The organism is Streptococcus infantis, from assembly GCF_047463175.1.
Taxonomy (GTDB): Bacteria; Bacillota; Bacilli; order Lactobacillales; family Streptococcaceae; genus Streptococcus; species Streptococcus infantis_AC.
On sequence record NZ_JASHEJ010000001.1, the window covers coordinates 403423 to 517312 of the forward strand.

The following is a 113890-nucleotide window of genomic DNA, read 5'->3' on the forward strand; positions in this document are numbered from 1 at the left end:
TGAACTATCCAAAACAGTGACATCTGCTGTTGATAAACTTGCACCTTGACGAGCCGCTTCAACAGTTCCTGATAAAGCATGGGACATGTGAATAGCTAGAATCTGACTACCATCCTTACCCAAATCATCAAAAATTTCTGCAAAGAGTCCCACTGGTGGTTGACTAGTCTTAGGAAGATTTTTACTAGCTTGCATCAAGCGAAGAAATTCTCCTTCTTCAAGATCTGCATCTGAATAAAGGACACTATCAATCATTACAGATAGTGGAACAACAGTAATATCAAATTCTTTAACCACTTCCGGTTCAATAGTAACCGAAGAATCCGTTACAATTTTTACTTTTGTCATTTTGCTAATCTTTCTATTTTTACTTTGTTGATTATTCAACTTATAACTATAACAATTATATCAAAAAAATACTAAAAGTTCATACTCAATCCACCTAAATTTAAAGCAATTTATACTTCTTTTTAATAAAAAAAGAAAATCACCTATGCTTGGTGATTATCTTTTGTATTTAAGATAAATAATCATACAAATCTTGCATTTGTAAATCATCGGGTACTAATTGTAGATAGGATTGAATGTAGTCTTTTGCTTCTTCTAGCTTACCTAACTCTCTTAACAAATAAATAAACTGTTCCAAAAACTCTGGATTATCCTTGAGTTCAGTAGCAAGTTCCTTATAGAGATCATATGCTGCATCTAATTCTTCAGTTTCTTGATAACTTCGAGCAATCATCCATTTAGTCAAGAGATTTTCAGGTTCATAGACTGCTAAAGCTAGAATATCTTCGTATCTTTCTTGTTCTTGGTAGATGGTAGCTAAGCGTAGCAAAATTTCTTCCTGGTCATCAGCATTTTCTTGTGCTTGAATCAGATAAGCTTCTGCTTGCTCAGGTTGATGCAACTCATAAGATAGCTGAGATGCAAGGAGTAAGAGTCGAGTTTCAAAAGGATTTTTTGACAAGCCCTGCTGAGCTATTTTAAGAGCCTCTTCTGTCTGATGCTCTTTATGAAGGGCTTGACTATAACCATATTCATAACCCTCAAAATCTGGGGAAATAGTGTCTAGTTGTTTAAAGTATAGTACGGCTTTCTGGTAGTCCTCTTGGTCAAAATAGAGACTTGCAAGCTCAAAGGCTGTTTGGTCATCATATTCTAACTCTAAGGCTTTTTCTAAAAATTCTATTGCAGATTCAAACTTACCTAAACGTGCATAAGCAAGACCAATTCTCTGATAGGTCGAAATTCCAGTTTGATCGTAGATAGCACGATTATCTAGTTGAGCATAGCCCTTAATGGCTTCTAAATCGTTTCCTAGCTCACTATCTAGTTCAGCTAGTCCAAATATCAGGAGAGGGTCATCAGAGTAGCTACGAGCTTCTAGAAGCTTCTCACGCGCAACATCTGTCAATCCTTCCATCTGATATAAATCTGCTTTTAAGGCAAGAGCTGATACGTACCATTCACTTTCCGGACCAATATTCTCTAAATAATCAAAAGCCTCCTCAATCAATCCATCCTCACCAGCTATTGCAGCTAGATTGATGTAGACTTCTGGAAATTTCGGTGCTAGTTTCTCATAGATTTGTGCTGCCTGTGGATAGAAACCAATCCCTTCGAGATATGCAGCAAGTTCAAGAAGAACTTCATCTGAATCTTCCTCTAGGGCTTTTTGGAAAAAAGATTCTGCTTTTGATAAATCTTGTTGCTCCAAGGCTTCGAGCATTTGTTGACTATTGTTCACCTTCAGTCTCCTCTACTGGTTCATAAAGTCCACTAACTCCTTTATACCAATCAAATATTGCTGAGATGACTACTTTTGCGGAAGCGTAGATTGGAATACCTAGCAATACACCCCAAATACCAAACATGGATCCTGAAGTTAATAGAACAAACAAAATGGTAATTGGGTGAATATTTAATTGACTACCCAAAATCAGTGGAGAAACAAAACGTCCTTCAATAGTTTGCTCTACAATGAAAACGATAATAACCTTTAAGAGCATAACAGGACCAGCAATCAAACCCAAAACAAGGGCTGGAATCATAGCAAGAAAACTACCAAGATAAGGAACTAAATTGAGAAAACCGGCTGTAATACCTAAAGTAACAGCATAACGAAGTCCAATAATCTTGAATAAGATAATAAACATGATGGCGACGATTACAGCCACTGTAATTTGCCCTCGAACATAATTGGAAAGTTGTTGATTGACTTCTGAAAGAACCTTACCAACTGGTTCTCTCAATTTATTTGGTAAGAATTGAGTAATATAGTCTCTAAGTCCTTTTCCATCTCGAAGGAGATAAAAGAGCATAAATGGCATGATGATCAGAGCGACAATGACCTGTGACGTTCCACTGATAAGAGCACTTACCCAGTTAACAGCCTTAGAAGAAATATTACTTGCCCAAGCAGTTGCTTGTGTTGAAAAATTAGCTAAAACTTGCTCCAGTTGTGGTCTAAAGTCATCTGGCAAACGCTTGGTTACAAGGTCATTAATGACTCTATCAGCATCCTCGAGATAACTTGGGACATTTTGCGCAAAAATTACTACTTGACGTTGAAGGTTTGGAATTGCAACGGCTAGTCCAATAATCAAGAGTATGGCAATAATGATAAAGATAATACTGATGGCTAAGACACGGTTAATCTTGTACTTCTCCATCAGATCTACTAGTGGATTTAAGAGGTAAAAAAGTAGACCCGATAAGATAACCGGCAACATTACTACTGATAAAAAGTCTATAACTGGGAAAAATAAAAAGCTAATTTTACTGAGAATAAAAATATTGAGACCTAATAACAAGGTCACCAAGAAAACAGTGGTCGCTTTATTGTCTAAAAACCATTTAAAAAACCAAGATAAGGTAAAGTGTTTCTCTTTTTGTTCCATTTTTTCTTCCTTTCCTTTGTCCTAACATTATACCATGTTTTAAGAAAAATAAGGGTTTTTTATAGTCATTTAGCAAGGGATAAATTTGTCTTCTTGACAAGGGAAGAGCTATTTTTTCTGACTTAGATTTTTCATCTAGCAGGCCATTTTATGTTATAATTGAATTATCTTTTTCTAGAGGTATGAATATGAAAGAAATAGTATATTTTGGAACTTATACACGACGGACTTCCCAAGGGATCTACAAGGCTGATTTTGATACAGAAACAGGCAAACTCTCAAATCTAGAGCTCTTTGCAGCAGAACCAAGTCCAACCTATTTAGCTTTTGATCAAGACCATCATTTATACACGGTTGGAAGCCATGATGGCAAAGGGGGAATTGCCGCATACAAAACTGATGGTGTCCTCCTGAATCACGTCGTTGAAGAAGGTGCTCCTCACTGCTATGTTGCAGTTGATGAGAAACGAGGGCTAGTCTATGGCGCTAACTATCATAAAGGTCAAGTTCTAGTCTATAAACGTAAAAATGATGGCTGTCTTGAATTGGCAGACAAAGTTCAACACACTGGCCATGGTCCACATGAAAACCAAGCTTCTCCCCACGTACACTACACAGATTTAACACCAGACCAATATTTGGTAACCTGTGACTTAGGTACTGACGAAGTCACTACCTATGATGTCGATCTAGAAGGAAAGTTGACGAAACTAGCAACTTACAATTGTAATCCCGGCGCTGGTGCTCGTCACCTTGTTTTCCACCACCACTACAAGATTGCTTATCTCATCTGTGAACTCAACAGTACGATTGAAGTTTTGATTTACGATGGAGTCGGAGAATTTGAACAAATGCAGGTCATTTCAACCTTACCAGATGACTATAGTGGTTTTAATGGTACTGCGGCTATTCGTCTTTCTAAAGATGGCAAATTCCTCTACGCTTCTAACCGAGGCCATGATTCTATCGCTGTTTATAGCATTTTAGCAGATGGAAGCTTGGAATTATTAGAGATTGTTCCAACCAATGGGAAAAATCCACGTGATTTTGATTTGTCACCTGACCAAGAATTCCTTATCGCTGTTCACCAGGATTCTGATAACGCGACAGTCTTTAAGCGCAATCCTGAAACTGGTAGACTGGCAGAAATCTCTAATGAATTTCATGTTCCTGAAGCAGTCTGCATAAGTTTCAATAAATAGGACATAAAAAAATGAACTTGATTTAACAAGTTCATTTTTTATTTTATAATTTATTTCCGACATTAATACGGTTAATAGCACGTTGCAATGCAATTTTAGCACGGCGCTCTTGATCGATTAAGTGTTTGTCTTGTGCTTCTTCGATTTCACGTTCTGCACGAAGTTTAGCACGTTCTGCACGACTAACATCAATATCGCGCGCACGTTCAGCTGAGTCAGCAATAATGGTAATAACATTATTAGCAATCTCAATGATTCCTCCGTTTACCGCAATCCAGTTCACATGAGTATCATCATCGATGCGTTTAACCTTTACTTCATCAACTGCTAGAACCGCAATCATATTTTCATGTCGTGGCAAGATCCCCATCTCACCATCCAGAGTTCGTACCGATACAAAGCTGGCATGGTGATCATAGACGAGGCCATCTGGTGTCACGATCTGGACAGTTAAATGTGCCATAGATCACCTCTTAAAATCCCATTTTTTCAGCCTTAGCAATAACGTCTTCGATTGAACCTACTCCACGGAAGGCATCTTCTGGAAGGTGATCGTATTTACCGTCAAGAATTTCCTTGAAGCCACGAACAGTTTCAGCTACTGGAACATAAGAACCTGGTTGACCTGTAAATTGTTCCGCAACGTTGAAGTTTTGTGACAAGAAGAACTGAATACGGCGTGCACGAGCAACCAAAGTCTTTTCTTCGTCAGAAAGTTCATCCATACCAAGGATGGCGATGATATCTTGCAACTCATGGTAACGTTGAAGCACACGTTTCACTTCAGCAGCTACTGCATAGTGCTCTTCTCCAACAATTTCAGGTGCCAAGGCACGTGAGCTTGAAGCAAGGGGGTCAACGGCTGGGTAAATCCCCAATTGAACCAATTTACGTTCCAAGTTAGTTGTTGAGTCCAAGTGAGCAAAAGCTGTTGCTGGCGCTGGGTCAGTATAGTCATCCGCTGGCACGTAGATGGCCTGGATAGAGGTTACAGACCCCTTCTTGGTTGAAGTGATACGTTCTTGCAATTGACCCATTTCTGTTGCGAGGGTTGGTTGATAACCAACGGCTGATGGCATACGACCTAAAAGGGCAGATACTTCTGAACCAGCTTGTGTGAAACGGAAAATGTTGTCAATGAAGAGAAGAACGTCTTGACCTTCTACATCACGGAAGTATTCAGCGATTGTCAAACCAGTAAGAGCAACACGCATACGTGCTCCTGGTGGCTCATTCATCTGACCAAATACCATGGCTGTTTTTTCGATAACGCCTGATTCTTTCATTTCCCAGTAAAGGTCATTCCCTTCACGAGTACGTTCCCCAACACCAGTAAATACTGAGATCCCACCGTGTTCTTGGGCAATGTTGTGAATCAATTCTTGGATCAATACGGTCTTACCAACTCCGGCACCACCGAAGAGTCCGACCTTACCACCTTTAAGGTAAGGGGCAAGAAGGTCGATAACCTTGATCCCTGTTTCTAGAATTTCTGAAGAGGTAGACAATTCATCAAAAGTTGGTGCTTTTTTATGAATTGGCTGACGCTCTGCATCTTCACCAAAAGGAGCTTCCAAGTCAATGGTATCTCCCAAAACGTTGAAGACACGTCCTAGAGTTTCTTTCCCAACTGGTACTGAGATTGGACGGCCTGTGTCCAATACTTCCAAACCACGGGTCAAGCCATCAGTTGATTCCATAGCGATGGTACGAATCATACCATCTCCCAACTCCAAGGCTACTTCAAGGACGATTTTTGTTTTTCTTTCGTCATTTTTGTAGACGACAAGTGCATTATTAATCTCTGGTAGTTTCTCACCTGCTGCAAACATGACGTCTACAACGGGACCGATAACCTGAGCAATTTTACCTGAACTCATCTACTTCTCCTATTCTGTATAAGATACTGTCGGTTCCTAGCTCAACTAGGTCCTAATACTCTTCGAAAATCTCTTCAAACCACGTCAGCGTCGCCTTACCGTATATATGTTACTGACTTCGTCAGTTCTATCTACAACCTCAAAGCAGTGCTTTGAGCAACCTGCGACTAGCTTCCTAGTTTGCTCTTTGATTTTCATTGAGTATAAGTTCATTTTCATACGAGCTGGACTAGAGCCTATTCTAAGGCACTAGCTCCTGCTACGATTTCTGTAATTTCTTGTGTAATCGCCGCCTGTCTGGCACGGTTATACTGGATAGTCAAATCATTGATAACTTTTTTAGCATTATCTGTAGCTGTTTGCATAGCCGTCATCCCTGCCGCATTTTCAGCTGTCTTGGCATCAATAATAGCACCGTAAATCATACTTTCTGCAAACTGTGGCAATAGTTGATCCAAGATTTCTTCACGACTTGTTTCAAGCTCAAATGTCAAGCTGTAGTTATCATCTGCTTCATTTGGGTCCAAGTCGACAATTGGAAGCATCTGCTCCACACGCATTTGACTTGTCAGTGTATTCACGTGGTGGTTGTAGCAAACATAGAGCTCATCGAAAAGTTCATTTTGATACATTTCAATGGTTTTTGAAATAATCTTACGAACTTCATCGAAGCTTGGTTGACTGGCTAGACCACGCAATTCATAAATTGGCTGAATACCACGAGCTTTAAAGAAGTCTGCTCCCATACCACCGATACAGATGACTTCGAAATCATCACCTGATGGATGGTATTCTTGTTGCAGCTCCATGACAGCCTTCAAGATTGAAGAGTTATATCCTCCAACAAGACCTCGGTCAGAAGTAATGACGATATAGCCTGTTTTCTTGACCGGACGACTAATCAACATGGGATTTGTTGATCCGCCAGCACCATCTCCGTGAAGGATGTCTGTAAGGAGTTTACGGACTTTTTGAGCATAAATCTGGAAGTTGCGTGCAGCTTCTTCAGAACGACCTAACTTAGCTGCAGAAACCATCTGCATGGCGTTAGTAATTTGACTAGTATTTTTCGTTGAGGCGATTTTTGTTTTAATATCATTTAGAGATACTGCCATCTGACACCTCTATTCTTATTGGAAGCTGGATTGGTTGAGAAACTCAGTAATCGCAGCATCCAAGACTGCTTCTTCTGGCAAGTCTTTTGTTTCACGAATAGTTTCCAAAATCTCTGGATGTTGCGCATCAAAGAAGGCATGGAATTCTTCCTCAAAACGAACAATATCATCAACTGATATAGTATCCAAGAATCCATGAGTCAAGGCATACAGAATGGTCACTTGTTTCTCAACAGGTAGTGGTTTATGAACAGGTTGTTTCAATACTTCTACAGTACGACGACCACGGTTCAATTTAGCCTGAGTAGCAGCATCCAAATCTGAACCAAATTTAGTGAAGGCTTCCAACTCTCGGTATGAAGCAAGGTCGATACGAAGAGTACCAGCAACCTTCTTCATGGCTTTAATCTGAGCAGAACCACCAACACGAGATACAGAAGAACCCGCATCAATAGCTGGACGAATACCCGCATTAAAGAGACTATCACTTAAGAAGATTTGTCCATCCGTAATAGAGATTACGTTTGTGGCGATATAGGCTGAGATATCTCCTGCTTGGGTCTCGATAAACGGAAGAGCCGTGATAGAACCACCGCCAAGCTCATCTGAAACTTTAGCAGAACGCTCAAGTAGACGACTGTGAAGGTAGAAGACATCCCCTGGGAAGGCCTCACGACCTGGTGGACGACGGAGCAAGAGAGAAAGTTCACGATAAGCTACCGCTTGTTTAGATAGGTCATCATAAACGATCAAGACATGCTTCCCTTGGTACATGAACTCTTCTGCCATAGCAACTCCAGCATATGGTGCGAGGTAGAGCAATGGTGAAGGCTGTGAAGCTGAAGCTGTCACAACGATTGTGTAATCCAAGGCACCGTACTGACGAAGTGTTTCCACTTGTGTACGAACTGTTGATTCTTTTTGTCCAATCGCTACATAGATACAAATCATATCTTGACCTTTTTGGTTCAAGATAGCGTCAATAGCGATAGTTGTCTTCCCTGTTTGACGGTCACCAATGATCAACTCACGTTGGCCACGACCGATTGGAACAAGGGCGTCAATAGCTTTCAAACCTGTTTGCAATGGTTCTGAGACAGACTTACGTTGCATAACACCAGGAGCTGGTGCTTCAACTGGACGAGTCTTATCAGTGTTGATTGGACCCAAACCGTCTACAGGACGACCAAGGGGATCGACAACACGTCCAATCAAGCTATCACCAACTGGAACTTCCATGATTTTCCCTGTACGACGAATTGTATCGCCTTCACGGATATCTGTAAAGTCCCCAAGGATGATAATACCGACATCTGTTGATTCCAAGTTTTGCGCCATACCATAAGAGCCATTTTCAAAAATCAACAGCTCACCACTCATGGCATTTTCAAGACCATGAGCACGCGCAATCCCGTCACCAATATAGGTTACAACACCTGTTTCAGTCACATCAAAATTGGGTTTGAAATTTTCAATTTGTTGCTTAATTAAAGCGCTGATTTCTTGTGCGTTAATTGCCAAAAGAACACCACTTTCTATTTCAAATTTTCCTTAACAACTTTAAGTTGTTGTTTAATACTCACATCAATTGTCTTGTGATTGGCAAAAATAACAAAACCACCGATTAAACTATCGTCAACTTTTTCCTTAATGCTACGAACTTTTAGAGACATCTTTTTCTCGATTAGAGGAATTAGTCGTTCTTTCTGTTCGTCAGTCAAAGGATGTGCAGACAAAATAGTCACTTCAAAACGATTGGTTTCTTTTTCAAGACGATTCAAGCAATCTACAATCACATCATAAAACAGGTTTGATCTGTGATTGTAAAGTAGAACCTCGATAAAGTTTTGTACTAAAGGTGACACAGAGTCATGGAAAAAACGAACCGTTTTTTCTTTATCCGACTCATCTACTGCCACCTGAGCTAAAAAAGAAGGTAAGCCTGTTTCTTCAGCTACTTGCTTGATTTGAGACAAGTCTGAAAAAATAGAGTCTTCTTCTCCTTTTTCAATCACCAATTGGACAAAAGGCATGCTGTATTTTTCAATTACCTTTAGAGTCTTTTTGTCCATTAAGCTTCTCCTAGCTGATCGATATACTGATCAATGAGTTCTTTATGGGCCTGACCGTCAAGGTTTTGAGAGATAATTTTTCCAGCTAGACTGATTGTCAAGTCTGCCACATCTCCCTTAACACTTTGTAAAGCTTCAGCTTTATTTTGAGCAATTTCTTGGTTGGCTTTTTCTTTTAAGCGCCCAGCTTCAAGTTTAGCTTCGGCCAAAATATCAGCTTTACTTTTCTCAGCTGTTTCCTTTGCATTCTCGATAATCGTTTTAGCTTCGGTACGGCTGCCTGCTAACTCAGCTTCACGTTTGCTAGCAAGTTCCTCTGCCTTTTTACGGGCTTCTTCGGCACCATCAATATCTGAAGAAATCTTTTCAGCGCGTTCATCTAAGACACTGGTAATATTTCCCCAAGCATATTTCTTCACTAAAAAGATCAATAAAAGGAAGGAACCAGCGATCAGAATAAAGTCACCAATAATGGTACTAATAGTTAAATCCATCTTCTAATCCTCCTCTACTTACTCTTCCCCTTCATTTATTTTTTTACCAATGTACATAGATGACAACATGGTAAATACATAAGCTTGAATACATGAAATGAAAATCGAAAATGCTGTCCATAACATGTTTGCAATAAAGGCAAAAGGATACCAATACAAGGCATGTTGTGACAAGGCCAATAGCAATCCTGCTAAAACCTCACCGGCAAAGATATTTCCGTAAATCCGAATCGCCAAAGAGGCAAAATTGGTGAACTCTTCTAAAATGTTCATCGGAGTCATAAAGCCAGGTGTAACAAATGCTCTCAAATATTCTTTAACGCCTCTACGACGAACTCCTTCTACATGAGCGATCAAAGTGATCAATAATGAGAGGGATAAATCGTATCCAAGGTTGGCTGTTGGAGAAGTCCACAAGTTATAACCGTTTGTTGTTTGTACTTTTGCCATTAAACCAATATTATTGGCAACCAAGATAAACAAGAATAGAGAAAATAGGAACAAGGAATAGTCCTTGATGTATGAATCTCCAATGTTTGGTTTTGCAAAACTAACCACAAAGTCATAAATCATCTCAAGAGCATTTTGTTTGCCCTTGGGACGGATGGTCATTTCACGACTTGCCCAATAGACAAAGGCAAAAACCATCAAAACAGTTACAAGAGACATGGCAAGCAGGGTCAAATCAAAGGATATTGGTCCAATATTAACGGTTGGATTCAAACTTTCTTCCATGGTTTGACACCTCCATTTCTAAATAGAGTTGTCTATTTAATGACAAATGCCATCGCTAGGGTTACAAAGAAGGTACCTTCTACAAAGGCAACACCAAGAATTAAAAGGCTGCGTAATTGGTCAATAATTTCAGGTTGACGAGCGGCAGACTTGAAGAGATTACTCATAATCAATCCTTCAGCAATAGATACACCCATACAGGCAAGACAAAGTCCGAAAAATGTTAAATTCATGACGAATTCTCCTTTTTTAAATTAAATTTACATCCCTAGTTTAGTCCTAAAATTTGCTTTTGTCAACTTTTTACTAGTAATGAAAGCGTTTCGAATCATTTATTTCTAATTTTACGATTTTTAAGACAATTATATAGAAAATATTATTGTCTTTTCCTACCACTTTCACTGCCTTTCCTTGTTTTCTGAAAACAAAAAACCGAGTTTTACAACTCGGATTTGTCAGTTCTTATCTGAAATAAATTGAGTAATGATTTTGACAAGCTGGATTAAATGCAGCATTACAAAATGGACATGTGCCCGTCTCTGTATACTCCTCATACGTTAGTGTTTTCCCACAGGATCCACATAAGATAGGTCTATCCTCTTTCAGATTTAAAGGATAGGGAGAAAATACGTGCGACTCCAGTTCATTATGACACTGATAACAGGCATAGTATTTTTTACACTCATAGCACTGAAGTGCTACGATATCCTTATCACTATGGTAATGAACACATCTGCTTTCATGATCTACTAGTAAGCCCTGAGCTTGAACCATTCTTTTTCCTTATCTAGGCACGAACTGTGACGCTTGTTCCATCTTCTTTGTAAAGATTGATGAGACCTTCTTTCAGGGCACGTACCATGTCACCAGCTTCTACTGGTTGAGGAACCTTGATAGTCAAAAGTTCCATTGGATTTGGTGCGCGATCGATTTTATTTCCTTTAGCATCGTGAAGGTCTTCAATATATGTCTCAAAATGACGGAAACCTGGACCGTAGAACTCAACTTGGTCGCCTTCGTTGATAACATTACGTTGACGAATAGTTGCTGTTTGGGTTGCAGCATCATAAGCTACTACTTCAGCAACAAACTTGTATTCTGGAATCTTACGACGAGCACCAAACAGTTGCTCATTTTCAGATGGTGTTCCGTAGTAGAAACCTGTAGCCAACTCACGTTGGGCAACCTTCCACATTTCATCAATCAAGTCTTGCTTAATAGCTTCAAACTTTTCAGGGCTTTCAAGGTAGGCATCAACAGCTGCCTTGTAGCAGTTTGTTACTGTTGAAACGTAGTGGATAGACTTCATACGGCCCTCAATCTTAAGACTGTCTACACCATTTTCAATCATATCTGGGATATGGTCAATCATAGACATATCAACCGCAGACATAGAGAATTCTTCAGGAATTTCTCCCTTGAGACTCTTACGTTCCTTACCGAAGGGCATATCGTAAAGGTCATATTTCCAACGGCAAGATTGTGAACATCCACCACGGTTGGCATCACGCATACTCATATGATTAGAAAGAGTACAACGACCAGAGTATGAGATACACATAGCTCCATGGACGAAGGCTTCAATCTCAACATCTGTACGTTTGCGAATCTCTGCCAATTCTTCCATGGAAACTTCACGCGCCAAAACGACACGAGTCAAGCCAAGTTCTTTCCAGAATTCTAGGGTTTCGTAGTTAGTCGCACTAGCCTGGGTTGAAAGGTGAATTTCAAGTCCTGGTGCTTCTGTTGCTGCAATCATGATCAAGGCTGGATCTGATACGATAACCGCTGCAATCCCAATATCACGTAATTTACGGAACCATTCGCCGGCCCCTTCTTCGTTTCCTTCGTGCATGACCATATTAGCAGCCACATATACCTTAGCTCCATACTTAGCCGCGAACTGTACTCCTTCTTCCATTTGTTCGAAAGTAAAGTTCCCTGCACGGCTACGAAGACCATAGGCCTGACCACCGATAAAGACAGCATCTGCTCCATATTGAACAGCTACTTTTAGTTTTTCAAGTGTTCCTGCAGGTGATAGAACCTCAGGACGTTTCAAAGTTTTTGTCATGTTTTCTCCTATTTGCAATATAAAAGTTTGACACTAATCTTTACCATTTTATAGTAAAAAGGTTCTAAAATCAAGTTTTGATTGATTGTTTAGACAATTTTAATTTTCTTGAAAAGCTAAGTTCAGCGAACTGTTTCTATTTGCCAAGCACCCCAACCTTTAAAACGAATGGCCCCCTTTTGATCCGTTTTGTAAATCGAATTCCCAAGTTCTTGGTTATTTTCCCCATTTTTTTCTTTAAATTTTTTCTTCTTGTCTACAGAAACGACAGTGATTTTAGGCTGAAAGATTTCGAAGACTTCGACATCTGTCTTTTTCTTCGATGCTTGCTGATGAGTTATCACAACATCTGCTTGGATTTTTGAATAAGACTTGTTTAAGAACTTCTCCTCTATATTTCCAGTGACTAGAAAAGTTTGATTTAGTAGCTTTCCATACATTGCTATTGAGGCTTTACTATCCCTGTTTTGATTTTCGATTACTTCTAAACTACTCCCAAAAATAACTAACTGCTCTCCTGTTTTAATAGGACGTACTTTCAAGTTACTTTCATTTAATTTATCCATAAATTCTCTTTTAGATAGAGTTTCTTCAGTTACTAGAATCTCTCCAAGATTGAAGGCTTTACTAATTTCTAGTAGGTGGTCTAGCTGCTTAGGTTCACTATCCGTTAAAACAAGCTGATCAATCTTTGCCACTCCTCTACTTTTCAGATAGGGAATTAAACTCCGTTTGGCAACACTCGAGGTGACTTTCTCCTGCCAAGCTTCTTTTTTCTCAACTGCTAACTTTTCACCGACATCCAGTAATATTGTCTTTCCTGTCATGTCTCTTAGGAAAATGCTCCGTCCCTGCTCCATGTCTAGAACTGTGATTTCATTTTCCAGTGGATGTTTGGTTACTAAGAAAAGGGAAACGATAAATAGGATAAGCAAAGGTGCTTTCTTCAAATTTTTACGATAATCATAAATTAGCGCTAAAGAGACTAATAGACATACCAAAACCCAGAGATTCGGTTGACCAAAAATAAAGGGTCTAGTAGATAGCTGAGAAACATAGCGTATGATGTTCTCTAGCCATTCAAAGAGAAAGTTAAACTGGGTAATAGGATATATCCATGACAGACAGAAGAGCATTGATAAAAGTGGTAGCAAGACCATATCAAATAAAAAAGAAAAGACAAAGGTTAAGAGTATGGACCAAGGTTGAAATTCAGAAAAATAGAATGATAAAATCGGCAGAATTCCTAAGGAAATAATGAAACTTTCTCTCACCAGACCTTTTATCCCTGCTACTTCTTCACCAGTCATGGTCAGGATAAAGGCATAGGCACAGGAGAGCACTCCACCAGCAGTTAGGAAGAAATTCGGCATCACGATAAACAAGACAAGGACTGTCAAAGCAAAGTTATCCAGACCCTTGAAGCCATGCTGAGCCAAAAGTTTTTGCAACAGGCTTCTAATGACAGAAGCTGAGAAACCTGTCAAACCTGCATAGACCAAAGAAAAGGGATAGGCAAGCCATTTGAACTTCTCTTGCGTCAAACCCAATCGTAAGAGTGACTTCTTAAAAGCATTCATGAAGAAACCGACCTGCATTCCTGACAAAGCAAAAAGGTGAATAATCCCTAGACTGGAATAGAGTTCGTTCATTTCCTCAAAATCTGTGTCCAAGTGTCCTAATAAGAGTCCCGTCATATAATTGCGCATGGGGTCAGGAAAATTCCTTTTTATCCAGACAACTGCTTTTCTTCGCAAACTGGATAGATTTTCTCCTATATCCCAACTAGAAATTTGCTTTAATTCGACAATTTCCGATATAGTTAAGGTCTGATAAATCCCCTGTGTTTTGAGATAGTTTCGATAATCAAATCCAGCAAAATTATTTGCTCCTTGAGGAATAGCTAGCTTTCCTTTTACTACTATCTCATGCAGTTCAGATAACTCTTTAAACCTTTCCTTTTCAGACTCTGACTGGAATTTATAATAGACCTGAAAGAGTCTGCCATCAGCCTTCCCACGAAAGGATAAACTATCTCCATTGACCTTGATAGTATCAGGCAAGATTCGTACCGTATTAACGGAGTCAACAAGATGTTGACTCGTTTCTTCTTGTTGCCATTTTTGAAATATAAACCAGCTTCCAAAAAGACCACAAACAAAGAGAACCTTGACCACAGTCTTCCATGGAAATTGAAAAAAGAGGCAGAGCAGTAAAAAGACAAAGCCCAAAAGTGCTAAAAAGCTTGCTGAAAAGATAGCATAGTAGAGCCAAAGCAGGAGAAAACTAAGATAGATTTTAGGGATGGGAAATCGACTAATCCACTGTGACATACTCTTTTAACTTTTCTATCGTTTTTGCACCAATACCAGAAACCTTTTTGAGCTCATCAACTGACTTAAACTTACCGTTGGACTCACGATGGTCAATGATATCCTGAGCACGTTTGGCTCCCAACCCCTTGACTTGTTTCAGCTCCTCTAAACTGGCTTTATTGAGATTGACTTTCTTATTTTCTTTGGTGTTGGAAGCATTTGAATGCGCCTCTTGACTGGTAGTTTCTTCCTTAGTCGGAACATAAACAAGTGCTTCGTCACTAATTCTCTGGGCAAGATTGATAGACTTACTATCAGCATTATCTGTCAAGCCACCAGCTTTTTGGACAGCATCGTTGATACGACTTCCAACTGGCAAATCATAAATTCCAGGTGATTTGACCGCACCTTTTACATCAACAGTAATCAGATCTTGCTCCACCACTTCTTCCTTCTGATTTTTATCTTCCTTTTCCTCCGTCGAATCCTTTGAAACAGTTGTAACTTCTGTTTGCAAATTGCTTTCCTTAGCCGGTGTTTGAGCGACTGGCTTCAGGAGGAAAAATCCGCCTAAGACCAAGCCCAAACTAGCACAGATAACAATGATTTTATATTCTTTGATTTTCTCAATAAGTTCTTCCATATTTTCTCCTCTCTTAGCTTATTCGTAAGAGAAAGAAAAAACAGCTGAAAAATCTTTTCAACTGCTTACTTATTTGCAAAATAATCTTCCTTGGTCAAGACATAATGGACATCTGTTACGAATCTTCCAGATTCACTTTTATCCATTCTAGCATATGGTTCTTCGTGAGAGAAACGCATTCCTGATTTCTCCATGACCTTTCCTGATGCGAGATTATCCTTATCATGAAAGACATCTAACTTATTCATTCCTATCTTTTCAAAAGCCAGTTCAATTACAGCTCGATTGGCTTCAGTTGTCAAACCTTGATTCCAATATTTTTGATTGATAATATACCCAATGGCTGCCTTCTTAAGAACAGTATCGATCTTGTGCAGGTCAATGGTTCCGATAAACTCTCCTGTACTTTTTAATTCAATTCCCCATCGACCTAATGGATTGGCTAGATAAAACTGGGCAATGTTATTCTTTGTTTCCTCTATACTTTGATTGGTTGGAAAAGTGTAGCGTGTATTTTCCTTATCTGAGGCATATTCAAACATGGCTTCTGCATCATCAAGTGTTACAGGTCTAAGTACTAAGCGCTCTGTTTCGATAACGGGATGCTTCGCTAGTTTGATAAATAGTGATTCCATGATTTCACCTCCTAAAATAAGTTGCTAAAAGAATAACATAAAAGAAATAGGTTTACAAGTTTTTCTTGCAATTTATAGCGGTTTTATATAAAATAAGAACATCACAAGAAATGACTGGGTTCTTCCTGTGATGATTTCGTATAAGAACCTAGATTTTAAATAAGGAGCTAATCTCTATGTTAATTGGAATTCCAAAGGAAATTAAAAATAATGAAAATCGTGTTGCTTTGACACCTGCTGGCGTACAAAGTCTTGTTGGTCGTGGTCACCGAGTCCTCATTGAAACAAATGCTGGACTTGGATCTGGTTTTGCTGATGCTGACTATGAAAAGCAAGGAGCTGAGATTGTCTCAACTGCTGCTGAAGCCTGGGCTGCAGAGTTAGTTGTTAAAGTCAAGGAACCCCTTGCTAGTGAGTACCAGTTCTTGCGTGACGATTTACTTCTCTTCACCTACTTGCACATGGCAGCAGCCCCAGAATTAGCGGATGCTATGCTTGCAGCAAAAACAACTGGTGTTGCTTATGAAACTGTACGCAATACTGAAGGTCAACTTCCTCTATTGGTTCCAATGAGTGAGGTTGCTGGTCGTATGGCTGTCCAAATCGGAGCTCACTTCTTGACGAAACAAGCTGGTGGTTCTGGAGTTCTTTTAGGTGGTGTCCCAGGTGTACCAAAAGGAAAAGTAACCATTATCGGTGGTGGTGTCGTTGGTACACACGCAGCACGTATCGCTCTTGGTTTAGGTGCTCAAGTAACTATTCTAGATATCAGCGCTAAACGTCTCTCTGAACTTGAAGATGTCTTTGGACACCAAATCCAAACACTCATGTCTAACCCATTTAATATCGAAGCAAGTGTGCGTGAAGCAGACGTTGTTATCGGTGCAGTATTGATTCCTGGTGCTAAAGCTCCAAAATTAGTGACAGATGACATGGTTCAACAAATGCGTCCTGGTTCTGTCATCGTAGACGTTGCTGTAGACCAAGGTGGTGTTATTGCAACTGCTGACCGTGTGACAACCCATGATGAGCCTGTCTATGAGAAACACGGTGTCCTCCACTATGCAGTTGCTAACATTCCTGGAGCCGTTGCTCGTACTTCTACTATCGCCCTTACAAATGTGACCCTTCCTTATATCGAAGCCTTGGCAGGAAAAGGATTTAAGAAAGCAATCCTTGAAGACGCAGGCTTGTTTGAAGGTGTAACAACTTATCAAGGTCAACTCACAAGTCAACCAGTTGCTGAAGGTTTAGAACGTGACTTCACACCTATCAGTGAACTTGTCTAATAAGAAATTCAAAAAATTAAGAGCAGTTTTTCAACTGCTCTTTTTCTTTATTCTGTTTCTTCATGATTTTCTTCAGCTTTGACAGGTCGAGGTTCATAGGCTCTGATAATCTGAGCAACGACTGGATGGCGAACCACATCCTTGGCTGAGAAGTGTACAAAGTCGATCTGGTGAATATTCTTAAGTTTTTCCTGGGCATCAATCAAACCTGATTTAACATTACGCGGCAGGTCTATCTGGCTAATATCGCCATTGACAATCATTTTAGAATTGAATCCAAGACGTGTCAAGAACATCTTCATCTGCATGATAGTAGTATTTTGGGCTTCATCCAAGATGACAAAGGCATCATCCAAGGTACGTCCACGCATGTAGGCCAAAGGTGCAATCTCAATAATTTCTCTCTCCATGAGACGAGTTGTTTGGTCCTTCCCTAAGATCTGATATAAAGCATCATAGACTGGTCGAAGATAAGGATCCACCTTTTCTTTCAAATCACCAGGTAGAAATCCTAGGCTTTCTCCAGCTTCTACTGCTGGACGAGTCAGGATAATACGCTTGACTTGGCCACGTTTAAGAGCTGTAACAGCCAAGGTCACTGCTAGGAATGTTTTACCCGTACCAGCTGGCCCAATCCCGAAGGTAACATCATGATTCTTAACACTATCAACATAAAGTTTTTGTCCCAGTGTCTTGACCCGAATCGGCTTACCAGTATTGTCTTTGATAATCTCTTCTTCATAGAGGGCAACAAACTTATCGATTTCATTGTTTCTAACCATATTGATGGCTGTCACCACATCTGGAGTTCCGACTGTCATCCCACGATTGACCAAGACCATCAAGGCTTGAATTACTTGCCGTGCTTCTTCACAAGAAGACTCCTCTCCCAAGACTTGTACAATCTCTGTACGAGCATGGATGATAACATCTAACTCATCCTCCATCAAGCGAAGATGGCGTTCATTGGAACCAAAAAGATGAAACAGGTCATCTGGATGACTTAACTGAATGTCTATTGAATGTTCCTTCAAATAAAGAACCTCTCTAACTCTTTAATTTCTTTTTATTATAGCAAAGGCTATTAGAAATTGCTATCCCTAACACCTATGCCTTTTTAATGTTCTAAATATTCCTGCCAGATGCGATCGAAGTCTCCCATATTAAAGGAAAAACTAGCATGTTCTTCTAAAAATCGACTCACCTGATCGAAATCATCCGTATGTTTTGGGAAGGCTGACTCCTCAAAGGCAAGATCCGCTAAAATTGCTTTGGGACTATGACTCTTAGGATTACGCTCTGTCATAAGCCAAGTATAAAATGATTTTCGCATAAGCCTCCCTAAATTAACTCTGTACCAAATTGGTCTTGTTTAATCTTTCCAGCTTTCATTAAACCACCAAGCGCTTTTTTAAACTGACCTTTTGAGATACCAAAGGTAGCCTTGATGTCATCTGGTGAAGATTTATCATTTAAGGTCATAAATCCACCATTACTTTCCAAGTAAGTCAGAATCATTTGTGCATCATTTTCTAACATCTCAAAAGAGCGAGGTTTTAGTGATAGATTAAGAGTTCGGTCAACTTCACGGAAACCAATGACACGCACATCTAACACTTGACCCAAACGTGGCTCTGCATAGCGCTCACTTGGGTGGATAAATCCAAGCATGTTGTTTTCTGGTAGATAGACAAAAGTTCCTGATAACTTAAGACGATAAACGATTGCCGGCCAGTTCTGATTTTGCATGTTGTTGTATGCTGGACGTGCCAAACGTTGGAAGTCTTCCTGATAAGCCAAAACTCCCCAGATACGGTCTTTCTTATCTACTTCTAGACGAATATAGAGCTTATCGCCCTTCTTAGGCCAAAGTTCTTTCAGTTCAGGTAGGATATCAAGTGACACTACGATTTCCTTGTCAGGAAGCCCTGTATCAACAAAAACACCCAAATCCTTACGAACCTCTGTTACCGTTCCCCAACCAAATTGATCCTGAGTTGCAGTCACTTCTTGAGTTGTCAAGCGAAGTTTTTGCTTCATATCCGTGTAGGCGAAACCTTTAACAGTATCACCAACTGTATGCTGACCTTCTTCCTTGGCAAGAGCATAGGTTTGACCATCCTTTTGTACAAAGTAAAAACTGTCATTTTCATCGATGATGAGTCCAACGATAAAACTTGCAAGATTTGTATTCATGTTTCCTTCTTTCGAATAAAACTCAGCCAGCAATGCCAACTGAGTTTTTCTGTTTATTTCTTAGACTTCCAAGATTTCTTTTTCTTTATTGGCAGTCATGTCGTCGATGTGTTTAACAGCATCGTCTGTCGCTTTTTGAATATCTTTTTCAAGAGTCTTCAATTCATCTTCAGTGATTTCTTTTGCTTTTTCTTGTTTCTTAGCTTCATCCATAGCGTCACGACGAATATTACGGATCGCTACTTTAGCATTTTCACCAACTTTTTTCACTTCTTTAGCGAGGTCGCGACGAGTTTCTTCTGTAAGAGCTGGGATTACCAAGCGAATAACAGAACCATCGTTAGCTGGTGTAATACCAAGATCTGAAGCGTTCAAGGCACGCTCGATATCCTTCAATGAAGATTTATCAAATGGTGTTACCAACAAGACACGCGCTTCAGGAATTGTGATAGAAGCGATTTGGTTAAGAGGTGTTTCGACACCATAGTATTCAACAGTAATACGGTCAAGCAAGCTAGCGTTAGCACGACCTGCACGGATACCACCAAATTCACGAGCAAGTGAGTGGTGAGATTGAGTCATTCTCTCTTTAGCTTTTTCTACAATTGCGTTAGCCATAATTTTCTTATTCCTTTTCTTCGATATTGTTTGAAACAGTTGTTCCGATATTTTCACCAAATACAACACGTTTGATATTGCCAGGTTGATTCATATTAAAGACTACCAAGTCAATATCGTTATCCATAGATAGAGTTGAAGCTGTTGAATCCATGATACGGAGTCCTTTATTAATAACATCACGGTGAGTCAATTCTTCAAATTTAACAGCCGTTTTATCTTTCTTAGGATCCGCATTGTAGACACCGTCTACACCATTCTTAGCCATCAAAATAGCGTCCGCTTCAATCTCGGCTGCACGAAGAGCCGCTGTTGTATCTGTAGAGAAGTAAGGTGAACCAATTCCCGCGCCAAAGATAACGATACGTCCTTTTTCAAGGTGGCGAAGGGCACGTCCACGAATATAAGGCTCTGCTACTTGTTGCATGGCAATAGCTGTTTGTACACGAGTATCAACACCAGCTTGTTGCAACGAATCTGCCATCACAAGAGCATTCATGACTGTCCCAAGCATTCCAGTGTAATCCGCTTGAACACGATCCATACCAGCTTCTGCTGCAGGTTCTCCACGCCAAAGGTTTCCACCACCGATAACCAAGGCAATTTCAATTCCTAGCTCGTGAACTTCCTTGATTTCTTGGGCCATACTTTGGACGGTTTTGATATCAATACCGACACCACGTTCGCCAGCAAGGGCTTCACCAGATAGCTTGATTAAGATACGTTTATACTTAGGTTCTACCATTTTCTCTCTCCTTTTTTCATCCTACCTATTTTATCACAATTTCAAGGATTTTTATAGTATCATGAGCGATTCTTTCAAAAAAATTAGACAGATAAAAATTTCTCTAAATCAGACAAGGCGCGTTCTGCAATTTTCTCATAACGAGCCTTTTTATCACGAATACGCTCGCCTTCTAGCTCCTTGATAATCCCGAAGTTAACATTCATGGGTTGGAAATGCTTGCTATCAGCATGGGTGATATAATGAGCTAAACTACCGATAGCTGTAGTCTCTGGGAAAATAGCCTCACTTTCTCCCTTGAAAAGACGAGCAGCGTTTATCCCCGCAACCAATCCTGAAGCAGCTGACTCAACGTAGCCTTCCACACCTGTCATCTGACCAGCAAAGAAGAGATTTGGCTGTTTCTTAGAACGGTATGTCTGTTCAAGAAGATTTGGCGAATCCATATAGGAATTACGATGCATGACGCCATAGCGAACAAACTCAGCATTTTCAAGACCTGGAATCATTTGGAAGACACGCTTCTGCTCTCCCCATTTGAGGTGAGTTTGGAAACCAACGATGTTATAAAGACTTCCAGCTGCATTGTCCTGACGAAGCTGGACAACTGCATAAGGGGTTTTAAACTCTCCATCACGAGGGCCTGTGTAGTCATCTGGATACTCCAGACCAACTGGTTTCATAGGGCCATAGAGCATGGTTTTGATACCACGTTTAGCCATAACTTCAATTGGCATACACCCTTCAAAGTACTTTTCTTTTTCAAAAGAATTAAGGGGTGCTTCTTCCGCATTGACCAAGGCTTCATGGAAATCCATAAACTCTTGCTTGGTCATCGGAGCATTGAGGTAAGCAGCTTCTCCCTTGTCATACCGAGACTTGAGATAGACCTTGCTCATATCGATGGTATTGACGTCTATAATAGGCGCTGCCGCGTCATAGAAATAGAAGCCATCGCCGTCATTAAGGGCATGAATTTTCTCAGCCAGGGCATCGCTAGTCAAGGGACCAGTAGCGACAACTGTAATAGCATCTGTCGGCAATTCTGTAATTTCATCACGAACCACTTCAATTAAAGGGTGATTGGCAATTTTTTCAGTAACCATTTGAGAAAAACCGTCACGATCAACCGCAAGCGCTCCACCTGCAGGAACCCGCGTTGCTTCTGCTGAATCTAAAATCACAGAACCAAGACGACGCATTTCTTCCTTGAGGAGCCCGACAGCATTTGTAAGAGCATCCCCTCGTAATGAGTTAGAACACACTAATTCTGCAAAATTATCTGTTTTATGCTGGGGTGTTGACTTGACACCACGCATTTCATAGAGTTTAACTGGAATACCACGCTCTGCGATTTGGTAAGCTGCTTCCGAACCTGCTAAACCAGCTCCGATAACATTAATATAAGATTGAGACACGACACTAATACCTCTTTGGGTGGAACCTAAGTTCATAACAAAACAAACTACTGGACTGTTTGACACCCACAAATCTTTCTAATTTTTCTTTTACTAGTATAACAAAAAAAGGGAAGAAGGCAAACTTCCCTGTTTAGTCATCCGATTGATTCTCTTCCCATTCATGATAAGATGCATAGAGCTGGCTTTTGTTCCACTGATATATTTTAGCGACTTCCTTAATGGCTTGATTTTTCTTAACACCTTGTAGGATGCGCTCTTGGATCTCTGAGAATAAATCCTCTTCATCCTTATCTTCTACTTCTTGACTAGCACCTTCTACAATCAGAAGACACTCCCCCTTGAGCGGTGTTTCAGAGATACTTTCAACCAACTCAGTGATTTTCCCCCGTTGGTATTCTTCATAAATCTTAGTCAATTCTCGAACTAGAACAACTGAACGATCACCGTAGACCTCTAGCATATTTTCTAGAGTATCAGCCACACGATGTGGAGATTCATAGAAAATCTGGGTCTCAGGATAATCTTTTTTTGATTCGAAAAATTGCTTTTGTTGTCCCGATTTTCGAGGTAAGAATCCATAAAAAATATGAGGTTGTGGAGCTAAACCACTGGCAATCAAGGCAGAAATTCCTGCGCTAGCACCTGGAACTGTGACAACTGCTATATTTTCTTCAATTGCAGCCTTGACTAAATCATGACCGGGGTCTGAAATACTTGGTAAACCCGCATCCGAAACTTGAGCAATACTTTGTCCTGCTTTCAAGAAACCAATCAAATCTGGAATCTTTTCCTTGGCATTGTGCTCATGAAAACTGATTTGTTTTGTTGAAATATCGAAATGCTTCAGCAATAGACCAGTATTACGAGTATCCTCGGCAGCAATCCAGTCCACTTCTTTCAAAGTCTGAATAGCACGAAAGGTCATATCCTCTAGATTCCCAATCGGCGTTGCGACAAGATATAACTTACCATAAGGTGACTGACCTTTAAAACTTTTTTGAATCTGCATGCTTACTCCCTAAACAACAATTCATCACAAAACATACATTCTGCATCTTGTTCACGACGTTGACCATAAAAGTCGCGACACACATGAAAACCGTCGTCATAGATTCGGCTCACGTTTTCTCTAACATGCTTGGTCTTAGTTGGAGCTGTTTCTTCTTCCTCATTCAGGCGCTCTCTCAATTTATCGTTCTCTAAACGAAGAGCTGTATTCTCTTCTACAACACTCTTGAGATTTTTTTTGATAGCTTCGACATCTGCCAAGGTTGCCAACAACTGTTGAGAAAAATCATCTAAGGCATCAAATAATTCTTTCTTGTTCATGAACAGCCCTTTCTTTTTTCTGTTTTCATGTTCATTTTATTGTAAAACTAGGTATTCCAAAGAATTCTGGAAAGACACATTTGCTTTCCACATTTTTCTGGCTTCGAGAAGGTTTTGCAATATTGTACGTGCTGCATTTTTTTGAATCTCTTGACCTGCTAAAACTTCTAAAATTCTAAAGACTTGGTCTTGTTTTTCTTTGTCATCTGCTAAGCTAGCTAATTTTGAGACCTGTAAATAAGATTCCTTTTTTCCAGCATCTAACCAAGAATAGAATCGTTCACTTTCTTCAACTAGAGTCCAAAAACTTGTTTGATTTGTCAGTTTTTCGGCTTCTGCTTGCGATTGACTAAACTCAGCTAAAAACCTTGCTTTATTTTTGACCAATCCTGCTTGTTCAAGTTGATTCCTAAGGCTTTCGACTTGCTTCTTAAATTGGAAAATTTGAGTCCGACTTCGGATAGTTGGTAACATCTGCTCTTGATCATTGGTTAAGAAGAAAATATAAATCTCACTTTGCGGTTCTTCAATGACCTTTAGTAGTGAATTGGAGGCATTGGCATGCATTTTTTCTGCTTGTTCAATGATAAAAACCTGACGTTGATTTTCGATTCCTGATTGAGAAAACTGCCCAACTAATTCTCGGATTCGTTCCGTTTTAATGATTTGATTCATCGGACGAATAATGGTGACATCAGGAAATTCTTCCTGATCAATCAACTTACAATTTCGGCAAGACTCGCAAGGCAAGACACCTTGTTTTTCTGTACAGAACAAACTCTTAGACAGAAATAAGGCCATCTCCATGCTTCCGAAATACCCTGAAAAGAGATAAGCATGATTGAGCTGTCTTTGTTCTAAGATGCGAACAAACCGTTCAAATTGCTGGGGTTGACAAGCTCTTAATTGCTCTTGAATCATTCTGTCAGCCCCATTCTGTCAAATAAAACTTGTTTAGTATTTTCAACCACTTGATTTAGTGGTAAACTCGCATCAATTTTAACAATACGCTCACCTTCTTTCTCAAGAAGGGAAAGATAGCCTTGACGAACTTTTCTGTGCAAGTCTAAACCTTCCAAGTCCAAACGGTTGACTTCGCGATTGCTGTTTGCCGCGATTCTTTCAAGCCCCTTCTCCACTTCAATATCAAAATAAAGTGTCAAATCTGGCTTGAGACCATCTGTCGCAAATTGATTGAGCCAGTCAATAGCTTCAATATTCAAACCACGACCAAAGCCTTGATAAGCAACTGAACTATCAATAAAACGATCCATGATGACCAATTTTCCAGCTGCAAGTGCTGGCAAGACCTTCTCTACTAGGTGCTGTCTTCGACTTGCAATATAGAGAAGCAACTCAGTCTTTGGATCCATCTGAGTATGACTAGGATTTAAAATGATTCCTCGAATCTTCTCACCAATCAAAACACCACCTGGCTCACGTGTTGTTAAAAACTCAATATTCTTTTCTTCTAACAAAGGAAGGATAGCTTCAAGCACACTCGTTTTCCCAGCTCCCTCTGGCCCCTCTAAAGAGACTAAAAATCCTTTTGACATGACGAACTCATTTCTTTTTTTCTTCCTTCTATTCTATCAAAAAAACAGGCATTTGTGAAAAGCTTTTTAACCTAATAAAAATTTATTCTGAAAAACTAGAATATACATTCGTTAATAAATAAGACAATTATTTAATTAAGTTTCTATATTCGTAATCAACTACCATACTGTCTCATTTTGCCTTTGTATAGCTAGAAAAAAAGAACCTTGCATAGCAAGATTCTTTTAATGTCTGACTTAAATAATTGTTCTTCTGGGAACTAAATCGAATTAAGCTTCGATTTCTGTAACCATACCTGAACCAACAGTACGTCCACCCTCACGGATAGAGAATGTAGTACCTTGTTCTACGGCGATTGGGTGGATCAACTCAACGTCGATTGTCACGTTATCACCTGGCATTACCATTTCAGTACCTGCTGGAAGTTCGATTGAACCTGTAACGTCAGTAGTACGGAAGTAGAATTGTGGGCGGTAGTTGTTGAAGAATGGAGTGTGACGTCCACCTTCTTCTTTAGTAAGGATGTATACTTCACCTTTGAATTTAGTGTGTGGGTTGATTGAACCTGGTTTAGCGATAACTTGTCCACGTTCGATTTCGTCACGTTGAACACCACGAAGAAGGACACCTACGTTATCTCCTGCAAGACCTTCGTCAAGTTGTTTACGGAACATTTCAACACCAGTAACAACTGCTTTTGAAGTTTCTTCTTTGATACCAACGATTTCGATTTCGTCGTTGACACGAACAGTACCACGGTCGATACGTCCTGAAGCAACTGTACCACGTCCAGTGATTGAGAATACGTCCTCGACTGGAAGAAGCAATGGTTTGTCAGTGTCACGTTCTGGTTCTGGAATGTACTCATCAACAGTGTTCATCAATTCCATGATGATGTCTTCGTATTTAGAGTCACCTTCAAGAGCTTTAAGAGCTGAACCTTGGATAACTGGAAGATCGTCACCTGGGAAGTCGTATTCTGAAAGAAGGTCACGGATTTCCATTTCAACCAATTCAAGCAATTCTTCGTCGTCAACCAAGTCAATCTTGTTCATGAAGACGATAAGGTGTTTAACACCAACCTGACGTGAAAGAAGGATGTGCTCACGAGTTTGTGGCATTGGTCCGTCAGTTGAAGCTACTACAAGGATAGCTCCGTCCATTTGAGCGGCACCAGTGATCATGTTTTTAACGTAGTCCGCGTGTCCTGGAGCGTCGATGTGAGCGTAGTGACGTTTTTCAGTTTCGTACTCAACGTGCGCAGTGTTGATAGTGATACCGCGTTCGCGTTCTTCAGGAGCAGCATCGATAGACGCATAGTCTTTAGGTTGGTTAACTGCTGAAGGCAAGCGACGTGCCAATACAGTTGTGATAGCTGCAGTTAGGGTAGTTTTACCGTGGTCAACGTGTCCGATAGTACCAATGTTAACGTGTGGTTTACTACGATCGTATTTTTCTTTTGCCATTTGAGTAAAAGCCTCCAATAAAATATATTTTATAGATAGACAGTAGGCAATACAGTCTAACTTTCCTTACTATTTTATCAAATTTTAGCTAAATTGCAAGTGTTTTACAAAGTTTTTATTAATTATTCTTAATCTTACTATAAGTTGTCGATTTATTGATAAAAAAAGAAACAGATGAATCCGTTTCTTTTTAAAATCTTTATTTTTCTCCCACTTCTTGTACTTCTTTATGTTTTTCATAAAGTCGGACTAGGAATTTGGATATTTCTTTGAGAATTGAGTAGGTAGGAACGGCAACGATCATACCTACGACACCATAGATATTACTTGACAACAATAATAGCACGAGAATTGTAATCGGATGAACTTTCATGACTCCACCAACAATACGAGGGTATAGGATATTCCCATCTACTTGTTGGACAATCAGCATATAGATAACTGCTATAATCATCTTTTGAGGATCCGTAAACAGGTTTGAAATAATCATCGGAATTAGTCCAATACTCGGTCCAACATAAGGAATCAAATTTGCTAAACCTGAGAAAATAGCAAATACTAATGCATATTTTAAGCCAATCACACTATAACCGATAAAAGCCAAACACCCGATAATAAATGCATCGATTGATACTCCACTTATGTAACGGGAAATAGTCTCATTCAAGTTTGTTATTAAACCAGATATATTGAGTTTGTCTCGCCTTAAAATAGTTCTTTCTAGCATCGGTAAGAATTTATGACCATCCAAAAGGAAATAAATCAAAAAAACCGGTGTCATAATGATAATTAAAACAGTGCTTACCAAAGCTGAAAGGACACTTCCTACACTATTTGTCACACTATTTAAGATATTTTGTAAAATATCGACATAAGAAAGATTTAATTGTTGGATTGTTTGTTGAATATCTAGCTCTTGGAAAGTAGGATATTTCGATAATTCTATCACTAAATCTTGGATTCGAGAATAGATATCTTGGCTAGAATTAATCAAGCTACTCAACTGATTAATTAAAATCGGCAAGAGATAGACGACAGCTATCACTATGGTTCCAAAGAGAACACAAAGTGTTAACAAAATACCAATGATTCGATTAATGCGACATTCCTTCTCTAAAAAAATGACAATTGGATTTGTTAAGTAGTAGAGAAATCCTCCTAATAAGAAGGGAATCATGATTGTATTTACGACACTTACAAACGGTGTAATAATAGCACCCATTTCTCTCCATAAGTAGAAAATTAAGGTAATTAATAATATCTCAGTGGTCCAGAAGAACAATTTATTTCTCCGAAACATAAGCCACCTCCTCTTTTTCCTATTTTACCATATTTCGAAAAAGATTGATAACCTTCATTATAAAAACAAGAATATTTTTTGTCTTTATGATAGAATACAATTACTATGAAGAAATTATTTTTAACATTAATCACGCTTATTTCATTTGGTTCGGCTACTACTGTTTTTGCTCAGGATTTTGATGTCGCAGCAAAACACGCCATCGCTGTTGAGGCTAACAGTGGTAAGATTTTGTATGAAAAAGATGCGACACAACCGGTTGAAATTGCCTCTATCAGTAAACTACTTACCGTCTACCTAGTATATGAAGCTCTAGAGCAAGGCAAAATCACTCTTTCTACTCCAGTGGAAATTTCCGATTACCCCTACCAGCTCACAACCAACTCCGAAGCAAGTAACGTTCCTATGGAAGCTCGTAACTACACTGTTGAAGAGTTGCTAGAAGCAACATTGGTATCTAGTGCCAATAGTGCAGCTATCGCGTTGGCAGAAAAGGTTGCTGGATCTGAAAAAGACTTTGTTGATATGATGAAGGCTAAACTTCTTGAATGGGGAATTCAAGATGCTACCCTCGTCAATACAACTGGTCTAAATAATGAAACTCTTGGGAATAATATCTATCCTGGTTCTAAGAAAGATGACGAAAACAAGATGAGTGCCTATGATGTTGCAGTTGTCGCTCGTAATCTTATCCTCAAGTATCCTCAGGTTTTAGAAATCACAAAGAAACCTTCTTCTACTTTTGCAGGGATGACTATTCATTCTACAAACTATATGTTAGAGGGATTACCTGCCTATCGTGGTGGTGTTGATGGTCTTAAAACTGGTACGACTGATAAAGCTGGAGCATCCTTTGTCGGAACAACTGTAGAAAAAGGAATGCGAATCATTACAGTTGTCCTTAACGCTGACAACCAAGATACCAATCCCTACGCTCGTTTCACAGCAACTTCAGCTCTTCTAGATTATATCTCATCTAATTTCGCTCTTCAAACAATCGTCAATCAAGGAGAAAGCTACCAAGATAGCAAATCTCCAGTTTATGACGGAAAGCAAGATACGGTTACAGCAGTTGCTAAAGAAGATATAAAAATTGTTCAGCGTCTCGGTAGTCGAGCACAGTCATCTGTTACTTACACACCTGATAGTACTGAGCATACTGCACCACTTGAAGCAGGTACAGTCGTTGGACATCTGACCTATGATGACAAGGACTTAGTTGGTCAAGGTTATATCACCACTGACAAACCAACCTTTGAAATGATTTCTGATAAAAATGTAGAGAAAGCCTTCTTCTTAAAAGTTTGGTGGAATCGCTTCATCCGATTCGTCAATGAAAAATTATAAAAAAATCGCGATAACTCGCGATTTTTCTTTATTCATTTTCAGCTAAAATCGAATGCTTATAGCCATAAGTAAAGTAAGTAATAACTCCTACTACTAAGGCTAATACAAATGCTATCCAAGTTTCAAGATTGTATTGAAGCATAAAGGACAGACAAATCAGAATTGATAAGATTGGTAGAAAAGGAACCAAGGGCGTTTTAAATTCTCCCTCTTTGGGCATACCCTTATCTTTTCTCAATTTGATAATTCCATAGGCTAAGAGAATAAGATAGGCTAAGGTACAGATATTGAGAAAAGCTGCGATACTTGCCAAAGGGAAGACACCCGCTGCAATCGCTGAAACTCCACCTGTTAAAATGGTTGCATTCTTTGGAACGCGACTAGTCTTGGTTACTTGTTTGAAGCTTTGAGGCAATAGTCCATCGCGGGCCAAGCTATAAATCATTCGTGACAAGGCATAGGTCATTGAAATACATACCGTAATCAAGGTAAAAATTGCAACAAGTGAAACATAATTAGCTGCCCAACCAATACCGATACTTCTCAGCGCAAAAGCCACTGCATCATCAACATTGAGCTTGCTATAGTGAACGATACCTGTCAATATCAAGGTAACCATGGCATATAGAATAGTTACAATGATTAAGGATAAAACAATCCCACGTGGAATATTCTTTTGTGGATTTTGAATTTCATCAACTGCCATAGAAATGGACTCAAAACCTAAGAATCCAAAGAACATGAGTGAAGCACCTGCCATAATTCCAGTGCTTCCTCCATAAATCTGACCAAAACCAAATGGTGCAAAATCTGACCAATTTTCAGGTTTAATGTACCAAATACCAACTAGGATAAATAAGGCAAGAGCAGAAAATTTTAAAACAACAAGAATAGAATTAAAACGAAGAGCTGCTTTCGAATTCATGAGGACGACTGCTGTAACAAGCATAATTACTAAAATTGGCAAAAAATCAATATAAGTACCATGCTCAGGATTAAAAGTTCCATTCAAGGCTTGTGGCAAGGTAATTCCGTAATGACTAAGCAAACCCTTAAAATAGGCAGCCCAACCTGAAGCCACACCAGAGACTGCTGTCATAAATTCCATGATAGTTAGCCAACCAGCTATCCAAGCTGGAAATTCTCCCAAAACCACATATAAATAACTATATGCCCCACCAGTTGCTGGAACACGAGAAGCAAATTCTGCAAAAAAGAGCGCCGATAAGGAAACACAGATCGCAGAAATCACGATAGATACCACAAGAGCAGGTCCTGCTAGTGTTGCTGCAGCTGTTCCTGTAATGGTAAAGATACCTGTTCCCACCATAGCACCAATTCCTAAAAGAATTAAATCCCATAATTTCAAATGACGATGCATTTCTGTTTTACTTGGACTGAAGTCTTTTGTTCTAAAAATATTCATTCTTGATCTCCACTAACAATAATTGTTTTATTTTACCACAGATAATGTATTTTGTGAATATTTATAAAATTATATCTAAAAAAACTGAACAAATGTAATATTTGCTCAGTTTTTATTTATAGTTAAAATTCAACAATTATTATACTTCGTAGTATGGGAAAGGACGGTCACTATCTAATGGACGATTTGGTACTTCTTTTTCCAAAATAGCGCGCCAACCAGATACCAATTCTTCAAAAGTCAATTTGGTTTCAGGAGAAGCTGTTGTAAGCTTCCGTCCAAACCAAGCCATGGTTGCAGTTTCAAACTGAAGCATAGCGTAGTCGATTACCGGTACATTTGCCTCTTCATAATTCTCATTTACTGCTTGGGCAACTTCTGTTGCTTGTGGAAGAAGTTGATCGCTGATTTTATCTACAACACTTGCATCCATCTCTCGCCAAGAAAGTAAATGACCATCTACCTGATAAAAGAGCTCAAAGGTTTCTTGATTTTTCTTAAAATTGGTAAGAATAAAAGCACGTTCTACCGCATCGGGACCACCAACAGCCTTGATAGCGTTTATCAAGAGGTTTTGTTCCATTTGTCTCCAATAATCATCAGCTTCTTCTACTAAATCAATTGTGAAAGGTGGAACAATTCCCTCGGCAGAAATTTCGCCTTTATTCGCTTTCTCGATATTACCAAATAATTTTTTTAAGAATCCCATTTGCTTCTCCTTTTTTCCCTTATCCTACCGATCCTTCCATTTCATAGCTAATCAAGCGGTTAAGCTCAACTGCATACTCCATTGGAAGTTCTTTTGTAAATGGCTCTACAAATCCCATGACAATCATTTCAGTTGCTTCGGTCTCTGACAAGCCACGACTCATAAGGTAATAGAGTTGTTCTTCTGAAATCTTAGAAACCTTGGCTTCGTGCTCCAATGCAACTTGTGAGTTGTGGATTTCATTAAATGGAATGGTATCTGACGCTGACAAGTCATCCATGATAATGGTGTCACACTCGATGTGAGAAACAGATTTCTTAGAGTTTTTATTAAAGGTTACTTGTCCACGGTAGTCTACCTTACCTCCACCTTTAGCGATTGATTTAGAGACAATAGACGAGCTCGTATGTGGAGCATTGTGGATCATCTTAGCACCAGTATCTTGGTGTTGCCCTGCATTAGCAAAGGCAATCGAAAGCATGGTACCACGCGCTCCTTCTCCATCAAGGTAAACTGATGGATATTTCATAGTTGTTTTGGCACCTAAGTTTCCATCAATCCACTCAACAGTCGCATCTTTCAAAGCTTTAGCACGTTTTGTAACCAAATTATAGACGTTATCAGACCAGTTTTGAATAGTCGTATAACGCATATAAGCTCCGTCCAAAGCAAATATTTCTACAATAGCAGCATGCAAGCTGTTGCTTGAATATGTTGGCGCTGTACATCCTTCTACGTAGTGGACACTTGCTCCCTCATCAACGATGATTAAGGTACGTTCAAACTGACCTGTATTTTCGTTATTGATACGGAAATAGGTTTGAAGCGGAATATCTACCTTGACACCTTTTGGTACATAGATAAAGGTTCCACCAGACCATACTGCTGAGTTGAGGGCAGCCAACTTGTTATCTGTCGGCGGTACTAACTTAGCAAAGTATTGCTTAAACAAGTCTGGGTATTCCTTGAGGGCAGAATCTGTATCTGTAAAGATAATTCCTAACTTCTCAAATTCTTCCTTCATGTTATGGTAGACCACTTCTGACTCATACTGGGCAGAAGCTCCAGCTAGATAGGCACGCTCAGCTTCAGGAATCCCGATTCGTTCAAAGGTTTCTTTGATTTTTTCAGGAACGTCATCCCAAGAACGGGCTGGTTTATCAGATGGTTTTTGGTAGTAGATCAAGTCGTCAAAGTCAATCTCTGACAAGTCTGCTCCCCAAGTTTGCATGGGCATTTTTTTGAAGGTTTCATAAGATTTCAAACGGAATTCCAACATCCACTCAGGTTCTCCCTTAGCTGCTGATAGTTCACGAATGACATCTTCATTCAATCCTTTTCCTGTCGATAGGACAGGCTCTACATCGTCATGGAAACCAAATTTATATTCACCAAGGTCAATTGGTTTTGGTTCTACTCTTTCTTCAGCCATAATATCCTTTCTTTCATTCTTTATTTCTAATGATTTATAAGACAAAGAAAGCTTGTCTTATTTGTTTTCTTGGTCTTCAATTGTTTTCTTAAGGGCATTCCAAGCTAGGGTTGCGCATTTGATTCGTTGAGGGAATTTGGCAACACCTGATAAGAAAGCTGCATCTCCAAGTTGATCTTGACGCTCATCCTTTTGACCTTGAACCATTTCAGAAAAAATGGTCGCAAGCTCTAGGATTTCTTGCTTGGTCTTTCCTAAAACTGCATCTGTCATCATACTAGCAGAGGCAGTTGAGATGGTACAACCAGAGTTTAGAAAAGCGATATCTTCCAAACGATCGTCAGCACCAAACTTAACAGAGAGGTTGATAACATCCCCGCAGGTTGGATTGTTGAGACTGATTTGCTCAGCATCTTCTAATTTCCCTTGGTGATGGGGATTTTTCGAATGGTCTGCTACCACTGCCATATATAGACTATCTAGTTTAGAAAGTGCCATTGAAAAACTCCTTTGTCTTTAGTAAGGCATCGACTAGTTTATCGCAATCTGCCTTGGTATTGTAGATATAAAAACTTGCACGAGCAGTTGCTGGGACTTCCAAATACTGGAGCAAGGGTTGAGCGCAATGGTGACCGGCACGAACTGCTACACCTTCATAATCCAGAGCTGTCGCAAGGTCGTGAGGATGAAGGTCACCTAGGTTAAAGGCAATGACACCTGAACGTTGAGCCAAATCTTGCGAACCATAAATGGTCAATCCTTCAATTGCCTGTAATTTTGGATAGACGTATGCGATCAATTCCTGTTCGTGAGCTTCAATGACGTCCATGCCAATCTTTTCAAGATAATCCACGGCAGCTGCTAGTCCAATAGCACCAGCCATATTGGGAGTTCCAGCCTCGAATTTCCAAGGCAATTCCTTCCAACTAGCAGATTGCTCGTAGACAAAATCAATCATCTCACCGCCAAATTCAACTGGTGACATTTGCTCCAGATACTTTTCTTTACCGTAAAGGACGCCAATACCAGTCGGACCAGCCATCTTGTGACCTGAAAAGGCAAAGAAATCCACATCCAAATCCTGTACATCAATCTTCATATGAGGCGTAGATTGAGCACCATCTACCACCATGATGGCTCCAACTTGGTGAGCCAATTGAGTGATTTCTTTGATAGGATTAATCACACCAAGGACATTTGAGGCGTGAGCTAGCGAAACAAACTTAACCTTGTCAGTCAATTTAGAACGCAAATCATCCATATCTAGAGACCCGTCCTTAAGATAGACATAGACTAACTCAGCTCCGGTCTTACGACAAGCTTCCTGCCATGGGATAATATTGGAATGGTGTTCCATGACTGAAATCAAGACCTGGTCATCTTCAGTCAAGATTTCCTCAGCGAAACGTGCCACCCAGTTGAGACTAGTCGTAGTTCCTCTAGTGAAGAGTACTTCCTTTGTCGAACCTGCGTTGATGAACTTGCGAATGGTTTCACGAGCAGCTTCATAAGATGCTGTCGCACGCTCTGCCAAAGTATGAACCCCTCGGTGAACATTGGCATTATCCTGTTCATAGTAGCGGTTAATGGCTTCCAGAACAGCTAGTGGTTTTTGTGTCGTCGCAGCATTATCCAAATAAACCAGAGGTTCGTCATTAACAATCTGATCTAAAATTGGAAAATCCTTGCGAATCGCTTCTGCATCTAACATAGGCTTCCCCTTAGCGTTTTGACAATTTTTCTTCGATCGTCGCAATCATTTCATCACGAACTTCCTTGACAGGGATCTCAACGATAACGGATCCAAGGAAACCACGAACAACCAAACGTTCTGCAGTTGCCTTGTCCAATCCACGGCTCATGAGGTAGTACATATCTTCTGGATCAACTTGACCAATAGAAGCTGCGTGTCCTGCAGTAACGTCATTTTCATCAATCAAAAGAATTGGGTTAGCATCTGAACGCGCTTGGTCAGAAAGCATAAGAACACGGCTTTCTTGTTGGGCATCTGCTCCCTTAGCACCCTTGATGATGTGGCCAATACCATTGAAGGTCAAAGTTGCTTTTTCAAGAATTACTCCATGTTGAAGGATATTACCGATAGAGTTGCAACCATAGTTAGTTACTCGAGTATCAATCCCTTGCACCTGACGACCACTTGAAAGAGCTACGACCTTGAGGTCTGCATGGCTACCATTTCCAAGTAGGTCACTATCAAAGTCAGCAACAACATTTCCTTCGTTCATGACACCGATAGCCCAGTCAATACTTGCATCGTTACCTAATTTACCACGACGGCTAATGTAGGCAGTGACATTCTCACCAAGACGATCAATTGCAGCAAATTTCACTTGAGCACCAGAACGTGCAATCACTTCAACAGTGATATTAGCAGTCGCCTTAGCACTACCCTCACCGCGTGATTCTAAACGTTCGAGGTAGCTGATTTTTGAGTTTTTACCTGCAATGATCAGAATATGCTTGTTAAATGGCACATCACTATCACTATCTTGGTAGAAAATTCCTTCGATTGGTTCTGTGATTTCGACATTGTCTGGAATATAGAGAACAGCGCCACTATTAAAGTAAGCAGTATGATAAGCAGCCAATTTGTCATCGTCGTATTTTACTGATGACATGAAGAATTCTTCTACGAGTTCTGGAATTTCTTCTAAAGCCGAATGGAAGTCTGAAAAGACCACTCCTTGTTCAGCCAACTCAACTGGAATTTGCTCAAAGACTGTTTGAGTACCTAATTGTACCAATTTCAACTGATTGTCAATAGCTGTAAAATCTGGAATATTTGCTGTTGGTTCACTTTCAGTGATAGTACCATCACCAAGATTCCAACGGTGAAATTTTACACGCTCAATGACTGGCAATTCCAAACTCTCAATCTTATCAAAAGCTTTTTGACGGAGGTCTGACAACCAGCTTGGTTCAGCGTGCATTTCTGAAAAAAGTTTAATAGTTTCTTTAGTCATTTACTTCTCCTAAAAGATACGAGGGAATTACAATTCTTCCTTGTAGTCATAGCCAAGTTCTTCAGCTAGTTTCGCGTATCCTTCACGTTCCAAGCGTGCAGCCAATTCTGGACCACCAGAAAGAACAGCACGACCTTCCATCATAACGTGTACCACATCTGGTGTGATATAGTTCAAAAGACGTTGGTAGTGAGTAATGATCATAGCACCAAAACCTTCACCACGCATAGCATTCACACCTTTAGAGACAACTTTAAGTGCATCAATGTCAAGACCAGAGTCAATCTCATCTAAGAGGGCAAAAGTTGGTTCCAACATCAAGAGTTGAAGAATTTCGTTACGTTTTTTCTCACCACCTGAGAAACCTTCGTTGAGATAACGCTCTGCCATTTCTTCTTTCATGTTGAGCAATTCCATTTTTTCGTCTAACTTAGTGATAAATTCACGAACTGAAATCTTCTCATCATCTTCTTTACCAGCATTCATAGCTGCACGAAGAAACTCAGCATTGGTAATCCCAGGAATTTCTGATGGATATTGCATGGCAAGGAAAAGTCCCATACGCGCACGCTCATCCACTTCCAATTCAAGGATGTTTACACCGTCAAACAAGACTTCACCTTTAGTGACTTCATAGTTAGGGTTTCCCATGATAGCTGCAGAAAGAGTTGATTTACCAGTCCCATTTGGTCCCATGATAGCTGCAATCTCTCCTGTTTTGAGGGTCAAATTAACCCCTTTCAAAATTTCCTTACCTTCAATTTCAACATGAAGATCTTTGATCTCTAATACTGACATGATTGTTCCTTTCTTTTCATCCTTTTTACTGTATTTACCTGAAATTTAACCTTTTTAAATCCCTAGAAAAACACAGTAAAATGTCAATAAATATACCTTAATAGTATAACAAAAAAAAGCCTAAAAGGCTTTGATTTTGTCTAGAAGCTAGGAGCTACTTCTTCCCTTGAAAATGATCATCTATAGCGCTCACAATTTTACCCATGATATAACTCACGCGAAAATTTCTCAGGATCAAAATAGCCCAAAGCAAGGCCATGATATACCGTTGCTCCATGATGGATTCATTAAAGAAATAAGTCTCAGCAGCAGTAAATAAGGCCATGATAATAAATTGTTGTCTGTTCATAGTCTTTTACCACCAATTCCCTTTAATCTTCAGCTATGGTCACTTTATCTGCTAAAAATTCAAAGCCTTGAGGAAGTATGGACTCTTCGGGTTCTTCCTTCACGACTTGTTCTTGAGAACTTTTAGCTCTGCTTGAAAATGCAGCTCGAACTTCCTTCCATTCTTCCATAGAAATAGCAAGAATCTCTGGAGAAAATCCAGCAGCGCAACTAAGAATATTGCCAAACATAGTGTTTAGATTGTCTCGTTTCATGGTTTGACCGGCATTGAAATTCGATTCAAAAGCCAAAATCGCATGATGTTCATTAGCAGCAACTGGTTTAGAACCAGCCAAGAGTGCCTTATCTGGACCAGATAAGCTTTCAATGACTTCTCCCCAAGCATTCTGAAGACGGATTAAGTTTTGACGAGCTAAGTCTGGATTTTCTACTGCTTCTTGAAGAATAGACTGCACCTTATTTCGGTCTACACGATAGATTGACTTACTGTTAGTCGGACGACTTGGTGTAGAAACAGTTTGTTTGGGATTAGAACCAACATTGGCAAGAGCTTGTTTCAATCGTGCAACTTCTTCTCGAAGAGAAGACAATTCCTCAGCCACCTCACCTGAAAGTTCTGGTTGAGAATCGATTTCTGCTAAACGAATAGTCATCATTTCGGCATAAATTTTAGGTTGTAGGCTAGCCTTAATATCAGCTAGACTTCTAGTAGCAAGACTAATCATCTCAAACAAGACATCCTGCGGAAGAGCTAAGTTTCTCTCAAATGCATCACTATGATGTGTATTTTCTCCACCTGCTTGAACAATTAAGATATCACGGAGATATTGTAGCAAATCAACTACAAAACGTGTCATGCTCTTTCCATTCTCAAAAATCAGATCAAGATTTTGAAGGGCTCCCGGTACATCCTTTTGAGCTAAAGCAGCTACGTAATGATCTAAGGCACTTAAACTAATGGTACCAGTGATTTCTTCTGAGACTGCAGTTGTCAATGTAGCTTCTTGGGTTAAGCTTAATGCCTGGTCTAGAATTGACAAGGCATCTCTCATACCACCTTCAGCTCTTCTAGCAATAATTTCAACAGCTTCTGTTTCGTAATCAATTCCTTCTTTTTCTAAAATCTGGAAGATATGATCTCGAATATCCTGAGTCTTAATAGACTTAAACTCAAATCGTTGAACACGAGACAAAATAGTTGCAGGAATCTTATGAAGCTCAGTCGTTGCCAAAATAAAGACTACATTTGGAGTTGGTTCTTCCAGTGTTTTCAAAAGGGCATTAAAGGCACCTGTTGAAAGCATATGAACCTCGTCAATGATATAGACCTTATACTGAGCTATACTTGGAGCATAAGTTGATTTGTCACGAATATCACGAATTTCATCAACCCCATTATTAGAAGCCGCATCCATTTCGATAACGTCTTCTAAACTTCCATCCGTAACAGCTTGACAGATATAACAGTTATTACAAGGTTCTCCCCCTACTTGATTAGGGCAGTTCATAGCCTTAGCAAAAATCTTAGCCACACTAGTCTTACCAGTTCCACGAGGCCCTGAAAATAGGTAGGCGTGACTAATCTTATCCTGTTCCACAGCCTGTTTAAGGGTTCTAGCAACAATTTCCTGGCCCACTAACTGTGAAAAATTTTGACTTCTATATTTTCGATAAAGCGCCTGATACATTATGCCTTCTCCTCAAACATTGAAAATTTCCATTCTGTCTTATCTTGTAAAATAGACACAAACTCTTCTAAATAGCGTTGATCAATTTCATTATAATCATCAACATGAGATGAGTCCAAATCTAATACACCCAGAAGCTGTCCATTTTTTACCATTGGAAGTACGATCTCGCTACGAGCACTACTATCACAAGAAATATAATTTGAATAAGTCTTGACATCACCAACGATAACTGTTTGACGACTAGCCGCTGACTCACCACAAACTCCTTTTCCGAGCGCAATTCTAACACATGAGACTCCACCCTGAAAAGGGCCTAAAATAAGCTCATTTCCGTCATATAAATAGAAACCTGCAAAGACAGTTCGAGGAAAGTTCATTTTTAAGAGAGCACTGGCATTTGATAGATTAGCCAACACATTGGTCTCACCTTCTAAAAGACTAGAAAGTTGTTCATTTACAATTTGGTAAATTGATTCTTTTTCGGAATGTAACATAAATCCATTATATCAAAAAATACTAGTTGAAAAAAGAAAAATCCCTTGTTTTACAACAAAGGATTTATAATTAGTTCTGATTGATTAAAGTTCGATGTCTCCGAACAAGTCAGCCATTGAGAATCCTGTTTGAGTTTCAGGAAGTTCAAAGTCACGTTTTTCTTGACGTTTTGGACGACGTGGACGTGGAGCACGTTTTTCTTCGTTTTGTCCTTCTTCTTGAGCTGGACGTTCTTCAAGAGCTTTGATAGAAAGTGAAACGCGTTCTGCATCAGCATTAACATCAAGAACTTTAACAGTAACTTCTTGACCAACTGTAAGAGCTTCTTTTGGATTTTCAATACGTTTGTGTGAAATTTGTGATACGTGAACAAGTCCATCGATACCTGGCAATACTTCAACAAATGCACCGAAGTCAGTCAAACGTTTAACTGTACCTTCTACAACGTCACCTTTAGCCAATTTTTGCTCAACGCCATCCCATGGTCCAGGTGTTGTTGCTTTAAGTGAAAGTGATACACGTCCTTCTTCTTCGTTAAGGTCAAGGATTTTCACTTCTACTTCTTCACCAACAGTTACAACTGATTTTGGAGAAACGTTACGTTCGTGTGACAATTCAGTCAAGTGAACCAATCCATCAACACCACCAAGGTCGATGAAAGCACCGAAGCTTGTGATACGAGCAACTTTACCAGTTACTACATCACCAGCAGCCAATTTACCGAAAACTTCTGCACGAGCTGCTGCAGTAGCTGCTTCTACAACTTCACGACGTGAAAGGATGAAGCGGTTTTCTTTAGGGTCAACTTCTTTGATTTTAGCTTCAAATTCTTGACCTACAAAACGCTCAGTGTTACGTACGAAACGAGTATCCAACATTGAAGCTGGGATAAATCCACGCAAACCTTCAAATTCTACTGAAAGTCCACCTTTAACAGCGCGAGTTCCTTTAACTGTAACAACTTCTTCTTCGCGTCCTACAAGTTTGTCCCATGCTTTGCGAGCTTCAAGGCGTTTTTTAGATACAAGGTATGTTACTGTATCAGTATCTTTACCAACTACTTGACGAAGTACAAGAACATCAAATACTTCACCTACTTTTACAAAGTCATTGATATCTGCATCGCGATCGTTTGTCAATTCGCGAAGAGTCAAGACACCTTCAACACCAGTTCCAGAGATTGCAACGTTAGCTTGATTAGCATCAACTGTCAATACTTCAGCACTAACAACATCACCAGGTTCAACTTGGCTAACGCTATTTAGCAAATCTTCAAATTCATTCATCTAAAAAATCCTCCAACAATCAAGTCTTTTTAACTTGACATACTTATAATTTTTTTCCTAAGCACCCGCAACGACATGAACATCTCGAACGTCCTTCAATTATAAAAATAAAATACCCTAAGATATTTTTCTTTTTATCTTGAATTTATTACCTAAGAACTGGGGTAGCTGGATTCGAACCAACGCATGAGGGAGTCAAAGTCCCTTGCCTTACCGCTTGGCTATACCCCATTGATGATATGGAGAGAGAGGGATTCGAACCCCCGAACCCGAAGGAGCGGATTTACAGTCCGCCGCGTTTAGCCTCTTCGCTATCTCTCCGACAATCAACGAAAACTATTATATCATGAAAATTTGCAAAAAACAAGCATTATTTTGCTAAATTATAGTTCTCAATCAATATTTCCACAGCTTTTTCAAGATTCTTGTAAAAACTATCGACATTTCCATTCTTTATGATTGCAAATTGGTCATCTAGTTCGGCAATTTCACCGATTAACTTTTTACCAATTGTTAATGTGTAACCAGCGTACTTATCTTTTCCAACTACTACTTTAGCATCTGACAATTGAATCTCAATTTTTTTATCTTTTTTGCTCATACCATACCTCTTTTCACTTTTTCTATTTTACAAGAAATTCCCTAATCTAGCAAGAAAAAACTCTCTATCATGCTTATCTTGACAGAGAGTTTAAGGAATATTTTTTAATTTGAAATTTGAATTATTAGTGAGTCGCCCCTCCGACTAATTTCAAATCTTTATCTTTATGGTCTACGATAGCACCAATAGCAACTTCGATACCTCGGACAATATCTCTTAAGCACATGGATGCAGTATTAGGCTTATTTACCACTTGTTCTGTCATATAGGGAATATGCATAAAGCCTGCCCTCATATTAGGAAATTTCTTATCCGCTAAATAGAGAGCCTGATACATCAAATGGTTGCAAACAAAGGTTCCAGCTGTATTGGATACTGAAGCAGGTAGCCCTTCTTCTTTTATGGCTTGTACCATTGCTTTGATAGGGAGTGTGCTAAAGTAGGCAGCTTCTCCATCAAGGCGAATTGGAAAGTCAATCGGTTGATTTCCTTGGTTATCTGGAATTCTAGCATCATCTTGATTGATAGCAACTCTCTCAGGAGTTAAACTTGCTCTTCCTCCTGCTTGTCCAATGCAAAGCACAACATCTGGATGGTATCGATTTATTTCTGCTTCTAAAACCTCTGCTGATTTATAAAAGACCGTTGGAATTTCTACCCAATGAAGCTCTGCACCATTGATTTCAGACGGTAATGATTTAACTGCTTCTAGAGCTGGATTAACCTGTTCACCACCAAAAGGATCAAATCCTGTAACTAATATTTTCATTCTATTTCCTTTACTAAAATGCCAAAAAGTACATCAGAAATACATGTATGATAATCATGACAACAGCTACTCCTACTTGCGCTTTGATAACGCCATTTGGATCTTTCATATCCAGAAGAGCTGCCGGTAATGCATTAAAGTTAGCAGCCATTGGAGTCAGTAAGGTCCCACAGCACCCTGCCGTCATTGCTAGGGCAGCGGCTACGATTGGATCAGCTCCCAAGGAAAATACAAAAGGAACACCAATTCCAGCAGTAATGACAGTGAAAGCAGCAAAGACATTCCCCATTATCATGGAAAATAGAACCATCCCAAGGACATAAGCTAACACACCCATAAAACGACTGCCCGAAGGAACTATACCGCTGATCAAGTGAGAAATCAAGTCTCCAACTCCAGCTACAGTAAAAATAGCTCCTAAAGCTCCTAAAAGTTGAGGAACAATACCACTAGTTGAGACTTGCTGAACCATGCGATTGTTTTCTGATAATAAGCTTTTAGGAGAACTCTTAGTAATCAATAAAAGAGAAATGGTTGCTAAAAATGCTGCAAGACTGATAGCAATCTTACTAAACTCAGGGATCATTTTTGCTAATACTAAAGCAATCAAAGCCATCAGCATGACCGGAATAAAAATTTTATTCTTCAACCGTTTAGCTTCAAAGTTTGCCTTGACTTCATCCAGAGACGGTAAGGTTCCGATACGAACCTGTTTAAAGAGAGTTAGTAGGGCTAAGAGCACTACGATAACTCCAATACAGATAGAAGGTAGATAAGAACCACCGATAAAACTGATGCCCAATAAAGCCCAAAACCCAGCTGTTCCATATCGAACTGGGTTTGTTTTGTCTTTGTAGCTACAATAGGCCGTGTGAAGAAATTGACAACCAATCACAATATAGGTTAACTCTAATAACTGTCTTGCTAGATTGGTCATTCTTCTTTTCCTTTACTAAGCTTATTCGCTAGCAATTTTCTATCAAATAAGTAATTGTACAACCCTACCACAAGCAAGGCAACTCCTGCAACAATAAGAGAAGCCGAAGCGATCCCTGCATAATTACTTTCGTAACCTAATTGGTCCAGAGTGCCCCCAACTAAGAGGACACCACCTGCACCAACGAAAGTGTTCTGAGCAAAGAAATTTGCAAAATTATCATTTGCTGCTGCACGCGCTTTTAGCGCTTCGCTCTCCTGCTCCGTTAATTTTCTACCTAATTGTGACTCTGCCGCTGCTTGTCCCATGGGTTGAACCAGAGGCCTTACAAACTGCGGCTGCCCTCCGATACGAATGGCAAAGAAGCTGTCGAGTTCCCGAAAAAAGAAATAAATTGTATAAAAACTTCCTACGGTCAGTCCCTTTATCCTTTGAATCAAGTCAATCGAACGTTGCTTAAGGCCAAAAGTTTCAGATAAACCAACCAAGGGCAAGGTTACCATAAAAATCGTAAGAACTCGTTGATTGCTAAATTCTCTTCCTAAAATTTCCAAGAACTCAACAAGAGAAACTCCAGAAACTAGAGCTGTAACTAAACTAGCTAAGACTACCGTTGCGATGGTATCTAATTTATAGATAAAACCAACCACAATAATAACTATCCCTATTAGTTTAATCCATTCCATATAGGCCCCTTTATTCCAAAAATACTAGTCTGTTTTATTTGACATGACTTTCTAGTTGTTTTTGGTATTTACTGTTTGATTCCAATTTTTCTTTTTGCCATTTTTCAAGAGCTGCTTGATATTCTTTAGCAGATACAATTTCTTTTTGCAATTTCATTCCCTTGAAGATATATGGATCACCCTTAATACCTACTTGTGAGTACGGTTTAGAGAATGGAACGACGTTGCTGACAACTGGTGAACCACCTGATGAAGCGGTTGGCATCAAGAGAGAGCTATCAGTGAGCCATGCTTGAGCCTTAGCATATTTTTCATATCTCTTATCCAAATCGTTTGTCTCAGAAACTGCATCATCCAAGAGTTTCTTATATTCGTCCAGACCAAGTTGAGCTACTACTTCCTTGTCTTTACCTTTCGTAATACCAAGGTGTTTCATAGCAGAACCAGTCTTAGGATCCATGATATTGAGATAACTTGCTGGGTCTTGGTAGCTTGGAGCCCATCCAGTACTGTTCAAGTCATAGTCTTTTTGAGCTGGAACACGCGCCTGCGATGTAATGCTTTCCTTTTCGTTATCGGTCATTTGAAGGACATCGATCACTACATTTTCAGAACCAAGAGTTGACTCGATTGATTGTTTAAAGGAATTGCTTTGTTGAACGGCAATTGTATCTGTCTGTTCAACTGGAACATCCAAGTGAATTGGGAAGGTTACGCCTTTTGATTCCAATTCTTTCTTAGCTTTTTCAAATGAAGCCTTAGCTTTGTCAGGATTGTAGATAGTATCTTTTCCGTCTACAAGCTCAACACCTTTCCATTGGTCTCCATAGCTGACCAATTCTGTTTGAGCGATATCACCAAAGTTTTTACCACCTGATTGTACAAAGTTATCTGGAACTAGACTGTTACGAATAATCTTGTCCGCGCCATCTTCACCATTGAGCTGTGCAGCATAAGAATGACGGTTGAAGGCAAAGTTGATTGCTTGACGGAAGTCCTTGTTCAACATTGCTTCTTTTGTAGAAGTTTTCTGTTCTTCACTTGTTTTCGCAGTCTTATTATATGATTGACGGTTTACGTTGAAGGTAAAGTAGTAACTAGTTGAATCCTGTGGACTGTATGTGATTTTATCTCCGTATTGTTCCAATGTAGAAGCAAAGTTTGAGCTACTTGGGAAGATACGAGCTGTTGTATAAACACCTGAAGAGAAGCTACGGATTAATGATTCTTGGTCTGAACCATCATAGTAGGTCAATTTTACTTTCTCAATTTTAACCTTCTCTTTATCCCAATAATTTGGGTTCTTTTCGTATTCGATTAACGATTTTGAAGTCAATGTCTTCAAAATATACGGACCGTTATAAAGAATTCCAGATGGACTTACTGCTCCGTAGTTCTTACCTGAAGCTTTGAGGAATTCCTCGTTTACTGGCAACATGGTTGCTGAAGTCACTTTCGAATTCCAGAAACTTTCAGGTGCATTAAGAGTATACTGGACTGTGTAGTCATCCAATGCCTTAACCCCAACTGTAGAGAAGTCATTAGTCTCACCAGTCATATATTCATTCAAGCCCTTAATGGAGTTTTGAATAAGAGTGACACCGTCTGATTTACCATCTGCTACGTGTTTTAGTCCAGTAACAAAGTCATGCGCTGTTACTTCAGCGTATTCTTCACCTTCTGACGTGTACCATTTAACTCCTTTACGAAGTTTATAAGTATAAGTCAAACCGTCTTGTGAGACACTCCAGTCTTCTGCTAGTGAAGGAACCAAATTTCCATATTCATCGTTTTCCAACAATCCATCAACAACGTTACCAATAATATCCGTTGTTGAAGTACGAGTTGCAATACTGTAGTCCAAAGATGATGGGTCTACTCCATATACATAAGAGAAGGTTGTAGGTGCATCTGCTTCTTTATCAGCTTTACCACAAGCCACAAGAAGAACTGCTGTACTCAGGACAACTCCTGCTGTTAACATCCACTTTTTCGTTTTCATAAAGATCTCCTTTAATAATGTTTAATCTACTTTTACAATCCAGCCTTCTGGTGCTTCAATGTCACCAAATTGGATACCTGTCAATTCATCGTATAGTTTACGAGTCACTGGACCAACCTCTGTTTCACTGTAAAAAACATGAAAATCATCACCGTGTTGGATTCCCCCAATAGGTGAGATTACTGCTGCTGTTCCACAGGCACCTGCTTCTACAAATCGATCCAGACTATCAATTGGTACATCACCCTCGACAGGCTTCAATCCTAAACAATGCTCTGCCAAGTAAAGTAATGAGTACTTGGTAATGGATGGTAAGATTGATGGACTCAATGGCGTTACAAACTCATTATCAGCTGTAATTCCAAAGAAGTTTGCTGAACCAACTTCTTCAATCTTAGTGTGGGTTGATGGGTCTAGATAAATAACATCTGAGAAATGACGGGATTTAGCCATTTTTCCTGGCAAAAGACTAGCGGCATAGTTACCACCGACCTTGGCAGCTCCTGTCCCATTTGGTGCAGCACGGTCATACTCATCTTGAATCAAGAAGTTTGTTGGAACCAATCCACCCTTAAAGTAATTTCCAACTGGCATAGCAAAGATAGTGAAAATATACTCCTCGGCTGGTTTTACCCCGATGATGTCTCCGACACCAATCAAGAGCGGACGAAGATAAAGGGTTCCACCAGTTCCGTAAGGTGGTACGTATTCTTCATTAGCACGAACAACTGCTTTACAAGCCTCTACAAACATTTCTGTTGGAACTTGGGGCATCAAGAGACGGTCGCAGGTACGTTGGAGTCGTTTAGCATTTTCATCTGGACGGAAGAGTTGAATACTGCCATCCTTTGTACGATAGGCTTTCAATCCTTCAAATGCTTGCTGTCCATAGTGAAGGCTTGGAGATGATTCTGAGATATGCAAGGTTGCATCTTCTGTTAATTCTCCTTGAGTCCATTGTCCATTTTTAAAATAAGCGATATAACGATAAGGTAGTTTCATATAGGAAAAACCGAGATTTTCCCAATCAATCGTAATGGTCATGACAATCTCCTTTATTCTAATCAAGCTTTGTGTTCTATTCTACACTATTCTCCTAAAAATTCAAGTATTATTTGTAATTTTCTGAAAATTTTATTTATAAAAAATCAGTCACTAGGACTGATTTTCTTATGAATTATCTTTTTCTTCTTTAAAGACTTCTTTGAGATAGGCATCGAAAACTTCCTCGTCTGAAATAGTATCTGAGATAAAGCTTCCATTACTTGTGCGCTCTGATAGATTCAAATCTTGCAGAATTGCTTCGTAAATCGTTCCATTATTTGATTGAACAACCAGAGTTTGTTCGCCATCTTCTACTTCTGTACTAAAAAGATCTCCGATATATCCTTGTTCTGAAACAGCACCGGCCAAGAAGACTCGATGCGGTTTACTCTTCAATTCTCTCAGAACTTGAAGACCACGCTTAGCACGACTGGTTGCTGGAATTTCCTCTGTTGATAAACGTTTCAAACTTCCACGTTGCGTTAACAGATAGAAGGATGAAGTATTGCAGATAAAGGCAGCTTGAAGCTCATCATCTGCTTTCAGATTCATAGCTTTGACACCTGCAGCCTTGGCTCCAACAACTGGGACTTCTTCGATATTAAAGCGAAGGGCATATCCATTTTTACTAATCAACAAAACATCATCCAATTTAATCGGAGCTACTGCTACAATCTGGTCACTATCGTCTTTCAACTTAGCATATTTGACAGACTTAGAACGATAGGTTCTCCATGGAGAGAATTCTTTGCGTTCGACACGCTTGATTTGTCCAAGGCGAGTCGCTGCAAAGTAGGTCGTCGCATCATCAAACTGATCCACAACTTCTACGTATAGCACTTCTTCATTGGTTTCAAAGTTTGTAATCGTTTGGCTCAAGTGCTCCCCGATATCCTTCCAACGAATATCTGCTAATTCATGGACAGGACGGTAGATAACATTTCCTAGTGTCGTAAAGATTAAGAGATGTTGAGTTGTCTTAACAGATTGGATAAATAGCAATCGGTCATCATCCCGTTTACCAATTTCCTCTAAGGTTGAAGCTGAGAAAGAACGAGGGCTAGTACGCTTGATATAGCCAGCCTTCGTCACGCTGACATAGGTATCTTCCTCTGCGATAAGGCTAGCTGTATCAATCTCGATCACTTTTGCTGTATCTTCTAAAGAACTCAAACGAGGTGTCGCAAACTGTCTCTTTACCTCACGAAGTTCTTTTTTCATGAGATTGTACATAGTCCGTTCGTCACCGATGATAGCCGCCAGCATAGCAATTTTTTCGCGAAGTTCTGCTTCTTCTTCCTGCAAGACAACTACGTCTGTATTGGTCAAACGGTATAGTTGCAAGGTAACAATAGCTTCAGCCTGCTCTTCAGTAAAATCATAACTGACCTTGAGGTTTTCCTTGGCATCAGCCTTGTTCTCAGAAGCACGGATAAGAGCAATGACTTCATCTAAAATAGAGATGACACGAATCAAACCTTCCACGATATGGAGACGTTTTTCAGCCTTTTCCTTATCAAAGCGAGAACGTGCCAAGATGACCTCACGACGGTGGGCAATATAGCTAGATAAGATAGGCACAATTCCAACCTGACGAGGGGTGAAATTGTCAATCGCAACCATGTTGAAGTTGTAGTTGATTTGTAAGTCAGTATACTTGAAAAGATAGTTGAGAACAAGCTCTGTGTTCGCATCTTTCTTGAGTTCGATAGCAATGCGAAGACCGTCACGGTCAGACTCATCTCGAACCTCAGCAATACCTGCCACCTTGTTATTGACACGTACTTCATCGATTTTCTTGACCAAGTTAGCCTTATTAATCTCATAAGGAATCTCAGTAATAACGATTTGTTCCTTACCACCTTTTAGCTTCTCAATTTCAGTCTTGGAACGAACAACCACGCGCCCCTTACCAGTTTCATAGGCCTTTTTGATCTCGTCACGACCTTGGATAATCGCTCCTGTAGGAAAGTCTGGTCCAGGCAAGAATTCCATCAACTTATCAACCTTAGCAGTTGGGTGATCAATCATGTAGACTGTAGCGTCAATGACCTCAGCCAAATTATGCGGTGGAATATCTGTTGCATAACCAGCTGAAATACCTGTCGAACCATTGACTAAAAGGTTTGGAAAGGCTGCTGGCAAGACAGTTGGCTCTTTCTCAGTATCGTCAAAGTTCCAAGCAAAGGGAACTGTCTTTTTATCGATATCCTGAAGAAGGTAGCCTGCAATCTCTGATAAACGAGCTTCCGTATAACGCATAGCCGCTGGCGGATCTCCGTCCATGGAACCGTTATTCCCGTGCATTTCAACTAGAATCTCACGGTTTTTCCAGTCCTGAGACATACGGACCATGGCATCATAGATAGAAGAATCTCCGTGTGGGTGAAAATTACCCATGATGTTCCCGACAGACTTGGCAGACTTACGGTAGCTCTTGTCAAAAGTATTGCCATCCTTATTCATAGAATAAAGAATACGGCGTTGAACCGGCTTCAATCCATCCCTAATGTCTGGCAAAGCCCGGTCTTGAATGATGTACTTGGAGTAGCGACCAAAGCGCTCTCCCATGATGTCCTCTAAGGACATATTTTGGATATTACTCATATAAGATACAAAGGGACGTTTCGGCCTGCCGAAAATTTCTGTAGAAAAATAGGAAATCGATGTAGGGTTCGATGAACCCAAGGCGATTTATCTTTTTTCATAAGAAATTAGTCCCGTGTTCAGTTACCTCTAGTAACCAAACTATCCTTTCTGTAGTTTAAAATACGTTTTAAAAGAAGCGTCAGGAGTTTTCACACAGCATTTAGGGCGTGTTCAACTCCTTTCAAAAAAAGTAGAGTAGGTTTTATAGAAAAGGATTTCAGTTACTTTATATAACTAAACTATCCTTTCTGTAGTTTAAAAGTTTTGAAAATTTTTATCAGGTTATAACATTTTAGTTTACTTAAATTTAGCTAGTAGGCACTTGTTCAACTTTTCTTTGGACACAAAATAAATCTATGGAAGGGAAAAATGAAATAACAGCGGTCCCAATAAGCAAAGCATTAAATACATTTTGATGTCCATGAAAAACTTCATTCCAATACATAGTATTAACAATATGGAAGGATAAACAAATTAAATAGCAGAGACTAATAACTATAATTTTCCACTTTAATAAAGAATAGATATTAGTTAATCGAAGAGCATAATATACTACTGCTGTAATGAGCATTGGAAAACAAAAAGAAATTAGAAAGAATTGGAATCTTAAAGCATCATCAAAAAGCTCTGTTCGATCTATTGAAACAAGCCAAATATTACACAAGGTTATAACAATCGGGAAAAACAATCCATACACCCTTTTATTTAACTTATTTCTTTTAAGAGCTAGAAAGATAGACAATACAATTATCAGAATTTGTAGTCCTGGAAATCCCATAAAAAATATAACAAATACATATTCTAACATATTAGTTTGACCTTTCCTTCGCATACTCAATCATCCTCTCAGCCACTTCTTTTTCATACTTAAAGCCCATCTTTTGAGCAAGATATTGAGCTTCCTGGTGGAAAAATTCCATGGTTGCTAATAAAGACTGAGTGATTTTGTCTAAACTTGAGAAATCAAGAAGAGCAGAGAATTCCTTCTCCTTCTCAATTGGCAAGTAGTTGAAGAGATACTTGTAATTTTTACCAATGTCGACAGCTCCTCTATCACTTGCTATCTGCCAGGCTAAGATTTTCAAGAGTTCTTGCTGACAAATACCGTAGAGATGGTCAGTCGCATAGATGATTTGCTTGCGACAAATTCCTTTAACCACGTAGGCTGACACCCACCAAAATTCATTGCAAGATTTTTCAAAATCCGAATTACTAGCTGGATGTATCCAGAAACGCTCTGGACTTGGAGAATAAGACTCAAACAAACCCTTCTCATCTACTAAAACTGTATAATCAGCTTCGCTAGCTACCCACTCGTTAATGTGTTCTTTAGGACAGATAGTTAGATCAATGCGATTCCCATCTTCGAAAAGCATGAGATAAAGACGGCGATGTCCCAGAGTAACCTCTTGCTCGATGATACGTTTGCCAAACTGGTCCAACCAAGAAAGGTCAATCGTCAGATTAGTCAAATCATCTACAATATAGACCACATCATAATCTTGAAATTCATCTTTTTGAACTTGGTCATTAGTTCTAGAACCTGATAAAGCCACAGCATCAACCTGTAACTTTTTAGCTGTTTGTAAAATCAGTCCAAGTATTTCCTGGTCAGTTCTCATGTAGTTCTTCCTCAGTGGTCTCTATGTTCTGAATAACAGCATCTTCATTTCTTTGCTGAAGAAGCTTCTGAACTCTTTTTCTTTCAAGCTCTCCGACTATAAATTGAATGATAGAACTAATTCCAAAAAGTGGTAGTAGTAACATAATTCCCATTTCTTCCGTCAGCATTAAAAAGAGGAAGTTAATAATCGAAAATATTTCTAAAAACCAGGCATTTAGCCTAAGAAGTTTTGAGTAACTACTAGGATAATGTTTGAGATGTTTATTGCTCTTATAAATAGCTGTGAATCCAAAAGCTAAGCTAGCTGGTGTGAAAATAAAAATGTCAAAAGTATAGAATAGCAAACCTGAATAAGGATTGGATCTAAAAGGATTATCAAATAAAAAGACACAGGCGGTTACTATAGCTAATAGTAAGAATTCAAGAAAGCGAATTTTCTCAGGTTTTCCTTGTTTAGCTGTTATAAACATAACTGCACCTATAGCTAAAACTATCACAAGAAAAGGAGTATCAAACAATAAACTGATCATGATTTACACCTCTTTTAGAGAGCTAAAATTAAGAAATATAGACGATTTTTCAGATCAATCCTTGAGACTGACGCCATTTATTATAGGTTTCAATGTCTGTTTTGACCATATTCATACAAAGTCCTAGAACAGCCATATCATCCAAGAAGCCTGCTAACGGAATAAAATCTGGAATAATGTCAATTGGGGAAAGGAAATAAATAAGTGCGCTTAAAACGGCTAAAATAGTCCCATAAGGAACCGTGGTGTATTTCCCTTGAACATAATTTTTCACTAAAGAAATCGTGACTGGGATCATTGTAAATTTCTTACCAACCAATGGCATCTCTTTAATTTTTTGCTCCAAACGATACAAAAAATCATCTAATTCATCTTTATCATTTAATAATGTTTCAGATTTTACATAACCACTTTCAAGAGCTTCTTTTACTTGCTCTGACTGCTTTATATAGTTTATAGTCATCATAATTTTTTAAATTTTTCAATGACTTTAGCTCATTTTTTACAATAACTTCTAAAAACTTCTCTGTGCTTAATAACTTTTCCTTATACTTTTCCCCACCCCAAAAATAGCATCTCTTTAATTCTTCATAGCTTGGTTTCTTCACAACCAATTGCTCTTGAAAAATATTTTGAGCTTTTTCATACATTTTTGAAAGAAGATACGGATAAGTTGCTTCAAAGAAAGCTGTCTGAATTACTAATATTAAACAAAAAATACCAACTAGCCTAATTTTGTCTATATCAATACCAATTATAAATGTTAATATCGCTAGAATCAAGAGTGTAAAGCGGTTTTCAGTTTCCATGGATTCAATCTCAAAAATATCTTGTGTCTTTAAAACTAGAAAAAGGGAAATACAAGAACAAACAGATGTTAGAAAAAAAATTAACCAAAATTGATAAGGATGAAAATTAGGAATTTGGTGCAAATCATATTCTTTAAATAAATTTATACAAAAATTCACAAATCTATTATAATTATTATCATCCGAAATACTACTAATTACTATATCTCCAAAAATAAATGCATTTATAAATATTAAATTTGAAAACAAAATTTTTCGTAAGTATTTATTGAAAGAAAATAAAAATAATAGAAAAAAATCCAAAGTAAAAGACAGTGAAAATAATAAAATTAAAATATAAAAAATTTCAAGTAATAAACTGCTAGTTACATCTAAAAAAAATTTATAAGCAATGAAAACACCATTATAACTGAAGCAAAAATAGCCCATTTATAATACTTACTCTGTTTAGTTTTCGAACTAACATTTTCCATTATATAATCTTTGTTTTCTAAAACTTTTAAGGCATCTAGTCTTTTTTGTGCTTTTTTATTTTCCTTCTTAGGATAACTTATATATAAAGTATTACATACTTTTGTAAATCTATTCAACATGTCTAATAAAATTTTAATGATTGACATCTCAAAATACCATCTCCCCACTTTCTTCCAGCGTAAACTTGACATTATCTTCAATCCACTTACGACGTGGTTCAACCTTGTCACCCATGAGGACATTGACACGACGTTCTGCGCGTGCTAAGTCTTCAATCGTGACACGAATGAGAGTTCGAGTTTCTGGATTCATGGTTGTCTCCCAGAGTTGGTCCGCATTCATCTCACCAAGCCCCTTGTAGCGTTGAAGGGTTGCTCCTTTGCCAAACTGCTTGCGTAGTTCCTCTAACTCACCATCCGTCCAAGCGTAGGCCACTTCTTCTTTCTTGCCTTTGCCTTTGGACATCTTGTAAAGAGGCGGAAGGGCGATATAGACATGTCCTGCCTCGACTAGTGGACGCATGTAGCGATAAAAGAAGGTTAAGAGAAGGGTTTGAATGTGAGCACCATCGGTGTCCGCATCGGTCATGATAATGATCTTGTCATAGTTGGCATCTTCAAGGGAGAAGTCTGCCCCCACACCAGCACCGATGGTATAAATCATGGTGTTGATTTCTTCGTTTTTGAGGATATCTGCCATCTTGGCCTTGGCTGTATTGATGACCTTACCACGAAGAGGCAAAATAGCCTGAAACTTGCGGTCACGACCTTGTTTGGCAGATCCACCGGCAGAATCACCCTCGACTAGGTAGAGTTCATTCTTAGCTGGATTTTTAGACTGGGCTGGCGTTAATTTACCAGAAAGTAAGCCCTTATCTTTTTTGTTTTTCTTGCCATTTCGGCTCTCATCACGCGCTTTTCGTGCTGCTTCACGGGCATCACGCGCCTTGATAGCTTTACGAATCAGATTTGAAGCTAATTCCCCATTTTCCATAAGGAAGAAGGTCAGTTTTTCAGCAACAATACTGTCAACGATTGGACGAGCTAGTGGACTTCCTAGTTTGTCCTTAGTCTGTCCTTCAAACTGAAGATGTTCTTCTGGAACCAAGATAGAAAGAACTGCTGATAACCCTTCGCGGTAATCGGATCCTTCCAGATTTTTATCTTTTTCCTTGAGAAGCCCCGTCTTACGTGCATAGTCATTCATAACCTTGGTAATGGCTGACTTGAGTCCTGTCTCATGCGTTCCACCGTCTTTGGTACGGACGTTATTGACAAAGGACAAGATGTTATCTGAAAAGCCATCATTATACTGGAGTGCTACTTCTACTTGGAAACCATTGTCTTCCCCTTCAAAGTAAAGGACTGGCGTCAAGGTTTCCTTGTCTTCGTTGAGGTAGGAAACAAAGTCCTGTACCCCGTTCTCATAATGGAACTCGATTGCTTCATCTGTTCGCTTGTCCGTTAATGACAAGGTTACATTCTTCAAGAGAAAAGCTGACTCATTGAGACGCTCTGAAATGGTATTGTACTTGAAGTCTGTCGTAGAAAAGATACTAGCATCCGGCATGAAGGTAACTTTAGTACCTGTCTTAGACTTAGGTGCCGTTCCAACCTTTTCTAGAGTGGTAACTGGCTTGCCTCCATTTTCAAAACGTTGTCTATAAACTGCTCCATCACGAGTAATTTCTACCTCTAACCAACTAGAGAGGGCATTGACGACAGAAGATCCAACCCCGTGGAGACCTCCTGATGTCTTATAACCGCCCTGACCGAATTTTCCTCCGGCGTGAAGGATGGTAAAGATAACCTCTACCGTTGGAATTCCCATAGCGTGCATCCCAGTCGGCATTCCACGTCCGTGGTCTTGAACCGTTAAACTTCCGTCTTTATTGATTGTCACATCGATCCGGTCACCAAATCCAGACAAGGCCTCATCGACAGCATTATCGACGATTTCCCAGACAAGGTGGTGGAGACCAGCACCGTCAGTCGATCCGATATACATCCCTGGACGTTTTCGGACCGCATCCAACCCTTCTAACACCTGGATGGCATCATCATTATAATTGTTAATATTGATTTCCTTTTTTGACACAAGGAACCTCCTATTTGTTCATCTTTTCTATTTTACAGGTTTTCTAGGGATTTTGCAAAATTTTTCCAGTTAAAAAGCCTATTCCCAAGTCTTTTTTAGCAAAAACATCACTTAGTTATACCAAAAAAAGAAACCAAGACAAAATCTTAGTTTTCTTTTCCTTTAATTTGGTTTGTAGCCACATCTTCACCAAACCATTTCTTGCTTATTTCTTGAAATTTACCTTCTTGATAGAGTTCTTCAAAAGCTTTATTCAAATTTGCTAACAAGGTCTTATCAGCTGGTCTCACACCAACTGCAAAAGACTCACTCTCAAAACCAGCAGGAAAAATCGCATACTGGTCTAAAATTCCTTCAGTTTCAAGATAATAATTGGCGTAAACACGGTCGATTAAAAGGGCATCAATCCGATCATTTTGCAAGTCGATCAAGGCTTCGTTAAAACTCTGATATTGGTTGGCTTTTTGATCTTTTACGATATTTTTTAAGAGTTCTGGTTGGGCTTCGAAATCTATATAACCAGAAGATCCTGCCTGGGCACCCAAAACCTTGCCTGTCATATCAGACACTGATTGTATATTCTGAGATTTCTTAGAGACTAGAACCTGCTGATTCTCCATGTAAGGAATGGTAAAAGCAACCTTCTCACGGCGTTCATCAGTCGCTGAATATCCATTCCAGATAGCATCAATGGTGCCGTTTTGAAGTTCGGTTTCCTTCATGTCCCAATCAATGGGTTGAAACTGTACCTTGAAACCAAGTTTCTCAGAAACAGCCTGTGCTAAATCAATATCAAATCCAGCATATTGCCCATTCTTTTCTTCAAAACCCATGGGAACAAAGGTATTGTCAAACCCGATGGTAATGGTACCCTGTTCTTGGTATTTGTCCCAATTATCGACTTTAGGATCACTAGCTTTTTGTGTGCATCCTACCAGGAAAAAAGCCAGAAAGAATACAAAAACAAGGCTGATTTTCTTTCGATTCATAGACACCTCCTACTTAGGCTCTACTTTGAGAATCTGGTCAGCAATATTCTCTGCAAACTGGAGATCGTGAGTCACGACAATCTGAGTCATGCCTAATTCTCGATTTTGTAGAATCAGTTTTTCAACCTCGAGACGCAACTCAGGGTCAAGGGCTGAAGTTGGTTCGTCATACCCAATCACTTCAGGATCTATCATCATAGCGCGTGCTAAGGCAACCCGTTGTTTTTGACCACCAGATAATGAGTATGGATAAGCATCTGCATGAGCTTCGAGACCCAGACGAGCGAGTAAGTCGGTTGCCTTCTTCTTGGCATCTGCTTCAGACATGCCCATAGTCTTGATGGGTGACAAAATCAAGTTCTCCATAACGGATAAGTGAGGAAAAAGCTGAAAATCTTGAAACACAAAACCTAACAAGTGACGTTTTTCAAGTTCATCCAAAGGTAGGGATTCTCCATTATAAAAAATCTCACCTGAATCAATGGTTTCAAGTCCAGCCAACATTCTAAGCAAGGTTGTCTTCCCACCACCAGAAGGTCCAACGATGGCCAAAATTTGCTTTTCAGGAATTGTTAAATTGAAATTGGATAAAATTTCTTTTTTTCCAAATTTTTTGCTGATATTTTTTAACTCTAACATGGATAACCCTCCTATCTATAGTAGCTAAAGTTTTTCTCAAGTTTCTTAGCTAGGATTGTAACGATACCAATCATAAGCAGATAAATAGCTCCTGCTAGAAACATTGGAATCAAGCTCGCATCACGATTGGCTGCTGTACGACTAGCTAGGATTAAATCTGAAATACCGAGTGCATAGACCAAAGAAGTATCTTTAACCAAACTCATAACCTCATTAAATACACTTGGTAAAACAATCTTGGTTACTTGTGGCAAGATAATATAGCGGACGGTATCGATAGGTTTGAATTTCAAAACCTTAGCTGCTTCATATTGTCCTTGAGGAATCGTTGCAATCCCTCCACGGAATATTTCTGCAAAGTAGGCTGCATAATTAAGCGTAAAGGCAATAATCGCCGCTGGCACCCGATCAAGTCGAATCCCGATACTTGGAAGGACATAATAGATAAAGATCAACTGCAAGAGCAATGGTGTCCCACGCATCACCCAGATATAAACATCAATCATGTAATGGAGGGGTTTCCAATGCACCTGTAAGCAAAAGGCAACCAAAATACCTAAAGGAATTGAAAAGAGTAAGACCAGTGCAAATACTTGTAAAGTCATTGTCGCACCGCTCAATAAACTAGGTAATATCTCAAATAAGTAAGACATATTCCACCTCCTAAAAATAATTGTTCCTATTATAGCATAAATAAACATTAAATCAAGTTTTTCAGAAATTTTCATGAATTTTTAAAACTTTAGCCTTTATTTTTGAATAAAAATGGTACTCATGATAAACTTATCAACTTTGATAAAGTATCAGATGTCACAGCTAGTAAACAGATTCAGTTCCGTTTCTCTCCTAATTCATGGTATAATAGAAACATGATGACAATAGTATTATTAATTTTAGCTTATTTATTGGGTTCAATTCCTTCAGGCTTGTGGATTGGACAAATATTCTTTAACATCAATCTAAGAGAACATGGATCTGGTAATACTGGAACGACCAATACCTTCCGAATCTTAGGCAAAAAAGCTGGAATGGCAACCTTTGTAATTGATTTCTTTAAAGGTACTTTGGCCACTTTACTTCCACTAATCTTCCATGTGCAGGGTATTTCACCAATCGTCTTTGGACTTTTAGCAGTCATTGGCCACACCTTCCCTATCTTTGCCAAATTTAAGGGTGGTAAGGCTGTTGCAACCAGTGCTGGAGTTATTTTTGGTTTTGCTCCTCTCTTTTGTCTTTACCTTGCAGTTATTTTCTTTGGAATCCTTTATCTGGGAAGTATGATTTCCCTCTCTAGTATTTCAGCTGCTATTGCTGCGATTATTGGAGTCCTTCTGTTTCCTCTCTTTGGATTTATTTTAACTAGTTATGACCTACTTTTCACTTTAATTATTATCAGTCTTGCTAGTCTGGTGATTGTTCGACACAAGGACAATATCAAACGTATCCAAAATAAAACAGAAAATCTCATCCCTTGGGGACTTAACCTAACGCACCAAGAACCAAAAAAATAAAACGTCAGTTTCAACTGACGTTTTTTTATGTTATTTAGACTTGATATAGTTGATACCATCTGCCTTCGGCGCAACAGCTTTACCAAAGAAGGCTGCTAGGACGACAATGGTCAAGAGATATGGTGCGATTTGCAAGTAAACGGCTGGTACTCCTTGCAAGAAAGGAAGCTGAGAACCGATAACTGCCAAACTTTGTGATAGCCCAAAGAAAAGACTTGAAAGCATAGCACCAACAGGATTCCATTTACCAAAGATCATGGCTGCAAGAGCGATAAATCCAGGTCCTACGATAGTTGTAACTGAGAAGTTGACGGAGATTGACTGAGCGTAAATAGCTCCTCCGATTCCTCCAAGGAAGCCTGAAATCACAACTCCAAGATATCTCATCTTGTAGACATTGATACCCAAAGTATCTGCTGCTTGTGGGTGTTCACCAACTGAACGAAGGCGAAGTCCAAAGCGAGTTTTAAAGAGGATAAACCAAGCTAGGAATGAGAAAGTAATTGCTAGGTAACCTAGTAGACTAGTTGACTTGAAGAAGATATCTCCGATAACAGGGATATTAGCTAATACTGGGAAGTCAAAACGACCAAAAGTTTGCGTTAAGTTATCCGTTTGTCCCTTATTATAAAGCACCTTCACCAAGAAAACTGCCAAGGCTGGCGCCATCAAGTTAAGCACAGTACCACTGACAACATGGTCTGCACGGAAATGAACTGTAGCTACTGCGTGAACGAGCGAGAAGATAGCTCCGACTAATCCACCAACTAGAAGAGCTAACCAAGGAGTTAATGCTCCCAAATCTTGAGCAAATTCAAGGTTAAAAACAACTCCAGAAAAGGCACCCATGACCATGATTCCTTCAAGACCAACGTTAACAACTCCACCACGTTCTGAGAAAACTCCTCCGATACTTGTGAAAATAAGTGGTGCTGCATAAATCAACATCGAAGAAACCATAAGGGTTAACATTGTTGTAATCGACATCCTTATTTACCTCCTTTAAGTTGTTTTCTTGGTTTGATAAAGCGTTCGATGATGTAGTGAACGCTGACAAAGAAGATAATTGAGGCTGTAACGATACTTACAAGCTCAGATGGTACTTGTGCAGCATTCATACCAGGGGCTCCAACTTGAAGAACACTGAAAAGGAAGGCTGCAAATAGAATTCCAACTGGTGAGTTTGAAGCAAGTAGGCTTACTGCCATACCGTTAAATCCGATTGCCAATGATGAACCTTGAACATAAACGTTTTGGAAGGTACCAAGTCCTTCTACTGCGCCACCAAGTCCTGCAAGGGCACCAGAAATAATCATTGATAGAATAATGGTGCGTTTCGCTGAAATACCTGCGTATTCAGAAGCATTTGGATTGAGACCAACTGCACGGATTTCAAAACCAAGAGTTGTTTTCTTGAGCAAGAACCAGATAACTGCTACAGCTATGATAGCAAAGAAAATTCCAATGTTCATACGAGAGTTTCCAGTCAACTCAGCAAGCCATGGTGTCTGATAGGTTGCATTTGCACTAACACGAATGGATGAGTCAGTACTTTGCATGATTTCTTTAGGGAAGTGATGAATAAAGGCATTGCCCACATAAAGAACAATGTAGTTCATCATGATGGTTACAATAACTTCAGATGTCCCAAGGTAGGCTCTTAAGATACCAGGAATAGCACCAACGATCCCTCCTGCAACTAAGGCAATTACAATCGTCGCAAGAATCATCAATGGTCGTGGCAAATCTGGGAAAGACAGAGCGAACCAGCCACTCATAACCCAACCTGCGAGAGCTTGTCCTGGAAGACCAACGTTAAAGAAACCAGCACGACTTGCAACTGCAAATCCAAGGGCAATCAGAATTAAAGGTCCCATAGCACGGAAGATTTCACCGATTCCACGAACACTACCAAATGCTGTGTAGAATAGTTCTTCATAACCCCAGATAGCATCGTAGCCGAAAATCCACATGACGATGGCTCCGAGTAGAATTCCTAAAATAACAGAAATCAAAGGAACCGAAATTTGTTGTAATTTTTTAGACATCACTCTTCTCCTTTTCCAATTCACCACCAGCCATCAAGACACCAAGCTCTTGCTTGTTGGTTGTTTCTGGTGTTACAATGCCTTGAATCTTACCATCATGGATAACAGCAATTCTATCAGAGACATTTAGAATCTCATCTAGTTCAAAGCTGACTACAAGGACAGCTTTCCCATTATCACGTTCTTGAATCAAGCGTTTGTGAATGTACTCAATGGCACCGACGTCCAAACCACGAGTAGGTTGACTGACGATTAGGAGATCAGGATTTCGATCGACTTCTCGAGCGATAATTGCTTTTTGTTGATTTCCTCCAGAAAGAGCTGAGGCTGGAACAATCTCACTAGCAGCACGCACATCGAATTCTTGCATTAACTGTTTAGCGTACCCGATGATATTGGTGTAGTTTAAGATTCCCTTCTTGCTATGAGGTTCCTTATAGTAGGTTTGAAGAGCAATATTTTCAGAAATCATCATTTCTAAAACTAAACCATCACGGTGGCGATCTTCTGGAACGTGGCCTACACTCATTTCTGTAATTTGACGAGGGTGTAAACCTACGATAGACTGGCCTTTCAACTCCACGCTACCAGATTCAATCTTGCGAAGTCCTGTGATAGCTTGGATTAATTCAGATTGACCATTTCCATCAATACCGGCAATTCCGACAATCTCACCAGCTCGTACATCGAGTGAGAGATTTTTAACAGCAGGAACACCACGGTTTTCGTTTACTACTAGGTCTTTAATAGACAGAATAACTTCTTTAGGTTGAGCTTCCTGTTTCTCAGTTTTAAAGGAAACAGAACGTCCTACCATCATCTCAGCTAAGTCAGCATTAGTTGCACCAGCAATCTCAACTGTTTCAATAGATTTACCACGACGGATAACTGTAACACGGTCAGATACAGCACGAATCTCATCCAACTTGTGGGTAATCAAGATAATTGATTTACCTTCTTTAACCAAGTTCTTCATAATAGCCATCAATTCATCAATTTCTGATGGCGTCAAAACAGCAGTAGGTTCGTCAAAGATAAGAATATCTGCTCCACGATAAAGTGTCTTCAAGATTTCAACACGTTGTTGAGCCCCAACAGAGATGTCTGCAACTTTGGCAGATGGATCCACAGCAAGGCCATAACGTTCAGATAACTCATTGATTTCTCGAGTTGCACGAGCAATATCTAGCACACCATTTTTGGTCAATTCACTCCCCAAAATGATATTTTCAGCAACAGTGAAAGCTTCTACCAACATAAAGTGTTGGTGGACCATCCCAATCCCTAAGCTAGCTGCTTTTGATGGTGAATCTAGTTTTACAACTTGACCGTTGACCACAATTTCACCACTAGTTGGTTCTAAAAGCCCCGCTAGCATGTTCATAAGAGTGGACTTACCAGCTCCATTTTCTCCTAAAAGTGCATGAATTTCACCTTTACGAAGTTCAAGGTTAATCTTGTCGTTAGCGACAAATTCACCAAAAACTTTGGTAATTTCACGCATCTCAATGACATTTTCGTGTGCCATGTGCTCTTCCTTTCAGAATTTTATTTTATTTCAATAAAACCTGCTAAAGAAACTTAGCAAGCTCTATTGAGACAAAACTATTTGTCTCAATTCTTAAAGAAGCGGCCACTGGCCGCTTCCTAAGAAATGACTTCCTTCAATTATTTTTCAGGAACTTTGATGCTACCATCAAGGATTTTAGCTTTTGCATCTTCAACAGCTTTTTTACCTTCTTCAGAAAGGTTTGTCACTGCCAAGTCAACACCTTTATCCTTCAATGAGTAAACGATAACTTGACCACCAGGGAATTCACCTTTTTCAGCCTTGTTTGAGATATCTTGAACTGTTGTTCCAACTTGTTTCAATGTAGAAGCAAGCACGAAGTTAGCTTCTTTACCGTCTTTAGAAGTATATTTACCTTCATCAACTTGGTCACGGTCTACACCGATAACCCAAACTTTTTCGGCTTCATTTTTACTTTCGTTCAATGATTTAGCTTCAGAGAAGACACCTGCTCCAGTACCACCAGCTGCTTGATAGATAACGTCTGCACCTGCAGCGTATTGAGCTGCAGCGATTGTTTTACCTTTAGCCGCATCACCAAATGATCCAGCATAGTCTACTTGAACCTTGATAGATGGGTCAACTGACTCAACACCAGCTTTAAAACCAGCTGCGAAACGAGAAATAACTTCAGATTCCATACCACCTACAAAACCAACTTGTTTAGTTTTTGTAGTTTTAGCAGCTGCAACACCTGCAAGGTAAGCTGCTTCGTTGTCTGCGAAAGTAACGCTAACAACGTTCTTTTGATCTTTAATCACATCGTCAATCAAAACATAGTTTTTATCTGAATGTTCTTTTGCTGCTTCTTCAACAGCGTTGTGAAGGGCAAAACCAACACCGAAAATCAAGTTGTAGCTTCCAGCTGCTTGGTTCAAGTTGTTAGCGTAGTCAGCTTCACTTGTTGATTGGAAGTAAGTGTAACCATTGTCTTTTGAAAGGTTGTGTTCTTTACCCCAAGCTTGAAGACCTTCCCAAGCTGATTGGTTAAATGATTTATCATCAACACCACCAGTATCTGTAACGATAGCTGCTTTAGTCTTCACATCAGAAGAAGATGAAGCTGCGTTACGAGAAGAGCGATTACCACATGCAGCAAGTCCAAATGCTGCTACTGCAACTAGACCAAGGCCTAGCCATTGTTTCTTGTTCATTACTGAACCTCCTAAATAAGATGCGCAACTAAGTTGCAAGTATGAATTGATTGGTCACAAGGACCCTTGCCACTCAGAGAGTGACACAGACTATTGCAAGTCTGTAAAAGAATATGGAAGTAATTCCCCGACCGTCATCTCGACCGTCGTTTTATCTTTGGCGACTAGAGTCACCTTTAGATCTGGTTTAAAAAATTCGACCATAACTTGGCGACAAGCACCGCAAGGCGAAATTGGTTTTTCAGTTTGACCATAGACAATCAATTCTGAAAAGTCTCGTTGTCCTTCAGAGACCGCCTTAAAGATCGCAGTCCTTTCGCCACAGTTGGTCAAGGGGTAGCTAGCATTTTCAATGTTAACCCCTGTATAGATACTTCCGTCCTTGGCTACCAAAACAGCGCCAATCGGAAAATGTGAGTAGGGAACGTAAGCTTTTTTACTAGTTTCAATCGCTAATTCAATCAACTCAGTAGTCGCCATCAGCTAATTCTCCTTTTAAGATTGCAACACCAGAAGATGTTCCAATACGAGTAGCTCCTGCTTCAACAAAGGCAACTGCATCTGCATAAGAACGAGCTCCACCAGCTGCTTTGACCCCCATATCAGGACCAACTGTCTGACGCATTAATTGAACATCTGGCAAAGTTGCTCCACCTGTTGAGAAACCTGTAGAAGTCTTGACATAGTCTGCACCAGCTTTTTGAGCAAGTTGGCAAGCCAGAACTTTTTCTTCATCCGTTAACAAACAAGCTTCAATAATAACCTTAACGAGTTTGTCACCGCTAGCCTCAACAACAGCTTGAATATCTGTCTCAACTAGCGCAAGATTTCCTGATTTTAGTGTACCAACGTTGATAACCATATCTATTTCGTCAGCACCATTTTGGATGGCTTCTTTGGTTTCATAGGCTTTGACAGCTGAAGTTGTAGCTCCAAGAGGAAAACCTACAACTGTACAAACCTTGACATCAGTATCTGTTAGACCATCTTTTGCATGCGAAACCCAGCAAGGATTCACACAAACACTGGCAAAATCGTACTCTCTTGCTTCAGATAGCAAACGATCGATTTGTTGTTCGGTCGCATCTTGCTTCAAAAGCGTATGATCAATGTATTTATTTAATTTCATTTCGGATTTTCCTTAAATTAGGAGATAATTTCGATGATTTCACGCGTTTTAAGCGTTTCATCACTCATTTTAATTTTAACATATTTTTGGAAATCTGTAACTAGTTCCGGAGAAATTTTGCCATTTGCATATACTTTTGCGACAATTTCACCTTTTTTGACTGATTCTCCAACTTTCTTCTCAAAAACAATTCCTGTCTCATAATCAAGAGCATCTGTTTTGACTGCACGACCAGCACCTAATCTCATAGCGAAAAGACCGAACTCCATGGCTGGCAGTGCCTCAATAACACCACCTTCCTGAGCAGGAATTTCTACCACATGATCAACTGTTACAGGTCGATAAAGATCTTCTAAATCTCCACCTTGAGCGAGGACCATCGCTTCGAATTTCTTGAGTGCCTGACCATTTTCAAGATGTTGCCTTACTTCCTCGACTGTTTTTTCAACATTTGCCAGAGAAAGCATAATTTGAGCTAACTCACAGATAAAGTGACTAATATCCTCGCGTCCTTTACCCTGAAGAATTTCTAGTGCTTCTAGAATCTCCAGGCGGTTCCCAATGGCACGTCCCAAAGGTTGACTCATATCCGTAATGACTGCTACGGTCTTGCGACCAACAGCTTTCCCGAGATTCACCATGGTTTGAGCCAGTTCACGCGCCTCGTCAACTGTCTTCATAAAGGCACCTTCACCGACAGTAACATCCAGCAAAATAGCATCGGCTCCAGCTGCAATTTTTTTACTCATGACAGAACTAGCAATCAGTGGAATAGTATCAACTGTCGCTGTCACATCACGTAGTGCATAGAGCAACTTATCCGCTTTGACTAGTTGGTCAGATTGACCAATAACTGAAACTCCGATATCTTGAACCTGTTTGATAAAGTCATCCTGACTGCGTTCGACTTGAAAACCTTTGATGGATTCTAATTTATCAATTGTTCCACCTGTGTGCCCCAGACCCCTACCACTCATCTTAGCAACTGGAACATCAAAACTAGCTACCAAGGGTGCTAGGATTAAAGTTACCTTGTCACCAACACCACCCGTAGAATGTTTATCAACCTTGATACCTTCAATAGCAGATAAATCAAATTCCTGACCTGTCTTGACCATATTCATGGTTAAGTCAGAAATCTCTCTAGTGGTCATGCCTTTAAAATAAATAGCCATAGCAAAAGCTGACATCTGGTAGTCAGGAACTGTTCCTGCAACATAACCTTCAATCAGCCATTGGATTTCACTTGAGGTTAGTTCTTGTCCGTCTCTTTTTTTCTGGATTAGATCTACTGCTCTCATTCTTTCACACTTCTAAGGATATAATATCCCTTGTCTTTCTTCACGACCTCACAATTACCAAAGACTTCTTCCATCTTGTTTTTGGCACTAGGAGCTCCTTGTTTTTTCTGGATGACAATGGTCAAATCTCCACCATCAACAAGATAATCAATACTTTTCTCGATGATTTCATGAACGACCTGCTTGCCTGCACGAATGGGCGGATTCGAAATAACATGATCGAATTGCCCTTCTACCTGCTCATAAATATTGGACTGGAAGATAGTCGCTTGAACATTGTTTTTTACCGCATTTTGCTGGGCTAAATCCAGGGCACGATTATTGATATCCACCATGGTCGCTTGGGCACCATAAGCTCTAACCAAAGACAAGCCGATGGGACCATAGCCACAACCAACATCAAGAATTTTTTCACCTTTTTCGACATCTAGACATCTTAACAACAGCTGACTTCCGAAATCAATCATTTTTTTACTAAAGACACCAGCATCTGTCAAAAAGGTCATCTTTTGCCCAAGTAGCTCAACTCTAAGTTCATGAACATCATGGGCTGCATCTGGATTTTCTGCATAATACATTTTACTCATAGGATTATTTTACCATAAAATTTAGATATTTTAAATCGTTTACACGGTCTATACCAACTAAGGACCTAAGAAGAGATAACCTAGGAACATACTAATAAAAAATGAAAATAGACAAACTAGACCAATCAAAATCAGCCACCATTTCTTTAACAAAAATGCTAAGAAAATATAGAGAATGCCTAAAGTTGGTAATAGCTTAAAAAATACAAAATAGAGCCAGTTGATATTAAATCTTCCAATAGAAATATCAAAGTTCCATAAAATTGCTGATATCCATAAAAGGATGACTAATAAAATAGAGACGGCCAATTTTTTATCAGTTAAAAATTTTGCCATAACCCCACACTCCTTTATTGGTATTCCTTAGCTTTATTTTAACAAAGAAAGCGCTTTTTCTCAAATGATTCAGATGTCTTTCTTTGTAAATTATGGTATACTGAGGTATCAAACGAGGAAATTTTATGACCAACGAATTTATACATTATGAAAAAATCAGTCGCAGAACTTGGCAATCTTTACATCGTAAAACTACACCTCCTTTAACCGAGGAGGAATTGGATTCGATTAAGAGTTTTAATGACCAGATTAGTCTCCAAGATGTAACAGATATTTACCTGCCGCTAGCTCATCTGATTCAAATCTACAAACGCTCCAAAGAAGATCTAGCCTTTTCAAAAGGGATTTTTCTCCAAAGGGAGAGTAAAAATCAGCCATTTATTATCGGAATTTCAGGTAGTGTCGCTGTTGGCAAATCAACTACTAGCCGACTCTTACAAATTTTGCTTTCCCGTATTTTTCCAGAAGCAAGTGTTGAATTAGTGACAACTGATGGCTTTCTGTATCCTAACAGTATCTTAAATGAGCGAAATATCCTAAACCGAAAAGGTTTCCCTGAGAGTTATGATATGGAAAGCTTGCTCGATTTCCTTGATCAACTTAAAAACGGTCAGGATGTTGACATTCCTGTTTATTCTCACGAAATCTACGATATCGTACCTGATATAACACAAAGAGTTCAAGCAGCGGATTTTGTCATTGTAGAAGGTATCAACGTCTTTCAAACACCACGTAATAGCCGTCTTTATATTACAGACTTCTTCGATTTTTCAATCTATGTAGATGCTGCAGTCGAGGATATTGAGAGCTGGTATTTGGACCGTTTCTTGAAACTTCTTAGCTTTGCACAAGATGATCCAAACAACTATTACTATCGTTTCACCCAGCAACCAATTAGTGAAGTCAAAGATTTTGCCCATCAGGTTTGGACAAGTATTAATTTGACCAATCTACAAAACTACATCGAACCGACAAGAAATCGGGCTGAAGTCATTCTTCATAAATCTAAAAATCATGAAATTGATGAAATTTATTTAAAAAAGTGATTTCCCCTTGTCAAAATAATAGTTTTCAGATATAATGGTATAGTTAGTAAATATGGAGGTAAGAACATTGGCAAACATTAAATCAGCTATCAAACGCGCTGAATTGAACGTTAAACAAAACGAAAAGAACTCAGCTCAAAAATCAGCTATGCGTACTGCTATCAAAGCTTTTGAAGCAAACCCATCTGAAGAACTTTACCGTGCTGCTAGCTCAGCCATCGATAAAGCAGAAACTAAAGGTTTGATCCACAAGAATAAAGCTAACCGTGATAAAGCACGTCTTGCAGCTAAACTTGGTTAATCTTTAACTGGATACAAAATGAGCTCTTCGGAGCTTTTTTTGTACACATTTTTCTGGAGGTTATCATGAAAATTGCTATTATAGGATATTCAGGCTCAGGCAAATCTACTCTGGCAGAAAAACTTTCCAGCTACTACTCCATTCCTAAACTCCATATAGACCGATTGCAATTTCAGCCTGGGTGGCAAGATAGCAATCGCGATTGGATGTTAAAGGAGATGAAGACTTTCCTTTCTAAACATGAGGATTGGGTTATCGACGGCAACTATACATGGTGTAGCTACGAGGAAAGAATGGAGCAGGCTGATCAGATTATCTTTTTAAACTTCTCAGCATGGAATTGTTTAGCAAGAGCCTTTAAACGCTATCTAAGATACAGAGGAAAAGTTAGAGAAAGTATGGCAGACGGTTGTCCTGAACGTTTTGACTGGGAGTTTATCCGCTGGATTCTTTGGGATGGACGTAACTCTTCTCACAAAGACCATTATCAACAGATCTGTTCAGACTATGCTGACAAGGTAACCATAATCACTAATCAAAAAGAACTAGATGGCTTTCTTCATAAAAAAGAGGTTTCCTATTAAGGAAACCTTTTTTCTTATTCTGCAATTAAAGTCTCTAGACCAACCTTCATCATATCAGTGAAGGTGTTTTGACGTTCTTCTGCTGTAGTGTCTTCTTCTGGATTAACCAAGCTATCAGAAATCGTCATGATAGCAAGGGCATCGACATGGTGTTGAGCAGCAAGATAGTAAAGAGCTGCTGCTTCCATTTCTACAGCTTTCACACCCCATTTACCAAGCTCGATGTTCTTTTCACCATAGTTTGAATAGAAAACGTCTGATGACAAGACATTTCCGACGTGAGTAGTCATACCAAGGTCTTTGGCAATATGGTATGCCTTGTCTAGCAAGTCAAAACTTGCGATTTGTGGGAAATCGTATTGAGGCCAATCGTTGCGGATGATGTTTGAGTTGGTTGCAGCTGCTTGAGCCAAGATCAATTCACGGACGTGAACATCCTCATTCAAAGATCCAGCCGTTCCCACACGGATCAATTTCTTTACTCCGTAGTCGACAATCAACTCGCGCGCATAAATAGAGATGGATGGCATTCCCATCCCAGTTCCCATAACAGATACACGATGACCTTTGTAAGTACCTGTGTAACCAAACATGTTACGAACTTCGTTAAAGCAAACAGCGTCTTCAAGAAAATTTTCAGCGATAAATTTCGCACGAAGAGGATCCCCAGGAAGAAGAATTTTATCAGCAATTTCACCCTGCTTAGCAGCAATATGGATAGACATAATATAAGATACCAAACCCGTCAAAAAGCGAAGGGAAAATAGGAGTTGCGCGCAGTGAGCGATGCTCGCTAGACCAACTATCTTTTTCCCACTGCTTTTAGGGTGGGTTCAATTCCTTTCTTTTTTAATTTTGATGATTTAGAGGGGAGTAACCCGTATTCAGTTCTGCGAATACGATTAACCCATCCTTTCTGTGTATTTTTATAGAGAAAAGCTTTCCGCTCGTGTTCAAATTAGAACACATGCTCATCCTTTCTTTATTAAATGATATTGATTATAAGTCAAAAATATATTTTGAATTAGAAAAATTAGAGTATTCTTATTAAGTTTCTTTTGTCCTTGTCTTTGGTCGTAAGTATTCCTCCCAAGAGATTCGGTCCAGCATTTTAGCAAAACCAAATGCCAAGTAAGCAGTCACCAAAAGAAAGGGTATAGCCTCAAATGACTGACCAGTGAAGCCCATTACCAATCCAGTTGCAGACAGGGGTGCCTTCAAGGTCACAGCTAAAAAGCAAACCGAACCTAATAGTAAGACTGCCGGCTGATTGCCACTACCTAAAATCATGGTCAAGAGTGCAGCTCCTGCCATCCCCAAGGCAAAAGATGGGGTCAAGGTACCGCCATAGGCACCTGCCCAAAGGGTAACTAAAACGACCAAGGCTTTCAAGACAAACAAGAGGATTACCGTCTTGGCATTACTGCCGTTTAAAATCTCCTGAGCCATCATACGCCCATTACCAAGTAGATGAGGCAAATGGCTAGCCAATCCAACAAGGAAAAGGAATGTTACCGGCAGAGTATAGAGTATCCGCTTGTCCTTTATTCTCTTTGAAGAAGCTTGTTTGTTGAAGCGACTAAAAAGCCAAGCGAGTGGAGTCAGAAAAAGAACTAATAAGGGAACAAGCCACATATCACCTAGTGACCAAGTCAGAGCTGGAATCTGGTAGAGAGCATGATCTGAAACAACAAAGCCTGCTGTAAAGGCTGATACATATGTAGTCAGACCGACCAAGAAAAAACGTTTGACAGATAAAGCAATTCCCAAGGTTTCAAAAACGAAAAACACACTCGTTAATGGAACCTGATAGACAGCCGCTAAACCCGCACCAGCTCCACAGGTAATGAGAAAGATTTGGTCCTTCACGGAGAGAGAAAAAATATTGGCAATAGGTCTTGCAAATAAAGCTCCAATCTCCCGCGGCGCAGCTTCCTTACCGATAGGCGCTCCGCCTCCAACTGCAACAATCTGCCAAATTGAATGAACTAACTGTTTTAAAAAATGAAGTTTGTATTGTATTGTTTCATCTTTCATCTGCGCTTTGATGGAAAAAATCTTTGCTTTTCTTTGCAAGAAATACCAGACCAAGGCAGAACTGACTCCCACGATGATTAAACTGAAGCCTATTCGTGATGAGGCAACACCATCTGTCAAGAATCCAGTGTTATGCTCTGTTTGACCAAAAGCAATCCCTTCAACCAGCTCTAAAAGATAATGGAGCAAAATTCCGAATATACCTGTAACTAGCCCTAGCATGATAACCGCTAGAACTAATTTGAGGTTATATGGGATCTTCTGAAGACTCCTCCTCAACTCATGTACCATGATTATAATTCAGCAAGAATCGCTTTCAGCAATCCTTTGAAGTCTCCTTTGACGCGCTCAGTCACTTCCACTACTTCTTCGTGGTTAAGTTCTTCTTGGAAACCAGCAGCATGGTTAGTGATACATGAAATACCAAGAACTTTCAATCCAGAGTGAGCTGCTACAATAACTTCAGGAACAGTAGACATACCAACCGCGTCTGCTCCCAATGTCTTATAGGCACGGATTTCTGCTGGAGTTTCATAAGTTGGACCTGTAACACCGATATAAACCCCATCATCCAGTTTAATGCCCAATTTGTCTGCTACTTGATGAGCAGTCTCACGGTATTCTGGAGTGTAAGCTTTCGACATATCAGGGAAACGTGGACCAAAGTCATCCAAGTTTTCACCAATCAAGGGGTTTTGACCAGTCATGTTGATGTGGTCAGTAATAGCCATCAAGGTACCAGGACCGAAGCCGATACCACCAGCAGCGTTGGTTACAAGCACTCCTTCACATCCCAAAACTTTCATGACACGGACAGGGAAAGTCACAACTTCAAGAGGATTTCCTTCGTAGAAGTGGAAACGACCTTGAAGAGCCAATACTTTACGTCCAGCAAGATCACCATAAACCAATTTACCAGCATGTCCGACTACTGTGGATTGACCCCAGTTTGGAATGTCAGAGTAGTCTACTACGACTGCATTTTCGATTTCTTCAGCCAATTCTCCAAGACCTGAACCAAGGATCAAACCGAACTCAGGAGCTTCGATTCCTTTGCCCTTCAAAAATGCTGCTGTTTCATTGATTTTATTTAATAATGTCATTGTGTGTCTCCTTTATTAGTTTTTTAGCATTTGACCGATTTTGTCAAAAGTTTTAGCATTACGAATGGTGATTTGGCGGTAGAAAGGCATCTTGAGCAAGTACTTGTGATAGGCAGTTGCATAGTAGGATTCCTCAGAAAATTTCCCCCAGAAAATCCCAAGTCTTCCAAAATGAACGACTTCATCTTTCAGTTCCAAACTGTTCACTTTCTCGATGACTTGATCCACATCCAAGCTCTCAGTGTAAAAGAGCACATCTTTTCGAGCTAGGTCTTTGGTCCACCATTCTGGCAGATTATTCAGCTCTGCTTCATAGTCTTCCTGACTCAGCAAAGAAAAGTTCTGAATAAATGGATAATTGACTGAAAAGAAAGCCTCTAACTTTTTAACCAATTGGGCTTTGGGAGCTGTAGAAGTAAAGAAAATATTGCCACTGTTGATGTAGGTTTCAACCTTTTCCAGTCCCAACTCTGTCAGTTCTTGACGAAGTTGCGCCATGACAACCTTATTTTTCCCACCGACATTAATGCCCCGAACAAGTAAAGCATATCGCGTCATCTTATACCAATTTATCTAAGAAACTTTCACCGATCATGGCTTTTTCAACACCAAAGTTCTCTGCAATCGTTGCTGAGATGTCAGCGAAGTGTCCAACTGGAATTAATCCATTGCCTTTAAAGGATGGACTGTATGCCAAAAGTGGAATATATTCACGAGTATGGTCAGTACCAGCATAGGTTGGGTCATTTCCGTGGTCAGCAGTAATCAAAAGAAGATCGTCTTCTCTCATTGCTGCCATAATTTCTGGCAAGCGCTCATCAAACTCATGCAAACAATCACGATAGCCGTGTGGATCACGACGGTGTCCATATAAAGCATCAAAGTCTACCAAGTTTGTGAAGGAGAATCCTTTTTCAAATTCAGGAAGTCCCATAGTCTTCAATAGTGTATCAATTCCATGACTATTTGACTTATTGTGACCCATATCGTGATTGATACCAGCACCGTTGAAGATATCATTAATCTTACCAACTGCATATGTATCAATACCAGCTTCATTCAATTTGTCCAAAACAGTTGGAGCAAATGGAGATACAGCTAAGTCACGACGGTTAGCCGTACGAGTGAAGTTTCCAGGCTCACCAACATAAGGACGAGCAATAATGCGTCCGAGAAGAGCTGGACGCTCTAAAGTAATCGAACGAGCGTATTCACAGATACGGTAGAGTTCATCCAAAGGAATGATATCTTCGTGGGCTGCGATTTGAAGAACTGGGTCAGCTGATGTATAGATAATCAACTCGCCAGTTTCCATTTGGCGTGGTCCAAAGTCATCGATGACAGCTGTTCCTGAGTATGGTTTGTTGGCTTCACGAATAACCTTACGTCCTGAAAATTCTTCTATTTTAGTAAGGATTTCCTCTGGGAATCCATTCCAAAAAGTATCGAAAGGTTCAGTGATATTAAGTCCCATGATTTCCCAGTGACCAGTCATGGTATCTTTACCTAGAGATACCTCTTCAAGCTTAGTTGCATAACCTGTTGGATTGCTCTCAGCTGGAACTGTCTTCAATGGTGTTTCGCGAGGAATGTTCCCAAGACCAAGTTTTGCCATATTTGGAACATTCAAACCTACTGATTTTGAAATGTGTCCAAGCGTGTCTGATGCACCATCAGGAACACCAGCGTTGACAAAGTTATGAGCATCTGGTGCTGCACCGATTCCTACAGAATCTAGCACCACCAAGTGAATACGATTAAATTTTGGCATAGTGTGTCTCCTTTTTATTTTGATTATTTTGCTTTTGTTGAAGTTAAAATCTGAACGCCCTCTTGTCCAGCAACGATGACCTTATCCACCATTTGGTTAAACAAGCCATGCTCGACGACACCAACGACATGATCCAATTCTTGTCCAAGAGCAATTGGGTCTTCAATCACTTCCAAGGCAAGGTCGATGATAAAGTTTTGCATATCCGTCACAAAACGTTGACCATCCTTTTCACGAAAGCTCGGTTTATAGCCAGCTCGTTCAAATCGACGAAATACCTGTTCGGCACCATATTGAACAACCTCTACTGGTAATTTAAAGGCACCGAGTTTCTCTACTAGCTTACTTTCATCAACTACCCAGATATATTCTTTAGATGGAGTTGCGACAACCTTTTCCATGAGAAGGGCCCCACCACCGCCTTTGATGCCGTTAAACTGACTGTCTACTTCATCTGCACCATCAACTGTCAGGTCTACAAAGTCTACTTGATCAATAGACTTAAGAGGAATATTGAGTCCTTCTGCCTGCTTGCTGGTCACACTAGAAGTCGTTACAGCTGTAATTTGTAAGCCCTCTTCCTTGATACGACGACCTATTTCTTCTACGAAATAGTAGGCAGTTGAGCCTGTTCCAAGTCCGACAACCATACCATCTTTGACGAACTCGGCAGCTTTAATTCCTGCCATTTTTTTCAGATTTTCCACTTATACACCTCCAAATAGACCTACTTCTATTATAGCATGAATACGCTTCAAATTCATCCTTACACTAGAAAAACCCGAACATTTTATTTCGGGTTTTGTGATGTCTATTTAACCATATCAGGGTCATAGTCGTAAAATCCAGTATCCAAGAAACGATTTTTAGGATGGAGCTTGCGAACTTCTTCATCAAGCAAGAAGGCTTGGTCATGAGTAAAGTTACCTTCTTGAATCAAATTGCGCGCTTGGATAAAGAGTTTTGCAATTTCTACAAAGTTTTGGCCTGGAGTGTAGAGACCTTCAAGCTTCCAATGAGTGAAACCATGTTCTACCAACTCAGTCAATTTTGTCATCAAATCAAGGTCATTGTTGGCAAAGATGTGGGTCCCATGATTGTCTTCAAAAATGGAATAGTGACTCTCTGGGTCACTTGGTTCAGCCAAGAAGAGGTCACGCTTGCGAGTCTTTTCATCATCGATATGCGTAAAATTATAGTAATTTTGCAAGAGTGGACGCTTCGAATGGTGGATAACACTAGCACCGTATACCAAGACCTCAGCAGGAATTTCCAAAATCTCAGGCATCTTGAAGAGCTCAGCAGATGGAATTTCACGCGCCAAAACAGCCTCAGATACGCCAGCCTTTTGTCCCCAGAAGTTTATCTGACGACTGCTAGTTACCATAGTCGAAGCATCGTAGATGGTCTTAAATGAATAACCATCGCGATTGACCACGTAAAAGACACCTGCATCCCCAATCGTAATGTAGTCTGTCTTGATTTCTTCCAAGAAATCTAAGAAAGGCTTGATACGATCCATCATATCTTGGTGCATGAGGGCATTGACTGCAACGATCAATTCCTTACCAGCATCATGAACCAGCTTAGCGATTTCACGCAATTGGTCATAACTAAAGGTTGTTGGCAGACGAAGGCCAAAATTTTTCTCACCGACATAGATCCTGTCTACACCAGCTTCAAGCAGTTGTTCAACTTGTTCAATACTTTCAGCAGTTGCTGTAATGATAATCTTTTCCATAAGGAAAATTATACCATATTTCCAAAAAATCAGCTAGATAGAAAAGTGAGTCTTGTTAATCCAAATTTTTAAAAAAGTGAACTGCATCAATGGCAGTTCACTTTTTAGATTTATGCTTGTGTCTTTTCAACAAGTCGTCCGTCATTCATCACATAAATACGGTCAACCTTATCTAGTAAGCGAGTATCATGCGTAATCATGACAACTCCCCTGCCTTGCTCATGGGCAATTGAAGCCAGCATATCCGTAACCTGGTATGCACGTTGTGTATCCAAGCTAGCTGTCGGCTCATCTGCAAGTACGATACTAGGATTATTATAAAGGGCTCTAGCAATTGCAGCTCGTTGGCGTTCACCACCAGAGAGAGCTTTGGGATAGTGATTTTGAACCTTTTCCAGGTCCAACAAACTGAACAACTCTTGTCGGTTACTTTTTTCTGATTTCTTTTTATCCAAACGGTCAATTAAATCTAATTGCTCCTTAACCGTTAAAAAGGGAATCAGATTTGAAGCCTGGAGGATAAAACCAAATTCACTAAAGCGCAAATCCGTTTTTTCTTTTTCAGATAAATGCCCAGTCTCTTTTCCCTTTACTAGAATCTTTCCACTTGAAGCTTCTTGAAGTTGGCCTAGAGTCGTTAAAAAGGTTGTTTTACCTGATCCAGAAGGCCCCACAATCGCTACAAACTCCCCAGCGTTTAGCTGAAAGTTGGTCTCATTGAGAGCTGTAACTTTCATATTGCCTTCGCCATAAGTTTTTGTCACTTGAATCATCTCAATTAATGTCGTCATATCATTCTCCTTATCATTCTGAAATCGCTGTAGTTGGATCCACTTTAAGTAGACGCGGAAGCGAAATGACGCCACCTAGTAGTGCCATCAAGCAAATGACCAGGCTTAACACAAAGTATGCCAACCAATTAGGGTAGAAAAAGAAGGTTGCAGGTAAGACTAAAATGACAGCCCAAATGGCTACTAAGGCCAATCCGATACCCAAAGCAGATAAAAGAAAAATCTGACAGAAAAGGGACCAAACGATGGATTTTATCTGAATTCCTTGTGCTCGCATAATGCCATAAAGACCTAATTTTTGAATGGTAATGATATAAATAAAAATCCCTACAATCAGACCTGTAATGACTATCATTGCTAGAATCATTCCTGAGAATACATTGACCTGAGGGGTATAGCCAGGAATTTTTGAAATCATTTTTTGAATAGAAATCTGCTTCAAGCCATCGCCAGTCACTTCTACATCATTTTGCAATACCAATGCAGAGATAGAGCGATTAGCTTTTGTTGTTCCTTGTAAATTCCAATAGGTTGTCAGGCTCGTAAAAACAACAGGTTCTGTGAAAAATTTATTTTCTTTTGTCAAACCTACAATCTTAAAACTTGTTTCACTCCCGTTAAGTTGAATTGCGTCCCCAAGTTTGATGCCATAATTTTCAAAAGACTGATCCACTACAACTTCTTGGTCATTTTCTGGGTAACGACCTTCAATCAAGCTTGGCGAGACAAAACTGTCCCACCCTTGACCAAAAATAGAGACATTCAACTTATCACTACTATCGACAAGGTTTGTTACCGCAAACATGTAGCTTAGGGGAACAGCATCCTTAGACACTTTATCTTTGTAGTCTTTTTCTGGTATAAAGGATGCAGTCAAATTATCATTTGCATAATCGGATAGCACAACTCCTGTTGCTTGCCAATTATCAATAGCAGCCCTGTTATTTCGAACAAGCCCGAGAGCCAAACTAGTCATAAAAAAGACCATAAAAGCAATGAGAAAAATGGTTGTTAGAATTAAACTGTAACGCAGTTTATTCTGTAAAATTTCTTTGATAGCAAGATACATGCCAATCTCCTTTAAGTATTCTGTTGTCGAGGGAACAAATCTCCTCTTTACCATAGCACTATAGATAGAAAACTATCTCGTCATGAACAACTAGAATCAATTTAAAAGAATCCTGTCCTTACTTCAAAATTGAATTTATTTGCATCTGTGTATGATTTTTATTCGTTTTAACCATCAAATTTCCCCTCATTGAAATAAGAGAAAAATAATAAAGTTTAAACGGTTTACTCATCCTATCATTTTCCCATCAGCATGTCAAGAAAACCGAAATTGGCCTTGATAACAGATTTTATGCAATTTGTAACCATTCTGTAATAATTCTCTCTTTAAAAAGTGATAAAATAGTAATGTACTGTTAAGGAGAGAAATATGCCCGCTAGAAAATTACACCCGTATGAGTTTGAACAAGAAAGTATAAAAACTGCTCAGTTTCAAGATTATGTTCCAGAAAATGCTTCTGTCGCTAGTGTAAAGGAAGTTCTATTTTTTGTAAACATCGCTTGCTTCTGCGTCTTTTTAGCGATTTTTAGCTTTTTGTTCTTATCACTAAAAGTAAACACTGTCTTATCATTTGCTTTGGCTATCGGTCTTAGTCTTGTAGCATTGCAATTTCAGCGTACTTTTATCAAGAAAAAATTCAAATAAAAACCTTCGATGAATCGAAGGTTTTTTTATTTATTCTTTCGTTTGGATGGTGTTGAGATAGTTATCTTGACTTCAAAAATTGTTCCGTTAGGTTTGTTATCTTTCACACTGATGCTTCCTTTAAGAGCATCTACGATTTGCTTAGCTAAAGACAAACCTAAACCGAAACCACCCTTTTGACGTGTCCGAGCCTTATCAACGCGATAAAATCGATCAAAGATTTTCTTTTTATCGGTTGCAGAAATACCAATTCCATTATCTGCTACCTTTAGATAGAGACTGCGTTCTGTCGTTGAAATCTCAAAATAAATATCTCCTTCTTCTTCTGTATACTTGACCGCATTGTCAAACAGAATCGTCATCAATTGCTTGAGGAGGAGTTTATCTGTGATAATGGTGCGATGAACACGATTTTGGAAACGAAAAACACGATTATTCTCGGACGCAATCATCTCATAGTTAGTAAAGGTTGTATTAAAGAAGTCTGGCTTTACCTCTCCAAACTCAGGCTTGATTCCATCATCCCTACGTGCCAGATTGAGAAGGTTAGTCGTTAGAAACTTCATATTTCGAACTTCTTCCAAACTAGAAGCGATGCTCTCACTTGACTCCATAATAGTCGCCTCTGGTTTTCTAAAAAGAGTTTCCAGACGGTTCTGAAGAACTGCCAACGGAGTCCGTAATTCATGACTGGCATTTTCCACAAAGCTTTTCTGCTTTTGCATACTTTCAAGTAAGGGTTTAACACTGACACGTGCAAGATAGAGACTGGCTAAGATAGATAGAATCCAGAAACTTGCCATCACCACCACGATTAACTGCTCGTGGTTTTGACTAATTTGCTCTAGTTGACTTGTGTTAATCAGGATAGCAGCATACTTAATATTAGTCGAAACAGAATCAATATTCATTTCCGTTAAGACCACCCGATAAATCTCATCCTGGCCGTAGCTATTCACAACATGAAGTTGTCGGATATGGTTTAAATCCTTTTTATTGAAGGTTATTCTGTCTAATCCCAAAAAGCGATTACCAGTCACTAATTGATTGAGATTCGAATCTAGCAAAATCACTTCAGTATTGGAACTCACATTTGGCTTTTTATCTGAAGCTGAAGCGACACTGCCACTATCTAAATCCTTAACGTCTTCAGTTGCACGATTGACTGCCAATTGAATGATGTCCTGAGGATTGTTGCTGAGAGATAGCAGTTTCTCATCTACTGATGTGTAGAGACTGGAGTGCATAACCTGCAAGATAATCAAGGTCATAGCAGAGAAGATGAGCGTAAAGACACCAAAGTTACGGACAAAGTAGCTGAAATCTTCTGCGTACCAATTCTTTTTTAATTTCTTAAGCATGTTTTAAAATATATCCAACACTACGCAAAGTTTGGAGATTTTCAGCAAAGGCTGAACCTTTCAATTTCTTACGAACTTTTGATACATAGACTTCTACTACAGAGATGGTTGTATCACTGTCAAATCCCCATAAACGGTCAAAGATTTGGGTTTTTGGTAAGATGACATTTTGGTTTTGGAGGAAATAGACCAAGAGTTCAAATTCTTTACCAAGCAGCTCAACAGGGGCATCTTTAACCTTAACTTCATTAGTAGATAGATTGACTGTCAAATCACCGTACGTTAAGGTATTTTCGTTAAATTTCCCTGAGCGTTTGAGAAGGGCCTGAATACGCATCTTGAGTTCTTCTAGATAAAATGGTTTAGTTAGATAATCATCTGCTCCCAGCTCAAACCCATGTCCTTTGTCATCAAGACTTTCCTTAGCCGTCATGATCAGAACTGGAGTTGAAATACCTTTTTCGCGTAGTTCTTTTAAGACTTGGAAACCATTTTTTTCTGGTAACATCAAGTCCAATAGAATCAGGTCATAGACGCCACTTTCAGCCTCGTAGAGACCTTCTTCGCCATCAAATACCTGCATAACATCTGCAAAATCATCCAAAAAATCAAAGACTGAATTTGACAGGCCTAGGTCATCTTCCACTAATAGAATTTTAATCATCAAAAATTCCTCCTTATTATATCCATTATAGCAAAAATATCTTAAAAAAAACTCAACTTTCCTTGTTTTTCTATGAGAAAGTTGAGTTTTTATGTTCTATTTAGTCAAGAAGTTTTTAAGCCTTGCCATATTGTGCAACAACTGCTTCAACTGCTGCTTTCTCACGTTTAATCAATTCAACGCGTGCTGCGATATCTTTGATACCCATGCTGATATTACGGCTAAGAGCTAGGTCAGAAAGTTGTGGTTCAAAGAAGGCTTTATACTCTGCCAAACGTTGTTCTGTTTTAAATATGTGTGATGGGAAAATGACAAAGCTATCAAAGCTCATATCTCCACCAAGGGCTGCCTTAATCCAATCCCAGTTTTCACGCGCCCAAACCCAAACAGTTTCTTGGGTAGCTTGGTGTCCAAGGAATTGGAGGTACCATGCTGAAAGGTCCTGTGGTTTCACAACAAATTTGTCCTTCCAAGTTGCAAGAAGGGTTTGGATGTTTTCTGCATCTGTAGAATATGCAAGCGCAGCTGCTAATTGACGTTTGAAGACTGCATCTGTTGCATGAGTGTAAAGATCCAGATAATTCGCTACCAAGTCCTTAGTCTCATGATGTTTGATCTCATTGATGAGGACTTGAGCACGAATAGCTGCTGGAAGTCCTGCAAGATTTTCTTTATGAGCTGCAAAGATTTGACTAGCAACTTGACTAGCTTCTTCATCATTTGAACGAATCATCATAGAAATGGTTAATTGACGAACCAATTCATCTTCATCAGATTCACCCTCTTTTGCTTCAAAACCAAGTCGTTCATAGTTGTGACGGGCCAACTTAGCAATGAGGTTATTAAAGTCTTTCTCAACTTCTGTTCCTTCATCAATAAAGCGCTCAAGGGCACTAATAACTTGAGAAACTGCAGCAACAACCAGGTAAGATTCTTCCTTGGCAAGTTTATCAAGGACTGGAAGTAAGTCTGCATATGATACATGTCCTGCTTCAGCAAGCAAGCGACGTTCTTGGACGATTTGAAGCTTACTTGTATTATCAAGTTCTACTAATTCTGAAAGGATAGCATCCAGTAATTCACCTTGATAGTCCGTAATGTAGTGGGCAGTATTTTCAGTGTTAAGACGAAGAGCTGTTTTGTTTTCAGCAAGAAGCGCTGCATAGCCAGGAATTTCGATACTTTCAGTTTCCAGAGTATCTGGTAGTCCTTTCCAGTTACTGTTAAGGGGTACTACCCAGAGACGGTTCTTGTCTTCGTGCTCACCGATAAAGAATTGTTTTTGAGAAATCTTCAAAACATCATTTTCAACTGTAGCAGTCAAAACTGGATAGCCAGGTTGTTCCAGCCAAGAATCCATGAAGGCTGCTACATCACGACCAGATGCTTGTCCGAGTGCATTCCAAAGGTCACGGCCAATAGTATTTCCGTATTGGTGTTTTTCAAAGTAAGCATGCAAGCCTTTAGCAAAATCTGCATCTCCTAACCAACGACGAAGCATGTGCATGAGACGGCTACCCTTCGCATAAACGATAGCACCATCAAAGAGCGTATTGATTTCATCTGGGTGTTTGACTTCGACGTGAACAGACTGAACACCATCAGTTGCATCACGTTTAAGAGCGGCTGGCACTCCACTTGTTTGGAAATCTTCAAAGATATTCCAGCTTGGCTCGATGGCATCCACACAGACATATTCCATCATATTAGCGAAGCTTTCGTTGAGCCAGAGGTCATCCCACCACTTCATAGTCACAAGGTTACCGAACCATTGGTGGGCAAGCTCATGGGCAATGACAAGAGCAACTTGTTGACGGCTGGCAAAGGTAGAGTTCTCATCCACAACCAAGTAAACTTCACGGTAAGTCACAAGACCCCAGTTTTCCATAGCACCTGCAGAGAAGTCAGGAAGGGCGATATGAAGCGATTGAGGGATTGGATACTTGACTCCGTAGTAGTCTTCGTAAAATTCGATAGAACGAACAGCGATGTCTAGTGAAAACTCAAGGTTCGAAAGTGGATGGGCCTTGGTTGAGTAGACACCAACGAGAGTACCGTTTTTAGTTGTAGCAGTTACCCCTTGCAAATCACCAGCAACGAAAGCTAGCAAGTAAGAAGACATACGTGGAGTTGTCTCAAATTTCCAGATGCCAGTTTCCTTACGGTTTTCAACATCGATTTCCGGCATGTTTGACAAGGCAAGTTCACCTTCTGCTTGGTCAAAACGAAGTGCTAGGTCAAAGGTTGCTTTAGCTTCTGGCTCATCCACACATGGGAAGGCTTCACGGGCAAAGTGGCTCTCAAACTGAGTCGACAAGACTTCCTTCTTAACACCATCAACTGTGTAGTATGATGGATAGATTCCTGTCATGTTGTCTGTGATTTTCCCTGAAAAAGCAAGAACCAATTCAACTGAACCTGCTTCTGTAAGTTCGATATGAAGAGCTTCGTTTTCGTTATCGACTGTAAATGGACGAGATTGTCCTGCTACTTCAACTGAAGCAATTTCCAAGTCTTTTTGGTGAAGGGAAATACGGTCACTTTTAGCTTGACCAGCAATGGTTACTTTTCCTGAAAACGTCTTGGTCTCACGACTCAAGTCTAAAAATAAATCATAATGTTCAGGAACAAATTTTTCGATATAATGTTCTACTGCTTGCATCATATTCTCCTATTCTAAATTTATGAGCGAATGCTCTAGTTCAAACATACCTATTTTATCATATTTTAAGTCAGAAAAAAGCTTTGGACAGTGATTTCCAAAACTTTCTTCCTTAGAGTAGTCTAGAGAGGATAAACCTTGCGAAATTCTTCTAAAACCACCTTGCTGTCAGGTGTAAACGTCAGACCTGCTTCCTCCAACCACTCCGTAAAAAACTCTTCATGAACCTGACGCCAATAGGCCAGAGATTTGTCACCTTCGCCTTCCTTGTAGGCATGCTCAGCAGACACTTGATAGAAGGGCTGAACAGAAACCTTGGTAATTTCGACAATGCAGACAGCCTGGTTTTGACTGTCTAAAATGACATCGAAAGTCCCTTCTTGTGGAAGGGGTTCGTCCTCTAGTGCGTAGAGGTCATAGGCTGAGGCTGTTGCTGTTTTTTCGCCTCTTAGAACCAAGTCTGCCAAGAGATCTGCTTCCACCCCAAAAGCCCAGGCATCTATCTCATCTCCGATAGAGGGGTTAATTTGCTTGTAGGCATTCCACATTTCTTGAGGTGTCATAGGTTGCTCCTTTGTATTTTTTTACTTTCTTCTTTTACACGTTTGAGATGATCTGGATAGTCAATCTCTAAATTAAAAATCTCTGGAATAGAACTGTAATGGATAATACATTTGATATCCATTTGATTCATTTTTTGTATGAAAGAAGCATTCAGATATCCTGCTACGGCGAAATCTATCTTTTTCGTCCTTGCTTTATCTTGCATCTGTCTCAGCATTTCTAACATAATGGGACTTTCCATATCATGCCATTGACTATTTCTCACAGTCGCAAAAATAAAAGAAGTCAAATCATTCATTCCCACTACAATCTTTGAAATACCCGTTTCCAGTATCCTGTCCAAGTCAAAATAAACTGATGGTAATTCAATCATCGTGCCGACTTTTCCAGTAAAACCATGCTGGCGCAATACTCTAATAGCTTGTTTTAACTGTTCAGCATCATTGACAAAAGGAAAAATAACAGACAGATTGGGATTGGTTTGATAAACTTCTGTAACGACATGTGCCTCAGCCTGAAATTCATCTGGACACGCCAATAAACGCCTAGTCCCTCTATATCCAAATAATGGGTGGCGTTCGTCAAAATACTCTTTAGTCCCGTCTAGACTATTTGCTTCTGCATTTGTTAATTCTGAAAAGCGATACCAGACTTCTTCATCTGAGTATAAATGGCAAATAGTGTCTAGATAATCTTTTACAAATTGCTGACAACTTGGTAACAGGATGTTTTGATTGAGCTCTCTCAACAAGTATTCCCCACGAATCAAGCCGACGTGATGCAATAAATGGGGATAAACTTTTTCAACAATTTTTTCGCCACTAAGAGCTAGTTGATTTTGCATGTTTTACCTTCCAATTCATGTAAGAGGTCTTGTCCAATTCTGGAAATCCTCGTAACTCTGCCTTCACTTTCAATACTAAAGGCGAGGCATTTTCTTCGGTAATCTGCTCAATAGGAAGCCAAATGGCATTTGCTGAATCATTGCTTCCATCAAAAACTTCATGAGGAAGGGATTGTTGAGAGCTCTCTAAATCGAGTACGATATCATAAAAGGCCATGATATGGTGTACTGCAAAATCTTTGCCCTCTTCTTGAACCATCACGTCATAAATTCTAGGATTTAAGTAACGGCTAAGCGTATAGCCTGTCTCCTCCAGAACCTCTCTCTTGAGGGTTTCCGTCAACCCCTCACCGAGTTCCTGACTACCACCCGGTAGGTCAAAACGATGCTGATAGGGGCCTCTTGTTTTTTCAATACAGAGCAATTTCCCATTCTCAAAGCAAATGCCATAGACACCAAAGTGTTTTTTGATTTCCATATTCTACTCTTTTCTAAAAGTCCAAGATCGATAACTTACCTTATCCCTTAAAAGGAAAGAGGCTATAAATTTCATGCTCCTTGATATACTTCTTTAGTATATCCATATTCTCTTCGATTTTTGCTTGGATATCTGTCTCTTCAAACGTTGACTCAGCAATAAAGAGGTGAATCTTCAATAAATCTGTCAGGTATAGCAGACGACGTTCCATTTCTGATTCAAGACTTGAAGCTTGCTCGATTTTTGCAAGCTTTTGCTCCAAGCTATCACCATTCAAAAATCTCTGATGAACTCTCCTTCTTATGTTTTGAGTGGATTCCTCCCCTTGTTCTAACGGAGACAAAAGGAGTTTTTTATAGACGAGTACCTGATGTTCTGTCTCTCTTTCCAGATAGGCCAATAAAACCAGAGAGCTCGCAACAAAGGTCCAAGTGTTATAATTCCCTTCAAATGGAACTTGTATGATCCTATCTAATAATTTCTTAGCCATTTCCTCTTGGCCATCCAGATAAAGTAAATAGGCCAGATGATTCAGCGATTCAAGATAGCTAGCTTGGGTTTTCTTATTCTTTTTGGGAACCTGGTTTAAATACGAGAAGAACTCAGCATCATTTTCAACCTCTTCGATTAGTTCTTTCACATTCATTTCTTTTCTCCTATCCAGTTCATTTTTTTATAGAGAAGGGCTTTAATTGCAAATCTATCCCAGCTCACACTTACCTTAATAGATATTCTTTCGCTGTCGCTTGGGCGTCTGGGGAAATGAAGTTCTCAATCAAATCTCCTGTTTGCTCAATATATTCCTCCAAAGATACATCTTCTCTTTGCTTCCAAAAATTAGTAAAAGCAATATAAAACTCCAAAAACTCCGTCAAACTTTCACTGAGTTTGTAGAAACTAGGATCTCCAGGACTGCCTGCGTAAACGGGAGAACTTTCATCTTTCGTATCACAAAAAAGAATATCGTCTATATCTGTAGTAGCGAATATCTGGTATTGCCCTTCACTAAATTGAGAAACATCTTGTAAGGCCCAGCATTCAACTGTTCTTGCGTACGAATCTAATGGCAACAAAATGATATTAAAATTTTGATTGGCAAAAAACAAATCCTCTTTGAACTCTATATGTTGATAGTAATCAAGCAATTCTCCTGTCAAATTGGAAGACTGGGTACTTAATTTTGTATCTGAAAAACTCACCGATTGGGGAATAAACGTTGTTTCCTCATAGAGTCTAATGATCTTTTTTAATACAGTAACTACTGCCATTTTTATCTCCTTGGTCATTCCTCTAAAGTCTTACTTAAGAATTCCTGCCATAGCTTCACATTTGGATTTATCTCATGTGCTATCTCAGCATGCTTTCTATAATCCATATCCAAGTAGCCTTGTTCATTCCGGAAAATAATAGCTTGCTTAAAACATACTTTAAGTAAAAAAGACTAAACTCTTTAACTTATAAATATATAGGCTTATAACTCATAGCTTTATTTATAATTTCATCTAACGTGAGATCATCCCAAAACATATAGTCCATAATATTCGGATCTGGACTTAATTCTAAAAGCTCATCTATATATGGATTCAACTCCTCTTCAGACAAATGTGGAGAACTTAATATTTTATTTATTAAAAATTTTAATCTATCTATATTACTCATAACTATCTCCCAAAGTGGTAACCCCTATCTAAAACATCTAAATGGAATCTAGGTGTCATCACAGTAATATTATTCATATCATATACCCCACCACCACGTTGAATTGGTGTATTATGGTGCAGAACATAAGAAATTTCCTTACTCAACTCCGTAAAGAAATGTTTATAATTATTCAATACCATCCTCCTTATTAAATTCGATCATGCATTTAACTGCATATTCCACCCATTCCCAAAAGTCATTAAACTCTTTCCGCTGTTCCCATCCTTCTGCAGAAAAATCATGAATGAGTTGGACTTTATTGCCCTTTCCTATTTCAAAACAAGCTGTATCATCACAATCTCCTCTTTTAGCAAATGGAATCAACTTTCGGGTTGGGTACCTTTCCTGCAATCCCTTATACAAAGACAGGGCCCATTCTGAATCCAACAGATACCAAATATCAAAATCAATTAAATTAAGTTCGATCAATTTTTTAAACGATTCAGGATACTGAAATATCCTTTCATCCAGTAAATAGTTCTTCATTTCTTATTTCCTTTTTGGTTACTATTGAAATATCGCTCCCTCAAGAGGGTATTTCTTATACATTGATACTACTATAAATCGATTGCTCATCATTTCACACTGCTACTCTATGATTGTTCCAAGTATCATCTTATTTTGCTCGGATATCTGAAAGTCATTCATGAAATAGGGTAAAAAGTCATCAAGCAAGGGATGGCTAAGCCCGTCGATTGGGAGGCCTCTTTTCTGACGTTCTTTTAGTAAAACTAAGATTTCAATTGGGAAATACTGCCATAGTAAGGTATTGAAGTCTACTAAATGACTATCTTTGGTGTTCGCTAAATGATAATCACACATAGATATAATTGTATGTCTAAAAACATCAACATCCTCTGAAAAAATAGTTTCCATAACCTGTTTATAGGCATCATTCACATTATTATAAGGGTTCGAGTCCAAGGGTTTATATTTAGCATCACAGGCATTTTCGAGCAAGCTAGCTAACCGGTCTCCCTGTCCATTTCCATAAAGAAAAACGACTAAAGGCAATAAACTCTTGGCTGAAAAGAAAATAACTTTTTTCCCTTTTTCAACTTGGGCTTCTTTGAAATAGGCTAATTTATCAATTAAAAATTCGACATAAGTATCATCTAAATAGGCAAGGGCAAATAAGATAGTCAAACAAATATCTGTATCAAAGTTTGAGCCACCTTTCGCTAAATATTTAGCAGAAGCCATATCTGCCATTACAGAACAAAAACAGCCATTTAGCAAAGATTGATAGGTTTCAGATGTCTTGTTTTCAATGAACTCAGAAACCAAAGTATATGGTTTAATAGCATGAACCATCCGTACATGTTTATAGGAGTAGGTTTCTGTTTTCCCGTTTTCCTCCCAATTGATCTCAAGGCTTTTTTTGCCTGCTTTTAATGCTTCTAAAATTGCTTTAGTAGTAAAAAGCTGTGCTTTTTCAAGATCAAAATCTCTCGCCTTTAGTACTTGATTTTTAATGGTTGTTAATTTCCTTTTTTGATTTGAAAGTATTTTATTCATATTGACCTCTAAAATTTCATTTCTTACACTTAACTACCACTGTTTTTTGAAGTACATCTCTTCCTGCATTCCTATACTATCCAGTATTTCACAAGGAAGAATTGATCCACTTCCCATCATCAAGCCATTCTTTCTTATCAATCCACCATTTCCCCTTTTGAAAAACCATTTGAAAACGATAGAGAGTTTCTATACCAGAACGATTCTCCTTGAGATAGAAATAAGCTTGATTCCCATCATGCTCTTCATCAACGATGGGATGTGTTTCTAATTTATAGTCAAACGGAAACCGGACGGATAAAGATACTTCCCTTGCTCTGAGTATTTTTTTAGATGTACAAAACTGATCAAATATAGCAGCTAATTCATCCTTCAACATCTCTTTATCAGCTTTGTTTCTTAGGCTCCTAGTGGCTTTTCTTTCCCAAGTATACATAGCCTGCATAAACTGGAGTAGGGTTTCTTTTGCTAGGTTCGTATGAGTCATGTTTCCTCCTACTTTTCCCATTCTTCGGTTTTTTACATCAGCCCAACATAAATTCAATAAAGTCTTTTCGATAGGCTTCAGGAAGTTGCTCATCGATAATAGCCATGATTCCTGTTAAAAAACCTTCTTTATAGTCCGACAAGTCCTCATCAATGTAGATGTTATTCTCAAACTTGGTGATTTCTAGCTTTTTCATCTGACTATAGGTAGACAAGAAAGTAGATAAAGAGGGGCTTAAGCTATAGAGCTTAGAATTTCCAGGAATCTTGCCAAATACAGGACTAAGCTCGCTAGTTAGATCACAAAAGATTGGCTCATCGCCCATCATGTGGGCAAAAATCACATAACTCTCTTTCCAGCTAGGATCCTGCCATCCTTCTGATGCAGCTTCACATAGAGGGAGAGGAATTAGAGCAAGATCATAGGGAGCTCCTCTAAAATAAGCTTCTTCATCAAAGTCTAAATGCTGGTAGAACTCTTTCAATTGACCAGACAAATCTGGCTTTTCGACATGGAGACAGTCACTAGTAAATATAAGCTCTCCTAAGCCCTTTTTTCTATGATAGACTTCTACGAATTCCTTCAACAAATTGAGCATCATTATTGGACTCCTCTCACATTTTTGGGATTATATTTGGCTATTTTCAACTGACAATTACGTATCATTCTGACCGCTAGTGACAGCCTGAGCCCAAATTCGTTCAAATTCCTCTTGACTAATCTTGATGGAGTCTGATAGATCCAACTCATCTTTTCGACCATCATAGAGTAGAAACCCTACTTCTGGAACATAATCCTGTAGGCAAGAAGAAGCATAAAAGTGCCCATTCAAAACGTTAATTTGTCGACTTGCACGCTGACCAGTAAACTCTGTATAAATAACTCCTAGTCCTGACATAAACTCACTATTGCCATAATAATAATATTCTTTTTCACACATTAGAACCACCTTTACCATTTGTCTCTCCAAGAATGGCATTCTTTCCTCTTTGCCTCTTTCATCGACTAATTCAATGTTAAGCTTTCACATTATAGAATCTACGGCTTCTTAGCCTTATTCTCCAAGACTCTCACTTCTACTTTATCCTCCGCTAAATGGAGATCCAATACTTTTTCCTGGTCTTGAAAGAATAGCGTCAGGTCTCTGGTAGAAAATTCACTAAAATAAGAGGGCAAGAATTCATCCAAAGACTCCATTTGAAACAAGACGTAAACTGCTGAAAACTCCCAAAAAACTAGGATAAACTGCCTGCTATTGCCAACTAGACTTTGAATTGACCTACTTAAATCTTGAGTAGTGTGGGCAACAGGAAATTCATAAAGACAAGGAAGCGGAGAGTCTATAGGATTCAACTCTCCAGCATACCAATCAATTTCTTTAGGTTTATCGGTCAGAAAATGAACATCCTTAATACCCTTCAACTGATTGATTCGTTTTTCTACTTTTAATAAAGATAATCTCTTTTTTAAGTCACTCATTGTTCTTGCTCTCTCGTTAGCTAAAGGATGCTTGCTTCATGAAAAACAATTGATAGGTCAGAATAAATCTCTAGCAAAGCCTCATACTTTTGTATTTACTTTTAAATCATGTTATCTTAAATAGCAAACAGGATCCCTTCAAAATACCCTATCGGCCAATGTCCCATATAATACAAGTTAACAATATTTTCCCAATAAGACCCTAGCGACAAGGACTTTTCTACTAAGTATTGTCTAAAAGCAAAGACCATTCCCATTTTAGCAACATTTGAAAAATCATGCGCTCCGGATACAAACAGGCTTTTGTCCGTCTCTCTTGCCTTTTGGAATATAATTTGACTAACCCTTTTCCTATAATCTACAAGTTCTTCTGGAACCTTAAGATCCCCATAAAAAGGATCTTTATCACTCAGCGACGACGGAAGCCAATTCATTATTTTATATAGATTCTCAAAAGCTTCTTCCGTAGGATTTATAAAAGCTTCATTGACGTTTTTTATAAAGATAACATGATCTATTTGTTCAGTTTCTCCCATTTTAAAAAAGAAATCACTTTTTATAAGACGTTCAATCTCATCATCCCAATTCATCCAGTCTACCTCAATTCTGTCATTTAAAAAAATAATCTGATTTCATAACTAAATCTTGATTCCTCTTGCTTTTAAACTTTCAATAATTCTCTTTTCTAAATGAGAAAAAAGCCAAACTGTCCATTCTTCATAATCCTTGCTCTCCTCAAAAGAAATAAACTTTTCTTGACCATTCTGCCATAATCTTGGCTTTTCATGCGGTAAGGCAGGAAGAACTAACTGTATTTGAGAAAAATGAGAATCTATTTCGCAGTCATACTTCTCTTGTTGTCCGACTTTCGGCCAACGTTTTTTATATATTCCCAGACCATTTATGGCAATTGGCGGAAATAACCTTCCTGATTGGATGATGTCCTCTATTTCAGGAGACAATCCATCGATTAAAGTAAAAACCTCTATGAGTATACCGCCACCACCTAGATCTTTGATGATTCTACAATAGGCGAATTTTTTATTTTTCCCAGAGAAATCAGATTTTTTAAATCTCTCTAAATCAGATCTATCCGATAAAAACAATGGAATTGCGAAAATTTCTCCTTCACGAACATTTGCTAATTTATTCACCATAGTTTTTGACCCTTAATCTTTTGTATTCTATTTTGTTATATGGCCATTTCCTACTATCTTGCTTACTTTCTATTGATAAGTGTTTTATGGACAATGGCTAGTTTTTTGGGGTTCATTCAGGTATTGTTTCCAGCTCTAGCTTGCTCACAACCTCATTCTCTTTATCCAACAGATATAGGAAGTTACCTTTTGCTTCCAGTTTACCAAGCTTAGCCCCATAGTCCATCTCATGAGCAGGGTAGGATTGAATCAACTGACGGATGCTCTTATCCTTTTGCTCTATCTTCCAAAACAAATCCACCTTATCAAGCTGATGCTCCACTTGAATGGAAAAGCTCGTGGATTGGATCTTCTTCCTTTTCCACTCCCAGCTATTTTCGTAACCGTTTTTCTCTATTTCATTGACTACATCCTCTATCAAGGAGCATGGAATAAAGAGCTCCTGAAACACGCGCTTTACCCCTTTTAACAAGGCCTCTGAGAGCATCTTTTTCTGTTCCAATGGACTCAAACTTTCATAGCTAGAAAAATCAAATAAAACCTGAACAGTATAGACGCCAAGTAGATTCATGATAGCTGGATTGCTAATCGTATCTACACATTCTACGATGATTTTCCAACAATCCTGGGTTATAACTGGTTTGAAAAGCCGTTCTACCATAGAGGTCATACATTTGGATTCATATACGAACGCTCTTCGCTGGTCTTTCCAATTCTGTCGGTAGTCTTCAACTCTAGCTTCCTCGTATGTTAACGTAGCTAAGTCCATCAGCTCCTCAATCCTCTGTTGATTTTCCACATAGGGCTTATCTATTTCAAAATACTGTAACTTCATATTTGTGGTCTCGTAGTTTTTTTCTTGTAGAAAGATTTAGCCTTAGGTCAAGGTCTAATGTTTGTGCTCTTCCTTCACTTTTTCCCATAGTCGTGGTGTCCCTCCTAATAATGGTGGATTGTTTGATCATCCTGAATCTCCGCAAATAAGCTAGGAATACATCTTTAAGTATCAATCTTTACAGGAGCAATCTCAGCAATGCTAACTAGGTCAGAAGATCCCGATAACATCACATCATTTTGATTTATAAAATTGAATTCAACCTTATTCTCTAAAAAGAGCAGTTCCAGTTGACCATTCACCTTATGAATCCCCTTAGAATAAAAATGGATTTTATCTAAATTAAAAAACTCTAAATTAATTTTTATGGCATTAAATGCACTTTTCTGCCACTTTTCAGGGAAATTAGTTGGCAAATCAAATAAATAAAAGACAAGATCTAATTTGTAATCGTAACATAACACAGTATCAAGAAATACATTCTTCAAGTCCAAATCACCATCAAACAAATGAATAATCTTTTCCTTCCCCACTACTTTTTCAAACCATTTCACAGTATGAACTCCTTTTTTAAAAATGAATAAAAGTCTTGTTTTTAAGAGTTATTGTTTCGCTCTTTAAGGAGATTTTAGAATAGACTGACCCTCCTGCCGTCCTTTCCTTTTGTAACGTCATTGATTAAGTCCTTGACGATAGATATATCGAACTGACGAGAAAAGTCAACAATTTTCTGGCGATTCTGTTCTGGATATAGATAAGATGCTGCTAAGATAAATAAAAATGGATTTATGACTTGACCAATATGCTCAAGATATTTAGGTTGAGTCACATAAGACATAATTTTGTTAAAATCGTCATCTTTCAGCACAATCTTTCTCTGATATATCGCTGCACAGGCACCTGCAGCTTGAGATGAGTTATTCGATTCCAAGGATTCATAAACAAAAGACAAGTTCTCTGTTTCTAAATTTTCTAGATAAGCAATCGCTACTGCTAGAGAGCGATAGGTTACAGGGGTTGGAATATCTCTCAGCAGTAATGACTTGAGATAGGGGACTTCTTCTGTGCAATCCGTTGCGGCCATGGCGTAGAGTAAGTACATTTGTGATTCCCACGATCTAGGTTTTTCCATCTCGCCTTCCAAGGCTTGATGCAAAAATGGTCCATATCCTTTTAGTTTACCCTTTAAAATTTTTTTCGCAGCTTTTTTTACCAAGGGCGTACGTCCTGAAGTTAACTCATCTACATAGTCCATTTTTAAATCCTCTTTATATCTCCATTTGAATTTACTGCTCTTTGTTCAGGATATAAAAGAGATCATCTCTTAGAACGATTCCATCGTCTTCTATCAAATAGGCCATGTGCTCCCAGAAAGGCAATTCTTGTTCAAGGGGCTTTTCCAAAGCAAGTACTTGGTTCTTCAAATTTGCTGCAATCTCTTCAACTTCATCTTGCTCAATCTCATAAAACTTTGCTTTCAAAAGAAAGATGCCTGATAGAAAGAGCGAATAGGAGGAAACAAAAGTATGTAAGGAAGAATTGACATAAACCCTTGATTCTTGAAAAACTTCTCTTCCTTCTCGATTGCAAAGTAAGAAGACTTGTTCCTCTTCTCCAATCACAAAAGCACCTAAAAAACACTGGCCAAAAAGCCTATAACTCTCTTGCTCTTTCCTTAGTTTTACTAGATCAGTAGCTACTTTGAAAAAAGAAAATCCCATTTTAGAATAATCCTCTAAATATGCCAAAAGGTTGAAACGGACATCATCCAGACTAAATGGTTTCTCCTCTGTAGGCACCACACAAAAACCAAGCTCCTTCACTAATTCATCAATAGTAACTGTCATTTTTCTATCCGATCTCCTAGATTCTTTTCACCCAATTTTTTTAACTTCCAAAGCTTGATAGCCGCATCTTTTCTGAGTCCCATAAAGAGGCTTGCTAAGGTTACTGCTTCCTCTTTTTTATAGACCTGAGAGCTGATACTGGCCCATCCATCTTGCAGGCATTCAATTTTTAAATAGAAATCGCGCTCATGTCCAAGTTTCCCTGTTACATCGTCTATTTCATAAGAAGCGGACAGCAAAGATACTGAGACAAAGTCACCCGGTCTTCGATACATCCGCATAACGGCTTCTTTCTGATTGACAGAGTGGATATCCTCTTTTGTTTCAGCCCTATCACGATCGGATAAAATCACCCACTCCCTATCATCCTCTGATGAATAAAAACGCCATTCTTTCTCAACCATATCCTGCTCCATCTTCTAGTGCTTCTTTTGTTATCGACTACACCTAGTAGTACGCGACTTCCCCTAAACCATATTCTAAAATTTCAAGACTATTGAGGGAGAATTTAAGCCCTCTACCATGCTCCGAATCCTCTCTCAGTCCAAATTCCAAACCAAAAATCAGGTCTATGTCCGTCTGTTCAGACAAAATAAAAATGGATAGGAGTCTGGCGTGCGCTAGTTCTGGAAATTCCTCCTGAATTTTTTCCAAAGCTTTTGAATACCATACTGATGATTGATCCAGGAGATTATCGAGTTTTGCTTTATAAGACGGAGTTAACTCCTCATTGATAACCTTTAAAGAATCACTTAAAGCAAGGCAGACCTTTTCTCTTTCCTCTGGAATCGATACAAACATCTCGTTATGGACATCAAATTTATATTCTCTCATCATTTTCTCTCCTTATGCTCTCAGTCATCAGATACCATTTCTCTAATCAAACTAGCTAATCATTAAAGGGCATAAAGTTATCGTGCTGATGATAATAATTCAAAGCCTCGACCAAGTCTTGGGGACTTGCATCTGGCTTTTCCTCAAGTGCAACCGAGAGAACATCGAACAACTGCTCTCCATAGTAGACTAGCTGGAGATCTTGCTTCGCTACATCCATCGGATAGACATCACGGTCTTCTACGACATCCGGATAATCTGATACCCAATAGAGCCTATCTAGTGCTAGCTCTCCATCCTCCTTGCCATAGAGGCAAAAATCATCTGAAGAAGACTCGTCCACGCGCATCTGCTCGATTATCTGCTCTAGTGAAAGTTCTTGGTATTTCCGCATCCCTTCTCCTTTTTAGTCTCACTCTTCAACAAAGGAATTCAAAAAATCCTCAAAAGATGGCCATTGACCATACAACTCAGCTTTTTCTTCTAAAACATAGAAGTAAACCTTGCCATAGTCCTCTGCCCTTAGAGAAAGAGCATAGTTACCAGATCCAGGATCATAGGCAAAATGGAGCAGGTCTGTTGCCTTAAAGCCTGCAGGTACAGCCTCATCGTCAAACCATTTCAGAGACTTTTTCATCTCCCATACTGAATCAAAGGAATTGAAAGGAAAGAGATGATGATTATCGTGAACACCCCTTACTTGGGGCTGGCCACCGTTGTACTTGAGATAGAAGTTCAGCATGGCTTCCGGTAATTTCTTTCCAAGAATCTCCTCAAATTGTAAAAAGTCTTCTTTTGAAATCGGTGAATCTGCATCTAGCACTCTAAACATGATTTCTCCCTCCCATTTTTACAATCCTTCCTCTAAAATCTTGTCAATAAAGTCATAGACGTTTGCAGCAACTTTTTGCATTTCTAAGGAGCCTAGAGCACCCAATTCATTTTCATAAATGCAATCATCAGTATTTTTCTTGATAAAGTAGGCCAAATCTCCTTCCTGTCCAATCATAAAGTAATCTGGCTCTACTTCCTCAATCTGATAAGTCTCATTACGCTCCTCTAGATCCTCCTCGGCATACAAACAGATACCAGTATCTCCAATTTCATAGGGGTCAATCTCTTTCCAGTCCGATAAAAACTGATAGTAGAGATTGGGCAAGACAAATCCAAACTCATCTCTTTTCATAGCTTACCTCCACATATTCACTGAGTGTCAACTATATTACTTCAAAGACCAACCACCATCAATAGTCAGAATCTGTCCCTGCATAGCACTCGCTTTCCCACTTGCTAAGAAGAGGCTAACTTCAGCTATTTCACTTGGCTCAATCCAGCGTTTGATAGGTGATTCACTGGCCACCCAATCTGCCAATCCACCTGGCTCAAAGTCAGCTGCGGTCATACCAGTCTTTACTGCACCAGGAGCGATCCCAAAGACCTGAATTCCAGCTTCAGCATAGTCTAGAGCCAACTGCTTGGTAAAGCCAGCTAAGGCATGCTTAGACGAGGTATAGGCGAGTCCACCTCCACCAGCTAGATTTGAAGCAATGGAACACATATTGATGATGATTCCTTTTTTATTCTCCAGCATTTGCGTTAAATAATGTCGAGTCAGCTCCACTGGAGTCACATAGTTGATTTCAAAAATCTCTTGGATTTCCTGAGAAGATTGTTCCAGTAAAGGCTTGTAATCATCCAAAACTCCCGCTGTATTACAAAGAACATCTACTTGAGGGCACCAGTCAAAAATTGGTTCCAAGTCAAGCGTTAAATCACGTTGTAAAAAGTGGAAATCGCCATCTAAGACTGGATTTTTCCCTTGATCTACACCATAAACCTGATAACCTTTTTCTAAAAATAGACGAGCTTGGGCAAGACCAATACCAGAGCTGACCCCAGTAACTAAGACACGTTTAGTCATGGACTTCTACCCAATCTGTCGCTAAGACATCACAAGGTGTCGGACTCCACATAGAAAAACCTTCCCCTTCACCAGATACGTTGATGAGGAAATAGGGTGTCACTTCAAGAGCGACCCCATTTTGTTCAATGGTATCAAAGAGCTGGACATAGTTTTCAGCTCCACCCCAGCCAGTACGCACGTATTTTTTCTTAGCCTTTAGTCCAGGCAGAATTTCTTCAAATGTCATGTTTCTCTCCTTAATTATCTATAAATCTTAATTTCATTATAACAAAAAACCGTTTTTCAACGGCTTTTTGACTGTGATTCCTTAAAATGCATTTTTTCCTATGGCAAATCATTCCCTGCTGCTAGGTAAATCTCATACCATTCTTTTCGAGTTAGGTTGACATGACTTGCTTGGCTTGCTTCTATCAAATGTTTAGGGTTAGTTGTTCCTACTACTGCCTGCATCTTAGCTGGATAGCGTAACACCCAAGCGATAGCAATAGCTGATGGGCTTACACCGTATTTTAAGGCTAGTCGATTTAGGACTTGGTTTAGTTGTTGGAACTTCTCATTGCCGACAAAATTCCCTTTGAAATATCCAAACTGCAAGACTGACCAGGCCTGAATAACCATGTCGTTTAATTTGCAGTATTCAAAGACGCTACCATCGCGCAAAGCTGCCTTGTCACCTTCCATATTGACATGGAAACCTGATTCAAATCCTGGCGTGAAAGCTGCGCTTAGTTGTAATTGATTGATAGATAAAGGTTGTTTGACCTCTTTCTTCAGTAATTCCATCATCATAGGATCTTGATTGGACACACCGAAGTCTCGAACTTTACCTGATTTGTGTAGAATTTCAAAGGCTTGAGCCACTTGATCAGCCTCCATCAAAGCATCTGGACGATGGAGAAGCAAGCTATCTAGATAATCAACCTGCAATCTTTTTAGAATCCCGTCTACTGATTCTAGAATATACTCTTTTGAAAAATCAAAATAGGTAAATTCTTCTATGCGAATGCCACACTTGGACTGGATCCACATATTTTCTCGCAGGTCAGGACGATTGTTTAACACTTGACCCAGTAATTCTTCGCAATGACCTCCACCATAGATATCTGCCAAGTCAAAGGCATTGATTCCTACAGATAGGGCTGTTTCAACCAACTCCTCAACCTCTTTAACCGACTTGTCACTGATTCGCATCATGCCGAGAACGATTTCGGATAGTTCTTTTTTCTCTTGACCAAATGGAATGTACTTCATGGCAATTTCCTCCGTTTTTTCTTCATTATAAAGCAGAATGACACTTTTATCAACTGATGCCTTACATAAGAAAAGAACCAGTTCAAACTGGTTCTTTTTTAATCTTAACCGATCACACTTCCGTTTGGTACAGCTGGATCAACTGTTAGAAGGGTTAATTTGCCATCATGTTCAGCTGAGAGAATCATACCTTGGCTGACATATTTTTTCATCATTTTACGTGGTTTAAGGTTGGCAACGATTTGTACTTTCTTGCCGACTAATTCTTGTTCGTTTGGATAGAATTTCGCAATACCAGACAGGATTTGACGGTCTTCACCATCTCCAGCATCTAGGCGGAATTGAAGCAACTTATCAGAACCTTCTACTTTAGAAACTTCTTTGACTTCAGCAACACGGATTTCAATCTTATCAAAGTCTTCAAACTTGATTTCTTCCTTGTTTAGTTTGAGTTCAACTTCATCAGGATTCCATTCTTTTTCAACAGCTGGCTTGTTGCCTTCCATTTGTTCCTTGATATAGGCGATTTCTTCTTCCATATCGAGACGTGGGAAGATTGGTGTTCCTTTAGCAACTACTGTTACACCTACAGGGAAATCGGCCAAGCTCAAGTTTTCAAGGCTAGAAACTTCTGCGAGTCCAAGTTGAGTCAAGACTGCACGACTGGTTTCCATCATAAATGGCTCAATCAAGTGCGCTACGACACGAAGGCTTGCTGCCAAGTGACTCATAACACTTGCCAATTGATCACGAAGAACTTCATCCTTAGCCAAGACCCATGGAGCTGTCTCATCGATGTATTTATTAGTACGTGAGATAAGAGTCCAGACTGCTTCAAGCGCACGTGGATAGTCAACTGCTTCCATGTAGGTATGGTAGTCAGCGATTGATTGTTCTGCCACTTGAGCAAGTGCATTATCAAAGTCTGTTACACCCTCAACATATGCAGGGATTTGACCATCAAAGTACTTGTTAATCATGGAAACCGTACGGTTGAGGAGATTTCCGAGGTCATTTGCTAATTCATAGTTGATACGTCCTACATAGTCTTCTGGAGTGAAGGTCCCGTCTGAACCGACTGGAAGGCTACGCATGAGGTAGTAACGAAGTGGATCTAGTCCATAACGTTCTACTAACATTTCAGGGTAAACAACATTCCCTTTAGACTTAGACATCTTGCCGTCTTTCATGACAAACCAACCATGGGCAATCAAGCGATCAGGCAATTTCATATCCAACATCATAAGAAGGATTGGCCAATAAATCGAGTGGAAACGAAGGATGTCTTTCCCAACCATATGGAAGACTGTTCCGTTCCAGAACTTGTCAAAGTTGCCATGTTCATCTTGACCATAACCAAGAGCTGTCGCATAGTTAAGAAGAGCATCAATCCAAACGTAGACTACGTGTTTCGGATTTGATGGGACTGGTACACCCCATGTAAAGGTTGTACGTGATACCGCTAAATCTTCCAAACCTGGCTCGATAAAGTTTTTTAACATTTCATTGAGACGACCATCAGGAGTGATGAAGTCAGGATGTGATTTGAAAAATTCGACCAAACGGTCTTGGTATTTGCTGAGGCGAAGGAAATAAGACTCTTCTGAAACCCATTCAACCTCGTGACCTGATGGAGCGATACCGCCGGTTACATTTCCAGCTTCATCACGGAAAACTTCCGCAAGCTGGCTTTCTGTAAAGAATTCTTCATCTGAAACTGAATACCAACCAGAGTATTCACCTAGGTAGATGTCATCTTGAGCAAGCAAGCGTTCAAAAACTTGTGCTACTACTTTTTCATGGTAGTCATCAGTTGTACGGATAAATTTATCATATGAGATATCCAGTAATTGCCAGAGTTCTTTAACACCAACTGCCATTCCATCAACATAGGCTTGAGGCGTGATGCCAGCTTCTTCTGCTTTTTGTTGAATCTTTTGGCCATGCTCATCAAGACCAGTCAGATAAAAGACATCGTAGCCCATCAGGCGTTTGTAACGTGCTAAGACATCACATGCGATAGTTGTGTAGGCAGAACCGATATGAAGTTTACCAGATGGATAGTAAATCGGTGTTGTAATATAAAAATTCTTTTCAGACATAATTTTTCCTTTCCAGGCTAATGAAACCTGTTTTTCTAACACTTCATTATATCATATTTTCTGTGATTTTCGATAGAGAAATCCATACAAAAACAAGACAGACAAATGTCTATCTCGTTTTTTATCTTTTAAATTATTCATAACGAAGTGCTTCGATAGGATCCAGCTTAGAGGCTTTGTTGGCTGGTAGAACACCGAATATCATACCGATACCTGCTGAGACCACTAAACTAAAGAGAGCGATAGGGATGGATACTCCAACCTCGATTCCTGCAATCAAGTTTTGAAGAAGAACTCCTGCAAGCATGGTCATTCCTGCAGCAAGCAGTAGACCAATGAATCCACCTAATAAGGTCAAAATCATGGATTCAATCAAAAATTGAACCAGGATATTAGCCCGTGTTGCTCCTAGCGCTTTGCGTAGACCAATCTCACGGGTACGCTCTGTCACCGAAACAAGCATAATGTTCATAACACCCGTACCACCGACAAAGAGGGAAATCCCTGCGATAGCACTTATAATCGTAGTTATAAAGCCGAACATTTGTTGCACTTCATTGAAGGCTTCCGTTGCATCTGCTATCTGATACTCCCCTTGTTGAAGACCTGCAATCTCCGTCATTTTCCTAGCCAGCTCTGGTCCTAAAGTCTGAGTTAAGCTAGTATCATTGACACGGAAGACAATATTTGAAATCTCGTCTGTGTTAAAATTAGCTGCAAGAGAAATATTGGTCGTAATTGGTAGTCCTCCGACTCCAAAGGATTTTACAGCCTTAGCTTCTTTACTTGCATAAACACCAATAACACGGTAACTGATTTCATTTACTTCAACAATCTGATTGAGAGCTTCTTGTGCTGAACCAAAAAGGCTATTGGCAAGTTCTTCATCTAAAATAATCACGTTTGCAAAATCTTTATAATCTTGTGCTCTAAGACTTCGACCTGCAATGACTTTATTTTCGACCGCATCCATATAAGTGACATTCCCACCAGTCATGTTAGCGTGTTCCACCTTTTTATCCTTATAGGTCAAGGTCACATTGGCTGAGTTGGTCACATAGTAACTATCCACTCCCTTGAGCTTAGCAGCTTCCTTAACCCAGGCTTCTTGTGGTTTTGGTGGTTCAACAAAATCTTCTTCTCGTCCTCCAGAAAGGGTTAGAGCAGATTGCTTTTGGGTAAAGGAACCGTCCTTACTCTTTGTAGGTGAGAAAAAGACATGGATGTCTTTCTGGGACTTGGTCATATTTTTATTGACCTGACGAGACATGGAATCTCCCAAGGCCATGATGACGACAACAGAGGAAACACCAATGATAATACCGATCATGGTTAAGAAGGAGCGCATCTTGTGAGCCATGATAGATGAAAAGGCAAATTTCAGATTCTGCATCTTAGTTTTCCTCCTTTTCTATTTGAGCACTATCAGACGAAATGATACCGTCACGAATGACAATTTGTCTTTTGGCGTAGGCAGCAATTTCAGGTTCATGCGTAACCATGATTATAGTTTTTCCTTCTTTGTTTAATTCAACCAAGAGTTGCATGATTTGATTTCCTGTTTTGGTATCCAAGGCTCCAGTAGGTTCATCTGCTAGAATAATAGAAGGATTGTTAACGAGTGCACGCGCAATGGCAACCCTTTGCTTCTGACCACCTGATAACTCCGAAGGCAAATGATGGCTACGCTCTGTCAACTCAACCTTTTCTAGATAATCTTCTGCTAATTTGCGACGTTTTGAAGCTGAAACACCAGCATAAATCAAGGGTAATTCGACGTTTTGAAGGGCATTCAGCTTGGACAAGAGAAAGAACTGTTGAAAGACAAAGCCGATTTCCTGATTTCGAACCTTGGCTAATTGTTTTTCACCCAAACCAGCTACTTCTTTTCCATCTAGAAAATACTGACCACTTGTAGGTGTATCTAACATACCAATGGTATTCATGAGAGTTGACTTACCAGAACCAGAAGGTCCCATGATAGCTACGAATTCACCTTCATGAACTTCTAGGTTAATATTCTTGAGGACTAGGAGTTCTTGGTCACCATTACGATAGCTACGGCAAATATTTTTGAGGCTAATTAGTTGCTTCATCAGTCTTCACCTCTTTTCCTTCTTGCAAGGAAGCTGTCGGATTACTGATGACTTTTGCTCCATCTTTCAGACCAGATGTGATCTCTTGGTTTTCTGCGTCCGCATTGCCCAATCCAACTTCAACTTTTTTGGCCTTTTGATTTTCATCAAGAATCCAAACATAGTTTTTATCTTCTTCCATAACTACGCTCGTAATCGGAACAATCAATGCTTTACTGGTGCTTTTCACTTCGACACTGACTGTAAAGCCCTGCTTCAAATCACCAATTTCACTTGTTACATCGACGGTATAGGGATATTTAGAACCTGAATTTGAGGCAGCAAGACTTGAACTTGCTTCACTATTATTTTTTGGATAATTTGAAATATAGCTTATCTTACCATTCCAAGTTTTATCTGGATAAACTTTAGAAGTAAAGGTGACTTCTTGACCAACAGAAAGGTTAGCTAGGTTGTATTCAGAGAGCTCCCCCTTGACCTGCAAATTATCGTTACTTACGATATGAATCAAAACTTGACTATTTCCTGTTGGAGATTTTGAAACGTTGCGATTCACTTCAACAACTGTCCCCTCCACCGTACTCAATACCGTAGCAGCATTCAATTGGGCTTGAGCTTTTTCAAGTTGCGCTTCTGCATCTGCACGCACATCACGTGCATCGCTGATTTGAGAATCAATAGCAGCTGTGGCAGAACCGGATGACTGAGCTGGCGCTTGTCCAGTTGCTCCTTCTAGACCTGCTTGCGGAAGACTCGGTGTTGCTGCGGCGGTATTTCGAGACTCATTTAGTTCATTGATATGACGGTTTGCTTTAGCAACGGCACGACTGGCAGCATCATAGGCAGCCTGGGCTTCTGCACTACTGTACTTGACGAGAGCCTGTCCTTCGCTGACCTGATCTCCAACAGAAACCAAGACCTCGTCTAAGTCACCCTTGCTTGCATCATAATAGATGTATTGTTCATTTTGGGCAGTAACACTCCCCGATAGGAGAACAGAAGATGCTACTGAACCCTCTTTGGCAAGGACGATCTTAGCAGTTTCATCTTTTGCTGCAGCTTGATTTGGTTGTCTCAATAGAAGAACAGCTGCTGCTCCCACTACAAGTACTGATGCAACTCCAATAGCAGTAAATAAAGGCCATTTCTTAGCTTTTGACTTTTTTTTCATAGCAATACCCCTTTTATAAATATATATGTTAAGATTATAGCACACATCCTAAAAATGGACAATTTATTTCTAACAATCCAAATTTATTTGTAAAATCCTTTTATTGTTGTATTAGTTATATAATACACTTTCTCTTTTATTTTTGCAAGCATTTTCTTAAAAATTTTAAGCGTAGCAAATTTTTGCATTGACCTCCAAAAAAAGATAGAATATGACTAGAAAACAAGCAAAGGAGCTTTCTATGAGAGAATATGATATTATCGCCATCGGAGGTGGTAGCGGAGGTATTGCTACCATGAATCGTGCGGGTGAACACGGAGCCAAAGCCGCAGTTATTGAGGAAAAGAAATTAGGGGGGACTTGTGTAAATTTGGGCTGTGTGCCTAAGAAAATCATGTGGTATGGGGCGCAAATTGCAGAGAGTATTCACAAATATGGACCTGACTATGGTTTTACAAGTACTGGGAATGAATTTGATTATGCAAGGCTTCGTAAAAATCGTGAAGCCTACATTGACCGTGCTCGCTCCTCTTACGATGGTAGCTTTAAGCGTAACGGGGTTGATTTGATTGAAGGACGTGCCGAATTCGTCGATGCACATACAGTCAGCGTTAATGGAGAGCTAATCCGCGCTAAGCACATCGTGATTGCGACTGGAGCACATCCACATATTCCAGCCATTCCTGGCGCTGAACTAGGTGATAGTTCTGATGATGTCTTTGCCCGGGAAGAGTTACCTGAATCTGTAGCTATTCTTGGGGCAGGTTACATTGCTGTCGAATTAGCTGGTGTACTCCATACACTTGGTGTACAGACAGATTTATTCGTCCGTCGTGATCGTCCGCTACGTGGTTTTGATAGCTATATCGTTGAGAGTCTGGTTCAAGAAATGGAAAATACTGGACTATCTCTCCACACTCATAAGGTTCCAGCTAAACTTGAAGAAGCTGAACAAGGCATTACCATTCATTTTGAAGATGGTAGTACTCATACTGCCAGTCAAGTTATCTGGGCAACTGGTCGCCGTCCAAATGTTGAAGGACTTCAACTCGAAAAAGCTGGTGTCACTCTCAATGAACGCGGCTTTATCCAGGTTGATGAATACCAAAACACTGTCGTTGACGGTATCTATGCTCTTGGAGATGTAACGGGTGAGAAAGAACTTACTCCAGTCGCTATCAAGGCTGGTCGTACCCTATCAGAAAGACTCTTCAACGGTAAAACCAATGCTAAAATGGACTACACGACTATTCCAACTGTTGTCTTCTCTCACCCAGCTATCGGAACTGTCGGTCTAACTGAGGAAGAAGCTATCAAAGAATATGGACAAGAAAACATTAAAGTCTATACTTCAAAATTCGCATCTATGTATTCTGCAGTTACTAGTCACCGTCAAGAAGCCCGCTTCAAGCTCGTGACTGCCGGTGCAGACGAGAAGGTAGTTGGCCTTCATGGAATCGGCTACGGAGTTGATGAAATGATACAAGGTTTTGCAGTGGCAATCAAAATGGGTGCTACAAAAGCTGACTTTGATGCGACTGTTGCTATCCATCCAACCGGTTCAGAAGAATTTGTGACCATGCGTTAAAAGAAAAGAGAGACCCCTTGGTCTCTTTTTTACTCTAAATCGGCCGTTACAAATTTGTAACCTTTTATTTTAAAAAAGGTTGACATTTATATCTCATTCGGTATAATAGTTACTATAATTTATAGAAGAGGTTAACTATTTTGAAAAAAGCACACATTTACGCTATCCCAGCTATCGGGGCTGCACTGATTGCTGTATTGGCACAAATTAGTCTGCCGATTGGTCCAGTTCCTTTCACTCTGCAAAACTTTGCTATTGGTCTCATCGCTACTGTTTTTAGACCAAGGGAAGCTGTTCTCTCTGTCGGACTCTATCTCTTACTTGGGGCTATTGGCCTTCCGGTCTTTGCTAACGGTGGAGCTGGATTTCATGTTTTAGTTGGACCAAGCGCTGGTTATCTTTGGTTCGACCTTGTCTATGCAGGGCTTGCTTCCTATCTCATTCACACCAATAGTGGTGTCCTACGTATTTTCTTTGCAAATCTCTTGGGAGATTCACTTGTTTTTGTCGGTGGTATTCTCAGTCTCCACTTCTTAGCTGGAATGCCTTTTGATAAAGCACTGGCTGTCGGTGTTATTCCCTTTATCATACCTGATCTTGCCAAAATAGTAGCCATTAGCTTCATCAGCCGACCACTACTCCAACGTCTTCGTACACAAGCTTATTTTTCAAGCAAATAAAAGGGCCGGGAATTTTCCTAGCCTCTTTTTAATTAATCTTAGATGAAAGTTTATTGATTCTTAAAAGCATCCACCATGATTTGAAATTCTTCATTTGAGAGAGTAATTCCTTTCCCCATCTTGGTGTGGTCAGGACTCCAGCTACGAATGTCAAACTTCGCTGGTGCACCATTAAAGCTGACACGATTGATTTCTTTGGTCCATCCTTTTTCATTTTCAGATAGAGTAAGCAAGTGTTCTTCAATTTCAAATGTAAATTCTGCCATGTTTTTCTCCTTTTTGTTCTCAATTGATTATTCGAAAAATCTTGTAGATTTCATAAAATTTTTATATAATGATGTAAAGAAGGGAGGCCGGAATGAAAGATTTATTAAAACAGGCTTTGCAAAAAGTCCATGATTTTGTCAATGGACATGAAGATTCCATTCCTGAAAAAAGCGATCCCCTAATTGCTAGACTTGAAGAAGCCTTAGCTAAAAAAACAGCTGTACACATCATTTTTGCTGAGTCAAGTTTTACCGGCGATATTATCAAGTATGATACTGACCGCCAACAAATTATCGTTAAAAATTTCGCCAAAAATGTTAGCCGTATTATTCGAGTGTCGGATATTCGAAGAGTAACTTTCGTTCCTTCTACTATCCAAACGGCCCAAAAAAGAAGATTTAAGAAAGAGTGAGATGCTTCTATCATCTCACTCTTTTTATCTTAGCGAATTTGTTCAAAATGAAGGTGAACAGCGATGTGGTCGCCATAACCACTTCTCTCCAAATCACGTTGCAAACGATAAGAGATATAGTGTTCTGCAATTGTAATGTAGCCAGCACCAAGCAAGCGGTGCTCAACCATTGATTGAATCATACTGATAGTCGCACGTTCTACTTTTGCTTCTTCTAAATCCAAAACAACCTTTTTAGTAACTTGAGCTAGATTTTGGCGCAAATCGTCAGTCAAAACATAGACTGTCTGAGCCGCCTTAAGGATAGCTTGGTAGATTTTATCTGGATCAAAATCAGCGACTTGTCCATCACGTTTAATTACTTGCATAGTTTTCTCCTTTTAATTGTTATTTTCTTTAATTTCTGCTAACATTTTCTCTTCTTCTGCTGTCAGTTCATACTCTTCCAGCAAATCAGGTCTACGTTGGTAGGTTTTCTTGAGGCTCTCATAGAGTCGCCATTGACGTATGTTTTCATGGTGTCCACTCATGAGAACATCTGGAACTAGCATTCCACGATAATCGTAAGGTCTTGTGTACTGAGGATATTCCAAGAGTCCTGATGAAAAGCTATCATCTTGGTGACTTGCTTCCTTCCCAATAACTTCTGGAATCAAGCGAACCGTCGCATCAATCATAGTCATCGCTGCTAGTTCTCCACCAGTCAAGACATAATCTCCAAGAGATATCTCATCGGTTACCAAGGTCTTAATACGCTCATCATATCCTTCGTAGTGACCACAGATAAAGATAAGTTCCTCTTCTTGCGCTAAATCCTCCGCATAAGCCTGGTCAAACTGCTTCCCAGCAGGGTCTAAGAGAATCACGCGCGGCTTCTTTTTTTCAATCGCATCAAAGGCGTCAAAGATGGGTTGCGCTCGAAGGAGCATCCCCTGACCACCTCCATAAGGTTCATCATCCACATGACGAGCCTTTTCAGCGTAGTCACGAAAATTATGATAGTGGATATCTAAGAGTCCTTTTTCACGAGCCTTGCCAACGATAGAATGTTCTAAGGGTGTGAACATTTCTGGAAAGAGAGTTAAAATATCAATCTTCATCGTCTAACCCTTCTAAGAGTTCAACATCCACACGGTTATTAGGAATATCTATATTAAGAACTACTGGCGGGATATAAGGTAAGAGTAAGTCTCGTTTGCCTTTTCGTTTGACTACCCAGACATCATTGGCGCCTGGCTGAAGGATTTCCTTGATAGTTCCAATCAAGTTATCTCCCTCATAGACTTCTAAACCGATAATCTCGTGGTAGTAAAACTCACCCTCATCGAGGTCATTGAGATTCTCCTCAGCAACCTTCAGACTGTAACCCTTGTATTTTTCGATATCATTGATATGGTACATATCTTTAAACTTGATGATATCGAAGTTTTTTTGTTTACGGTGGCTTGCAATGACCACTGTGCGCACAAATTGATCTTTTTCATCAAATAAGGCTAACTCTGCCCCTTTTTTAAAGCGTTCTTCAGCAAAATCTGTCACTGACAAGACTCGCATTTCACCCTGCAAACCCTGCGTATTGACGATTTTCCCAACGTTAAAGTAGTTCATCTTGTCTCCTGTATCTGTTTCTCCCTTTATTTTATCATGTTACAGGGATTTTCACAAGTTGAATAGGTCCTATCTTACAAGGCTACTACTTCTTCAAAAAAATCACCAACTATCTGATTAAACTCTTTAGGATGGTCATTCATCGGTTGGTGTTTACTATCTGAAATCGTTACTTGACGTGCATTGGGATTTAGAGCAATGATACCATCGTAGATCATTTTTAGGTGTTTGGGAAAATCATTTTCGCCTCTTACTAATAGCATAGGAGGATTTCCTTTATATCCTTCTATCTCATGGACTGCCAAGAAACCTGTGATTCCAAGGTTCAAAAAAACATCTCGCCCAGTTTCTATAATGGCAGTCTTGACTAATTCTCTTGTGATAGGATTATCTGTACACATTTTTGAGTTCTTATCTGCAATCACCTTCCAAGGAATCGTTTTATACATAAGAGAACTATATTTGATTCGACCTCTTTCTTTATCTGATAGGTAACGATGCTGTCCCCAACTATCTACCATGACTAAGGCTAGAACTCTTTCTGGATGGCGATAGGTGTACTCTTGAAGTGGATTTCCTCCCCAAGAATGACCAACCAATATCACCTTATCTAGCTGGAAATAGGACAAAATAGCATCTACATCTTGAACAGCGCCTTCCAAGTCGGGAAGGCCAACTTTCATAGGTGATTCACCCTGCCCTCTAACATTGACAAAGTAAAGGTCAAATCCATCAAAAGCATCATACTGGTGGGCCCACATCTGACTACGGCCACAAGCTCCATGATAGAAAATAATGTGGCCTTTACTTGCGTTTCCAGGACGATGATAAACAACCAAATCACAATCTAATACTGGTATAATGTGGCGTACCAAAGTCTCGGGTTCTCTGTTATAAAAAGCAATAGCTTCAGCAATATCATTTGGCTTCATTTCTACACTCTCTCCTCTTTATCCTAATATCATTCTTTTTATCTATTTTATCATGCTATATTAAAATCATCGTTTTCTAAGCCTAACTTCATTAAAAATTTTGAATTTTCTGCATCATTTAGATAAAGAAAAAGACTGCTAAGCAATCTTTACTTTTTTCTCATCAGATTCATGCCTAAAATTCCAGCAATAATCATGGATGCACCAAGCAAGTGATAAGCGTAAATTGGTTCATGTAAAAAAACTGCTCCTGCTACAATGGTTAAAACAGTTCCTAGATTTCCAAAAACACTAACTGTTGATGCTCCTAGTCTAACAATAGCATAAATAGATAAAGCCGCTGTTACGATTGAGGCTAGAATTCCTAAATAGAGGATAGAAAAGATATAGCCAACATGACCAAGGGGTTCAAAATAGCCCGTTAGATTGCTACTTGCCATGTAAGAAAAGAGACTTAAGCAATTAAAAACAATAAAGCCCACTAGAATCACAACTACAGTCAGGTCCATAATCTTGTACTGGCCTCCCTTGTACTTGCTAAGGATATTATTAATGGCATTTGAGAAAACAGATCCAAGCATCAAGACATAGCCAAAGATACCTGCCCCTGCATCGAAATTAGCACCCTTACTAAGGAAAATATAAATAACACCTGCTACTGAAAGAAAAAGAAAGAACTTTTGAACCGTCGTGGTTTTTTCCTTTAAAAAGATTGAGGCCAAAATAAGGGTGAAAATGGGCACTAGGGCTTGCAAAATCCCAGCTTCAGATGATGAAATATACTGAAGAGCAAAGGATTGGAACATGAAAAAGAGGATAGGATAAAAGAGGCTCATTGGTAGAATAGAAAGAATGTCCTCTTTTGAAAGTTTGACCTGAATCAGTTTGCTTTGCTGCAATATAAATAGCACAATAGCTGCGACTGTATAGCGATGGGCTAAGTTGGTCAAAGGACTAGCAAATCCTAAGGCAACCTTGGTAAATAGAAAAGAAAATCCAATAATAGTTGAAAAAGATAAGACTGCCAAATAGGCTTTTGTTTTTTCGTTCATAAATTATAACTCCCTTTGCATCTAGATATCATCAAGTAAAAATGTATCAGACTAAGAACTGGTACTTCATGATGATCGCTATTACTATTCTCCTTGCAAAAAAAGCGAGACCATGTCCCGCTTTTCTTATTTTTCGTCAATAACGATTCTTACTTTTTTGTCTTCAGTTGGGACAGAGTAGACAATCGTTCTTATCGCAGAAATAGTGCGACCCTTACGACCGATTACACGACCCACATCGCTCTGGTCAAGATCCAAATGATATTCCAAAAATTCTGGTGTATCTTCAATCTTGATAGTTAAGGCATCTGGTTGTGAAATCAAAGGTTTCACAATTGCAATAATGAGATTTTCAATCGTATCCATCTGTCAACCTACTTTAAACTTATTTTGAGAATTTAGAATCGTGGAATTTCTTCAATACGCCTTCTTTTGAAAGGATGTTGCGAACTGTATCTGAAGGTTGAGCTCCATCAGCTAACCATGCCAAAATACGGTCTTCTTTCAAAGTTACTTGGTTTTCTTCAACAAGTGGGTTGTAAGTTCCAACTGTTTCGATGAAACGTCCGTCACGTGGTGAACGTGAATCTGCTACGTTAATACGGTAGAAAGGTTTTTTCTTAGAACCCATACGAGTCAAACGGATTTTTACTGCCATTTTTAATATCTCTTTTCTTTTATTTTTTATTTCGGTGAAATAGCTAAGCTATTTAGCACATGTTCTATTATAACAGATTTCTGAGAGGTGTCAAGAAAAAAACTTGACAGACTTTAAAATTTTTAAATTTTTTAGAAATTTATTAGACTAATAGGGATAAATTAGAAAGAAAAAATTTATGATACTACTTTTGATACTGTCTATAAAGACTACCCTGTCAAGCCCTATATCTTTCCTAATCTTGATATGGAAGGCCCTAAACCTGTCCCAAAACGCAAAATGGAACTACTAGAAGACAATCTATTAGCAGATGATATCACCCTCCTATGGAGAATCCAGTTTGGCATTTTTACAACCGAAACATGATTTTAAAAACTCCCATTCGAATATGATTCAAAATTAGCTTAAATCAATGTTTTTCCACTTTTTCAGAAAACAAATTATCATCTAATTTAAATAACTTTCAATTAAATGGTGTGAATTTTGCTTAAAATCATCAAAAACACCCCATGGTGTGAACCATGAAGTGTTGTAAATGCTGTATTGTAGCTAGTTCTTAACGTTTAGAGAACTGGCTAGCTTTACGAGCTTTCTTATGACCTGGTTTGACACAGTTGGATTTCAGGTACTTTCAGTTTAGCTTTATATCAACCATCATCAAAATCCAACTATTTTCTTATTTTAAAAAATATGAATAAGTTTGATTGAATGAGGGAATTTCTTTAAATTTTTTCTTAGCACCTATAAGTTAATAATACTATTCTTTAAATTATAGTTTATAATTATCTGATGTTTCAATGACCACAAAACAAAGTACAGCGAATCACTTCCTTTAGTCAAACATATAACTGAACAACATTGTTTATCTTCCTGCACTTTCATATTTTTTCAATCCTTTTCTAAAAATTGTACGACTGATAATAATCAAAAAAACTGTAAAAACTATTTGATAGAAAAATAGGTTCAATGTATCTTTCCCTAAAAATATTAATACTGCAGGATTGGCAATTAATAAATTGGGAACAAATAACATAGTGATCAATCTGTTAATACCTGTAAAAATATTATATGGATACTTAGAAATTCCAATATAATTCAAAAATACATCTACTTTTGAAAATTTAGTTGGGAACCAAAATGAACTAATCGTTATTAGAAACCAAATTGAATAATATATAATACAACCACACATTAAAGAAAGGATATAAAATAATATTTTTAATGAATTTAAATGTACATTTAAATTTCCATAACTTATAAAAATGATCGCAAGACCAAAAAAAGTATTCACGAATTGAACTAAATTAAATGATCTAAAAATATAGAACAACTGAGTATCAAACGGCCTCAATAAAATTTGATCCAAGTTACCACTCAAAATATCTGATTCTAAAATTCCCATACTTCTAATTAACAATCCCATCATAACTCCATCTACAATAGTGTAGGAACCTACCAAAAATAAAATTTGATAATAGTCCCAACCATTAAAAGAGTCTATGTTTAAGAAAATCAATCTAAAAAATACAATAGGTAAACCAATCCACAGTATCGACGAAAATAGACCACAAAAGAAGTCAAAATGAAAATTCATATCAGATTTAAAACCAAAATGAAGTAGCCTAAAAATTACTTTTATTCTAAACATTTTATCCTCCCACATTTGAGAAGTGCTCCACTCCTTTTCTCAATATGAATCTTGATATAATATAAAAAATGATGCACCAAATCAATTGAATACAAATAATTCTCAAATAGTCTATTAATTTATATGTATCATTACTAAACATCTGAAGCGGTTCATATACTAAGTATTTAAAAGGTAATACATCTAAAAACAGACGAAAATTATTTGAAAAAAAACTTAAAGGCAATAATATTCCTGATAAAAACTGAATTACTATTTCTTTAACAGTAAGGACAAAAAATATATTTTCTAACCAAAAAGAAAGCATACCTACACAACATGATATTAAAAACCATAGAACCATAGATAGAATAATTGCAATACTTCCTAAAATAAGAATTTCAATGGTTAATAACTCATTCTTGTAATAAACACTGGAGAATAAAATGACAGGAATGATGATAAATAATAAATGAGCAAGCCTATCTCCAAGCATTTTACAAAAATAATACTTATAAAAAGTAACAGGTTTTATTAATATGCTAAAAAAATTTCCTGAATGAACATCGTCATTGATTTCCCAATCAACTGGATAAAAAACAAAATATGAAAAAATTATAGTCCCCAAATAGTATTGAACCATTGAGGTAAAATCATATCCTGCTATATTTATCTGGTTACTCTGATATATATACGTCCATAAAAATACTGATATCATAATTTGTATACTTGCCTGTAACATTAACAATAGTACACTTGATTTATAGTTCAAAATAGATCGAAATGATATCAGAATAATAGACATTTCTTTTTTCAATTGTGCTCCTTTTTTGTAAAATAGTTTTGTAAAATAATTTCTTCTAAAGATAGATTTGATATTTCAAAATCTTCTATATCTACAAGCTTATTGATTGATTCTAATGTCTCAAAGACAAAATCTCTAGGTATTTTTAGTATACATTCCGATTTTGTTTGAGAAATGACTACTACTCCTTTAACAGAGCATAACTCTGGTACCAAATCTAATGTCATTTTTATCTTTAAATATTTAAAATCAGAAAATTTAGATAAAATAACATCCATTGACTCCTGCAAAATAATTTTTCCTTTGTCAATGACGATTAATTCGTCACAAACAGACGAAATATCATCCATATCATGACTCGTTAAAATAATAGTAGTATGACATTCTTCATTCATTTTCTTTAAAAACGTTCTGATATCTTTTTTAGACTGTATATCTAACCCTATAGTAGGCTCGTCTAAAAATAATATTTCCGGACTTGTTAAAGATGCCGCGATAAACTCCATTTTCATTTTTTGTCCAAGAGAGAGGGTCCGGACCTGCTGGTAAAGCTGATCTTTTACATTCAACAAATTGCTTAATTCCTGAATTCGTTCTTGTAAAATCGCCGGTTCTACCTCATATAAAGTACCAATCAATTGAAAATAATCCATAGCCGAAACATCTTGAAATAACTGTAATTTATTTCCTACTACTATTGAAATTTTTTTTCTAAAATTTATACTTCTTTTAAATGGAATTTCTCCATTCACTTCTAATTTTCCGGAACTAGGATAAAGAGTCCCAGTCAACATTTTAATCGTTGTGGATTTACCAGCTCCATTACTCCCAATAAAGCCAACTATACTCCCTCTCTTAATCGTAAAACTAATATCTTGAACAGCTCGAATCGTTATTTGATTACGTTTCAAAAATCTCTTGATAAATGGGAGTCTTGAATCAAAATTATAAAAATTTTTAGATAAATTCTGAGCATTAATAACTATTTCACTCATATATCTCTCCTTTCGATAAAATATATTTACTTGTACTTTTTCCATACTTTACCAAAATGCTAAAGATTGAGCTAAAATCTTCGGGATGGGTAAAATAATATTTGTCTTTAAAAAGTTTCTCAAAACCTTCAAGGCGATTATTGAAATCATTAAATTTTGTATTGTCTAGCTGGTTGAATGTCTCTTTAATATCCATAAACTTTCTCCGTGATTCTTTATTTAACTTTATAAATAGAAGAGTGTCTATATATTTATAGATCCTCAAGAACTTGCATTTTATCAAGTATAAGTAGAATAGTATGTAAGGGTTTACATATTCATATTATATGATTATTTAAGGAATCCGTCAATTTTCCACATTATTATATGACAAAATGTATTTTTTAAAAATGCAAAAATCTATGAGCAAGATGTTTGACTTCCTTTTTTAAAGTATATATACTTATATTAACCTTAGAAAAGAAAAAATGTTTGAACAGATATTCAATAATAATTACTTTTTTTAAAATTAAAATTCGAACTTTAAATTTTTATCTTTTTTATATTATTGAGTAACCTAAATTGCCCAATTTGTAAAATTTAGCTAGACAAAAAAAGACATCCAAGAGAAATTTCTTAAATGTCTGTAAACGTTGATATAAGCGTGTTGATTAACGTTTTGATAATTGTGATGCTTTACGAGCTTTCTTAAGACCTGGTTTGGAAAGTATAGATTTCAGTTGGATTAAAAACAGCGAAATATCAAGGATTTTAAGAACAATATCTACTTTTTAATTTCATAAAATCTGAATCAATATTTTTAAAATAGGGGTATAGTTTAGGTCTCTAAGCATTAAAATAATACACCTAACTTTGGTCACCGTTTTTTAGTTATTCACTCTTTTTTCGGATAGTGTTTTTAAAGTTATGATGTAAAATGCCGCAATTAAAACACTATACATCATAATCGGAGGATAGAGAATTAGGGATAGAATCAATCCCACTCCTTTAATTATTAGGTCAGGTATCAATAACTTCCTATATTGTGCGGTAGCTTCAAGTAATTCTTTCCGATCTATATTAGGTTTATCAATTACTTTATGTAAAAACCAGTTTGCTACCGTTGAAACAATAACGATTAGTCCATAAAAGAGCTGTGCCGTATGATTCATGAAATGACTACTAACTATTCCAGTAGCATAGGGCATAAATGAAACAAAAAATAAAAGATAC

131 protein-coding genes, 2 tRNA genes and 1 pseudogene (1 of these 134 cut by a window edge) are annotated in these 113890 nt (G+C 38.9%); 12 read left to right on the forward strand and 122 right to left on the reverse strand.

Translation table 11 applies throughout. The features are described from left to right. The 3 genes from QM859_RS02060 to QM859_RS02070 all read right to left on the reverse strand — a co-directional run. Window positions 1–348: the start of a DegV family protein gene (locus QM859_RS02060; RefSeq protein ID WP_006152655.1), read on the reverse strand. Its footprint begins 489 nt before the window's first position; only the first 348 of its 837 coding nucleotides appear in the window; it begins with the start codon at window positions 346–348; the stop codon falls past the left edge of the window. A gap of 169 nt (window positions 349–517) precedes the next feature. After that, window positions 518–1750: a tetratricopeptide repeat protein gene (locus tag QM859_RS02065; RefSeq protein ID WP_006152638.1), complete on the reverse strand. Its 1233-nt coding sequence runs from the start codon at window positions 1748–1750 to the stop codon at window positions 518–520. After that, a complete protein-coding gene (locus QM859_RS02070; protein WP_036757315.1) occupies window positions 1740–2903 on the reverse strand; it encodes an AI-2E family transporter in 1164 nt (387 codons plus the stop codon). Before QM859_RS02070 ends, QM859_RS02065 begins: the two co-directional genes overlap by 11 nt. Window positions 2904–3091: 188 nt before the next feature. Between QM859_RS02070 and QM859_RS02075 the strand changes: the two genes are divergently transcribed. Then, a complete protein-coding gene (locus QM859_RS02075; protein WP_414261963.1) occupies window positions 3092–4105 on the forward strand; it encodes a lactonase family protein in 1014 nt (337 codons plus the stop codon). A 43-nt stretch (window positions 4106–4148) separates the two neighbouring features. Here QM859_RS02075 and QM859_RS02080 read toward each other — a convergent pair whose 3' ends face one another. From QM859_RS02080 to QM859_RS02140, 13 genes are all read right to left on the reverse strand, one after another. Continuing rightward, the gene (locus tag QM859_RS02080; protein WP_006148659.1) at window positions 4149–4568 is read right to left on the reverse strand and encodes a F0F1 ATP synthase subunit epsilon; all 420 of its coding nucleotides are present in this window, start codon (window positions 4566–4568) and stop codon (window positions 4149–4151) included. Between the two features lie 10 nt (window positions 4569–4578). Further along, a complete protein-coding gene (atpD, locus tag QM859_RS02085; RefSeq protein ID WP_036757320.1) occupies window positions 4579–5985 on the reverse strand; it encodes a F0F1 ATP synthase subunit beta in 1407 nt (468 codons plus the stop codon). A gap of 236 nt (window positions 5986–6221) precedes the next feature. Further along, window positions 6222–7100 carry a F0F1 ATP synthase subunit gamma gene (locus tag QM859_RS02090; protein WP_004253324.1) on the reverse strand — a complete coding sequence of 293 codons (879 nt, stop codon included), beginning with the start codon at window positions 7098–7100 and terminating at the stop codon, window positions 6222–6224. Window positions 7101–7115: 15 nt separating this feature from the next. Next, complete coding sequence (atpA, locus tag QM859_RS02095; RefSeq protein WP_006152674.1) at window positions 7116–8621, reverse strand: F0F1 ATP synthase subunit alpha; 1506 nt, start codon at window positions 8619–8621, stop codon at window positions 7116–7118. 14 nt (window positions 8622–8635) lie between these two features. Then, entirely contained in the window at window positions 8636–9172 is a 537-nt protein-coding gene (locus tag QM859_RS02100; RefSeq protein ID WP_006152681.1) for a F0F1 ATP synthase subunit delta, read from the reverse strand. Next, window positions 9172–9666 carry a F0F1 ATP synthase subunit B gene (gene atpF, locus QM859_RS02105; protein WP_006148662.1) on the reverse strand — a complete coding sequence of 165 codons (495 nt, stop codon included), beginning with the start codon at window positions 9664–9666 and terminating at the stop codon, window positions 9172–9174. Before atpF ends, QM859_RS02100 begins: the two co-directional genes overlap by 1 nt. An 18-nt stretch (window positions 9667–9684) precedes the next feature. After that, complete coding sequence (gene atpB / locus QM859_RS02110) at window positions 9685–10401, reverse strand: F0F1 ATP synthase subunit A (protein WP_006152670.1); 717 nt, start codon at window positions 10399–10401, stop codon at window positions 9685–9687. A 32-nt stretch (window positions 10402–10433) separates the two neighbouring features. Beyond that, window positions 10434–10634 carry a F0F1 ATP synthase subunit C gene (locus QM859_RS02115; RefSeq protein WP_004253309.1) on the reverse strand — a complete coding sequence of 67 codons (201 nt, stop codon included), beginning with the start codon at window positions 10632–10634 and terminating at the stop codon, window positions 10434–10436. Between the two features lie 229 nt (window positions 10635–10863). Next, a complete protein-coding gene (locus tag QM859_RS02120; RefSeq protein WP_223332899.1) occupies window positions 10864–11175 on the reverse strand; it encodes a CHY zinc finger protein in 312 nt (103 codons plus the stop codon). 13 nt (window positions 11176–11188) lie between these two features. Next, entirely contained in the window at window positions 11189–12475 is a 1287-nt protein-coding gene (locus QM859_RS02125; RefSeq protein ID WP_006148665.1) for a peptidase U32 family protein, read from the reverse strand. 122 nt (window positions 12476–12597) lie between these two features. Continuing rightward, window positions 12598–14808, reverse strand: a complete 2211-nt coding sequence (locus QM859_RS02130) for a ComEC/Rec2 family competence protein (protein WP_414261964.1) — start codon at window positions 14806–14808, stop codon at window positions 12598–12600. Then, the gene (locus tag QM859_RS02135) at window positions 14792–15433 is read right to left on the reverse strand and encodes a helix-hairpin-helix domain-containing protein (RefSeq protein WP_414261965.1); all 642 of its coding nucleotides are present in this window, start codon (window positions 15431–15433) and stop codon (window positions 14792–14794) included. The genes QM859_RS02130 and QM859_RS02135 overlap by 17 nt, the downstream gene beginning before the upstream one ends. Before the next feature lie 65 nt (window positions 15434–15498). Continuing rightward, window positions 15499–16068: a GNAT family N-acetyltransferase gene (locus QM859_RS02140; RefSeq protein WP_414261966.1), complete on the reverse strand. Its 570-nt coding sequence runs from the start codon at window positions 16066–16068 to the stop codon at window positions 15499–15501. Between the two features lie 176 nt (window positions 16069–16244). On the opposite strand from QM859_RS02140, the gene ald reads away from it, so the two are divergent. Further along, window positions 16245–17357, forward strand: coding sequence for an alanine dehydrogenase (gene ald / locus QM859_RS02145; protein ID WP_414261967.1), 1113 nt, complete (start codon window positions 16245–16247; stop codon window positions 17355–17357). 47 nt (window positions 17358–17404) lie between these two features. Here ald and QM859_RS02150 read toward each other — a convergent pair whose 3' ends face one another. The 12 genes from QM859_RS02150 to QM859_RS02205 all read right to left on the reverse strand — a co-directional run bounded on the left by QM859_RS02150 (window position 17405) and on the right by QM859_RS02205 (window position 27989). Then, window positions 17405–18391, reverse strand: coding sequence for a PhoH family protein (locus tag QM859_RS02150; protein WP_006152658.1), 987 nt, complete (start codon window positions 18389–18391; stop codon window positions 17405–17407). An 83-nt stretch (window positions 18392–18474) separates the two neighbouring features. Continuing rightward, complete coding sequence (locus QM859_RS02155) at window positions 18475–18690, reverse strand: YozE family protein (RefSeq protein ID WP_006154472.1); 216 nt, start codon at window positions 18688–18690, stop codon at window positions 18475–18477. 8 nt (window positions 18691–18698) lie between these two features. After that, entirely contained in the window at window positions 18699–19553 is an 855-nt protein-coding gene (cvfB, locus tag QM859_RS02160) for an RNA-binding virulence regulatory protein CvfB (protein ID WP_254724091.1), read from the reverse strand. A 60-nt stretch (window positions 19554–19613) separates the two neighbouring features. Then, the gene (gene frr / locus QM859_RS02165; RefSeq protein ID WP_006152642.1) at window positions 19614–20171 is read right to left on the reverse strand and encodes a ribosome recycling factor; all 558 of its coding nucleotides are present in this window, start codon (window positions 20169–20171) and stop codon (window positions 19614–19616) included. Between the two features lie 7 nt (window positions 20172–20178). Further along, complete coding sequence (gene pyrH / locus QM859_RS02170; protein ID WP_004253279.1) at window positions 20179–20916, reverse strand: UMP kinase; 738 nt, start codon at window positions 20914–20916, stop codon at window positions 20179–20181. An 83-nt stretch (window positions 20917–20999) separates the two neighbouring features. Continuing rightward, complete coding sequence (trmFO, locus tag QM859_RS02175; RefSeq protein WP_414261970.1) at window positions 21000–22334, reverse strand: methylenetetrahydrofolate--tRNA-(uracil(54)-C(5))-methyltransferase (FADH(2)-oxidizing) TrmFO; 1335 nt, start codon at window positions 22332–22334, stop codon at window positions 21000–21002. Between the two features lie 133 nt (window positions 22335–22467). Then, on the reverse strand, window positions 22468–23346 hold the full coding sequence (gene rsmI / locus QM859_RS02180) for a 16S rRNA (cytidine(1402)-2'-O)-methyltransferase (RefSeq protein WP_223332888.1): 879 nt from the start codon (window positions 23344–23346) through the stop codon (window positions 22468–22470). Between the two features lie 2 nt (window positions 23347–23348). After that, window positions 23349–23666, reverse strand: a complete 318-nt coding sequence (gene yabA, locus QM859_RS02185; RefSeq protein WP_223332880.1) for a DNA replication initiation control protein YabA — start codon at window positions 23664–23666, stop codon at window positions 23349–23351. 36 nt (window positions 23667–23702) lie between these two features. Continuing rightward, complete coding sequence (locus QM859_RS02190; RefSeq protein ID WP_414261971.1) at window positions 23703–24587, reverse strand: DNA polymerase III subunit delta'; 885 nt, start codon at window positions 24585–24587, stop codon at window positions 23703–23705. After that, window positions 24584–25222, reverse strand: coding sequence for a dTMP kinase (tmk, locus tag QM859_RS02195; protein ID WP_414261972.1), 639 nt, complete (start codon window positions 25220–25222; stop codon window positions 24584–24586). The genes QM859_RS02190 and tmk overlap by 4 nt, the downstream gene beginning before the upstream one ends. 270 nt (window positions 25223–25492) lie before the next feature. Continuing rightward, entirely contained in the window at window positions 25493–26689 is a 1197-nt protein-coding gene (tuf, locus tag QM859_RS02200) for an elongation factor Tu (RefSeq protein ID WP_004253262.1), read from the reverse strand. 199 nt (window positions 26690–26888) lie between these two features. Further along, window positions 26889–27989, reverse strand: coding sequence for an AI-2E family transporter (locus QM859_RS02205; protein WP_414261973.1), 1101 nt, complete (start codon window positions 27987–27989; stop codon window positions 26889–26891). Between the two features lie 105 nt (window positions 27990–28094). Here QM859_RS02205 and pbp3 point away from each other — a divergent pair, with 105 nt between their 5' ends. Next, complete coding sequence (pbp3, locus tag QM859_RS02210; protein ID WP_414261974.1) at window positions 28095–29336, forward strand: D-alanyl-D-alanine carboxypeptidase PBP3; 1242 nt, start codon at window positions 28095–28097, stop codon at window positions 29334–29336. A gap of 28 nt (window positions 29337–29364) precedes the next feature. Here pbp3 and QM859_RS02215 read toward each other — a convergent pair whose 3' ends face one another. From QM859_RS02215 to QM859_RS02355, 29 genes are all read right to left on the reverse strand, one after another. Next, window positions 29365–30762, reverse strand: coding sequence for an APC family permease (locus tag QM859_RS02215; RefSeq protein WP_074324183.1), 1398 nt, complete (start codon window positions 30760–30762; stop codon window positions 29365–29367). Between the two features lie 139 nt (window positions 30763–30901). Then, complete coding sequence (locus tag QM859_RS02220) at window positions 30902–31471, reverse strand: hypothetical protein (RefSeq protein ID WP_074324184.1); 570 nt, start codon at window positions 31469–31471, stop codon at window positions 30902–30904. A 19-nt stretch (window positions 31472–31490) separates the two neighbouring features. Further along, the gene (gene sufB / locus QM859_RS02225; RefSeq protein ID WP_004253255.1) at window positions 31491–32903 is read right to left on the reverse strand and encodes a Fe-S cluster assembly protein SufB; all 1413 of its coding nucleotides are present in this window, start codon (window positions 32901–32903) and stop codon (window positions 31491–31493) included. Window positions 32904–32960: 57 nt separating this feature from the next. Continuing rightward, complete coding sequence (sufU, locus tag QM859_RS02230) at window positions 32961–33401, reverse strand: Fe-S cluster assembly sulfur transfer protein SufU (protein ID WP_214261776.1); 441 nt, start codon at window positions 33399–33401, stop codon at window positions 32961–32963. Then, complete coding sequence (locus tag QM859_RS02235) at window positions 33388–34614, reverse strand: cysteine desulfurase (RefSeq protein WP_414261975.1); 1227 nt, start codon at window positions 34612–34614, stop codon at window positions 33388–33390. Before QM859_RS02235 ends, sufU begins: the two co-directional genes overlap by 14 nt. Window positions 34615–34624: 10 nt before the next feature. Further along, a complete protein-coding gene (gene sufD, locus QM859_RS02240; RefSeq protein ID WP_414261976.1) occupies window positions 34625–35887 on the reverse strand; it encodes a Fe-S cluster assembly protein SufD in 1263 nt (420 codons plus the stop codon). A 27-nt stretch (window positions 35888–35914) separates the two neighbouring features. Beyond that, window positions 35915–36685: a Fe-S cluster assembly ATPase SufC gene (gene sufC, locus QM859_RS02245; RefSeq protein WP_414261977.1), complete on the reverse strand. Its 771-nt coding sequence runs from the start codon at window positions 36683–36685 to the stop codon at window positions 35915–35917. 154 nt (window positions 36686–36839) lie between these two features. Beyond that, window positions 36840–37034: a DUF3272 family protein gene (locus QM859_RS02250; RefSeq protein WP_314945198.1), complete on the reverse strand. Its 195-nt coding sequence runs from the start codon at window positions 37032–37034 to the stop codon at window positions 36840–36842. A gap of 22 nt (window positions 37035–37056) precedes the next feature. Next, on the reverse strand, window positions 37057–38721 hold the full coding sequence (gene dnaX, locus QM859_RS02255) for a DNA polymerase III subunit gamma/tau (protein WP_414261978.1): 1665 nt from the start codon (window positions 38719–38721) through the stop codon (window positions 37057–37059). Further along, window positions 38721–39218, reverse strand: coding sequence for a GAF domain-containing protein (locus QM859_RS02260; protein WP_006153249.1), 498 nt, complete (start codon window positions 39216–39218; stop codon window positions 38721–38723). The genes dnaX and QM859_RS02260 overlap by 1 nt, the downstream gene beginning before the upstream one ends. A gap of 84 nt (window positions 39219–39302) precedes the next feature. Beyond that, a complete protein-coding gene (gene rpsA, locus QM859_RS02265) occupies window positions 39303–40505 on the reverse strand; it encodes a 30S ribosomal protein S1 (protein ID WP_004253232.1) in 1203 nt (400 codons plus the stop codon). Between the two features lie 159 nt (window positions 40506–40664). Then, window positions 40665–40736: transfer RNA gene (locus QM859_RS02270), tRNA-Gln, on the reverse strand. 9 nt (window positions 40737–40745) lie between these two features. Further along, window positions 40746–40826, reverse strand: a tRNA-Tyr gene (locus tag QM859_RS02275). Window positions 40827–40875: 49 nt separating this feature from the next. After that, on the reverse strand, window positions 40876–41106 hold the full coding sequence (locus QM859_RS02280; RefSeq protein WP_006153263.1) for a DUF2969 domain-containing protein: 231 nt from the start codon (window positions 41104–41106) through the stop codon (window positions 40876–40878). A 124-nt stretch (window positions 41107–41230) separates the two neighbouring features. After that, window positions 41231–41875, reverse strand: coding sequence for a pyroglutamyl-peptidase I (gene pcp, locus QM859_RS02285; RefSeq protein WP_414261979.1), 645 nt, complete (start codon window positions 41873–41875; stop codon window positions 41231–41233). 13 nt (window positions 41876–41888) lie between these two features. Then, window positions 41889–42812: a DUF979 domain-containing protein gene (locus QM859_RS02290; protein ID WP_414261980.1), complete on the reverse strand. Its 924-nt coding sequence runs from the start codon at window positions 42810–42812 to the stop codon at window positions 41889–41891. Then, window positions 42809–43498, reverse strand: coding sequence for a DUF969 domain-containing protein (locus QM859_RS02295; protein ID WP_414261981.1), 690 nt, complete (start codon window positions 43496–43498; stop codon window positions 42809–42811). Before QM859_RS02295 ends, QM859_RS02290 begins: the two co-directional genes overlap by 4 nt. A gap of 34 nt (window positions 43499–43532) precedes the next feature. Then, window positions 43533–45500, reverse strand: coding sequence for a peptide ABC transporter substrate-binding protein (locus tag QM859_RS02300; RefSeq protein WP_414261982.1), 1968 nt, complete (start codon window positions 45498–45500; stop codon window positions 43533–43535). Window positions 45501–45521: 21 nt separating this feature from the next. Next, window positions 45522–46544, reverse strand: coding sequence for a branched-chain amino acid aminotransferase (locus QM859_RS02305; protein ID WP_414261983.1), 1023 nt, complete (start codon window positions 46542–46544; stop codon window positions 45522–45524). A gap of 126 nt (window positions 46545–46670) precedes the next feature. Next, window positions 46671–49151 carry a DNA topoisomerase IV subunit A gene (gene parC, locus QM859_RS02310; protein WP_414261984.1) on the reverse strand — a complete coding sequence of 827 codons (2481 nt, stop codon included), beginning with the start codon at window positions 49149–49151 and terminating at the stop codon, window positions 46671–46673. 349 nt (window positions 49152–49500) lie between these two features. Then, a complete protein-coding gene (locus QM859_RS02315) occupies window positions 49501–50001 on the reverse strand; it encodes a hypothetical protein (RefSeq protein WP_414261985.1) in 501 nt (166 codons plus the stop codon). A 1-nt stretch (window position 50002) separates the two neighbouring features. Further along, a complete protein-coding gene (locus QM859_RS02320; protein ID WP_414261986.1) occupies window positions 50003–50815 on the reverse strand; it encodes an aminoglycoside 6-adenylyltransferase in 813 nt (270 codons plus the stop codon). Beyond that, window positions 50805–51347: a hypothetical protein gene (locus tag QM859_RS02325; protein WP_414261987.1), complete on the reverse strand. Its 543-nt coding sequence runs from the start codon at window positions 51345–51347 to the stop codon at window positions 50805–50807. The genes QM859_RS02320 and QM859_RS02325 overlap by 11 nt, the downstream gene beginning before the upstream one ends. A 49-nt stretch (window positions 51348–51396) precedes the next feature. Further along, the gene (locus QM859_RS02330) at window positions 51397–51810 is read right to left on the reverse strand and encodes a YkvA family protein (protein ID WP_414261988.1); all 414 of its coding nucleotides are present in this window, start codon (window positions 51808–51810) and stop codon (window positions 51397–51399) included. Then, window positions 51761–52585, reverse strand: coding sequence for a beta-carotene 15,15'-monooxygenase (locus QM859_RS02335; RefSeq protein WP_414261989.1), 825 nt, complete (start codon window positions 52583–52585; stop codon window positions 51761–51763). Before QM859_RS02335 ends, QM859_RS02330 begins: the two co-directional genes overlap by 50 nt. A gap of 192 nt (window positions 52586–52777) precedes the next feature. Beyond that, a complete protein-coding gene (gene parE / locus QM859_RS02340) occupies window positions 52778–54727 on the reverse strand; it encodes a DNA topoisomerase IV subunit B (protein ID WP_414261990.1) in 1950 nt (649 codons plus the stop codon). A gap of 146 nt (window positions 54728–54873) precedes the next feature. Then, window positions 54874–55716, reverse strand: a complete 843-nt coding sequence (locus QM859_RS02345; RefSeq protein ID WP_414261991.1) for an amino acid ABC transporter substrate-binding protein — start codon at window positions 55714–55716, stop codon at window positions 54874–54876. Between the two features lie 9 nt (window positions 55717–55725). Beyond that, the gene (locus QM859_RS02350) at window positions 55726–56355 is read right to left on the reverse strand and encodes an amino acid ABC transporter ATP-binding protein (protein WP_214261760.1); all 630 of its coding nucleotides are present in this window, start codon (window positions 56353–56355) and stop codon (window positions 55726–55728) included. Between the two features lie 11 nt (window positions 56356–56366). Next, window positions 56367–57008, reverse strand: a complete 642-nt coding sequence (locus QM859_RS02355; protein WP_414261992.1) for an amino acid ABC transporter permease — start codon at window positions 57006–57008, stop codon at window positions 56367–56369. 216 nt (window positions 57009–57224) lie between these two features. On the opposite strand from QM859_RS02355, the gene plsY reads away from it, so the two are divergent. Beyond that, entirely contained in the window at window positions 57225–57866 is a 642-nt protein-coding gene (gene plsY, locus QM859_RS02360; protein ID WP_036754519.1) for a glycerol-3-phosphate 1-O-acyltransferase PlsY, read from the forward strand. Between the two features lie 30 nt (window positions 57867–57896). Here plsY and QM859_RS02365 read toward each other — a convergent pair whose 3' ends face one another. From QM859_RS02365 to QM859_RS02405, 9 genes are all read right to left on the reverse strand, one after another. Then, complete coding sequence (locus QM859_RS02365; protein ID WP_414261993.1) at window positions 57897–58853, reverse strand: ABC transporter permease; 957 nt, start codon at window positions 58851–58853, stop codon at window positions 57897–57899. Window positions 58854–58855: 2 nt separating this feature from the next. Continuing rightward, the gene (locus QM859_RS02370) at window positions 58856–59914 is read right to left on the reverse strand and encodes an ABC transporter permease (protein ID WP_414261994.1); all 1059 of its coding nucleotides are present in this window, start codon (window positions 59912–59914) and stop codon (window positions 58856–58858) included. Further along, window positions 59907–61442 carry an ABC transporter ATP-binding protein gene (locus QM859_RS02375; protein ID WP_414261995.1) on the reverse strand — a complete coding sequence of 512 codons (1536 nt, stop codon included), beginning with the start codon at window positions 61440–61442 and terminating at the stop codon, window positions 59907–59909. The genes QM859_RS02370 and QM859_RS02375 overlap by 8 nt, the downstream gene beginning before the upstream one ends. A 140-nt stretch (window positions 61443–61582) precedes the next feature. Beyond that, entirely contained in the window at window positions 61583–62638 is a 1056-nt protein-coding gene (locus QM859_RS02380; RefSeq protein ID WP_414261996.1) for a BMP family lipoprotein, read from the reverse strand. 90 nt (window positions 62639–62728) lie between these two features. Continuing rightward, on the reverse strand, window positions 62729–63118 hold the full coding sequence (locus tag QM859_RS02385) for a cytidine deaminase (RefSeq protein ID WP_004253174.1): 390 nt from the start codon (window positions 63116–63118) through the stop codon (window positions 62729–62731). Beyond that, window positions 63105–63767 carry a deoxyribose-phosphate aldolase gene (deoC, locus tag QM859_RS02390; RefSeq protein WP_414261997.1) on the reverse strand — a complete coding sequence of 221 codons (663 nt, stop codon included), beginning with the start codon at window positions 63765–63767 and terminating at the stop codon, window positions 63105–63107. The genes QM859_RS02385 and deoC overlap by 14 nt, the downstream gene beginning before the upstream one ends. 17 nt (window positions 63768–63784) lie before the next feature. Beyond that, on the reverse strand, window positions 63785–65068 hold the full coding sequence (locus QM859_RS02395; RefSeq protein ID WP_414261998.1) for a pyrimidine-nucleoside phosphorylase: 1284 nt from the start codon (window positions 65066–65068) through the stop codon (window positions 63785–63787). After that, window positions 65065–65655: a class I SAM-dependent methyltransferase gene (locus tag QM859_RS02400; RefSeq protein ID WP_414261999.1), complete on the reverse strand. Its 591-nt coding sequence runs from the start codon at window positions 65653–65655 to the stop codon at window positions 65065–65067. The genes QM859_RS02395 and QM859_RS02400 overlap by 4 nt, the downstream gene beginning before the upstream one ends. Window positions 65656–65712: 57 nt before the next feature. After that, complete coding sequence (locus QM859_RS02405; RefSeq protein ID WP_414262000.1) at window positions 65713–65991, reverse strand: 1,4-dihydroxy-2-naphthoate prenyltransferase; 279 nt, start codon at window positions 65989–65991, stop codon at window positions 65713–65715. Window positions 65992–66116: 125 nt separating this feature from the next. Between QM859_RS02405 and coaA the strand changes: the two genes are divergently transcribed. From coaA to QM859_RS02420, 3 genes are all read left to right on the forward strand, one after another. Then, window positions 66117–67037, forward strand: a complete 921-nt coding sequence (coaA, locus tag QM859_RS02410) for a type I pantothenate kinase (RefSeq protein ID WP_414262001.1) — start codon at window positions 66117–66119, stop codon at window positions 67035–67037. A gap of 52 nt (window positions 67038–67089) precedes the next feature. Further along, complete coding sequence (rpsT, locus tag QM859_RS02415) at window positions 67090–67338, forward strand: 30S ribosomal protein S20 (RefSeq protein WP_029689886.1); 249 nt, start codon at window positions 67090–67092, stop codon at window positions 67336–67338. A 65-nt stretch (window positions 67339–67403) separates the two neighbouring features. Beyond that, entirely contained in the window at window positions 67404–67922 is a 519-nt protein-coding gene (locus QM859_RS02420) for a DNA topology modulation protein (protein ID WP_414262002.1), read from the forward strand. Between the two features lie 14 nt (window positions 67923–67936). On the opposite strand, the gene deoD is transcribed toward QM859_RS02420, so the two are convergent. The 9 genes and pseudogenes from deoD to QM859_RS02465 all read right to left on the reverse strand — a co-directional run bounded on the left by deoD (window position 67937) and on the right by QM859_RS02465 (window position 76434). Continuing rightward, window positions 67937–68647 (reverse strand): purine-nucleoside phosphorylase, encoded by a 711-nt coding sequence (gene deoD, locus QM859_RS02425; protein WP_414262003.1) that lies wholly within the window; start codon window positions 68645–68647, stop codon window positions 67937–67939. Between the two features lie 322 nt (window positions 68648–68969). Further along, window positions 68970–70250, reverse strand: a complete 1281-nt coding sequence (locus tag QM859_RS02430; protein WP_414262004.1) for a chloride channel protein — start codon at window positions 70248–70250, stop codon at window positions 68970–68972. A 2-nt stretch (window positions 70251–70252) separates the two neighbouring features. Then, complete coding sequence (locus tag QM859_RS02435) at window positions 70253–71062, reverse strand: purine-nucleoside phosphorylase (protein ID WP_070677156.1); 810 nt, start codon at window positions 71060–71062, stop codon at window positions 70253–70255. After that, window positions 71059–71620: pseudogene (locus QM859_RS02440) on the reverse strand (DUF1697 domain-containing protein). The gene QM859_RS02435 and the pseudogene QM859_RS02440 overlap by 4 nt, the downstream one beginning before the upstream one ends. Before the next feature lies 1 nt (window position 71621). After that, complete coding sequence (locus QM859_RS02445) at window positions 71622–72833, reverse strand: phosphopentomutase (RefSeq protein ID WP_223332850.1); 1212 nt, start codon at window positions 72831–72833, stop codon at window positions 71622–71624. Between the two features lie 23 nt (window positions 72834–72856). Beyond that, a complete protein-coding gene (gene rpiA, locus QM859_RS02450; RefSeq protein WP_074324207.1) occupies window positions 72857–73540 on the reverse strand; it encodes a ribose-5-phosphate isomerase RpiA in 684 nt (227 codons plus the stop codon). Between the two features lie 104 nt (window positions 73541–73644). Beyond that, entirely contained in the window at window positions 73645–74574 is a 930-nt protein-coding gene (locus QM859_RS02455) for a peptidase U32 family protein (protein ID WP_414262005.1), read from the reverse strand. Window positions 74575–74684: 110 nt separating this feature from the next. Then, window positions 74685–75365: an ABC transporter ATP-binding protein gene (locus QM859_RS02460; RefSeq protein ID WP_414262006.1), complete on the reverse strand. Its 681-nt coding sequence runs from the start codon at window positions 75363–75365 to the stop codon at window positions 74685–74687. 13 nt (window positions 75366–75378) lie between these two features. Further along, on the reverse strand, window positions 75379–76434 hold the full coding sequence (locus tag QM859_RS02465; RefSeq protein WP_414262007.1) for an ABC transporter permease: 1056 nt from the start codon (window positions 76432–76434) through the stop codon (window positions 75379–75381). Window positions 76435–76803: 369 nt separating this feature from the next. Here QM859_RS02465 and QM859_RS02470 point away from each other — a divergent pair, with 369 nt between their 5' ends. Beyond that, the gene (locus QM859_RS02470; protein WP_414262008.1) at window positions 76804–77079 is read left to right on the forward strand and encodes a DUF3270 family protein; all 276 of its coding nucleotides are present in this window, start codon (window positions 76804–76806) and stop codon (window positions 77077–77079) included. Between the two features lie 26 nt (window positions 77080–77105). Here the strand turns inward: QM859_RS02470 and QM859_RS02475 are convergent, their stop codons facing one another. The 34 genes from QM859_RS02475 to QM859_RS02640 all read right to left on the reverse strand — a co-directional run bounded on the left by QM859_RS02475 (window position 77106) and on the right by QM859_RS02640 (window position 102054). Further along, on the reverse strand, window positions 77106–78440 hold the full coding sequence (locus tag QM859_RS02475) for a sensor histidine kinase (RefSeq protein ID WP_414262009.1): 1335 nt from the start codon (window positions 78438–78440) through the stop codon (window positions 77106–77108). Further along, entirely contained in the window at window positions 78433–79104 is a 672-nt protein-coding gene (gene ciaR / locus QM859_RS02480) for a two-component system response regulator CiaR (protein ID WP_414262010.1), read from the reverse strand. Before ciaR ends, QM859_RS02475 begins: the two co-directional genes overlap by 8 nt. Before the next feature lie 115 nt (window positions 79105–79219). After that, window positions 79220–81766 (reverse strand): M1 family metallopeptidase, encoded by a 2547-nt coding sequence (locus QM859_RS02485; protein WP_414262011.1) that lies wholly within the window; start codon window positions 81764–81766, stop codon window positions 79220–79222. A gap of 122 nt (window positions 81767–81888) precedes the next feature. After that, window positions 81889–82329, reverse strand: a complete 441-nt coding sequence (locus QM859_RS02490) for an ASCH domain-containing protein (RefSeq protein WP_414262012.1) — start codon at window positions 82327–82329, stop codon at window positions 81889–81891. Then, window positions 82326–83174 carry a putative PEP-binding protein gene (locus tag QM859_RS02495; RefSeq protein WP_414262013.1) on the reverse strand — a complete coding sequence of 283 codons (849 nt, stop codon included), beginning with the start codon at window positions 83172–83174 and terminating at the stop codon, window positions 82326–82328. Before QM859_RS02495 ends, QM859_RS02490 begins: the two co-directional genes overlap by 4 nt. Then, entirely contained in the window at window positions 83152–83652 is a 501-nt protein-coding gene (locus tag QM859_RS02500; RefSeq protein ID WP_414262014.1) for an NUDIX hydrolase, read from the reverse strand. Before QM859_RS02500 ends, QM859_RS02495 begins: the two co-directional genes overlap by 23 nt. 40 nt (window positions 83653–83692) lie before the next feature. Further along, window positions 83693–84298 (reverse strand): DUF6707 family protein, encoded by a 606-nt coding sequence (locus QM859_RS02505; RefSeq protein WP_414262015.1) that lies wholly within the window; start codon window positions 84296–84298, stop codon window positions 83693–83695. A 70-nt stretch (window positions 84299–84368) separates the two neighbouring features. Then, window positions 84369–84920, reverse strand: a complete 552-nt coding sequence (locus QM859_RS02510; protein ID WP_414262016.1) for a hypothetical protein — start codon at window positions 84918–84920, stop codon at window positions 84369–84371. Window positions 84921–85107: 187 nt separating this feature from the next. After that, window positions 85108–85311 carry a hypothetical protein gene (locus QM859_RS02515; RefSeq protein ID WP_049515419.1) on the reverse strand — a complete coding sequence of 68 codons (204 nt, stop codon included), beginning with the start codon at window positions 85309–85311 and terminating at the stop codon, window positions 85108–85110. 2 nt (window positions 85312–85313) lie between these two features. After that, window positions 85314–85493 (reverse strand): hypothetical protein, encoded by a 180-nt coding sequence (locus QM859_RS02520; protein WP_414262017.1) that lies wholly within the window; start codon window positions 85491–85493, stop codon window positions 85314–85316. Next, window positions 85480–85839 (reverse strand): hypothetical protein, encoded by a 360-nt coding sequence (locus QM859_RS02525; protein ID WP_129824341.1) that lies wholly within the window; start codon window positions 85837–85839, stop codon window positions 85480–85482. The genes QM859_RS02520 and QM859_RS02525 overlap by 14 nt, the downstream gene beginning before the upstream one ends. A 102-nt stretch (window positions 85840–85941) precedes the next feature. Then, window positions 85942–86871: a hypothetical protein gene (locus tag QM859_RS02530; protein WP_414262018.1), complete on the reverse strand. Its 930-nt coding sequence runs from the start codon at window positions 86869–86871 to the stop codon at window positions 85942–85944. A gap of 88 nt (window positions 86872–86959) precedes the next feature. After that, window positions 86960–87358: an NTF2 fold immunity protein gene (locus tag QM859_RS02535; protein WP_414262019.1), complete on the reverse strand. Its 399-nt coding sequence runs from the start codon at window positions 87356–87358 to the stop codon at window positions 86960–86962. 37 nt (window positions 87359–87395) lie between these two features. Continuing rightward, window positions 87396–87959, reverse strand: coding sequence for a hypothetical protein (locus QM859_RS02540; protein WP_414262020.1), 564 nt, complete (start codon window positions 87957–87959; stop codon window positions 87396–87398). Between the two features lie 54 nt (window positions 87960–88013). Continuing rightward, window positions 88014–88298, reverse strand: a complete 285-nt coding sequence (locus QM859_RS02545; protein WP_414262021.1) for a hypothetical protein — start codon at window positions 88296–88298, stop codon at window positions 88014–88016. 98 nt (window positions 88299–88396) lie between these two features. Continuing rightward, window positions 88397–88837 (reverse strand): hypothetical protein, encoded by a 441-nt coding sequence (locus QM859_RS02550; protein WP_414262022.1) that lies wholly within the window; start codon window positions 88835–88837, stop codon window positions 88397–88399. A gap of 116 nt (window positions 88838–88953) precedes the next feature. Next, a complete protein-coding gene (locus tag QM859_RS02555; RefSeq protein ID WP_414262023.1) occupies window positions 88954–89427 on the reverse strand; it encodes a hypothetical protein in 474 nt (157 codons plus the stop codon). Between the two features lie 48 nt (window positions 89428–89475). Next, window positions 89476–89994 (reverse strand): Imm26 family immunity protein, encoded by a 519-nt coding sequence (locus QM859_RS02560; protein ID WP_414262024.1) that lies wholly within the window; start codon window positions 89992–89994, stop codon window positions 89476–89478. Between the two features lie 112 nt (window positions 89995–90106). Continuing rightward, the gene (locus QM859_RS02565) at window positions 90107–90829 is read right to left on the reverse strand and encodes a hypothetical protein (protein WP_414262025.1); all 723 of its coding nucleotides are present in this window, start codon (window positions 90827–90829) and stop codon (window positions 90107–90109) included. Window positions 90830–90993: 164 nt separating this feature from the next. Continuing rightward, complete coding sequence (locus QM859_RS02570; protein WP_414262026.1) at window positions 90994–91383, reverse strand: Imm50 family immunity protein; 390 nt, start codon at window positions 91381–91383, stop codon at window positions 90994–90996. Window positions 91384–91457: 74 nt separating this feature from the next. Beyond that, a complete protein-coding gene (locus tag QM859_RS02575) occupies window positions 91458–92084 on the reverse strand; it encodes a hypothetical protein (protein WP_414262027.1) in 627 nt (208 codons plus the stop codon). Between the two features lie 31 nt (window positions 92085–92115). Then, complete coding sequence (locus QM859_RS02580; protein ID WP_414262028.1) at window positions 92116–92676, reverse strand: immunity protein; 561 nt, start codon at window positions 92674–92676, stop codon at window positions 92116–92118. Then, the gene (locus tag QM859_RS02585) at window positions 92673–93080 is read right to left on the reverse strand and encodes a hypothetical protein (protein WP_414262029.1); all 408 of its coding nucleotides are present in this window, start codon (window positions 93078–93080) and stop codon (window positions 92673–92675) included. The genes QM859_RS02580 and QM859_RS02585 overlap by 4 nt, the downstream gene beginning before the upstream one ends. 43 nt (window positions 93081–93123) lie before the next feature. Then, complete coding sequence (locus QM859_RS02590; protein ID WP_414262030.1) at window positions 93124–93510, reverse strand: hypothetical protein; 387 nt, start codon at window positions 93508–93510, stop codon at window positions 93124–93126. 55 nt (window positions 93511–93565) lie between these two features. Beyond that, entirely contained in the window at window positions 93566–93904 is a 339-nt protein-coding gene (locus QM859_RS02595) for a DUF7716 domain-containing protein (RefSeq protein ID WP_414262031.1), read from the reverse strand. Between the two features lie 18 nt (window positions 93905–93922). Continuing rightward, window positions 93923–94342 (reverse strand): SMI1/KNR4 family protein, encoded by a 420-nt coding sequence (locus tag QM859_RS02600; RefSeq protein ID WP_414262032.1) that lies wholly within the window; start codon window positions 94340–94342, stop codon window positions 93923–93925. Window positions 94343–94360: 18 nt separating this feature from the next. Next, complete coding sequence (locus QM859_RS02605) at window positions 94361–94696, reverse strand: hypothetical protein (protein ID WP_414262033.1); 336 nt, start codon at window positions 94694–94696, stop codon at window positions 94361–94363. 36 nt (window positions 94697–94732) lie between these two features. Further along, window positions 94733–95431 carry a 3-oxoacyl-ACP reductase gene (locus tag QM859_RS02610; protein ID WP_414262034.1) on the reverse strand — a complete coding sequence of 233 codons (699 nt, stop codon included), beginning with the start codon at window positions 95429–95431 and terminating at the stop codon, window positions 94733–94735. After that, the gene (locus QM859_RS02615; protein WP_000141913.1) at window positions 95424–95660 is read right to left on the reverse strand and encodes a DUF2829 domain-containing protein; all 237 of its coding nucleotides are present in this window, start codon (window positions 95658–95660) and stop codon (window positions 95424–95426) included. The genes QM859_RS02610 and QM859_RS02615 overlap by 8 nt, the downstream gene beginning before the upstream one ends. A gap of 98 nt (window positions 95661–95758) precedes the next feature. Beyond that, window positions 95759–96685 (reverse strand): aldo/keto reductase, encoded by a 927-nt coding sequence (locus QM859_RS02620; RefSeq protein ID WP_414262035.1) that lies wholly within the window; start codon window positions 96683–96685, stop codon window positions 95759–95761. Between the two features lie 104 nt (window positions 96686–96789). Then, a complete protein-coding gene (metG, locus tag QM859_RS02625) occupies window positions 96790–98787 on the reverse strand; it encodes a methionine--tRNA ligase (RefSeq protein ID WP_414262036.1) in 1998 nt (665 codons plus the stop codon). Between the two features lie 133 nt (window positions 98788–98920). Then, window positions 98921–100180 carry an ABC transporter permease gene (locus tag QM859_RS02630; protein WP_414262037.1) on the reverse strand — a complete coding sequence of 420 codons (1260 nt, stop codon included), beginning with the start codon at window positions 100178–100180 and terminating at the stop codon, window positions 98921–98923. Between the two features lies 1 nt (window position 100181). Continuing rightward, a complete protein-coding gene (locus QM859_RS02635) occupies window positions 100182–100883 on the reverse strand; it encodes an ABC transporter ATP-binding protein (protein ID WP_414262038.1) in 702 nt (233 codons plus the stop codon). Further along, window positions 100867–102054 (reverse strand): efflux RND transporter periplasmic adaptor subunit, encoded by a 1188-nt coding sequence (locus QM859_RS02640; protein ID WP_414262039.1) that lies wholly within the window; start codon window positions 102052–102054, stop codon window positions 100867–100869. The genes QM859_RS02635 and QM859_RS02640 overlap by 17 nt, the downstream gene beginning before the upstream one ends. A 241-nt stretch (window positions 102055–102295) precedes the next feature. Here QM859_RS02640 and gor point away from each other — a divergent pair, with 241 nt between their 5' ends. Beyond that, window positions 102296–103642, forward strand: coding sequence for a glutathione-disulfide reductase (gor, locus tag QM859_RS02645; protein WP_414262040.1), 1347 nt, complete (start codon window positions 102296–102298; stop codon window positions 103640–103642). 140 nt (window positions 103643–103782) lie between these two features. Next, a complete protein-coding gene (locus tag QM859_RS02650) occupies window positions 103783–104322 on the forward strand; it encodes a biotin transporter BioY (RefSeq protein ID WP_414262041.1) in 540 nt (179 codons plus the stop codon). 50 nt (window positions 104323–104372) lie between these two features. Here the strand turns inward: QM859_RS02650 and QM859_RS02655 are convergent, their stop codons facing one another. Continuing rightward, window positions 104373–104588, reverse strand: coding sequence for a YdbC family protein (locus tag QM859_RS02655; protein WP_004253080.1), 216 nt, complete (start codon window positions 104586–104588; stop codon window positions 104373–104375). Between the two features lie 92 nt (window positions 104589–104680). Here QM859_RS02655 and QM859_RS02660 point away from each other — a divergent pair, with 92 nt between their 5' ends. After that, on the forward strand, window positions 104681–105001 hold the full coding sequence (locus tag QM859_RS02660; protein ID WP_223332811.1) for a hypothetical protein: 321 nt from the start codon (window positions 104681–104683) through the stop codon (window positions 104999–105001). A gap of 29 nt (window positions 105002–105030) precedes the next feature. Here QM859_RS02660 and QM859_RS02665 read toward each other — a convergent pair whose 3' ends face one another. From QM859_RS02665 to rpsP, 7 genes are all read right to left on the reverse strand, one after another. Continuing rightward, on the reverse strand, window positions 105031–105369 hold the full coding sequence (locus QM859_RS02665; protein WP_004253071.1) for an ATP cone domain-containing protein: 339 nt from the start codon (window positions 105367–105369) through the stop codon (window positions 105031–105033). 12 nt (window positions 105370–105381) lie between these two features. Continuing rightward, on the reverse strand, window positions 105382–106101 hold the full coding sequence (gene trmD, locus QM859_RS02670) for a tRNA (guanosine(37)-N1)-methyltransferase TrmD (protein WP_414262042.1): 720 nt from the start codon (window positions 106099–106101) through the stop codon (window positions 105382–105384). Beyond that, window positions 106091–106609 (reverse strand): ribosome maturation factor RimM, encoded by a 519-nt coding sequence (gene rimM, locus QM859_RS02675; RefSeq protein WP_016465641.1) that lies wholly within the window; start codon window positions 106607–106609, stop codon window positions 106091–106093. Before rimM ends, trmD begins: the two co-directional genes overlap by 11 nt. A 74-nt stretch (window positions 106610–106683) precedes the next feature. Beyond that, window positions 106684–107541, reverse strand: a complete 858-nt coding sequence (locus QM859_RS02680) for an alpha/beta fold hydrolase (protein ID WP_414262043.1) — start codon at window positions 107539–107541, stop codon at window positions 106684–106686. Window positions 107542–107690: 149 nt separating this feature from the next. Then, window positions 107691–108593 carry a DMT family transporter gene (locus tag QM859_RS02685; RefSeq protein WP_414262044.1) on the reverse strand — a complete coding sequence of 301 codons (903 nt, stop codon included), beginning with the start codon at window positions 108591–108593 and terminating at the stop codon, window positions 107691–107693. A gap of 126 nt (window positions 108594–108719) precedes the next feature. Then, a complete protein-coding gene (gene kphA / locus QM859_RS02690) occupies window positions 108720–108959 on the reverse strand; it encodes an RNA-binding protein KphA (RefSeq protein ID WP_000379617.1) in 240 nt (79 codons plus the stop codon). 19 nt (window positions 108960–108978) lie between these two features. Then, window positions 108979–109251 carry a 30S ribosomal protein S16 gene (rpsP, locus tag QM859_RS02695; RefSeq protein WP_004253064.1) on the reverse strand — a complete coding sequence of 91 codons (273 nt, stop codon included), beginning with the start codon at window positions 109249–109251 and terminating at the stop codon, window positions 108979–108981. 174 nt (window positions 109252–109425) lie between these two features. On the opposite strand from rpsP, the gene QM859_RS02700 reads away from it, so the two are divergent. Beyond that, on the forward strand, window positions 109426–109617 hold the full coding sequence (locus QM859_RS02700) for a hypothetical protein (RefSeq protein ID WP_414262187.1): 192 nt from the start codon (window positions 109426–109428) through the stop codon (window positions 109615–109617). A gap of 496 nt (window positions 109618–110113) precedes the next feature. On the opposite strand, the gene QM859_RS02705 is transcribed toward QM859_RS02700, so the two are convergent. From QM859_RS02705 to QM859_RS02725, 5 genes are all read right to left on the reverse strand, one after another. Continuing rightward, window positions 110114–110899 (reverse strand): ABC transporter permease, encoded by a 786-nt coding sequence (locus QM859_RS02705; RefSeq protein ID WP_003013947.1) that lies wholly within the window; start codon window positions 110897–110899, stop codon window positions 110114–110116. A gap of 1 nt (window position 110900) precedes the next feature. Beyond that, window positions 110901–111695, reverse strand: coding sequence for an ABC transporter permease (locus tag QM859_RS02710; RefSeq protein WP_003013825.1), 795 nt, complete (start codon window positions 111693–111695; stop codon window positions 110901–110903). Beyond that, window positions 111692–112678 (reverse strand): ABC transporter ATP-binding protein, encoded by a 987-nt coding sequence (locus QM859_RS02715; RefSeq protein ID WP_003010129.1) that lies wholly within the window; start codon window positions 112676–112678, stop codon window positions 111692–111694. The genes QM859_RS02710 and QM859_RS02715 overlap by 4 nt, the downstream gene beginning before the upstream one ends. Then, the gene (locus QM859_RS02720; protein WP_003010127.1) at window positions 112671–112874 is read right to left on the reverse strand and encodes a hypothetical protein; all 204 of its coding nucleotides are present in this window, start codon (window positions 112872–112874) and stop codon (window positions 112671–112673) included. Before QM859_RS02720 ends, QM859_RS02715 begins: the two co-directional genes overlap by 8 nt. A gap of 670 nt (window positions 112875–113544) precedes the next feature. Beyond that, entirely contained in the window at window positions 113545–113829 is a 285-nt protein-coding gene (locus QM859_RS02725) for a hypothetical protein (RefSeq protein WP_414262045.1), read from the reverse strand. Between the last annotated feature and the right edge of the window lie 61 nt (window positions 113830–113890).

Coding starts and splice junctions, on each gene's coding strand:
- QM859_RS02070 (WP_036757315.1), bottom strand. CDS start 2,903: ATGGAACAAAAAGAGAAACACTTTACCTTATCTTGGTTTTTTAAATGG.
- QM859_RS02075 (WP_414261963.1), top strand. CDS start 3,092: ATGAAAGAAATAGTATATTTTGGAACTTATACACGACGGACTTCCCAA.
- QM859_RS02080 (WP_006148659.1), bottom strand. CDS start 4,568: ATGGCACATTTAACTGTCCAGATCGTGACACCAGATGGCCTCGTCTAT.
- atpD (WP_036757320.1), bottom strand. CDS start 5,985: ATGAGTTCAGGTAAAATTGCTCAGGTTATCGGTCCCGTTGTAGACGTC.
- QM859_RS02090 (WP_004253324.1), bottom strand. CDS start 7,100: ATGGCAGTATCTCTAAATGATATTAAAACAAAAATCGCCTCAACGAAA.
- QM859_RS02100 (WP_006152681.1), bottom strand. CDS start 9,172: ATGGACAAAAAGACTCTAAAGGTAATTGAAAAATACAGCATGCCTTTT.
- atpF (WP_006148662.1), bottom strand. CDS start 9,666: ATGGATTTAACTATTAGTACCATTATTGGTGACTTTATTCTGATCGCT.
- atpB (WP_006152670.1), bottom strand. CDS start 10,401: ATGGAAGAAAGTTTGAATCCAACCGTTAATATTGGACCAATATCCTTT.
- QM859_RS02115 (WP_004253309.1), bottom strand. CDS start 10,634: ATGAATTTAACATTTTTCGGACTTTGTCTTGCCTGTATGGGTGTATCT.
- QM859_RS02120 (WP_223332899.1), bottom strand. CDS start 11,175: ATGGTTCAAGCTCAGGGCTTACTAGTAGATCATGAAAGCAGATGTGTT.
- QM859_RS02125 (WP_006148665.1), bottom strand. CDS start 12,475: ATGACAAAAACTTTGAAACGTCCTGAGGTTCTATCACCTGCAGGAACA.
- QM859_RS02130 (WP_414261964.1), bottom strand. CDS start 14,808: ATGTCACAGTGGATTAGTCGATTTCCCATCCCTAAAATCTATCTTAGT.
- QM859_RS02135 (WP_414261965.1), bottom strand. CDS start 15,433: ATGGAAGAACTTATTGAGAAAATCAAAGAATATAAAATCATTGTTATC.
- QM859_RS02140 (WP_414261966.1), bottom strand. CDS start 16,068: ATGGAATCACTATTTATCAAACTAGCGAAGCATCCCGTTATCGAAACA.
- ald (WP_414261967.1), top strand. CDS start 16,245: ATGTTAATTGGAATTCCAAAGGAAATTAAAAATAATGAAAATCGTGTT.
- QM859_RS02155 (WP_006154472.1), bottom strand. CDS start 18,690: ATGCGAAAATCATTTTATACTTGGCTTATGACAGAGCGTAATCCTAAG.
- cvfB (WP_254724091.1), bottom strand. CDS start 19,553: ATGAATACAAATCTTGCAAGTTTTATCGTTGGACTCATCATCGATGAA.
- frr (WP_006152642.1), bottom strand. CDS start 20,171: ATGGCTAACGCAATTGTAGAAAAAGCTAAAGAGAGAATGACTCAATCT.
- pyrH (WP_004253279.1), bottom strand. CDS start 20,916: ATGGTAGAACCTAAGTATAAACGTATCTTAATCAAGCTATCTGGTGAA.
- rsmI (WP_223332888.1), bottom strand. CDS start 23,346: ATGCAGATTCAAAAAAGTTTTAAAGGTCAGTCACCTTATGGTAAGTTA.
- yabA (WP_223332880.1), bottom strand. CDS start 23,666: ATGAACAAGAAAGAATTATTTGATGCCTTAGATGATTTTTCTCAACAG.
- QM859_RS02190 (WP_414261971.1), bottom strand. CDS start 24,587: ATGATTCAAGAGCAATTAAGAGCTTGTCAACCCCAGCAATTTGAACGG.
- tmk (WP_414261972.1), bottom strand. CDS start 25,222: ATGTCAAAAGGATTTTTAGTCTCTTTAGAGGGGCCAGAGGGAGCTGGG.
- tuf (WP_004253262.1), bottom strand. CDS start 26,689: ATGGCAAAAGAAAAATACGATCGTAGTAAACCACACGTTAACATTGGT.
- QM859_RS02205 (WP_414261973.1), bottom strand. CDS start 27,989: ATGTTTCGGAGAAATAAATTGTTCTTCTGGACCACTGAGATATTATTA.
- pbp3 (WP_414261974.1), top strand. CDS start 28,095: ATGAAGAAATTATTTTTAACATTAATCACGCTTATTTCATTTGGTTCG.
- QM859_RS02215 (WP_074324183.1), bottom strand. CDS start 30,762: ATGAATATTTTTAGAACAAAAGACTTCAGTCCAAGTAAAACAGAAATG.
- QM859_RS02220 (WP_074324184.1), bottom strand. CDS start 31,471: ATGGGATTCTTAAAAAAATTATTTGGTAATATCGAGAAAGCGAATAAA.
- sufB (WP_004253255.1), bottom strand. CDS start 32,903: ATGGCTGAAGAAAGAGTAGAACCAAAACCAATTGACCTTGGTGAATAT.
- sufU (WP_214261776.1), bottom strand. CDS start 33,401: ATGGCACTTTCTAAACTAGATAGTCTATATATGGCAGTGGTAGCAGAC.
- QM859_RS02235 (WP_414261975.1), bottom strand. CDS start 34,614: ATGTTAGATGCAGAAGCGATTCGCAAGGATTTTCCAATTTTAGATCAG.
- sufD (WP_414261976.1), bottom strand. CDS start 35,887: ATGACTAAAGAAACTATTAAACTTTTTTCAGAAATGCACGCTGAACCA.
- sufC (WP_414261977.1), bottom strand. CDS start 36,685: ATGTCAGTATTAGAGATCAAAGATCTTCATGTTGAAATTGAAGGTAAG.
- QM859_RS02250 (WP_314945198.1), bottom strand. CDS start 37,034: ATGAACAGACAACAATTTATTATCATGGCCTTATTTACTGCTGCTGAG.
- dnaX (WP_414261978.1), bottom strand. CDS start 38,721: ATGTATCAGGCGCTTTATCGAAAATATAGAAGTCAAAATTTTTCACAG.
- QM859_RS02260 (WP_006153249.1), bottom strand. CDS start 39,218: ATGTTACATTCCGAAAAAGAATCAATTTACCAAATTGTAAATGAACAA.
- rpsA (WP_004253232.1), bottom strand. CDS start 40,505: ATGAATGAATTTGAAGATTTGCTAAATAGCGTTAGCCAAGTTGAACCT.
- QM859_RS02280 (WP_006153263.1), bottom strand. CDS start 41,106: ATGAGCAAAAAAGATAAAAAAATTGAGATTCAATTGTCAGATGCTAAA.
- pcp (WP_414261979.1), bottom strand. CDS start 41,875: ATGAAAATATTAGTTACAGGATTTGATCCTTTTGGTGGTGAACAGGTT.
- QM859_RS02290 (WP_414261980.1), bottom strand. CDS start 42,812: ATGACCAATCTAGCAAGACAGTTATTAGAGTTAACCTATATTGTGATT.
- QM859_RS02295 (WP_414261981.1), bottom strand. CDS start 43,498: ATGGAATGGATTAAACTAATAGGGATAGTTATTATTGTGGTTGGTTTT.
- QM859_RS02300 (WP_414261982.1), bottom strand. CDS start 45,500: ATGAAAACGAAAAAGTGGATGTTAACAGCAGGAGTTGTCCTGAGTACA.
- QM859_RS02305 (WP_414261983.1), bottom strand. CDS start 46,544: ATGACCATTACGATTGATTGGGAAAATCTCGGTTTTTCCTATATGAAA.
- parC (WP_414261984.1), bottom strand. CDS start 49,151: ATGAGTAATATCCAAAATATGTCCTTAGAGGACATCATGGGAGAGCGC.
- QM859_RS02315 (WP_414261985.1), bottom strand. CDS start 50,001: ATGTTAGAATATGTATTTGTTATATTTTTTATGGGATTTCCAGGACTA.
- QM859_RS02320 (WP_414261986.1), bottom strand. CDS start 50,815: ATGAGAACTGACCAGGAAATACTTGGACTGATTTTACAAACAGCTAAA.
- QM859_RS02325 (WP_414261987.1), bottom strand. CDS start 51,347: ATGATCAGTTTATTGTTTGATACTCCTTTTCTTGTGATAGTTTTAGCT.
- QM859_RS02330 (WP_414261988.1), bottom strand. CDS start 51,810: ATGACTATAAACTATATAAAGCAGTCAGAGCAAGTAAAAGAAGCTCTT.
- QM859_RS02335 (WP_414261989.1), bottom strand. CDS start 52,585: ATGGGCTATTTTTGCTTCAGTTATAATGGTGTTTTCATTGCTTATAAA.
- QM859_RS02345 (WP_414261991.1), bottom strand. CDS start 55,716: ATGAATCGAAAGAAAATCAGCCTTGTTTTTGTATTCTTTCTGGCTTTT.
- QM859_RS02350 (WP_214261760.1), bottom strand. CDS start 56,355: ATGTTAGAGTTAAAAAATATCAGCAAAAAATTTGGAAAAAAAGAAATT.
- QM859_RS02355 (WP_414261992.1), bottom strand. CDS start 57,008: ATGTCTTACTTATTTGAGATATTACCTAGTTTATTGAGCGGTGCGACA.
- plsY (WP_036754519.1), top strand. CDS start 57,225: ATGATGACAATAGTATTATTAATTTTAGCTTATTTATTGGGTTCAATT.
- QM859_RS02365 (WP_414261993.1), bottom strand. CDS start 58,853: ATGTCGATTACAACAATGTTAACCCTTATGGTTTCTTCGATGTTGATT.
- QM859_RS02370 (WP_414261994.1), bottom strand. CDS start 59,914: ATGTCTAAAAAATTACAACAAATTTCGGTTCCTTTGATTTCTGTTATT.
- QM859_RS02375 (WP_414261995.1), bottom strand. CDS start 61,442: ATGGCACACGAAAATGTCATTGAGATGCGTGAAATTACCAAAGTTTTT.
- QM859_RS02380 (WP_414261996.1), bottom strand. CDS start 62,638: ATGAACAAGAAACAATGGCTAGGCCTTGGTCTAGTTGCAGTAGCAGCA.
- QM859_RS02385 (WP_004253174.1), bottom strand. CDS start 63,118: ATGGCGACTACTGAGTTGATTGAATTAGCGATTGAAACTAGTAAAAAA.
- deoC (WP_414261997.1), bottom strand. CDS start 63,767: ATGAAATTAAATAAATACATTGATCATACGCTTTTGAAGCAAGATGCG.
- QM859_RS02395 (WP_414261998.1), bottom strand. CDS start 65,068: ATGAGAGCAGTAGATCTAATCCAGAAAAAAAGAGACGGACAAGAACTA.
- QM859_RS02400 (WP_414261999.1), bottom strand. CDS start 65,655: ATGAGTAAAATGTATTATGCAGAAAATCCAGATGCAGCCCATGATGTT.
- QM859_RS02405 (WP_414262000.1), bottom strand. CDS start 65,991: ATGGCAAAATTTTTAACTGATAAAAAATTGGCCGTCTCTATTTTATTA.
- coaA (WP_414262001.1), top strand. CDS start 66,117: ATGACCAACGAATTTATACATTATGAAAAAATCAGTCGCAGAACTTGG.
- rpsT (WP_029689886.1), top strand. CDS start 67,090: ATGGAGGTAAGAACATTGGCAAACATTAAATCAGCTATCAAACGCGCT.
- QM859_RS02420 (WP_414262002.1), top strand. CDS start 67,404: ATGAAAATTGCTATTATAGGATATTCAGGCTCAGGCAAATCTACTCTG.
- deoD (WP_414262003.1), bottom strand. CDS start 68,647: ATGTCTATCCATATTGCTGCTAAGCAGGGTGAAATTGCTGATAAAATT.
- QM859_RS02430 (WP_414262004.1), bottom strand. CDS start 70,250: ATGGTACATGAGTTGAGGAGGAGTCTTCAGAAGATCCCATATAACCTC.
- QM859_RS02435 (WP_070677156.1), bottom strand. CDS start 71,062: ATGACATTATTAAATAAAATCAATGAAACAGCAGCATTTTTGAAGGGC.
- QM859_RS02445 (WP_223332850.1), bottom strand. CDS start 72,833: ATGCCAAAATTTAATCGTATTCACTTGGTGGTGCTAGATTCTGTAGGA.
- QM859_RS02455 (WP_414262005.1), bottom strand. CDS start 74,574: ATGGAAAAGATTATCATTACAGCAACTGCTGAAAGTATTGAACAAGTT.
- QM859_RS02460 (WP_414262006.1), bottom strand. CDS start 75,365: ATGACGACATTAATTGAGATGATTCAAGTGACAAAAACTTATGGCGAA.
- QM859_RS02465 (WP_414262007.1), bottom strand. CDS start 76,434: ATGTATCTTGCTATCAAAGAAATTTTACAGAATAAACTGCGTTACAGT.
- QM859_RS02470 (WP_414262008.1), top strand. CDS start 76,804: ATGCCCGCTAGAAAATTACACCCGTATGAGTTTGAACAAGAAAGTATA.
- QM859_RS02475 (WP_414262009.1), bottom strand. CDS start 78,440: ATGCTTAAGAAATTAAAAAAGAATTGGTACGCAGAAGATTTCAGCTAC.
- ciaR (WP_414262010.1), bottom strand. CDS start 79,104: ATGATTAAAATTCTATTAGTGGAAGATGACCTAGGCCTGTCAAATTCA.
- QM859_RS02485 (WP_414262011.1), bottom strand. CDS start 81,766: ATGCAAGCAGTAGAACATTATATCGAAAAATTTGTTCCTGAACATTAT.
- QM859_RS02490 (WP_414262012.1), bottom strand. CDS start 82,329: ATGACACCTCAAGAAATGTGGAATGCCTACAAGCAAATTAACCCCTCT.
- QM859_RS02495 (WP_414262013.1), bottom strand. CDS start 83,174: ATGCAAAATCAACTAGCTCTTAGTGGCGAAAAAATTGTTGAAAAAGTT.
- QM859_RS02500 (WP_414262014.1), bottom strand. CDS start 83,652: ATGGAAATCAAAAAACACTTTGGTGTCTATGGCATTTGCTTTGAGAAT.
- QM859_RS02505 (WP_414262015.1), bottom strand. CDS start 84,298: ATGAATGTGAAAGAACTAATCGAAGAGGTTGAAAATGATGCTGAGTTC.
- QM859_RS02510 (WP_414262016.1), bottom strand. CDS start 84,920: ATGGCAGTAGTTACTGTATTAAAAAAGATCATTAGACTCTATGAGGAA.
- QM859_RS02515 (WP_049515419.1), bottom strand. CDS start 85,311: ATGAGTAATATAGATAGATTAAAATTTTTAATAAATAAAATATTAAGT.
- QM859_RS02520 (WP_414262017.1), bottom strand. CDS start 85,493: ATGGTATTGAATAATTATAAACATTTCTTTACGGAGTTGAGTAAGGAA.
- QM859_RS02525 (WP_129824341.1), bottom strand. CDS start 85,839: ATGAAGAACTATTTACTGGATGAAAGGATATTTCAGTATCCTGAATCG.
- QM859_RS02530 (WP_414262018.1), bottom strand. CDS start 86,871: ATGAATAAAATACTTTCAAATCAAAAAAGGAAATTAACAACCATTAAA.
- QM859_RS02535 (WP_414262019.1), bottom strand. CDS start 87,358: ATGACTCATACGAACCTAGCAAAAGAAACCCTACTCCAGTTTATGCAG.
- QM859_RS02540 (WP_414262020.1), bottom strand. CDS start 87,959: ATGATGCTCAATTTGTTGAAGGAATTCGTAGAAGTCTATCATAGAAAA.
- QM859_RS02545 (WP_414262021.1), bottom strand. CDS start 88,298: ATGTGTGAAAAAGAATATTATTATTATGGCAATAGTGAGTTTATGTCA.
- QM859_RS02550 (WP_414262022.1), bottom strand. CDS start 88,837: ATGAGTGACTTAAAAAAGAGATTATCTTTATTAAAAGTAGAAAAACGA.
- QM859_RS02555 (WP_414262023.1), bottom strand. CDS start 89,427: ATGAATTGGGATGATGAGATTGAACGTCTTATAAAAAGTGATTTCTTT.
- QM859_RS02560 (WP_414262024.1), bottom strand. CDS start 89,994: ATGGTGAATAAATTAGCAAATGTTCGTGAAGGAGAAATTTTCGCAATT.
- QM859_RS02565 (WP_414262025.1), bottom strand. CDS start 90,829: ATGAAGTTACAGTATTTTGAAATAGATAAGCCCTATGTGGAAAATCAA.
- QM859_RS02575 (WP_414262027.1), bottom strand. CDS start 92,084: ATGGACTATGTAGATGAGTTAACTTCAGGACGTACGCCCTTGGTAAAA.
- QM859_RS02580 (WP_414262028.1), bottom strand. CDS start 92,676: ATGACAGTTACTATTGATGAATTAGTGAAGGAGCTTGGTTTTTGTGTG.
- QM859_RS02585 (WP_414262029.1), bottom strand. CDS start 93,080: ATGGTTGAGAAAGAATGGCGTTTTTATTCATCAGAGGATGATAGGGAG.
- QM859_RS02590 (WP_414262030.1), bottom strand. CDS start 93,510: ATGAGAGAATATAAATTTGATGTCCATAACGAGATGTTTGTATCGATT.
- QM859_RS02595 (WP_414262031.1), bottom strand. CDS start 93,904: ATGCGGAAATACCAAGAACTTTCACTAGAGCAGATAATCGAGCAGATG.
- QM859_RS02600 (WP_414262032.1), bottom strand. CDS start 94,342: ATGTTTAGAGTGCTAGATGCAGATTCACCGATTTCAAAAGAAGACTTT.
- QM859_RS02605 (WP_414262033.1), bottom strand. CDS start 94,696: ATGAAAAGAGATGAGTTTGGATTTGTCTTGCCCAATCTCTACTATCAG.
- QM859_RS02610 (WP_414262034.1), bottom strand. CDS start 95,431: ATGACTAAACGTGTCTTAGTTACTGGGGTCAGCTCTGGTATTGGTCTT.
- QM859_RS02615 (WP_000141913.1), bottom strand. CDS start 95,660: ATGACATTTGAAGAAATTCTGCCTGGACTAAAGGCTAAGAAAAAATAC.
- QM859_RS02620 (WP_414262035.1), bottom strand. CDS start 96,685: ATGAAGTACATTCCATTTGGTCAAGAGAAAAAAGAACTATCCGAAATC.
- metG (WP_414262036.1), bottom strand. CDS start 98,787: ATGTCTGAAAAGAATTTTTATATTACAACACCGATTTACTATCCATCT.
- QM859_RS02630 (WP_414262037.1), bottom strand. CDS start 100,180: ATGCAGAATCTGAAATTTGCCTTTTCATCTATCATGGCTCACAAGATG.
- QM859_RS02635 (WP_414262038.1), bottom strand. CDS start 100,883: ATGAAGCAACTAATTAGCCTCAAAAATATTTGCCGTAGCTATCGTAAT.
- QM859_RS02640 (WP_414262039.1), bottom strand. CDS start 102,054: ATGAAAAAAAAGTCAAAAGCTAAGAAATGGCCTTTATTTACTGCTATT.
- gor (WP_414262040.1), top strand. CDS start 102,296: ATGAGAGAATATGATATTATCGCCATCGGAGGTGGTAGCGGAGGTATT.
- QM859_RS02655 (WP_004253080.1), bottom strand. CDS start 104,588: ATGGCAGAATTTACATTTGAAATTGAAGAACACTTGCTTACTCTATCT.
- QM859_RS02660 (WP_223332811.1), top strand. CDS start 104,681: ATGAAAGATTTATTAAAACAGGCTTTGCAAAAAGTCCATGATTTTGTC.
- QM859_RS02665 (WP_004253071.1), bottom strand. CDS start 105,369: ATGCAAGTAATTAAACGTGATGGACAAGTCGCTGATTTTGATCCAGAT.
- trmD (WP_414262042.1), bottom strand. CDS start 106,101: ATGAAGATTGATATTTTAACTCTCTTTCCAGAAATGTTCACACCCTTA.
- rimM (WP_016465641.1), bottom strand. CDS start 106,609: ATGAACTACTTTAACGTTGGGAAAATCGTCAATACGCAGGGTTTGCAG.
- QM859_RS02680 (WP_414262043.1), bottom strand. CDS start 107,541: ATGAAGCCAAATGATATTGCTGAAGCTATTGCTTTTTATAACAGAGAA.
- QM859_RS02685 (WP_414262044.1), bottom strand. CDS start 108,593: ATGAACGAAAAAACAAAAGCCTATTTGGCAGTCTTATCTTTTTCAACT.
- kphA (WP_000379617.1), bottom strand. CDS start 108,959: ATGGATACGATTGAAAATCTCATTATTGCAATTGTGAAACCTTTGATT.
- rpsP (WP_004253064.1), bottom strand. CDS start 109,251: ATGGCAGTAAAAATCCGTTTGACTCGTATGGGTTCTAAGAAAAAACCT.
- QM859_RS02705 (WP_003013947.1), bottom strand. CDS start 110,899: ATGTTTAGAATAAAAGTAATTTTTAGGCTACTTCATTTTGGTTTTAAA.
- QM859_RS02715 (WP_003010129.1), bottom strand. CDS start 112,678: ATGAGTGAAATAGTTATTAATGCTCAGAATTTATCTAAAAATTTTTAT.
- QM859_RS02720 (WP_003010127.1), bottom strand. CDS start 112,874: ATGGATATTAAAGAGACATTCAACCAGCTAGACAATACAAAATTTAAT.
- QM859_RS02725 (WP_414262045.1), bottom strand. CDS start 113,829: ATGAATCATACGGCACAGCTCTTTTATGGACTAATCGTTATTGTTTCA.